Source organism: Kribbella sp. NPDC005582, from assembly GCF_040605415.1.
In the GTDB taxonomy this organism is placed as follows: Bacteria; Actinomycetota; Actinomycetes; order Propionibacteriales; family Kribbellaceae; genus Kribbella.
In genome coordinates this window covers 171207-286549 of the sequence record NZ_JBEXCU010000004.1, presented here as the reverse complement: position 1 = coordinate 286549, position 115343 = coordinate 171207, and the positions used below count along the sequence as shown (strand labels likewise).

General features: G+C 68.5%; 101 protein-coding genes, 1 tRNA gene, 1 other RNA gene and 1 pseudogene (2 of these 104 cut by a window edge). 62 read left to right on the top strand and 42 right to left on the bottom strand.

Annotated elements, in window-relative coordinates:
- Window positions 1–2061: the 5' portion of a glycoside hydrolase family 9 protein gene (locus tag ABZS29_RS24535; RefSeq protein ID WP_355464889.1), read on the bottom strand. The gene continues 144 nt to the left of window position 1, outside the view; the window shows 2061 of its 2205 coding nt (coding positions 1–2061); the start codon lies at window positions 2059–2061; its stop codon lies off the left edge, out of view.
- A gap of 190 nt (window positions 2062–2251) precedes the next feature.
- On the opposite strand from ABZS29_RS24535, the gene ABZS29_RS24530 reads away from it, so the two are divergent.
- A complete protein-coding gene (locus ABZS29_RS24530; RefSeq protein ID WP_355464887.1) occupies window positions 2252–3262 on the top strand; it encodes a LacI family DNA-binding transcriptional regulator in 1011 nt (336 codons plus the stop codon).
- 160 nt (window positions 3263–3422) lie between these two features.
- Window positions 3423–3920: a DUF3145 domain-containing protein gene (locus ABZS29_RS24525; RefSeq protein WP_132407265.1), complete on the top strand. Its 498-nt coding sequence runs from the start codon at window positions 3423–3425 to the stop codon at window positions 3918–3920.
- A 328-nt stretch (window positions 3921–4248) separates the two neighbouring features.
- Here the strand turns inward: ABZS29_RS24525 and fabF are convergent, their stop codons facing one another.
- The 5 genes from fabF to ABZS29_RS24500 form a co-directional block, all read right to left on the bottom strand.
- Window positions 4249–5484, bottom strand: coding sequence for a beta-ketoacyl-ACP synthase II (gene fabF, locus ABZS29_RS24520; protein ID WP_355464885.1), 1236 nt, complete (start codon window positions 5482–5484; stop codon window positions 4249–4251).
- A gap of 103 nt (window positions 5485–5587) precedes the next feature.
- Window positions 5588–5836 (bottom strand): acyl carrier protein, encoded by a 249-nt coding sequence (locus ABZS29_RS24515; protein WP_171670712.1) that lies wholly within the window; start codon window positions 5834–5836, stop codon window positions 5588–5590.
- A 79-nt stretch (window positions 5837–5915) separates the two neighbouring features.
- Window positions 5916–6911: a beta-ketoacyl-ACP synthase III gene (locus tag ABZS29_RS24510; protein WP_355464883.1), complete on the bottom strand. Its 996-nt coding sequence runs from the start codon at window positions 6909–6911 to the stop codon at window positions 5916–5918.
- A gap of 112 nt (window positions 6912–7023) precedes the next feature.
- Window positions 7024–7947, bottom strand: coding sequence for an ACP S-malonyltransferase (locus ABZS29_RS24505; RefSeq protein ID WP_355464881.1), 924 nt, complete (start codon window positions 7945–7947; stop codon window positions 7024–7026).
- A 78-nt stretch (window positions 7948–8025) separates the two neighbouring features.
- A complete protein-coding gene (locus ABZS29_RS24500; protein ID WP_355464879.1) occupies window positions 8026–9231 on the bottom strand; it encodes a helix-turn-helix domain-containing protein in 1206 nt (401 codons plus the stop codon).
- Between the two features lie 133 nt (window positions 9232–9364).
- Between ABZS29_RS24500 and ABZS29_RS24495 the strand changes: the two genes are divergently transcribed.
- From ABZS29_RS24495 to ABZS29_RS24485, 3 genes are all read left to right on the top strand, one after another.
- Window positions 9365–10408 carry a PHP domain-containing protein gene (locus ABZS29_RS24495; protein WP_355464877.1) on the top strand — a complete coding sequence of 348 codons (1044 nt, stop codon included), beginning with the start codon at window positions 9365–9367 and terminating at the stop codon, window positions 10406–10408.
- Window positions 10405–11415 (top strand): pirin family protein, encoded by a 1011-nt coding sequence (locus ABZS29_RS24490; protein ID WP_355464875.1) that lies wholly within the window; start codon window positions 10405–10407, stop codon window positions 11413–11415. Before ABZS29_RS24495 ends, ABZS29_RS24490 begins: the two co-directional genes overlap by 4 nt.
- A 67-nt stretch (window positions 11416–11482) precedes the next feature.
- Entirely contained in the window at window positions 11483–11668 is a 186-nt protein-coding gene (locus tag ABZS29_RS24485) for a hypothetical protein (protein ID WP_355464873.1), read from the top strand.
- Window positions 11669–11801: 133 nt separating this feature from the next.
- On the opposite strand, the gene ABZS29_RS24480 is transcribed toward ABZS29_RS24485, so the two are convergent.
- Together ABZS29_RS24480 and ABZS29_RS24475 are read right to left on the bottom strand one after the other, a co-directional pair.
- Window positions 11802–12335, bottom strand: a complete 534-nt coding sequence (locus ABZS29_RS24480) for a hypothetical protein (RefSeq protein ID WP_355464871.1) — start codon at window positions 12333–12335, stop codon at window positions 11802–11804.
- 62 nt (window positions 12336–12397) lie between these two features.
- On the bottom strand, window positions 12398–12925 hold the full coding sequence (locus tag ABZS29_RS24475) for a MarR family transcriptional regulator (protein ID WP_355464869.1): 528 nt from the start codon (window positions 12923–12925) through the stop codon (window positions 12398–12400).
- 64 nt (window positions 12926–12989) lie between these two features.
- Here ABZS29_RS24475 and ABZS29_RS24470 point away from each other — a divergent pair, with 64 nt between their 5' ends.
- On the top strand, window positions 12990–14003 hold the full coding sequence (locus ABZS29_RS24470) for an alpha/beta hydrolase-fold protein (protein ID WP_355464867.1): 1014 nt from the start codon (window positions 12990–12992) through the stop codon (window positions 14001–14003).
- Here ABZS29_RS24470 and ABZS29_RS24465 read toward each other — a convergent pair.
- Window positions 14000–15469 carry an oligopeptide:H+ symporter gene (locus ABZS29_RS24465; protein WP_355464866.1) on the bottom strand — a complete coding sequence of 490 codons (1470 nt, stop codon included), beginning with the start codon at window positions 15467–15469 and terminating at the stop codon, window positions 14000–14002. The genes ABZS29_RS24470 and ABZS29_RS24465 overlap by 4 nt on opposite strands.
- 165 nt (window positions 15470–15634) lie before the next feature.
- Here ABZS29_RS24465 and hisD point away from each other — a divergent pair, with 165 nt between their 5' ends.
- A complete protein-coding gene (gene hisD / locus ABZS29_RS24460) occupies window positions 15635–16900 on the top strand; it encodes a histidinol dehydrogenase (RefSeq protein WP_355464864.1) in 1266 nt (421 codons plus the stop codon).
- Here the strand turns inward: hisD and ABZS29_RS24455 are convergent.
- The gene (locus tag ABZS29_RS24455) at window positions 16897–17421 is read right to left on the bottom strand and encodes a GNAT family N-acetyltransferase (RefSeq protein WP_355464862.1); all 525 of its coding nucleotides are present in this window, start codon (window positions 17419–17421) and stop codon (window positions 16897–16899) included. The two genes, hisD and ABZS29_RS24455, sit on opposite strands and share 4 nt — an antisense overlap.
- Before the next feature lie 80 nt (window positions 17422–17501).
- On the opposite strand from ABZS29_RS24455, the gene ABZS29_RS24450 reads away from it, so the two are divergent.
- From ABZS29_RS24450 to sfnG, 3 genes are all read left to right on the top strand, one after another.
- On the top strand, window positions 17502–17573 hold the full coding sequence (locus ABZS29_RS24450) for a putative leader peptide (protein ID WP_355465572.1): 72 nt from the start codon (window positions 17502–17504) through the stop codon (window positions 17571–17573).
- Window positions 17574–17637: 64 nt separating this feature from the next.
- Window positions 17638–18855, top strand: coding sequence for an acyl-CoA dehydrogenase family protein (locus tag ABZS29_RS24445; RefSeq protein WP_355464860.1), 1218 nt, complete (start codon window positions 17638–17640; stop codon window positions 18853–18855).
- A complete protein-coding gene (gene sfnG / locus ABZS29_RS24440; RefSeq protein WP_355464858.1) occupies window positions 18855–19964 on the top strand; it encodes a dimethylsulfone monooxygenase SfnG in 1110 nt (369 codons plus the stop codon). The genes ABZS29_RS24445 and sfnG overlap by 1 nt, the downstream gene beginning before the upstream one ends.
- Before the next feature lie 222 nt (window positions 19965–20186).
- On the opposite strand, the gene aceE is transcribed toward sfnG, so the two are convergent.
- The gene (aceE, locus tag ABZS29_RS24435) at window positions 20187–22916 is read right to left on the bottom strand and encodes a pyruvate dehydrogenase (acetyl-transferring), homodimeric type (RefSeq protein WP_355465570.1); all 2730 of its coding nucleotides are present in this window, start codon (window positions 22914–22916) and stop codon (window positions 20187–20189) included.
- A gap of 295 nt (window positions 22917–23211) precedes the next feature.
- Between aceE and ABZS29_RS24430 the strand changes: the two genes are divergently transcribed.
- The 4 genes and pseudogenes from ABZS29_RS24430 to ABZS29_RS24415 form a co-directional block, all read left to right on the top strand.
- Entirely contained in the window at window positions 23212–23652 is a 441-nt protein-coding gene (locus ABZS29_RS24430; protein ID WP_355464856.1) for a DUF3052 domain-containing protein, read from the top strand.
- Window position 23653: 1 nt separating this feature from the next.
- Window positions 23654–24115, top strand: a complete 462-nt coding sequence (locus ABZS29_RS24425) for a peroxiredoxin (RefSeq protein WP_355464854.1) — start codon at window positions 23654–23656, stop codon at window positions 24113–24115.
- Between the two features lie 18 nt (window positions 24116–24133).
- Window positions 24134–24207: transfer RNA gene (locus tag ABZS29_RS24420), tRNA-Val, on the top strand.
- Window positions 24208–24812: 605 nt separating this feature from the next.
- Window positions 24813–26057, top strand: a pseudogene (locus tag ABZS29_RS24415) (AMP-binding protein); the annotation flags it as partial.
- A gap of 427 nt (window positions 26058–26484) precedes the next feature.
- Here ABZS29_RS24415 and ABZS29_RS24410 read toward each other — a convergent pair.
- Window positions 26485–27759 (bottom strand): pentapeptide repeat-containing protein, encoded by a 1275-nt coding sequence (locus ABZS29_RS24410; protein ID WP_355465568.1) that lies wholly within the window; start codon window positions 27757–27759, stop codon window positions 26485–26487.
- A gap of 212 nt (window positions 27760–27971) precedes the next feature.
- Between ABZS29_RS24410 and ABZS29_RS24405 the strand changes: the two genes are divergently transcribed.
- Window positions 27972–35999, top strand: coding sequence for an amino acid adenylation domain-containing protein (locus ABZS29_RS24405; protein WP_355465566.1), 8028 nt, complete (start codon window positions 27972–27974; stop codon window positions 35997–35999).
- A 384-nt stretch (window positions 36000–36383) separates the two neighbouring features.
- On the opposite strand, the gene ABZS29_RS24400 is transcribed toward ABZS29_RS24405, so the two are convergent.
- The gene (locus ABZS29_RS24400; RefSeq protein WP_355464852.1) at window positions 36384–37301 is read right to left on the bottom strand and encodes an ROK family protein; all 918 of its coding nucleotides are present in this window, start codon (window positions 37299–37301) and stop codon (window positions 36384–36386) included.
- Window positions 37302–37657: 356 nt separating this feature from the next.
- Between ABZS29_RS24400 and ABZS29_RS24395 the strand changes: the two genes are divergently transcribed.
- From ABZS29_RS24395 to nagZ, 4 genes are all read left to right on the top strand, one after another.
- Window positions 37658–38914 (top strand): aconitase X catalytic domain-containing protein, encoded by a 1257-nt coding sequence (locus ABZS29_RS24395; RefSeq protein WP_355464850.1) that lies wholly within the window; start codon window positions 37658–37660, stop codon window positions 38912–38914.
- 228 nt (window positions 38915–39142) lie between these two features.
- Window positions 39143–39562 (top strand): DUF126 domain-containing protein, encoded by a 420-nt coding sequence (locus ABZS29_RS24390; protein WP_355464848.1) that lies wholly within the window; start codon window positions 39143–39145, stop codon window positions 39560–39562.
- A complete protein-coding gene (locus ABZS29_RS24385) occupies window positions 39562–40482 on the top strand; it encodes a hypothetical protein (protein WP_355464846.1) in 921 nt (306 codons plus the stop codon). Before ABZS29_RS24390 ends, ABZS29_RS24385 begins: the two co-directional genes overlap by 1 nt.
- Before the next feature lie 33 nt (window positions 40483–40515).
- Window positions 40516–42027, top strand: a complete 1512-nt coding sequence (gene nagZ / locus ABZS29_RS24380) for a beta-N-acetylhexosaminidase (RefSeq protein ID WP_355464844.1) — start codon at window positions 40516–40518, stop codon at window positions 42025–42027.
- Here the strand turns inward: nagZ and ABZS29_RS24375 are convergent.
- Window positions 42011–43249, bottom strand: coding sequence for an ROK family transcriptional regulator (locus ABZS29_RS24375; RefSeq protein ID WP_355464842.1), 1239 nt, complete (start codon window positions 43247–43249; stop codon window positions 42011–42013). The genes nagZ and ABZS29_RS24375 overlap by 17 nt on opposite strands.
- A 92-nt stretch (window positions 43250–43341) precedes the next feature.
- On the opposite strand from ABZS29_RS24375, the gene ABZS29_RS24370 reads away from it, so the two are divergent.
- From ABZS29_RS24370 to ABZS29_RS24350, 5 genes are all read left to right on the top strand, one after another.
- Window positions 43342–44970: a glycoside hydrolase family 13 protein gene (locus ABZS29_RS24370; protein ID WP_355464840.1), complete on the top strand. Its 1629-nt coding sequence runs from the start codon at window positions 43342–43344 to the stop codon at window positions 44968–44970.
- 4 nt (window positions 44971–44974) lie between these two features.
- A complete protein-coding gene (locus tag ABZS29_RS24365) occupies window positions 44975–46117 on the top strand; it encodes a Nif3-like dinuclear metal center hexameric protein (RefSeq protein ID WP_355464838.1) in 1143 nt (380 codons plus the stop codon).
- Between the two features lie 169 nt (window positions 46118–46286).
- Entirely contained in the window at window positions 46287–46892 is a 606-nt protein-coding gene (locus ABZS29_RS24360) for a C4-type zinc ribbon domain-containing protein (protein ID WP_355464836.1), read from the top strand.
- Window positions 46889–48004, top strand: a complete 1116-nt coding sequence (locus tag ABZS29_RS24355; RefSeq protein ID WP_355464834.1) for a bifunctional RNase H/acid phosphatase — start codon at window positions 46889–46891, stop codon at window positions 48002–48004. Before ABZS29_RS24360 ends, ABZS29_RS24355 begins: the two co-directional genes overlap by 4 nt.
- 13 nt (window positions 48005–48017) lie before the next feature.
- The gene (locus ABZS29_RS24350; RefSeq protein ID WP_355464832.1) at window positions 48018–49454 is read left to right on the top strand and encodes an RNB domain-containing ribonuclease; all 1437 of its coding nucleotides are present in this window, start codon (window positions 48018–48020) and stop codon (window positions 49452–49454) included.
- A 6-nt stretch (window positions 49455–49460) separates the two neighbouring features.
- Here the strand turns inward: ABZS29_RS24350 and ABZS29_RS24345 are convergent, their stop codons facing one another.
- The gene (locus ABZS29_RS24345) at window positions 49461–50027 is read right to left on the bottom strand and encodes a TetR/AcrR family transcriptional regulator (protein ID WP_355464830.1); all 567 of its coding nucleotides are present in this window, start codon (window positions 50025–50027) and stop codon (window positions 49461–49463) included.
- Between the two features lie 52 nt (window positions 50028–50079).
- On the opposite strand from ABZS29_RS24345, the gene ABZS29_RS24340 reads away from it, so the two are divergent.
- Window positions 50080–50556: a GNAT family N-acetyltransferase gene (locus tag ABZS29_RS24340; RefSeq protein WP_355464828.1), complete on the top strand. Its 477-nt coding sequence runs from the start codon at window positions 50080–50082 to the stop codon at window positions 50554–50556.
- Here the strand turns inward: ABZS29_RS24340 and ABZS29_RS24335 are convergent.
- Entirely contained in the window at window positions 50553–51710 is a 1158-nt protein-coding gene (locus ABZS29_RS24335) for a hypothetical protein (RefSeq protein ID WP_355464826.1), read from the bottom strand. The two genes, ABZS29_RS24340 and ABZS29_RS24335, sit on opposite strands and share 4 nt — an antisense overlap.
- Window positions 51711–51771: 61 nt before the next feature.
- Between ABZS29_RS24335 and ABZS29_RS24330 the strand changes: the two genes are divergently transcribed.
- Window positions 51772–52260, top strand: a complete 489-nt coding sequence (locus ABZS29_RS24330) for a VOC family protein (protein WP_355464824.1) — start codon at window positions 51772–51774, stop codon at window positions 52258–52260.
- Here ABZS29_RS24330 and ABZS29_RS24325 read toward each other — a convergent pair.
- Window positions 52257–53159 carry an aldo/keto reductase gene (locus ABZS29_RS24325; protein WP_355464822.1) on the bottom strand — a complete coding sequence of 301 codons (903 nt, stop codon included), beginning with the start codon at window positions 53157–53159 and terminating at the stop codon, window positions 52257–52259. The two genes, ABZS29_RS24330 and ABZS29_RS24325, sit on opposite strands and share 4 nt — an antisense overlap.
- Window positions 53160–53250: 91 nt before the next feature.
- On the opposite strand from ABZS29_RS24325, the gene ABZS29_RS24320 reads away from it, so the two are divergent.
- Window positions 53251–53748 carry an NUDIX domain-containing protein gene (locus tag ABZS29_RS24320; RefSeq protein WP_355464821.1) on the top strand — a complete coding sequence of 166 codons (498 nt, stop codon included), beginning with the start codon at window positions 53251–53253 and terminating at the stop codon, window positions 53746–53748.
- Between the two features lie 6 nt (window positions 53749–53754).
- Here ABZS29_RS24320 and ABZS29_RS24315 read toward each other — a convergent pair whose 3' ends face one another.
- Both ABZS29_RS24315 and ABZS29_RS24310 read right to left on the bottom strand, forming a co-directional pair.
- Window positions 53755–53931, bottom strand: coding sequence for a hypothetical protein (locus ABZS29_RS24315; RefSeq protein ID WP_355465588.1), 177 nt, complete (start codon window positions 53929–53931; stop codon window positions 53755–53757).
- A 63-nt stretch (window positions 53932–53994) separates the two neighbouring features.
- Window positions 53995–54687, bottom strand: coding sequence for a helical backbone metal receptor (locus ABZS29_RS24310; RefSeq protein WP_355464819.1), 693 nt, complete (start codon window positions 54685–54687; stop codon window positions 53995–53997).
- A gap of 292 nt (window positions 54688–54979) precedes the next feature.
- Here ABZS29_RS24310 and ABZS29_RS24305 point away from each other — a divergent pair, with 292 nt between their 5' ends.
- Window positions 54980–55618 (top strand): histone H1-like repetitive region-containing protein, encoded by a 639-nt coding sequence (locus ABZS29_RS24305; RefSeq protein ID WP_355464817.1) that lies wholly within the window; start codon window positions 54980–54982, stop codon window positions 55616–55618.
- Window positions 55619–55673: 55 nt separating this feature from the next.
- Here ABZS29_RS24305 and ABZS29_RS24300 read toward each other — a convergent pair whose 3' ends face one another.
- The gene (locus ABZS29_RS24300) at window positions 55674–55871 is read right to left on the bottom strand and encodes a hypothetical protein (protein WP_355464815.1); all 198 of its coding nucleotides are present in this window, start codon (window positions 55869–55871) and stop codon (window positions 55674–55676) included.
- Between the two features lie 29 nt (window positions 55872–55900).
- Between ABZS29_RS24300 and map the strand changes: the two genes are divergently transcribed.
- The gene (gene map / locus ABZS29_RS24295) at window positions 55901–56749 is read left to right on the top strand and encodes a type I methionyl aminopeptidase (RefSeq protein WP_355464814.1); all 849 of its coding nucleotides are present in this window, start codon (window positions 55901–55903) and stop codon (window positions 56747–56749) included.
- The gene (locus ABZS29_RS24290; RefSeq protein WP_355464812.1) at window positions 56746–57129 is read left to right on the top strand and encodes a GNAT family N-acetyltransferase; all 384 of its coding nucleotides are present in this window, start codon (window positions 56746–56748) and stop codon (window positions 57127–57129) included. The genes map and ABZS29_RS24290 overlap by 4 nt, the downstream gene beginning before the upstream one ends.
- Here ABZS29_RS24290 and ABZS29_RS24285 read toward each other — a convergent pair.
- Genes ABZS29_RS24285 through ABZS29_RS24270 form a run of 4 tightly spaced genes read right to left on the bottom strand, consistent with a single transcriptional unit; the run spans window position 57106 to window position 65385 of the window.
- Window positions 57106–58593, bottom strand: coding sequence for a peptidase S10 (locus ABZS29_RS24285; RefSeq protein ID WP_355464811.1), 1488 nt, complete (start codon window positions 58591–58593; stop codon window positions 57106–57108). The genes ABZS29_RS24290 and ABZS29_RS24285 overlap by 24 nt on opposite strands.
- A 24-nt stretch (window positions 58594–58617) precedes the next feature.
- Complete coding sequence (locus ABZS29_RS24280) at window positions 58618–59739, bottom strand: ThuA domain-containing protein (protein ID WP_355464809.1); 1122 nt, start codon at window positions 59737–59739, stop codon at window positions 58618–58620.
- Between the two features lie 10 nt (window positions 59740–59749).
- The gene (locus ABZS29_RS24275; protein ID WP_355464807.1) at window positions 59750–62566 is read right to left on the bottom strand and encodes a carbohydrate-binding protein; all 2817 of its coding nucleotides are present in this window, start codon (window positions 62564–62566) and stop codon (window positions 59750–59752) included.
- 11 nt (window positions 62567–62577) lie between these two features.
- Window positions 62578–65385, bottom strand: a complete 2808-nt coding sequence (locus tag ABZS29_RS24270; protein ID WP_355464805.1) for a hypothetical protein — start codon at window positions 65383–65385, stop codon at window positions 62578–62580.
- 323 nt (window positions 65386–65708) lie between these two features.
- Here ABZS29_RS24270 and ABZS29_RS24265 point away from each other — a divergent pair, with 323 nt between their 5' ends.
- Both ABZS29_RS24265 and rnpB read left to right on the top strand, forming a co-directional pair.
- Complete coding sequence (locus ABZS29_RS24265) at window positions 65709–66077, top strand: DUF952 domain-containing protein (RefSeq protein WP_355464803.1); 369 nt, start codon at window positions 65709–65711, stop codon at window positions 66075–66077.
- A gap of 8 nt (window positions 66078–66085) precedes the next feature.
- An RNA gene (gene rnpB / locus ABZS29_RS24260) (RNase P RNA component class A) lies at window positions 66086–66484 on the top strand.
- Window positions 66485–67409: 925 nt separating this feature from the next.
- On the opposite strand, the gene panB is transcribed toward rnpB, so the two are convergent.
- From panB to ABZS29_RS24245, 3 genes are all read right to left on the bottom strand, one after another.
- Window positions 67410–69398 (bottom strand): 3-methyl-2-oxobutanoate hydroxymethyltransferase, encoded by a 1989-nt coding sequence (gene panB / locus ABZS29_RS24255; protein WP_355464801.1) that lies wholly within the window; start codon window positions 69396–69398, stop codon window positions 67410–67412.
- A gap of 152 nt (window positions 69399–69550) precedes the next feature.
- Window positions 69551–71323, bottom strand: a complete 1773-nt coding sequence (locus ABZS29_RS24250; RefSeq protein ID WP_355464799.1) for an NAD+ synthase — start codon at window positions 71321–71323, stop codon at window positions 69551–69553.
- Window positions 71324–71438: 115 nt separating this feature from the next.
- Window positions 71439–72053 (bottom strand): GNAT family N-acetyltransferase, encoded by a 615-nt coding sequence (locus tag ABZS29_RS24245; RefSeq protein WP_355464798.1) that lies wholly within the window; start codon window positions 72051–72053, stop codon window positions 71439–71441.
- Window positions 72054–72138: 85 nt separating this feature from the next.
- Between ABZS29_RS24245 and ABZS29_RS24240 the strand changes: the two genes are divergently transcribed.
- Window positions 72139–73317 (top strand): DUF418 domain-containing protein, encoded by a 1179-nt coding sequence (locus ABZS29_RS24240; RefSeq protein WP_355464796.1) that lies wholly within the window; start codon window positions 72139–72141, stop codon window positions 73315–73317.
- Here ABZS29_RS24240 and ABZS29_RS24235 read toward each other — a convergent pair.
- Window positions 73269–73925, bottom strand: a complete 657-nt coding sequence (locus ABZS29_RS24235; protein ID WP_355464794.1) for a peptidoglycan recognition family protein — start codon at window positions 73923–73925, stop codon at window positions 73269–73271. The genes ABZS29_RS24240 and ABZS29_RS24235 overlap by 49 nt on opposite strands.
- 57 nt (window positions 73926–73982) lie before the next feature.
- Here ABZS29_RS24235 and ABZS29_RS24230 point away from each other — a divergent pair, with 57 nt between their 5' ends.
- Together ABZS29_RS24230 and ABZS29_RS24225 are read left to right on the top strand one after the other, a co-directional pair.
- Window positions 73983–74441, top strand: coding sequence for a hypothetical protein (locus ABZS29_RS24230; RefSeq protein WP_355464792.1), 459 nt, complete (start codon window positions 73983–73985; stop codon window positions 74439–74441).
- Entirely contained in the window at window positions 74438–75403 is a 966-nt protein-coding gene (locus tag ABZS29_RS24225; protein ID WP_355464790.1) for an HTTM domain-containing protein, read from the top strand. Before ABZS29_RS24230 ends, ABZS29_RS24225 begins: the two co-directional genes overlap by 4 nt.
- Here the strand turns inward: ABZS29_RS24225 and ABZS29_RS24220 are convergent.
- Window positions 75329–75730 (bottom strand): hypothetical protein, encoded by a 402-nt coding sequence (locus ABZS29_RS24220; protein ID WP_355465565.1) that lies wholly within the window; start codon window positions 75728–75730, stop codon window positions 75329–75331. The two genes, ABZS29_RS24225 and ABZS29_RS24220, sit on opposite strands and share 75 nt — an antisense overlap.
- Before the next feature lie 120 nt (window positions 75731–75850).
- Between ABZS29_RS24220 and glnA the strand changes: the two genes are divergently transcribed.
- Window positions 75851–77191 (top strand): type I glutamate--ammonia ligase, encoded by a 1341-nt coding sequence (gene glnA, locus ABZS29_RS24215; protein WP_355464788.1) that lies wholly within the window; start codon window positions 75851–75853, stop codon window positions 77189–77191.
- 1 nt (window position 77192) lies between these two features.
- On the opposite strand, the gene ABZS29_RS24210 is transcribed toward glnA, so the two are convergent.
- Window positions 77193–77744, bottom strand: coding sequence for a hypothetical protein (locus ABZS29_RS24210; protein ID WP_355464786.1), 552 nt, complete (start codon window positions 77742–77744; stop codon window positions 77193–77195).
- Between the two features lie 146 nt (window positions 77745–77890).
- Between ABZS29_RS24210 and ABZS29_RS24205 the strand changes: the two genes are divergently transcribed.
- Genes ABZS29_RS24205 through trmB form a run of 4 tightly spaced genes read left to right on the top strand, consistent with a single transcriptional unit; the run spans window position 77891 to window position 82383 of the window.
- A complete protein-coding gene (locus ABZS29_RS24205; protein ID WP_355464784.1) occupies window positions 77891–80866 on the top strand; it encodes a bifunctional [glutamine synthetase] adenylyltransferase/[glutamine synthetase]-adenylyl-L-tyrosine phosphorylase in 2976 nt (991 codons plus the stop codon).
- Window positions 80867–80898: 32 nt separating this feature from the next.
- Entirely contained in the window at window positions 80899–81216 is a 318-nt protein-coding gene (locus ABZS29_RS24200; RefSeq protein WP_355464782.1) for a helix-turn-helix domain-containing protein, read from the top strand.
- Window positions 81216–81662 (top strand): SRPBCC domain-containing protein, encoded by a 447-nt coding sequence (locus tag ABZS29_RS24195; RefSeq protein WP_355464780.1) that lies wholly within the window; start codon window positions 81216–81218, stop codon window positions 81660–81662. Before ABZS29_RS24200 ends, ABZS29_RS24195 begins: the two co-directional genes overlap by 1 nt.
- A gap of 10 nt (window positions 81663–81672) precedes the next feature.
- On the top strand, window positions 81673–82383 hold the full coding sequence (gene trmB / locus ABZS29_RS24190; RefSeq protein WP_355464778.1) for a tRNA (guanosine(46)-N7)-methyltransferase TrmB: 711 nt from the start codon (window positions 81673–81675) through the stop codon (window positions 82381–82383).
- On the opposite strand, the gene ABZS29_RS24185 is transcribed toward trmB, so the two are convergent.
- Window positions 82364–84934 (bottom strand): family 78 glycoside hydrolase catalytic domain, encoded by a 2571-nt coding sequence (locus tag ABZS29_RS24185; RefSeq protein ID WP_355464776.1) that lies wholly within the window; start codon window positions 84932–84934, stop codon window positions 82364–82366. The genes trmB and ABZS29_RS24185 overlap by 20 nt on opposite strands.
- Window positions 84935–85028: 94 nt before the next feature.
- Between ABZS29_RS24185 and ABZS29_RS24180 the strand changes: the two genes are divergently transcribed.
- The 6 genes from ABZS29_RS24180 to ABZS29_RS24155 all read left to right on the top strand — a co-directional run bounded on the left by ABZS29_RS24180 (window position 85029) and on the right by ABZS29_RS24155 (window position 89974).
- A complete protein-coding gene (locus ABZS29_RS24180; protein ID WP_355464775.1) occupies window positions 85029–86420 on the top strand; it encodes a M1 family metallopeptidase in 1392 nt (463 codons plus the stop codon).
- Between the two features lie 40 nt (window positions 86421–86460).
- Window positions 86461–86586 carry a putative leader peptide gene (locus ABZS29_RS24175; RefSeq protein WP_355464773.1) on the top strand — a complete coding sequence of 42 codons (126 nt, stop codon included), beginning with the start codon at window positions 86461–86463 and terminating at the stop codon, window positions 86584–86586.
- A 92-nt stretch (window positions 86587–86678) separates the two neighbouring features.
- The gene (locus tag ABZS29_RS24170) at window positions 86679–87761 is read left to right on the top strand and encodes an ABC transporter substrate-binding protein (protein ID WP_355464771.1); all 1083 of its coding nucleotides are present in this window, start codon (window positions 86679–86681) and stop codon (window positions 87759–87761) included.
- A gap of 25 nt (window positions 87762–87786) precedes the next feature.
- The gene (locus tag ABZS29_RS24165) at window positions 87787–88593 is read left to right on the top strand and encodes an ABC transporter ATP-binding protein (RefSeq protein ID WP_355464769.1); all 807 of its coding nucleotides are present in this window, start codon (window positions 87787–87789) and stop codon (window positions 88591–88593) included.
- Complete coding sequence (locus tag ABZS29_RS24160) at window positions 88580–89482, top strand: ABC transporter permease (RefSeq protein WP_355464767.1); 903 nt, start codon at window positions 88580–88582, stop codon at window positions 89480–89482. Before ABZS29_RS24165 ends, ABZS29_RS24160 begins: the two co-directional genes overlap by 14 nt.
- Before the next feature lie 78 nt (window positions 89483–89560).
- The gene (locus ABZS29_RS24155) at window positions 89561–89974 is read left to right on the top strand and encodes a PLDc N-terminal domain-containing protein (RefSeq protein ID WP_355464765.1); all 414 of its coding nucleotides are present in this window, start codon (window positions 89561–89563) and stop codon (window positions 89972–89974) included.
- A gap of 49 nt (window positions 89975–90023) precedes the next feature.
- Here the strand turns inward: ABZS29_RS24155 and ABZS29_RS24150 are convergent, their stop codons facing one another.
- The 6 genes from ABZS29_RS24150 to ABZS29_RS24125 form a co-directional block, all read right to left on the bottom strand.
- Window positions 90024–90302: a WhiB family transcriptional regulator gene (locus ABZS29_RS24150; protein WP_355465563.1), complete on the bottom strand. Its 279-nt coding sequence runs from the start codon at window positions 90300–90302 to the stop codon at window positions 90024–90026.
- Window positions 90303–90502: 200 nt separating this feature from the next.
- A complete protein-coding gene (gene crcB / locus ABZS29_RS24145; protein ID WP_355464763.1) occupies window positions 90503–90868 on the bottom strand; it encodes a fluoride efflux transporter CrcB in 366 nt (121 codons plus the stop codon).
- The gene (locus tag ABZS29_RS24140) at window positions 90865–91266 is read right to left on the bottom strand and encodes a CrcB family protein (RefSeq protein ID WP_355464762.1); all 402 of its coding nucleotides are present in this window, start codon (window positions 91264–91266) and stop codon (window positions 90865–90867) included. Before ABZS29_RS24140 ends, crcB begins: the two co-directional genes overlap by 4 nt.
- Complete coding sequence (locus ABZS29_RS24135; protein ID WP_355464760.1) at window positions 91263–91811, bottom strand: histidine phosphatase family protein; 549 nt, start codon at window positions 91809–91811, stop codon at window positions 91263–91265. The genes ABZS29_RS24140 and ABZS29_RS24135 overlap by 4 nt, the downstream gene beginning before the upstream one ends.
- Before the next feature lie 4 nt (window positions 91812–91815).
- Window positions 91816–92148: a hypothetical protein gene (locus tag ABZS29_RS24130; RefSeq protein WP_355464758.1), complete on the bottom strand. Its 333-nt coding sequence runs from the start codon at window positions 92146–92148 to the stop codon at window positions 91816–91818.
- 64 nt (window positions 92149–92212) lie between these two features.
- Window positions 92213–92728, bottom strand: coding sequence for a GNAT family N-acetyltransferase (locus ABZS29_RS24125; RefSeq protein WP_355464757.1), 516 nt, complete (start codon window positions 92726–92728; stop codon window positions 92213–92215).
- A 253-nt stretch (window positions 92729–92981) separates the two neighbouring features.
- Here ABZS29_RS24125 and ABZS29_RS24120 point away from each other — a divergent pair, with 253 nt between their 5' ends.
- From ABZS29_RS24120 to ABZS29_RS24110, 3 genes are all read left to right on the top strand, one after another.
- Window positions 92982–94058, top strand: a complete 1077-nt coding sequence (locus tag ABZS29_RS24120; protein WP_355464755.1) for a 3-deoxy-7-phosphoheptulonate synthase — start codon at window positions 92982–92984, stop codon at window positions 94056–94058.
- Window positions 94059–94131: 73 nt separating this feature from the next.
- Complete coding sequence (locus ABZS29_RS24115) at window positions 94132–96207, top strand: phosphocholine-specific phospholipase C (protein ID WP_355464753.1); 2076 nt, start codon at window positions 94132–94134, stop codon at window positions 96205–96207.
- Between the two features lie 3 nt (window positions 96208–96210).
- Entirely contained in the window at window positions 96211–97467 is a 1257-nt protein-coding gene (locus ABZS29_RS24110) for a glycoside hydrolase family 32 protein (protein WP_355464751.1), read from the top strand.
- On the opposite strand, the gene ybaK is transcribed toward ABZS29_RS24110, so the two are convergent.
- On the bottom strand, window positions 97454–97942 hold the full coding sequence (gene ybaK, locus ABZS29_RS24105; RefSeq protein WP_355464749.1) for a Cys-tRNA(Pro) deacylase: 489 nt from the start codon (window positions 97940–97942) through the stop codon (window positions 97454–97456). The two genes, ABZS29_RS24110 and ybaK, sit on opposite strands and share 14 nt — an antisense overlap.
- Window positions 97935–98603 carry a helix-turn-helix domain-containing protein gene (locus tag ABZS29_RS24100; protein ID WP_355464747.1) on the bottom strand — a complete coding sequence of 223 codons (669 nt, stop codon included), beginning with the start codon at window positions 98601–98603 and terminating at the stop codon, window positions 97935–97937. Before ABZS29_RS24100 ends, ybaK begins: the two co-directional genes overlap by 8 nt.
- A gap of 76 nt (window positions 98604–98679) precedes the next feature.
- Between ABZS29_RS24100 and folE the strand changes: the two genes are divergently transcribed.
- Window positions 98680–99294 (top strand): GTP cyclohydrolase I FolE, encoded by a 615-nt coding sequence (folE, locus tag ABZS29_RS24095; RefSeq protein ID WP_355464745.1) that lies wholly within the window; start codon window positions 98680–98682, stop codon window positions 99292–99294.
- A gap of 27 nt (window positions 99295–99321) precedes the next feature.
- On the opposite strand, the gene ABZS29_RS24090 is transcribed toward folE, so the two are convergent.
- Window positions 99322–99636 carry a hypothetical protein gene (locus ABZS29_RS24090; protein ID WP_355464743.1) on the bottom strand — a complete coding sequence of 105 codons (315 nt, stop codon included), beginning with the start codon at window positions 99634–99636 and terminating at the stop codon, window positions 99322–99324.
- A gap of 209 nt (window positions 99637–99845) precedes the next feature.
- Between ABZS29_RS24090 and ABZS29_RS24085 the strand changes: the two genes are divergently transcribed.
- Together ABZS29_RS24085 and ABZS29_RS24080 are read left to right on the top strand one after the other, a co-directional pair.
- On the top strand, window positions 99846–101252 hold the full coding sequence (locus ABZS29_RS24085) for a 3' terminal RNA ribose 2'-O-methyltransferase Hen1 (RefSeq protein WP_355464741.1): 1407 nt from the start codon (window positions 99846–99848) through the stop codon (window positions 101250–101252).
- Window positions 101249–103768 (top strand): polynucleotide kinase-phosphatase, encoded by a 2520-nt coding sequence (locus tag ABZS29_RS24080; RefSeq protein ID WP_355464739.1) that lies wholly within the window; start codon window positions 101249–101251, stop codon window positions 103766–103768. The genes ABZS29_RS24085 and ABZS29_RS24080 overlap by 4 nt, the downstream gene beginning before the upstream one ends.
- Here ABZS29_RS24080 and ABZS29_RS24075 read toward each other — a convergent pair.
- On the bottom strand, window positions 103765–104358 hold the full coding sequence (locus ABZS29_RS24075; RefSeq protein WP_355464737.1) for a TetR family transcriptional regulator: 594 nt from the start codon (window positions 104356–104358) through the stop codon (window positions 103765–103767). The genes ABZS29_RS24080 and ABZS29_RS24075 overlap by 4 nt on opposite strands.
- A 74-nt stretch (window positions 104359–104432) precedes the next feature.
- On the opposite strand from ABZS29_RS24075, the gene ABZS29_RS24070 reads away from it, so the two are divergent.
- Genes ABZS29_RS24070 through ABZS29_RS24030 form a run of 9 tightly spaced genes read left to right on the top strand, consistent with a single transcriptional unit; the run spans window position 104433 to window position 114013 of the window.
- The gene (locus ABZS29_RS24070; RefSeq protein ID WP_355464735.1) at window positions 104433–104864 is read left to right on the top strand and encodes an ester cyclase; all 432 of its coding nucleotides are present in this window, start codon (window positions 104433–104435) and stop codon (window positions 104862–104864) included.
- Between the two features lie 57 nt (window positions 104865–104921).
- Complete coding sequence (locus tag ABZS29_RS24065) at window positions 104922–106760, top strand: beta-L-arabinofuranosidase domain-containing protein (RefSeq protein ID WP_355464733.1); 1839 nt, start codon at window positions 104922–104924, stop codon at window positions 106758–106760.
- A complete protein-coding gene (locus ABZS29_RS24060) occupies window positions 106757–108451 on the top strand; it encodes an ABC transporter substrate-binding protein (protein ID WP_355464731.1) in 1695 nt (564 codons plus the stop codon). The genes ABZS29_RS24065 and ABZS29_RS24060 overlap by 4 nt, the downstream gene beginning before the upstream one ends.
- A gap of 6 nt (window positions 108452–108457) precedes the next feature.
- Entirely contained in the window at window positions 108458–109414 is a 957-nt protein-coding gene (locus ABZS29_RS24055) for an ABC transporter permease (RefSeq protein ID WP_355464729.1), read from the top strand.
- Window positions 109411–110394, top strand: a complete 984-nt coding sequence (locus tag ABZS29_RS24050; protein WP_355464727.1) for an ABC transporter permease — start codon at window positions 109411–109413, stop codon at window positions 110392–110394. The genes ABZS29_RS24055 and ABZS29_RS24050 overlap by 4 nt, the downstream gene beginning before the upstream one ends.
- On the top strand, window positions 110391–111194 hold the full coding sequence (locus ABZS29_RS24045; RefSeq protein WP_355464725.1) for an ABC transporter ATP-binding protein: 804 nt from the start codon (window positions 110391–110393) through the stop codon (window positions 111192–111194). The genes ABZS29_RS24050 and ABZS29_RS24045 overlap by 4 nt, the downstream gene beginning before the upstream one ends.
- Window positions 111191–112015: an ATP-binding cassette domain-containing protein gene (locus ABZS29_RS24040; protein ID WP_355464723.1), complete on the top strand. Its 825-nt coding sequence runs from the start codon at window positions 111191–111193 to the stop codon at window positions 112013–112015. The genes ABZS29_RS24045 and ABZS29_RS24040 overlap by 4 nt, the downstream gene beginning before the upstream one ends.
- The gene (locus ABZS29_RS24035) at window positions 112012–113292 is read left to right on the top strand and encodes an alpha/beta fold hydrolase (RefSeq protein WP_355464721.1); all 1281 of its coding nucleotides are present in this window, start codon (window positions 112012–112014) and stop codon (window positions 113290–113292) included. The genes ABZS29_RS24040 and ABZS29_RS24035 overlap by 4 nt, the downstream gene beginning before the upstream one ends.
- A 40-nt stretch (window positions 113293–113332) precedes the next feature.
- The gene (locus tag ABZS29_RS24030; protein ID WP_355464719.1) at window positions 113333–114013 is read left to right on the top strand and encodes a GntR family transcriptional regulator; all 681 of its coding nucleotides are present in this window, start codon (window positions 113333–113335) and stop codon (window positions 114011–114013) included.
- A 1-nt stretch (window position 114014) separates the two neighbouring features.
- Here ABZS29_RS24030 and ABZS29_RS24025 read toward each other — a convergent pair whose 3' ends face one another.
- Window positions 114015–114995 (bottom strand): carbohydrate kinase family protein, encoded by a 981-nt coding sequence (locus tag ABZS29_RS24025; RefSeq protein WP_355464717.1) that lies wholly within the window; start codon window positions 114993–114995, stop codon window positions 114015–114017.
- A gap of 91 nt (window positions 114996–115086) precedes the next feature.
- Between ABZS29_RS24025 and ABZS29_RS24020 the strand changes: the two genes are divergently transcribed.
- Window positions 115087–115343, top strand: the 5' end (the start) of a protein-coding gene (locus ABZS29_RS24020) for a class I SAM-dependent methyltransferase (RefSeq protein ID WP_355464715.1). 379 nt of this gene lie beyond the right edge of the window; 257 of the gene's 636 nt are visible here — the first part of the coding sequence; the start codon lies at window positions 115087–115089; its stop codon lies beyond the right edge, outside the window.

Genomic DNA, 115343 nt, shown 5'->3' with positions numbered 1-115343 from the left:
CTGCAGCCCCGAGTTCGGTCCGCCGGCCAGCGATCCCGGGTACGGCGACGGGTACGCCGGGTCCAGCGAGTGCGCCCAGAACCGGTGGTGCTGGTTGTGGCTGGCCCGCTCGCCGTAGCCGGTCACGTAGGACTGGTTGATCGCGTTCCGCCCGAGCAGGTAGTCCAGCGACTCCAACGCTGCCGACCGGTACGACGCCCGCCCGGTCAGGTCGGCGGCGATCGCGAGAATCATCGCGTTGTTCGCCGTACCGGAGTTCGAGCCCCAGACGTATTGGCCGTCCGCCGGCTTGTACGGATTGGCGTAGCCCTGCGACCGCAGGTCGGCGAGGTAGCTGTCGGCAACGGCTGAGATCCGGCGGATCAGCTTGATGCGCTCGACGATCGGCAGTCGCCACGCGACCCGGGCGAGCGCGAGATCCGCGAGTCCGCCGGTCTCCTGCCAGGAGAACCCGTCAGCCGCCTTCAGCCCAGTGGTGATATGCCGCTTGTACGACGCCTTGCCGGTGGTGGCGAACAGCTCGGCCGCGGCCCACGAGAACTCGTCGGTGACCTTCACGTCCTCGTACGCTCCACCGCCGACGCCGCCGGTCGGCGCGTAGACCTCCGGGTGCTGCTCAGCGGCCTTCCAGGCCGTCTGTGCAGCGGACAGACAGCGCGCGGCCAGTGCACGATCCCAGCGGGCGTAGACGCGGGCACAGCGGGCGCCGATGGCAGCAACGTTGAGGGTCGCGGCGGTCGACGGCGGATAGAGGTAGCGCTGCTGCGGGTCTGCGGCTGGGGCGAGCGGGAGACCGGTCCAGGCCTCGTCGTGGATCTTGTGGTGCACCATGCCGGCCAGCGGCTGACCAGCCGGGACCTGCATCCGCAGCAGGAAGTCGATCTGCCACTTCGCCTCGTCCAGCACGTCCGGCACCCGGTTGGTGTTCTCCGGGATCTTCAGACCGACGCTGCGGTCCGACTCCTCGTACAGGTCGAGCAGCTGCCATGCCGCGAGTGCGCCGTTGACGACGTACTTGCCGTGATCGCCGGCGTCGTACCAACCGCCGCGGACGTCGAGGCTGTAGTCGCAGCTGCCGGGGACGCAGGGGACCGAGGTGTCACCCTTGTTCGGCGCGACGCCGACGTGACCGGCCGCGCGAGCCCACGCGTCGCCGACGTACTTGGCTTCGATCGGGATCCCGCTGCGGTTGTTGTAGAAGTACTCGAGCGAGTCCTGTCGCAGGGCGGAGTACAGGTTCTTCGCGATGTCGAACGGCTCGCTGACGTGCTCGCCGACGACCAGCGTGAAGCCGGTGCCGGAACGCTTGTAGCTGCCGAAGTCGATCAGCTGCACGCTGTCACCCGACAATGCGTCCGGCCCGTACGGCGTCGTCTTGCCAGTGGCAACGGTCTTGTTGCCGGAATCAACGAGCTTCCAGACCAGGGGAGCGGTCTGATCCGTCACGTACGTCGCTCGGTGCGGACCGCCGGGCAGGTAGCCGAGCTGGTTGACCCGCACCGGTGAGCCGAAGTCCCGTACCCCACCAGGTGGCACGATCCCGCCGGTGACCGAGATGTTGTCCAGACACAACGTGTACGCCTCGGTCGCGCCACCGGCCTGGAACGACATCTGGCCGTGTGTGTCAGTCACCGGCGAAGTCCTGGTGAAGCTGAAGCTCTGCATCGACGTGCCGGCGGTGACGCTCTCGCCGACCACCGTCCCGTACGGCGGTCCCTGCTGCTGCAGGACGGCTTTGAACGAGATCGGCTTGCTGGCCGACGCGTCGAACTTCACCGTGTACGGCTGCCCCTCCTCCAGCGGTACACCGTCCTGGCCGATCATCACGTCCCACGGATTGGTCGTCCCGGCCGGGATCTCTGCGCACAGCTTCCCGTCGGCGACCGCGGCCGACGTGTTCGAGGTCCACCAGGGCTCCTGCCCGGTGTCGAAGGTCCCGTTCAAGATCCGCTCGTACGGCGGATCGGCCGCGGTGGCCGGCGTGGACGCGACCAGGGTGGCGCCGAGGACGGTGAGCGCGACGGCGCCGGCGAGACCTGAGGATCGTCGTACTGAGGGCATGGGCAGTGCCTCCGAAAGGCTGGGAGCGGTTGCAGAACCTGAGCCGAACTACAACCAAGTGGCGCCATGCTCCCCAGCCGTACAGACCATGTCAAGAGTCTGGGAGCGCTACCAGTTTCGGCCAGTCGAAAGCTGCTTGCCCAGGCTCGATGACTTACCCTCTAGTGACTCTCACGGTAAGGACCGACAGGTGACAGACCAGCTCAGACGCCAAGTGACGCTCGACGAGGTCGCCGAGCGTGCCGGTGTGTCGCGGTCGGCCGCATCCCGGGTGATCAACAACGCGCCCCACGTCAGCAAGGCGAAGCGGGACGCGGTGCAGCGAGCGGTCAGCGACCTCGGCTACGTGCCGAACGCGACCGCCCGCGCGCTGGCCACGCAGCAGGTCGGCGCAGTCGTACTGGCAATCTCCAGTGACAACTCGCAGGTCTTCACCGACCCGTTCTTCGCCGAGGTCGCGGTCGGGGTGAACTCGGTGCTCGAGGAGACCGAGCTCGAACTGGTGCTGCAGCTGGCGACGTCGACGCGCGGCCAGACCCGGCTCGAGCAGGTGCTCCGCACCCGGCAGGCCGACGGCGTCATGCTGATGTCGATGCACGGTGACGATCCGCTCGCGCAGATCGCCGAGAACTCCGACGTACCGGTGGTCTTCGGCGGTTGCCCGGTCGGCTTCGAACCGAGGTACTACGTGGATGCCGACAACCGCGGTGGTGCGCGCCTCGCCACCGAGCATCTGGTCGCGATCGGCCGGACCCGGATCGCCACGATCACCGGCCGGATGGACGAGGGCGCCGGAACCGCGCGGTACAAGGGATATCAGGACGCGCTCGCGGTCGCCGGGCTGGACGCGAGCAGGGTCGTGTACGCCGACTTCAGTGAGGAGAGCGGTGGTCGCGCGATGGAGCAGTTGCTGGCTGACCATCCGGACCTCGACGCGGTCTTCGTCGCATCGGACCAGATGGCGATCAGCGCGATGCGCGTCCTGAAGGACTCCGGACGAACCATCCCTGGTGATGTCGCGGTCGTCGGCTTCAACGACGTCGTACTGGCGCGGCACACCGAGCCGCCGTTGAGCACGGTCAGCCAGCCGATCCAGTCGCTCGGCCGGGAGATGGCCCGGATGCTGCTCGCGCTGATCGCGGGGGAGTCCCCGACGCCGCTGATCCTGCCCACCCGCCTGGTACGGCGCGCCTCCAGCTGAGCCGAGCGGTCGCCGCGACACGGCGGTGATGTGGTTGACACGGCGAGGTTGCTGGTGTTGGAGGGGTCTGTGGTGCAAGATGTACGCAGGCTCTGCTGGGATTGACGGAGTTGTGCTCGAGATCGCTGGGGAAGGCGCCCCTCGAACACAGGAGGTCCCGGTGGCGACGACTCGTGGCGTTTTGTACGTCCACACGGTGCCGTCAGCGTTGTGTCCGCATGTTGAGTGGGCCGCAGGCGGTGTTCTTGGCGTGCCCGTGAAACTTGACTGGACGCCGCAGCCCGCGGCTCAGGGCACCTATCGGGCCGAGCTGTCCTGGCAAGCCGAGGCCGGCACGGCGGCGAAGCTTGCCTCCGCGCTGCGCGGCTGGCAGAAGCTGCGCTTCGAGGTGACCGAGGAACCGACCAACGGTGTCGAGGGCGAGCGGTACTCGTTCACTCCGACGCTCGGCGTCTTCCACGCGACCACCGGGGTGCACGGCGACATCATGGTGCCCGAGGAGCGGCTGAAGGCAGCGATGCTGAAGGCGGCGACCGGCGAGGCCGATCTGACCGAGGAGGTCGAGCGTTTGCTCGGCCGGCCGTGGGACGACGAGCTCGAACCCTTCCGGTACGCCGGAGACGGTGCTCCGGTCCGCTGGCTGCACCAGGTTGTCTGAGCCCAATACTGAGCGCTGGCTGAGAACTTGAGAAGAAAGCTTTGAAGGGCACAGACAAGCACCGAACTTTTCGGGCAGAGTGAGCATCAGACATTCCACAAGGGTGGAGGGGCCGTGGCCGCTGGGCCACCGGGTGTCGGGACACCCCCGGTGTTCACAAACAGCGGCCGCACCACTTGAAGGGCGCGAACCTCACGGTTCGCGCCCTTCGTGCGTCCTGATCACAGGACGTATACGTGCAACGCCCCGCTCGCCGGGGTCGGTGAGCGGGGCGCCGGGTGCTCGTCGGGTTATACGTCCTGTCGGTCGGAGGATTGCCCGGCAGTCGTCAGACGGTTTTGAAGGCGATGGCGGCGTTGTGGCCGCCGAAGCCGAAGGAGTTGTTGAGGGCGGCGATGTCGCCGTCGGGGAGCTTGCGCTGCTCGGTGGCGATGTCCAGGTCGATCTGGTCGTCGAGCTTGTCGAGGTTGATGGTCGGCGGGACGACGCGGTGGTGCAGGGCGAGCACGGTCGCGATCGACTCGACCGCACCGGCCGCGCCGAGCAGGTGACCGATCATCGACTTCGGCGCGGTCGCGATCGCGTGGTCGGCCTCCTTGCCGAGGGCCAGCCGGATCGCCAGCGACTCGGCGATGTCGCCCTGCGGGGTCGAGGTGGCGTGCGCGTTGATGTGGTGGATGTCGGCCGGGGTCAGATCGCCTTCGGCCATCGCGCGCTCCATCGCCCGCCGTGCGCCGGAACCGGTCGGGTCGGGCTGCGCGATGTCGTGACCATCGGCGGAGATCCCCGCGCCGGCGATCTCGGCGTAGATCTTCGCGCCGCGGGCGACCGCGTGCTCGTAGGACTCCAGCACCAGGACGCCGGCACCCTCACCGAGCAGGAATCCGTCCCGGTCGGCGTCCCACGGCCGCGACGCGCGCTCGGGCTCGTCGTTGCGCTTGCTGAGCGCCATCATCTGGCTGAAGGCGGCCAGCGGCAGCGGCATGATCGTGCCCTCGGTCCCACCGGCCAGTACGACGTCCGCCCGGCCGAGGCGGATCTGGTCCAGTCCGAGCGCGATCGCTTCGTTGCCGGAGGCACAGGCCGACACCGGCGTGTGCACACCGGACTTGGCGCCGAACTCGAGGCCGACGTACGCGGCGGAGGAGTTCGGCATCAGCATCGGGATCGCCAGCGGGGAAACGCGCCGCGGGTTCTTCAGCAGCGCGTCGTAGTTGGACAGTGTGGTGTGCAGGCCACCGATGCCGGTGGCAACGGCCACACCGAGTCGCTCCTTGTCCAGCCCGGCGTCCTCGAGGCCGGCGTCGGCCCAGGCTTCGCGGGCGGCGACCACGGCGAGCTGCGCGTTCCGGTCGAGCCGGCGCGCCTTCACCCGCTCGATGATCTCGGTCGGCTCGACGGCCACCGGTGCGGCGATCTGGACGGCCAGGTTCTGCACCCAGTCGTCGGTCAGCCGGCGGGCGCCGGAGCGTCCGGCCAGCAGGCCTTCCCAGGAGCTGGCCACATCGCCGCCGAGCGGGGTGGTGGCTCCGAGCCCGGTGATCACGACTCGGGTCTTCGACATCTGTACCTCATCCTTCACGAGATCTGGGGAACGGGAGGGCCGGTGGTGCTCATCGGTTCTGAGCCCGATGAGCACCGGCCAGCACGGTGACGGCTGAGGTTGGTCAGCCGTTCTGGGCGCGCTCGATGAACGCGACCGCGTCGCCGACGGTCTTCAGGTTCTTGACCTCGTCGTCGGGGATCTTCACGTCGAACTTCTCCTCGGCGGCCACGACGACCTCCACCATGGAGAGCGAGTCGACGTCGAGGTCGTCGGTGAAGGACTTGTCCAGCTGGACGTCCTCGACCGGGATACCGGCGATCTCGTTCACGATCTCGGCGAGGTCGGAGCGGATCTCTTCGGTGCTGGCCATTGCAGTGGTTCCCTTCGAATGGTTGATTCAGCCGGTGCGGCCACCTGAGCCGCCCCGGACAACTATGTCCTTGCGGACACTACGGCAGCCGGATCACCTGGGCGGCGTACACGAGGCCGGCGCCGAAGCCGATGACGAGCGCGAGGTCGCCGCTCTTGGCTTCGCCGGACTCGCGCATCGCGGTGATCGCGAGCGGGATCGAGGCGGCGGACGTGTTGCCCTGCCGTTCGATGTCGCGGGCAACCTTCACGTGGTCGGGCAGCTTGAGCGCGCGGCGCATCGCGTCGGTGATCCGCATGTTCGCCTGGTGCGGCACGAACAGGTCGAGCTCCTCGGCCGGTACGCCGGCCACGTCGAGCGCCTGCTGTGCGGTCTTGGCCATCTCGTACGACGCCCAGCGGAAGACCGGGTTGCCGTCCATCGTGAGGTGCGGCCAGTTCTGGCTGCCGGCCGCCTCCTGCCACGACTCCTTCTGACTGATCACCTGGTGCTGCGTACCGTCGGAGCCCCACACGACCGGGCCGATCCCCGGCTCGTCGGTCGGCCCGACGATCGCCGCACCGGCGCCGTCGGCGAAGATGAACGCCGTACCGCGGTCGGTCCGGTCGGTGATGTCGCTGAGCCGCTCGACGCCGATCGCGAGCACGTACTTCGCGCTGCCGCCGCGGACCATGTCACTGGCCAGCGCGAGGCCGTAGCAGAACCCGGCGCACGCCGCGGAGACGTCGAACGCGGCCGCGGTCGGGGCGCCCACCTCGACGGCGATCCGGGTCGCGATCGCCGGGGTCTGGTAGAGGTGCGTGACGGTGGAGACCACGACACAGCCGATCTGGGCCGGGTCGATCCCCGACTCCTTCAGCGCGTCCTTGGCCGCCTCGACCGACATCATCAGCACGGTCTCGTCGTCGGAGGCCCAGCGGCGCTCCTTGATCCCGGACCGGGTCTGGATCCACTCGTCGCTGGAGTCGATCTGCTCGAGGATCTCCGAGTTCGGTACGACGCGCCGCGGCCGGTACGACCCGATCCCGAGAACTCCGGCGTGCTGCGCACCCGTTGATGCGGCAATGCCGGTCATGAGGCCCCCTTACTGGACTGAGGAACGGAGGGAGCGAAGCGACTGGAGAGACGAGAGAAGGAAGGGAACCAGGCCTCAGGACCCGCCGCGCGGAGCGTGGCAATGTGCACTGTCATGCGGAGTCTCCATGCTTCTGGACGAACGCGCGGGCGTCGTCGAGCTGGTCCGGCGTCTTCAGGGCGAAGGTCTCGACGCCCTTGAGGTTGCGCTTGGCGATACCGACCAGCGTGCCGGCCGGCGGCAGCTCGAGGATGCCGGTGACGCCGAGCTCGGTGAAGGTCTGCATGCACAGGTCCCAGCGGACGGGGGAGTTCACCTGGGCGACGATCCGCTGCAGCGCGTCCTGCCCGTCGGTGACGACCTGGCCGTCGCGGTTGGACAGCAGCTTGGTCGCCGGCTCACCGGTGGAGATCGCGGCGGCGTACTTCGCCAGCGTCTGAACCGCCGGCTCCATGTGCTTGGTGTGGAAGGCGCCGGCCACCGACAGCGGGATCAGGCGCGCCTTGGCGGGTGGGTCGCCGGCCAGCGCGGCCAGCTCCTCGACCGTGCCGGCCGCGACGATCTGACCGGGGCCGTTGTCGTTGGCGGGCGTCAGCCCGTACTCCGCGAGCTTCGCGAGCACCTCGTCGCGGTCACCACCCAGTACGGCGGTCATCGAGGTGGCGGTCAGCGCGGCCGCACCGGCCATCGCCTTGCCCCGCTCGCGGACGAGAACCATCGCCTGCTCGACGGTCAGCGCACCCGACAGCGCGGCGGCAGCGAGCTCACCGACGCTGTGACCGGCGAACGCACCAACCTGCACAGGCTCGGTGAACAGCGCGGGCGCGGCGGCAAGACCGGCCGCGACCAGCAGCGGCTGCGCGATCGCGGTGTCCCGGATGGTGTCGGCATCCGCTTGGGTGCCGTAGTGGGCGAGGTCGAGACCGGCGACCGCGGAGAGCCAGTTGAGCCGGCTCTCGAAGGCGGGATCGGCCAGCCACGGCTCGAGGAAACCTGGGGTCTGGGCACCCTGACCGGGCGCAACGATGACGAGCACGTGACCACTCTCCCTGACCGGCTGCCTTCACGGGCCGGAATGCAGCACGAATTCTGACCGGCCCTGTTTGTAGAGATCCTACAAAACGGAGCTTCCGGGCTCCGGATTGAGCAGGCGGCCGAGGGCGAGTGCGACACGCAAGGTGAAAGCGTCTCGCGGATTCAGCGGCTGGAGGCCCGTGAGATCGGCCACACGCTTCAACCGGTACCGGACGGTATTGGCGTGGATGAACATCGCCCGGGCCGTCGCCTCGATCGAACCGCCGGAGTCCAGGTATGCCGAAACGGTGTCGAGCAGCACGCCTTCGCCGATTGTGAGCGGGCCGTAGACCTCGGTAGCGAGTTGCCGGCGCGCATGACCGTCTCCGGAGAGTGACCGTTCGGGGAGCAGTTCGTCGGCTTGGACAGGCCGTGGCGCGGCAGGCCAGGCCGGTACGGCGCGCAGCCCGGCGACCGCCGCTCGTGCCGACGTCACGGCCGCCATCAGGTCTTTCACCACCGGCCCGACGACGATCGGACCAGGCCCGAACCAGTGCGCCAGCCTTTGTACGATCTCCACAGGTTTGCCCGTACCGCCGAGTACAACCACCAGCCGGTCGCCCTGGATCGCACACAGAGCGTCAGCCCCGGCCTCGCGGGCGGCGTGCCGGACGGCGTCGGCCACGTTCGCGTTGCCCTCAGCCGCCGGGGCCCTGCCGACGACCACCGCGACCTCGGCGGATCCCGTCGTACCGGCTGCTCCGGTCCAGCCGAGGGCGGACGCACGGGAACGCACCGAGTCGTCGGCCTCGCCGCGGATCACCGAGTCCACCACGAGAGCTTCGAGCCGCGCGTCCCACGCGCCGCGCATCTCGGCGGCCTGCGCGTAGACCGTCGCCGCCGCGAACGCGACCTCCCGCGCGTACCGCTGCATCGCCCGCTGCACCGCCGGTACGTCGTCCGCCGGCAGCAGGTCGTCGATCGCGGTCTCCATCATCTCGATGGTGGTCCGGACGAGATCGACCGTCTGATGCAGCGAGATCACCCGGGTGAACTCCCGCGGCGCGGACCCGAAGATCCGCGTCGGCATCGACGAGTGCTCCTCCGGATCGCGGAACCAGTCCACGAACGCGGTGATCCCCGACTGCGCGACCAGCCCGATCCACGACCGGTCCTGCGCCGACAACCCCCGGAACCAAGGCAGCTTCTCCTCCATGGCCGCAGTAGCGGCAGTAGCCAACGCCCCCGTCTGCCCCTGCAACCGCTCCACCCGCGCCAGATGCGCCCTGGTCTCCGCCTTACCCACCCCCCGACCCTAGCCTCCGCCCCACCCCCATTTGCCTGGCTAGGCACGCAAATGCGGGGTTCTCCACCCATAACCACGGTGCCGAACCCCGGATATGAGTGGCTAGGCAGGCAAATGGCGGGAAGATGGGGGGATGACGGACAAGGCGGGTGTGGATGCTGCCGTGGAGGCGTTGCGGGCGATCGGGTACTACCTCGAGCGCGATCGGCAGCCGACGCATCGGGTGAAGGCGTACCGGCGGGCGGCGGACACCATCGAGGCGCTGCCGGCGGCCGAGGTGCGGGCGCGGCGGCGGGCCGGGACGCTCACCGAGTTGCCGGGGATCGGACCGAAGACCGAGGCCGTGATCCTGGAGGCGATGGACGGCGAGACCCCGTCGTACCTGACGAAGCTGGAGGGCTCGGCCGGCGAGCTGACCACAGCGGGTACGGCGATGCGCGCAGCGCTGCAGGCCGACCTGCATCTGCACTCGGAGTGGTCCGACGGCGGCAGCCCGATCGAGGAGATGGCCCGGACGGCGCATCGGCTCGGCCACAAATACATGGCGCTCACCGACCACTCGCCCCGGCTCACGGTCGCGAACGGCCTGTCCCGGGAACGGCGGCTGCAGCAGATCGAGGTCGTTGCCGAGCTCAACAAAAAGCTGTCCAAGGAGCTCGACGGGTTCACGATCCTGAACGGCATCGAGGTCGACATCCTCGACGACGGTTCGCTCGACTGCGACACCGAGATCCTGGCCCGCCTCGACCTCGTCGTCGCGAGTGTCCACTCCAAACTCCGGATGGCCTCCGAGCCGATGACCGAGCGGATGGTCACAGCGATCGCCAACCCGCACGTCGACGTACTGGGTCACTGCACCGGCCGCCTGATCACCGGCGGCCGCGGCACCCGCCCCGAGTCCGACTTCGACGCCGAAGTCGTCTTCGAAGCGTGCCGCCAGTTCGGTACGGCGGTCGAGATCAACTCCCGCCCCGAACGCCTCGACCCGCCGAAGCGCCTGCTCGCCCTGGCCGCCGAGATGGAGTGCGTCTTCAGCATCGACACCGACGCCCACGCCCCCGGCCAGCTCGACTGGCAGGTCTACGGCTGCGAGCGCGCCGAAGCCTGCGACGTCACCCCCGACCGAGTCATCAACACCTGGGACCGCGACGAACTGCTCGAATGGACGGCGTCATGAGCGATCTGGAGAAGGATCCGGCCGAGGTCGTCTGCACCGGGTCTGAGCAGGGGCCGGTGTTCGAGTTGCTGGAACCGCGTGAGGTCGTGCTCGGACGGTCGACCAAGGTACGGCGGTTGCTGCCGAACAAGAACCGCCGGATGGTCGGCGCGTGGTGCTTCGTCGACCACTATGGGCCGGACGATCTGACGCAGGAGCGCGTTGACTCGTACGACGCGCCGGGGGAGCGGGGCATGCTGGTTCCGCCGCACCCGCATACGAGTCTGCAGACGGTGAGCTGGTTGTTCGAGGGTGAGATCGAGCATCGCGACAGCGTTGGCTCCCATGCCTTCGTCCGCCCCGGCGAGCTCAACATCATGACCGCGGGCAACGGCATCGCGCACTCGGAGGTCTCGACGCCGGACGCGCCGCCGATGCTGCACGGCGCCCAGCTCTGGGTCGCCCTCCCGGACTCAGTCCGTACGACGACTCCGCCGGCCTTCAATGCGTACGCCGACCTACCGCAGTTCGAGGTCGACGGCGCCCACGTCACGGTCATGATCGGTACGGTTGCCGGTGTCACCTCGCCGGCTCCGGCGTACACGCCGCTGGTCGGTGCCGACATCACCATCCAGCCAGGCCGGACCTTGCCACTCCCGCTCACGCCTTCCCACGAGTACGCCGTACTGGTCGTCGACGGCTCGCTCACCGTCGGGCACCTCACACCGTCGTTCGGCGAAATGGCCTATCTCGGCGCCGGCCGCGACACGGTGGACTTGGTTGCCTCTGACAACGGAGTGCGGCTGCTGCTCCTCGGCGGCGAACCGTTCACCGAAGAGCTCGTGATGTGGTGGAACTTCATCGGCCGCACCCACGACGACATCGTCGAAGCCCGCGAAGCCTGGCAGGCCTCCATTGGAGCCGCCGGCAACGACCGCTTCCCGACCGTCCCCGGCTACGCCGGCGACCCGCTCCCGGCACCACCGCTCCCCGGCACCACCCTCAAACCCCGACCGCGCGCCCGCTGACCGAGTTATCCACAGGTAGGACGAAGACCGGTTGCGGCCCGGCCCGTAGACCGGCGAGAGTTGCCGCATGACCGACAACGACGGCGACGCATCGATTCTCGGCCAGGTCCCGCCGTACGAGTGGGACGACGAGCAGGCGATCAGCTTCGAGGTCGCCCAGGACACCATCAGCCTCTTCATCGCCCACTGCACCGATCGCTATTGGACCGAGCGCCGCAAGGACGCGCCGGACGAGTCGGTGATCGAGCACTGACTCCCGAGCGCACTGCATCAGGCGGTCCAGCGTGGCACCTGGAGCTTCGGGAGATCGCACGGCTCGCGGCTCGGTTGGTGGTGCCGGGAACCCCGCTCGAGGCGGCGGCTCGCCCCCGGCGCCCTCGGGCGCGTCAGACCAGGGCGTTGACGCGGGGTTGAGTTGTGCGACGGCGGCGGTAGTAGGCCCAGGTGATGAGGAGCAGTGACGGGCCCCAGAGGTGCAGGAGGCTGTAGCTGCCGACCATGAGGTACTGCCAGAAGTGGTTGGAGAAGTAGAGGAAGCTGTCGGTGTAGGCGTCGCGCATTCCCCAGGTCCACAGTGCGATCAACGACAGGCCGCCCAGCGTGGCCGGGATGATCGCCGCGTACGGCGCCACTCGGCGACCGCCGATGAACGGGATCCAGGCGGGGACGACTTCGCCCCAGCGTTGGACGAGGCCGAGGCCGGTCAGCGCAAGAGCCTCGGAGACGAGCGACAGCCCAACGATGTACAGCTTGACCCCGAAGCCCTCGGCGTACGTCGGATGGCCACTGGCGTCGACCATGCCCATCGAGGAGCCGAACACCAGGCCAAGGCGCCACAAGCTCGATGGCAGGACGAAGAACGGGATGGCGTGGGCGAGGCGATAGGCCCAGCGGGGGACAGGGCGGTCGGTCGATTGCATGCTTCGAGCATCCGCCGCCGGACCGTACCCAGGCATCACCCGCTGGAGTGAAGCGGCTCCTTCTACGGAGCGATCTGCGGGCTGGGCATCAGCTCGGTGCCGTCGGCTTCGGCGGCGACAACGACCTTGCGGAGCAGCTTGATCAACGTCTCCCGTTCCCGAGCTGACAGCGGTTCGAGCAGCTCCTGCTCAGCCCCGGCCTGCGAGCCGATCGATGACTCCCACGCACGATGGCCGGCCTCGGTGAGCACGACGACCACGCTGCGACGATCGGTGGCCGCCCGGCTGCGAGCGACCAGCCCGGCCTGCGTCAGCCGATCCAGCCGGTTCGTCAACGTGGCCGGATGGGTGTCCAGAGCGACGGCGAGTGCGGTCGGCGTCACGCTGTACGGCGGTCCCGCGGCGCGCAACCGCCACAGAATGTCGTACTCCCAGCTCCGCAACCCGAGCTCCTGCAGTGCCGCCGCGCGCCGTTGCTGTAGATGCCGCACGAGCATCTGCATCCGCGTGACGACGCCCTCTACCTCGACGTCGAGGTCGGGCACCTCGTGCTGCCAGAAGTCGATGTGCCGATCGATCGAGTCCCGCATGACCCTGATGGTACTACGATTCAATATATTATGATTTCGTAGTATCAATCCCGAGGAGCTGCCTGTGCTCGACCTGACCGGACGACTCGACGAAGCCACCATCGACAGCCGGCTCTTGAGAGGCAACCCGCTCGGCGACCCGTCCCACCGGCCGGTCTGGGTCTACACCCCGCCTGGCTACGACGACGGCGTCACTCGCTATCCGACCGTCTACCTGCTGCTCGGCTTCGGCGGCTCGTTGCCGTTATGGCGCAACCGGATGCCCTACCGCCAACCCGTTCCCGAGCTGATCGACCGTCTGTTCGCCCGCGGCGAGGCGCCGGGCCTGATCGTGGTCTACGTCGACGCCTTCACCAAGTACGGCGGCAGCCAGTACGTCGACTCGCCCGGAACAGGCCCGTATCACTCGTACCTGTGTGACGAGGTGGTCCCGTGGGTCGACGCCAACTACCGCACGCTCGCCGACCGCGACCACCGCGCGATCGCGGGCAAGTCGAGTGGTGGCCTCGGTGCGATGATCACGCCGATGCTCCGGCCGGACCTGTTCGGTGCGTTCGCCACTCACTCGGGTGATGCGTTGTCCGAGGCGCAGTACATCCCGCACTTCCTCTGGGCAGCGCGCCACCTCCGCCAGTACGACGGTGACATCTTCAAGTGGTGGACCGACTTCACTTCCCGGACGGCGTTCACCAAGCCAGAGGACGAGCGGTTGCTCGAATTGCTCGGTGTCTCCGCCTGCTTCTCACCGGACGCCGAAGGCCGACCCGAGTTGCCGTTCGACTCCACGACCGGCGCGCTCAAGCCCGACGTGTGGGAACGCTGGCTGCGCTGGGACCCGATCCGGATGGCACCTGATCACGCCGAGGCGCTGCGGTCCCAGCGGGCGATCTGGATCGACGCCGGGACGAGCGACGAGTGGTTCCTCGATCTCGGCGCGCAGACCTTCCGGCAGTCGCTGACAACGCTCGGAGTGGCGGACGACGTCGTACGGTTTGAGCTGTTCGACGGCGGTCATCGTGCCGTCGAGTACCGCCAGCCACTGGCCGTCGCGTGGCTGGCGGAGCGACTGACCGCCTAGTGCTCCTGCTTGGTGTGGCGCTTGATCCAGGGCGCCAAGATGTAGAGGGCCAGCGCGAAGACGATGGTCACGATGGCCAGACCGCCGAAGTACGCCGTGTCGGACGCGCCTTCGGTGGCCTGGACCAGCTGGGCGGTGATCGCCTGGCCGGCCGCGGGTGCGAGGAACCAGAGCGCCATCATCTGGCTGAGGAACGCCCGCGGAGCGAGCACGGTCGTCGCGGCCAGGCCGACAGGGGAGAGGAAGAGCTCGCCGAGGGTCTGGATGACGTAGACGAGCACCAGCCACAACGGTGAGGCGAGCTTGGTGCCGACGACGTTCGAGGCGAGCGCCATCACGGCGAACGAGATCCCGGCCAGCAGGAGACCGGTCGCGAACTTCTGGCCGATGCTCGGGCCGCGGTCGCCGAGCTTGATCCAGATCACCGCGAAGACCGGCGCCAGCACGATGATCGAGAACGGGTTGATCGACTGGAAGAACTCCGGCGAGATCTGGACGCCGAACAGATCCAGGTTGGTGCGGTCGGCGGCGAACGAGGTCAGCGTCGTCGCCGCCTGCTCGAAGACCATGAAGAACAGCATCGCCGCGATGAACAACGGGATGTACGCGCGGACGCGCTGCCGTTCGACCGGCGTCACCAGCGGGCTGCGCAGCAGCATCGTGAAGTAGGCGATCGGAGCCAGGAAGCACAGGTACGAGATCGCGTCGACGACCGGCTTCGGCCCGAAGCCGCCGGACAGTGCGGCCGAGAGGAAGAAGACGACCAGCAGCAACGCGACCACGGCGGCCGAGACCTTGATCATCCCCGGCCGGTCGGCGGCGGTCAGCGGGTTCGGCGGGGTGTCGCCGCGACCGTGCAGCGTCCGCCGGCCGAGCAGGTAGGCGATCAGCGCGAGCGTCATCCCGACCGCGGCGGCCGCGAAGGCCACGTGGAAGCCGAACTCGCGGCGCAGGAACCCGACCACGAACGGGGCCGAGAACGAGCCGATGTTGATCCCCATGTAGAAGATCGAGAACGCCGAGTCGCGCCGCGCGTCACCCTGCTCGTAGAGCGTGCCGACCATCGTCGACACGTTCGGCTTCAGCAGACCGGTGCCGAGGGCAACCAGCGCGATCCCGACGTACGCCGTACCGGTCGCGGGCAGGGCGAGACAGATGTGCCCGGCCACGATCACCGACCCGCCGTACAGGACCGTACGGCGGGCGCCGAAGACGCGGTCGGCGAACCAGCCGCCGAGCACCGAGAGCAGGTAGACCGAGGCGCCGTAGATCGACACCACGGCCTGCCCGAGCGACTCGCCCAGACCGAGGCCGTGCGCCTTGTCGGTCAGGTAGAGCAGCAGGATCGCGCGCATGCCGTAGTAGCTGAACCGCTCCCACAGCTCGGTCGTGAACAGCGTCATCAACCCACGCGGATGCCCGAAGAATGTCTTCTCCGGGCGCTCGGCCGACTGCGATACCGACACGGTCTGCTACTCCCTGTTGAACTGGTTGGCAAGCGCATCGACCGTAACGCGTCCAGGTGGCCGACCGCCAACCGGCCCCGAGTGGTCTAGCCGGTTTCGCCGCGGGACTGCCCGTGCTCGCTCCGGCTGCCTAGGCTTCCGGAACCAGGACCCGAGGAGACGACGATGGCTGTGCACCTCAAGACCGGTTGGCCGCGGCAGGTCGAGCGGCAGCAGGAGGTGATCGACACCGTCAGCCGGATCCTTCGCGAGGTCGAGCGTGAGGGCGAACGGGCGATCCGACGCTGGTCGGCCCAGCTCGACGGCTGGGAGCCGCCGGCGTTCGTCGTACCGGCGGAGCGGATCAACGCCGCGGCGGAGACAGTCGACGACCAGCTCGCGGAGCAGTTGGAGTTCGCGCGGAGTCAGGTCGAGCGGTTCGCCTGGGCGCAGCGGGACACGTTGCAGGACTTGGAGATCGAGACGCTGCCGGGCGTCGTACTGGGGCATCGGCATGTGCCGGTGGCGAAGGTCGGCTCGTATTCGCCGGGCGGCCGGTATCCGTTGATCGCCTCATCGATCATGACCGTGACGGTGCCGAAGGTCGCCGGGGTCGACACCGTGGTCGCGGTCGCGCCGCCGCGAGATGCGCAGGGGATTTACGGCCCGCAGCTCTACACGATGAACCTGGCTGGTGCGGACGTCATCCTCTGCCTGGGTGGCGTACAAGCCTTTGCTGCGCTGGCGTTTGGAGTCGAGGACGTCGCGCCTGTCGACCTGGTCGTCGGTGCCGGCAACGCGTACGTCGCCGAGGCGAAGCGGCAACTCTTCGGGACGGTTGGTATCGACCTGCTCGCCGGTCCGACCGAGGTTGCGGTGATCGCCGACGAGACTGCCGACCCACGGCTGGTTGCCGCCGATCTGCTCGGCCAGGCCGAGCACGGCTTCAACAGTCCGGCGCTGCTCGTCACGACCTCCCACGACTTCGGTACGGCGGTGCTCGCGGCGGTAGACCACTGGTTGGCCGGCGACTGGCCGACGGTCGAGGTCGCCGGAGCAGCCTGGCGTGAACACGGCACGGTTGTGGTCTGCGACTCCCGCGAGGAAGCCGTCGAGGTATCGGACGCGTATGCGCCCGAGCACCTGGAGGTGCAGACCGGCGACGACGACTGGTACGCCGCCAACCTGCGCAACTATGGCTCGCTCTTCATCGGCCCGGAGTCGACCGTCGCGTTCTCCGACAAGTCGATCGGCACGAACCACGTCCTGCCCACCGGTCGCGCCGCTCGCTACACCGGCGGTCTCTGGGTCGGCAAGTTCCTCAAGACCGTCACCTACCAGCGCCTAACCTCAGCAGGTGCACGCGCCATCGCGCCTTCGACCGCTGCCATCGCCGACGCCGAGCTCATGTACGGTCACGCCCTCACCGCGCGGCTTCGAATGGGGGACTAGGTCGTGATCCAGTAGCGGCGAGTGGTCCCCAGCCACGTCTCGCGGACGTCCTCCAGTACGCCGCCGTTGCGCTCGATCGTCTTGAACGACGCGGGATTCGCGTCGTCGCAGGTCACCAGCACCCGCTCCAGTCCCTGCTCCCGAGCGCGCTTCACCACCTCGCCGAGCGCCCACGCGGCCAGTCCGCGACCACGCGCGGACGGGCGAACGCCGTACCCGATGTGGCCGCCGCCCTCGAGCAGCTTGTCGGTCAGGCTGTGCCGCAACGTGATCGCCCCGAGGTACTCACCGTCCTCGACGATCCACCAGTGCGTCGCGTGGACGAACCCTGGCTCCATCGGCGTCCGCGGATCGCTCCGCTCCTGCAGATATCGCACCCAGGCGGCGAATCCCTCGGCGCTTCGCACGTCGTGCTGGTCCGCGTGATAGCCAGACCCGTCCTGGGGCGCCGACCCCCATTCGTCCAGCGACTTCAACCACGACTCGTGCAACGCGACGTCCGGCGCGATCAACTCAGGCATGGACCGAGGGTAGGTCCACCGACTGAGACGCGCCACGGACTTGTTGACGAATGTCTAGTTAGTGAGTCGACAATAGGTCCATGACCCGCGAGTTGATCCTGGTGCAGCGCCGCCACATCGACCTGCTGCGTGTCGCCTCTCAGGCGTGTTGATTCCAGCGGTCGGCCCCAACCCACCCCATCCGGAATCCCCTGGGAATCAAGGAGTTTCATTACTGTGTCAACCTCAGAGCTTCGCCCTGCCCTGTCCGAAATCACCCCGTCGACCCCGCAGGAGTGGATCCAGCGGGCGGCCGAGGTGGCCGCGATCCTGGCCGTCGACGCGGCCGAGCGTGACCGCGCCGGCGCCACGCCGTACGACGAAGTCCAGCTGCTGAAGGACTCCGGCCTCGCCACGTTGCTCGGGCCGGCCGAGCACGGCGGCGGCGGTCAGACCTGGCCGACGGCGTACCAGGTGATCCGGACGGTCGCGGAGGCCGACGGATCGATCGGGCAGCTGCTCGGCTACCACCTGCTGTGGTTCTGGGCCGCGCGACTGGTCGGAACCAAGGAGCAGATCGCCGCCGTCGAGGAGGCGGCGACGACGAACAAGTGGTTCTTCGGCGGTGCCGTGAACCCGCGCGACGCCGACGTTGTCGTCACCGACGAAGGTGACACGATCAGCTTCAGCGGCCGGAAGAGCTTCTCGACCGGCGGCCGCGTCTCCGACGTCACCGTCCTCGAAGGCACGCTGCTTGACAGCGGCAACCATGTCTTCGCGATCGTCCCGTCCGACATCGAGGGCCTGACCTTCCACGACGACTGGGACAACATCGGCCAGCGGCTGACCGAGAGCGGCAGCGTCAGCCTCAACCACGTCCGCGTCGGCTGGGACCAGGCGGCCGGGTACGTCGGCAAGACGTTCCAGCCGCGCGTCTACAACACGCTCAACGTCCCGACCATCCAGCTGGTCTTCGTGAACTTCTACCTGGGCATCGCACGCGGCGCCCTCGAGACCGCGGTGACCTACACCCGGGAGAAGAGCCGCTCCTGGCTGCACGGCGGTTATGCCGCCGCCGTGGACGAGCCCGCCGTCATCGACGCGTACGGCGATCTCCAGTCGAAACTGTGGGCCGTCGAAGCGCTGGCCGACGCGGTCGCGCTGGAAGGTCAGGTCATCCACGAGAACGCGTGGGAGGTGACCGAGCAGCAGCGCGGCGAGCACGAGGTGCGGGTGGCCGCGGTCAAGGCCCGGGCCACCGAGGTCGCGCTCGAGGTGACCAGCCGGATCTTCGAGGTCACCGGAGCCCGGTCGACCGCGACGATCGAAGGACTCGACCGGTTCTGGCGAAACGTCCGGACGCACACACTGCACGACCCGGTCGCGTACAAGCGGCGTGAAGTCGGCCGGCACCTGCTCGTCGGCGAGCTGCCCGAGCCGACCTGGTACAGCTGATGTCGACCGAGCGCGTCGCGGACGAGATCAAGTTCGCCTATTGGGTTCCCAACGTCAGTGGTGGTCTGGTCACGAGCGACATCGAGCAGCGCACCAGCTGGGACTTCGAGTACAACAAGAAGCTCGCGCAGACCGCCGAGCGGGTCGGCTTCGAGTACGCCCTCAGTCAAGTTCGCTACACCGCGAGCTACGGTGCTGAGTTCCAGCACGAGTCGACGAGCTTCAGCCTCGCGTTGCTCTTGGCAACTGAACGGCTGAAGGTGATTGCCGCTGTCCACCCCGGGTTGTGGCAGCCCGGCGTACTGGCGAAGTTCGGTGCCACCGCCGATCACCTGTCAGGTGGGCGATTCGCGGTGAACGTGGTCAGTGGCTGGTTCAAGGGCGAGTTCACCGCCTTGGGGGAGCCGTGGCTGGAACACGACGAGCGCTATCGGCGATCGGCGGAGTTCCTGCAGGTGCTGCGGAAACTCTGGACCGAGGACAACGTCGAGTTCGCCGGTGACTTCTACCGGATCCGGGACTTCACGCTGAAGCCGAAGCCCGGGGTGTTTCCGGAGCTGTTCCAGGGCGGCAACTCGTCGGCCGCGCGAGACAACGCCGGCAAGTACTCCGACTGGTACTTCTCCAACGGCAAGGACTTCGACGGCGTCACCGAACAACTCCTCGACGTACGGCGGGTTGCCCAGGGCGCCGGTCGCGAGGTGAAGTTCGGGCTGAACGGGTTCATCATCGCCCGCGACACCGAGCGGGAAGCCCGCGAGACACTCCGCGAGATCGTTGCCAAGGCCAACAAACCGGCGGTCGAAGGGTTCCGCGACGCGGTCACCCAGGCCGGGCGCTCGGCTCCGGACGGCAAGGGCATGTGGGCGGACTCGTCGTACGAGGACCTGGTCCAGTACAACGACGGCTTCCGCTCACAACTGATCGGCACGCCGGAGCAGATCGCCGAACGCATCGTCGCCTACCGGCGCCGCGGCGTCGACCTGATCCTCGGCGGCTTCCTGCACTTCCAGGAAGAGATCGAGTACTTCGGCGCCCGCGTCCTGCCGCTGGTCCGCGAACTCGAAGCCGCCGATCGCACCGCCGAACTGGAACTCGCGGCGGTCTGACGACTCCGCGGCACGTCCGGTACGACGCGGCCGCCCACAGTCGCCAGCGGCGGCGTCGTACCGGTCCTCGATCGGGTTCGGCCGGGGTCACCAGGCCCGGCCGCACACCGCAGCGAGCCTGCCTCCCTTGTGCACAGGGTGACAGGCTCGCTGGACATGACGAGAGGGTTCACCTCGGGGGCGGGGTGAACCCTCTCGTTCTCGTGCTGACTGACTGACGGACTAGGCGCCGGCGCCTTCCTGCTTCACACCGGCGACCGCGGTCGGGTCGTCGATCCGGTACTTGCGGGCCGCCTCGGCGGCGACCTCCGGCTTGACGTCACCGCGCTTGGCGAGGATCTGCAGCGCCGCCACGACCACCGACTCGGCGTCGACCTGGAAGTGCCGCCGGGCCGCGGCCCGGGTGTCGGCCAGGCCCCAGCCGTCGGTGCCGAGCGAGGTGTAGTCGTTCGGGACCCAGCGCGAGATCTGGTCCTGCACCGCGCGCATGAAGTCGCTGACCGCGACGACCGGGCCCTTGGTGTCCTTCAACTGCTCGGTGATGAACGGCACCTGCTCCGGCTCGTCCGGGTGCAGCAGGTTGTGCTCCTCCGCCGCGATGGCGTCGCGACGCAGCTCGTTCCAGGACGTCACCGACCAGATGTCGGCCGCGACCGAGTACTCCTCGGCGAGGATCTGCTGTGCCTTGCGGATCCACGGCAGCGCCACACCCGAACCGAGCAGCTGGACGCGCGGTACGTCGTCGCCGGCGGCCGTCTGGTACTCCTCGAAGCGGTACATGCCCTTCAGCAGGGCCGCGACATCGAGGTTCTCCGGCTCGGCCGGCTGGGCGACCGGCTCGTTGTAGACGGTGAGGTAATAGAAGATGTCCTCGCCGTACGGCTTGTCCTTGTCCAGCCCGTAGCCGTACATCCGGCGCAGGCCGTCCTTGACGATGTGCGCGACCTCGTAGGCGAACGCGGGGTCGTAGTGCACGGCCGCGGGGTTCGACGAGGCGAGCAGCGGCGAGTGACCGTCCGCGTGCTGCAGACCCTCACCGGTCAGCGTCGTCCGGCCGGCGGTGGCGCCGACCACGAAACCGCGGCCGAGCTGGTCGCCGAGCGCCCAGAGCGAGTCACCGGTCCGCTGGAAACCGAACATCGAGTAGAAGATGTAGAACGGGATCATCGGCTCGCCGTGCGTCGCGTACGACGTACCGGCGGCGATCATCGAGCCCATCGCGCCGGCCTCGCTGATCCCCTCGTGCAGCAGCTGACCGGCCGACGACTCCTTGTACGCGAGCAGCAGGTTGCGGTCGACGGCCTCGTAGGTCTGTCCGGCCGGGTTGTAGATCTTGGCCGTCGGGAACATCGAGTCCATCCCGAACGTGCGGTACTCGTCGGGCGCGATCGGGACGATCCGGTGCCCGATCTCCGGGTCCTTCATCAGGTCCCGGAAGAGCCGGACGAGCGCCATCGTGGTCGCCACCGGGGTCTTCTCGTTGCCCTTGCTGAGCGGCTTGTAGACGTCGTCACCAGGCAGCTTCAGCGTCTTCGGCTTGACCCGCCGCTCGGGCAGGAAACCGCCGAGCTGGGAGCGCCGCTCCATCATGTACTGGTACTCCGGCGAGTCCTTGCCGGGGTGGTAGTACGGCGGGTTGTAGGCGTCCTCGAGGTCCTTGTCCTCGATCGGCAGGTAGAGCCGGTCGCGGAAGGTCTTCAGGTCGTCCGACGTCAGCTTCTTCATCTGGTGGGTCGCGTTGCGGCCCTCCAGCGCCTCGATCGTCCAGCCCTTGACGGTCTGGGCGAGGATGACGGTCGGCTGCCCGACGTGCTCGGTCGCGCTCTTGAACGCGGCGTACACCTTGCGGTAGTCGTGACCGCCGCGGGGGAGCTTGCGCAGGTCCTCGTCGGACAGGTTGCTGACCATCTGCTTGAGCCGCTGGTCGCCGCCGAAGAAGTTGTTCCGGATGTACTCGCCGGACTCGACGGAGTAGGTCTGGAACTGGCCGTCCGGCGTGGTGTTCATCTTGTTCACCAGCGCGCCGTCGTGGTCCTGGGCGAGCAGGGCGTCCCACTCCCGGCCCCAGACGACCTTGATGACGTTCCAGCCGGCGCCGCGGAAGAACGCCTCGAGCTCCTGGATCACCTTGCCGTTGCCGCGGACGGGACCGTCCAGCTGCTGCAGGTTGCAGTTGATCACGAAGGTGAGGTTGTCGAGCTCCTCGCGGGCGGCCAGGCCGATCGCGCCGAGCGACTCCGGCTCACCCATCTCGCCGTCACCGAGGAAGGTCCAGACGTGCTGCTGGCTGGTGTCCTTGATGCCGCGGTGGTGCAGGTACCGGTTGAACCGCGCCTGGTAGATCGAGTCCAGCGCCGCCAGACCCATGGAGACCGTCGGGTACTCCCAGAAGTCCGGCATCAACCGCGGGTGCGGGTACGACGACAGACCCTTGTGCGGGCCGCGGGAGACCTCCTGGCGGAAGCCGTCCAGCTGGTCGGCGGTCAGCCGGCCCTCGAGGAAGGCGCGGGCGTACATACCGGGGGAGGCGTGCCCCTGGATGAAGACCTGGTCACCGCCGCCCGGGTGGTCCTTGCCGCGGAAGAAGTGGTTGAACCCGACCTCGTACAGGCTGGCCGCGGACTGGTAGGTGGCGATGTGGCCGCCGACCTCGAGCCCCTTGCGGTTCGCCTTGCTCACCATCACCGCGGCGTTCCAGCGGATGAAGGCCCGGATCCGGCGCTCGATGTGCTCGTCGCCGGGGAACCACGGCTCGCGCTCGGGCGGGATCGAGTTGATGTAGTCGGTGCTCCGCAGGGCGGGTACGCCGACCTGCCGCTCCCGGGCTCGCTCGATCAGCTTGAGCATCAGGTAGCGCGCTCGCGCCTTGCCGCGTTCGTCCAGCACGGCGTCGAGCGACTCGACCCACTCGCGTGTCTCGTCGGGGTCGATGTCGGGGAGCTGGGTGGGCATCCCCTCGGTGATGATGGCTGGTGGTTCGTGTCCGGAAGCCACGGTGTCCTGCCGTTCTCTCTGGTTGTCTTCACCGCAATCCTGTCACCTGTTCGGAATGCGTTCTACTTCGCCTGCGAACCGGACCCGATTCCGGCCTCGTGAGCGGGATCTGAGCGGACACGGACAGTACCCGCCGCGCGGATACCGGACACGTCACGGATACCTCGTGCATACTTGCGCGACGCGGTACGTCACGATGGACTATCGCTATGACGTCTACCCCCGGGCAATCGGGGAGCACGGAGGAGGACCTGTGAGCGCGACCGCGGACCACGCGGACGGTAAGGAGCAGCCGAACATGGCGGCCCGGCTCGGCCTGGAGGCCGGCTGGATCGTTCAGGAGATCGGCTACGACGACGACTGCGACGACGATCTGCGTGCTGCGATCCGGGAGGTCACCGGCGAGGAGTTCGTCGACGAGGACACCGATGAGGTGGTCGACGTCGTCCTGCTCTGGTTCCGCGAGGAGGACGGAGACCTGGTCGACGCCTTCTTCGACATCCTCACCGACCTGAAGGCCGGGGGCGTCGTCTGGCTGATGACCCCGAAGGTCGGCCGGGACGGGTATGTCGAGGGCAGCGAGATCGCCGAGGCCGCTCCGACCGCCGGGCTGTCCACCACGAGCACGCTGAGCGTCACCGACGACTGGTCGGCGACCAAACTGGTAGTACCGAAGTCGGGTCGCCGGGGCTGAGGTGATCGCTGCCGTCGGCTCCCCGGCCCCCGGCTTCAGCACGCGCGACCAGCACGGCGCGGAGATCCGGCTCGACCAGTACGCCGGACGTCCCGTCGTACTGGTCTTCTACCCGTACGCCTTCAGCGGCGTCTGCACGAGTGAGCTGACGGCGCTACGGGACCGCCCGGACCTGCTGGCCGCCGCCGAGGTGCTGGCGATCTCGTGCGACCCGATGTTCACCCTGCGGGCGTACTCGGACGCCGAGAATCTCGGCTTCGGGCTGCTGACCGACTTCTGGCCGCACGGCGCCATCGCGTCGTCGTACGGCGCCTTCGACGCCGACCGAGGCTGCGCCCGCCGCGCCACCTTCGTGATCGACGGCGCGGGCGTGATCCGCTGGTCCGTCCTCAATGCGATGCCGGAAGCACGAAATCCGGACGACTACGCCGAGGCGCTGGCGAAGCTGACGCCTCGAAAGTGATACGGTCTGCCGTCGTAAGGGCTGTTAGCTCAGTTGGTTAGAGCACCTCGTTTACACCGAGGGGGTCGGGGGTTCGAGTCCCTCACAGCCCACGAAGTCGATGGGTGAGGTGTGCTCGCGGAGAGCGCTCGCCGTCTCGACTTCGTCGTGTTGTGCGGCTGCGCTTCGCTTGCCGCGGGCGGGGGCTTCGCCACCCGCACCCCCTTCGCGCCTTCGCTTCGCTCGGCTGCTGCGGCTGGGCGCCGCGGTCGTCTGATCGGTTGTGGCTCGCCGCCTTGTTCGATCGCCTCGTGTTCACGGTTTGGTTTCGGGGGCGTATCTGATGCTGCCGCCACTCGTTGTGAACGGTGTCGGCGGGTTCTGGATTTCTTAACTCTTTGCTGGGCGGAACGGGCTGCTGTTCGGCCCAGAACGGCTGGTAGGGTTCACGGCTGTCGGTCGGCACGATGACGCACCGGGTCCACCCGGTCACGGCATCGGTCCGGCTGTCCGAAATACGGGGCTTCTTGTCGGTGAGAGCGAGACGGGTGTGCCCTGGGCCCGGCTCCGTCCAGTTGGGGAGGCGCTTGTCCGTGGGTCACCGACCGACTCGCGTCATCGTGATCGCCGCCCCTCGCGCTGAGACGCTGTTGGCGGTGCTGAGCGCGTGGTGAGAAGCAGTGCGGACCGGCCGGCGATCAGTACCGGGCCGGCCCTGATGATTCCCGCCGGGTACCCGCGGGATCTCCCGAGCGCCCTGCTGCGCGCGGCCCGCGACTTCGGCTCGGCCGGCGTGGTCGAGATCGGCCCGGACGGCCGCGAGACCAAACTCGATTTCCCGACCCTGCTCGAGCTTGCCGCCCGGATCCTGGCCGGCTTGCGGGCGAACGGCGTACGGGCTGGTGATCCGGCGGTCGTGCACTGCACCGAGCCGGTCGGCTTCTTCGCGGCGTTCTGGGCCTGCACGCTGGGCGGCATCCGCCCGCTGCTGATGGCGCCGTCGCCGGAGGGCGACCGCACCGAGGCCGGCCGCGAGCGCCTGCGGACCGTGACCGACTTACTCGGTTGGACCGTGCTGATCGGCCGGCCGTCGGACCTGCCGGACGACCTCGGGCTGCCCGTGCTCGACCCGGACGCACTCGCCGGGCACGAGCCCACCAACGAGTTCCACCGCCCGGCGGCCGACGATGTCGCCGTACTGATGCTGTCGTCCGGCACCACCGGTACGCCGAAGATCGTGCAACTGACCCATCGCGGCCTGGTCGAGTTCGCCGCCGGGACCCCGGCGATGCTCCCGGTCCGCCCCGGCCAGACCACGCTGAACTGGCTCCCGCTGGACCAGAGCGGCGCGTTCCTGCTCTACCACCTGCTGCCCGTCTTCACCGGCTGCACCAACATCCACGTCAACACCAACTGGGTGCTCGCCGACCCGCTCCGCTGGCTCGACCTGATGGACCAGCACCGCGTCAACCACTCCTGGTCGCCGAACTTCGGCTACCGCCTGACCACCCAGGCGATCGCCGGTGAACCCGACCGGCACTGGGACCTCTCCGCCCTCCGCAGCCTCGTCAGCGGCGGCGAGCAGATCACCGTCCCGGTGATGACCGAGTTCCTCCGGCTCACCAACCGCTTCGGCGTCGTACCGGAAACCTTCGTCGCGGCCTGGGGCATGACCGAGACCGTCACCGGCATCACCTTCGCCCGCCCCGGCCTCACACCCAACGTGCACCGCGTCCGGATCCCACCGACCGGCATCGTCGAGTGGGTCGACCAGCGCCCGTCCTCCGGCAAGGTCGCCGTCGCGCGCCCCGGCAAGACCCGCGCCGAGGCCCCCGGCGTACTGAGCCTGGTCTCGGTCGGAGCCCCTGCCCCCGGTACGACGATCCGCATCGTGGCACCGAACGGCGCCGTCCTGCCCGAGGGCCGGATCGGCCAGCTCCAGGTCGCCTCCGCCCGCGTCACCCCCGGCTACCTCGGCAACCTCGAAGCCGACCGCGAGGCGTTCCCCGTCGGCAACTGGCCCATGCGCAAGTGGCTCGCCACCGGCGACCAAGGCTTCATCACCGGCGGCCAGGTCGTCATCACCGGCCGCGACAGCGAGCGCATCATCATGCGCGGCACCCTGTACTACGCCCACGACATCGAAGCCGTCGCCGCCACCGTCGTAGGCGCCGAACAAGGCCTCGTCGCCGCCTGCGCCGTCCCCGACATCGAGTCCGGCACCGACCGCCTGGTCGTCTTCTACGCCCTCACCCCCGACTCCATCCCCGGCACCGACCAGGCCATCCGCAGCCTCATCCAAACCCGCCTGGGTCTAGCCGCCGAAGTAGTCGGCGTCCCCCGCCGAGACTTCCCCACCACCCCCGGCGGCAAGATCCTCCGCCCCCTCCTCAAACAACGCTGGCTCGACGGCACCCTCGAGACCCCGCCCCACCCCTACGTAGAACCAGCCGGCGCCACCCCCTACTCCGGCCCCACCGGCGAAGGCCCGGAGTCGGCCACCGCCGACACCCAAATCTCCACCGAAGAAGACCCCTCCGAGCGAACCACCGAGCTCCCCACCATCCGCCTAGCCTGGCAACGCACGCTCCAGCACTCGATCCCCACGCCGCCCGAGCGCCCCACCCTGGGCAGGCCCGCGCCAGTCGAGCCAGAGCTGCCCGAGGCCTTCCTAGCCGAGCCAGAGCTCCGCGAAGACGCCCCTGCCGAGCCGGTGCATGCAGCCGCCGAGCCCGTGGACGAGCTGGCGTCTGCCGAGCCCGAGCCCGCGTCTGTCGTGGACGAGCCCGCGTCTGTCGTGGACGAGTCGGCGTCTGCCGAGCCCGAGCCGGCGTCTGCCGCGGACGAGCCGGCGTCTGCCGTGGACGAGCCCGCGTCTGTCGTGGATGAGTCGGCGTCTGCCGAGCCCGAGCTCGAGTCCGCCGCGTACGAGCCCGAGTCCGCCGGGAACGAGTCCGAGTCCGCTCGGAACGAGTCCGAGTCCGCCGGGAACGAGCCTGGGCACGAGCCCACGTCTCCCGAGCACGAGTCCGCCTCTGACGTGACACTTGGCGAACCCGCGTCCGATGAGCACGAATCTGCGCCCGTCGAGCCCACATCGAGCGAGCTGGAGCACGCGGCCGCGGCATCCGACCTGACATCCGTCGAGTCCGAAGCCGAGCTCGCATTCGTGGAACCCGTGTCTGCGTCGCCCGAGTCCGACTCAGCACCCGACGCGCCCGTGTCCGACGTGCCCGCCCCGGCGGCAGCCGAGCTTGCATCCACCGAGCCCGAAGCGACGCCGGGTGAGCCCTCGTACGCCGAATCCGCGTCCGCGTCGTACGAGCAGGCGCCGGCCTCCGAGTCAGCGCTCGCACCAGCTGCCGAAGCAGCACCGACAACCGTTCAGTTTTCCGAGGCTCCGGAAACGTCCGCAGAGCAGGTCTCCGAGGACTCGCCCGAGGCCGACGCCACGGACGTTGCCGCAACGCCCGCGGATGCAGACGCACTCGCTCCCGCCGAGTCGGAGCCGCCCTCAGCCGACCCCGCGTCAGCCGAGCCCGCCTCAACCCGACCCGCCTCACCCGAGCTCTCGTCAACCGAGCTTTCGTCAACGGAGCTCGCCTCAACCGAGCTCTCGTCAACCGAGCCCGCCTCAACCGAGCCCGCCTCAACCGAGCTCTCATCAACGGAGCTCGCGCCCGCCGAGCCCGCGTCCGCCGAGCCGGCGTCGACTGAACTGGCGTCCAGCGAGCTCGCGTCCGCCGAGCCTGCGACAGCCTCGGCAAAGTCCGCGTCGGAGCTAGGTGAGTCCACCGAGGCTGCAGCAACGCCTGCTGCTGAGCAGGTCTCCGAGGCACCGTCGGCAGCCGACACCACGGCCGCTGCCGAAACGGGTGTGGACGCAGACGCGTCCTCGGAGCGCTCATCCGAGTCCGCCTCTGCCGAGGCCGAGGCCGAGGCCGCGCCTGCGGAGCCCGAGCCCGAGTCCGAGTCCGGGTCTGCGCCTGCGGAGCCCGAGTCCGCGCCTGCCCAGCCCACGTCGGACACCGCGCCGGACGAGTCCGCCTCCGAGCCGGTGCCTGCACAATCTGCACCCGCCGAGGTCGCGCCCACGGAGTCCGCGGAGTCTGAGACCGAGTCGGCACCCGCCGAGGCCGACTCGACGTCAGCGGAATCCGCAGCCAATGGACTGGAAGCCGCGGCTCCCAGGTCTGTGGAGGCGGTTCCCGCCGAGGGCTCACCCACCGAGCCCGCCGACGCACTCGTGGCGCCCACCTCCGCCGAGCCTGCATCGCCCGAGCCCGCATCGCCAGAGTCCGCACAGCCCGCGTCCGCAGAATCCACGTCTGCAGCATCTGCCGAGCCAGTCGGTGAGCTCGCATCCGCGGCAGGCGATGTGCCCGATGAGTCCACCCTTGCAGGGTCTGAGCCCACCACGGCGGAGCACTCCGAATCCGCGGCACCTTCTGCCGACGCTGGTGCCGTGCCGGCAGACGAGTCGCCGGCCGCAGCTACGCGTGCGGAGGTCGACACTCTCACTGCCGAGTCCGCCGAGTCCGCCGAGTCCGCCGAGTCCGCCGAGTCCGCCGAGTCCGCCGAGTCCGCCGAGTCCGCGCCTGCTGGGTCTGAGCCTGCGACTCCCGAGCGCGCGTCTGCGGAGCTTCAGGCCGACGTACCTGCCGAATCACCAACAAAGTCCGCGGAAACTGCGTCAGCTGAGTCGGCAGAGCCTGCGTCCACGGAGTCTTCGTCGGCCGACGAGACAGAGCGTGTGTCGGTCGAGGCTGCTGACGGCGAGACCGCGGAGCGCGCCGACGCCGAGCTCACTTCGGCGGAGGCGGCTGCAGCCGACGAGTCCGCCGCTGCGGAGTCTGCTGCCGCGACTGTTGAGTCGTCCGAGGCTCCGGCGGCCTCTGCTGAGTTCGCTTCTGTGGAGTCGTCCTCAGACGACTCGTCGGTTGTCTCCGCGGCGGCGCCGGGTGATGCGGATGCAGATGCGGCTGAGTCGGTTGCCGAGTCCGCTGAGCTCGAGCCGGCCGAGCGCGAATCCGCCGAGCCTGTTGATTCCTCTGAGTCTGCGGACGTAGTCGAGCCGGAGTCCGTCGAGGCGGAGTCCGAATCCGCAGACCTGATCGAGCCGAAGTCTGTCGAGCAGCACGAGGCTGAGTTCGCTGAGCTTGAGACGGTCGAGCCCGCATCCGTCGGGGCCGTCGAGCCCGCATCCGCCGAGGCCGTCGAGTCCGAGTCCGCGGACCCGGTTGAACTCGAAGCCACCGGGCAGGTCGAATCCGAGTCCGCAGACGACACGGAGGCGGAGTCCGCCGACCTGGTCGAGTCCGAGTCCACAGGCGACGCCGAGCCGGAGTCCGCCGACGTGGTCGAGTCGGAGTCCGCTGAGCTCGAGCCGGTCGAGACGGTCGAGGCGGAGTCGGCAGATGTGGTCGAAGGGGAGTCTGCCGGGGCGGTTGAGTCCGAGTCTGCAGACGTGGTCGAGGCGGAGTCTGCCGGGGCGGTTGAGTCCGAATCTGCAGACGTGGTTGAGTCGGAGACCGTCGAGCCGGTTGAGTCAGAGGCGACTGAGGCCGGGGCTGTTGAGGCGGTGCCTGCTGCGGCTGCCGAGGCCGCATCCGAGGAGACCGCGTCTGAGAAGTCTGGCTCGGAGGCTGAGGGTGCTGGGGTTGTCGGTGCAGGAGAGGTGGCCGCGGCGGCTGAGGTGTCCGGGGCTGCGGACGCATCTGGTGAGTCTGTGCCTGAGGTTGCCGCAGTAGAAGCTCTTGAGCTTGCGTCCACGGCGTCCTCGGCCGTGCTTGTGGCTCAGCCGCGGGAGGCGGTGGTTGAGCCGGTGGCTGTCGTGGGGCTGGCGGGGCGGTTCCCGGGGGCTGAGACGCTGGAGCAGTTCTGGGACAACCTCCTTGGCGGCGTCGAGAGCGTACGGCGGTTCGCGTCCGAAGACGGGGAGCTGCCCGTCAGTGGCGTGCTGGAGCACGTCGAGTCGTTCGACGCGAAGTTCTTCGGGTTGAGTGACCGCGAGGCCGAGTTGATGGATCCGGCGCAGCGGTTGTTCCTCGAGGTGTGCCACCAGACGCTGGAACACGCCGGGTACGGCGGGACCACCAACCGCGTCGGCGTCTTCGCCGGGTCGGGCATGAACCTCTACAACCGCCAGCCGCAGGCCCGCGACTCGCTCGCGGCCCGCGTGGCGTACCGCCTCGGGCTGACCGGTCCGGCGATCGGTGTGCAGTCGGCGTGGTCGTCGTCGCTCGTCGCGGTGCACCTGGCCTGCCAGGCCTTGCGTTCTGGTGATGCCGATCTCGCGCTGGCCGGAGCATCCGCCGTACAGGTGCCGCAGGCAACGAGTTACCAGCCGGGCCCGGAGTCGATCCTGTCGCCGTCCGGTCATGTGCGCGCGTTCGACGCTGAGGCCGATGGCACGGTTGGCGGCAACGGCGTGGCCGCGGTGCTGCTCAAGCGGCTGGACCAGGCGGTTGCCGACGGCGACACCGTGTACGCCGTCATCCGCGGTACGGCGGTCAGCAGCGACGACACCGCCGGCGGCAACCAGGAGCTGATCGAGCGGGCGCTGGAGCGGGCCGGCTTCGCGGCCGATTCGCTCAGCTACCTGGAGGCGAACGCGATCGGCAGCGCCGCCGCGGACTCTGCCGAGGTGCGCGCGCTGACGACCGCGATGCGGCGGCACACCGACAAGGTGGGCTTCTGCACGATCGGTTCGGTGAAGCCGAACATCGGGCATCTCGACAGCGCCTCCGGCATGGCCGGCCTGATCAAGACGATCCTGATGCTGCAGCACCGGACGCTGGTCCCGACGATCAACTACCGCAAGCCGCACCCTGAGCTTGCCCTCGGCAACAGTCCGTTCGTGGTCGCCACCGAGGCTCGGGACTGGCAGGCCGGTACGACGTTGCGCGCCGGCGTCAGCGCCCTCGACGCGGGCGGGACCAACGCACACGTGATCCTGGAGGAGCCGCCGCGCCAGGTCCGCCGCGGTGACGACGGCCCCGTCGTACTGCCGCTGTCGGCGCCCGACCCGGACGCGCTGACCGACCTCGTCGAGCTGTACCGCGCCGACCTCGACCACGGCACCGGGCATCGCCTCATCGACCTCGCCGGTACGGCGGCGCTCGGCCGACCGCACCATCGGCACCGGATCGCGGTCGCGGGTGCCTCGGAGGCCGAGCTGGTCGACGCACTCGGATCCGCGCAAGCAACCGAGATCCCGCGCGGCGGACCTGGCCCGCTCGGCTATGCGTTCACCGGCCAGGGCGCGGCCCGCCGCGGAATGGCGGCCGGCCTCGCGGCACGGTTCCCGGTCTTCCGGTCGGTGCTCGACGAGTGCGACCGCGTGTACGCCGAGGAGACCGGCGGCAGCCTGCTCGACCTGCTGCTCACTCCGGCCGGTCAGTCGGAGGGCGTCTGGCCGACCGAGACCGCGCAGCCGGCGCTGTTCGCGTTCGAGCTGGCGCTGGCACGGTTGTGGCAGTCGTTCGGTGTGCAGCCGGCGCTCGTCGTCGGTCACAGCGTCGGCGAGTACGCCGCTCTGTGCGTCGCGGAGGCGTTGTCGCTGGCGGACGGCGTACGGCTGACTGCGAAGCGCGGCGAGCTGATGCAGCGTGGGACCGCACCGGGAGCGATGGTGTCGGTGCGCGCGGACGCGGATCGCGTGCGTGAGTTGGCGTTGACGTCCGGCGTGGAGATTGCCGCCGGCAACGGTCCGCAGTCCTTTGTGCTGACTGGTTCTGAGGTGATCGTCGGGCAGTTGGCCGAGCAGCTCGATCAGTTGCAGGTCGCGTGGCAGCGGCTGGATGTTGATCGTGCGTTCCACAGTTCGCTGGTGGATCCGATCCTGGCGGACTTCGCGACGATCGTCCGCGGGATCACGCTGAAGCCGTTGCGGACGCCGATGGTCTCGAGCTGGTCGGGCGAACTGCTCGAATCCGGCACGGTGCTGGACGGCGACTACTTGGTCGGTCAGCTGCGGCAGCCGGTGCTGTTCGGGGATGCGGTCGAGGCCGTGACCGCGGCTGGGTGCCGACGGTTCCTGGAGCTCGGACCGGATGCCGTGCTGAGCCCGGCCGGGCGGCGGATCGCGCCGAACAGCACCTGGATTCCGGCGCAGCGTCTCGGTCAAGACCCGGTGCTGGCGACGATGAACGGGCTGGCCGAGCTGTACGAGCAGGGCACCGAGATCGCGTGGTCGAAGGTCTACGCGTACGGCGGTCGCGTGCCGCTGCCGACGTACCCGTTCCGTCGGGTGCATCACCCCGTCGACACATCGTCGTCCGCTGCGCCTGCTGTTGCGGCGGAGGGCGCCGTACGGGGGCATGTGAGTGCGTTCGAGCGTGCTGCGCGGGCGCAGGCGATCGGGTTCGCGCCGTCGAGTGCTGCGGTGAAGCGGATTCCGCTGGATCCGCCGGCCGAGGTGGCCGAGGTTGCCGCGGTCGAAGAGAACGCGGAGCTGGAGGAGTCGCCGTTCGCGCTGCCCGAGGAGACGCATTCGGTCGACGCGGACTACCTGGCGCAGGCGGGGTCGCTGTCGGGTGACGAGGTGTCGGCTGAGCGGTACCGCGAGTCGCTTGATGCTGTGCTGGATCTGACGTGCGATGTACTGCGGCTTGATCCGTACGACTTGACGGTCGATCACACATTCGCGGAGCTCGGCGGTACGGCGGAGTCGATGGCACCGGTGATCGACCGGATCAACGAGCAGTTCTCGGTGGAGTTGTCGGCGGAGACGCTGTTCTCGTCGTACACAACTCCGCACAAGCTCGCCACGGCGGTCGCGATCCAGACCACGCGGGCCGACGACGTTGCCGAGAGCAACGAAGCTCCGACAGAGGAAGAGGCTCCCGTCGAGGAGGCAGCGGAGATCGCCGAGCCGGTGGAGATCGCCGTCTCACAGGTCGAGCCGGCTGGTGACTCCGAACGCGCTCCCGAGCCCGATGCGCGCGTCGCTCTCGCGGTGCTCGGTACCGGTCTTGCCGAGCTGGCCGCCCGGGTCGAAGAGGCTGCCACCGCCACCGGCGCTGCCGATCTCCCCGGCAGCGGCGTAGCCGCCCTCATGTCGCAGCAGTTGCGGGTCGCCGGGCAACTCGTCGACGGCGTGACGCAGCTGATGCGCGAACAACTAGCTCTGCTGAGCGAAACCGGTACGACGACCGAGCCGGCACCCAAGGCCGACCCGACGAGCAGTCGAACCCCTGGCGAGACCGTGGCTGACGCTACGTCGGAGGACGGCGAGCCGAGTGCTGCGGACACCACATCGGGATCCGAGGCTGCCGCCGTACCGGCAGCTGACGGCATCACGTCCGAGCAGACTGGTGACGTGGAGGAGCCGACAGTTGCCGGCTCCGGTGAGACTTCCACGGACGGTCCGGCTGACGACTCTGCGTCCGCGCACACCGATGACGTGCGGGAGACAGCAAGCCCCGAATCTCCCGTAGACGCCGAGGTTGCCGTCAGCGACGAGGACGCGGTTGTTGCACCGGAAAGTGATGAGGGAGCGGTTGACCCCGGCAGCCCGCCGACCGACCTAGCAGCTGCATCCGCCTCCAGTGCTGCCCCCTCGGACGGCGGCGTCGTACGCGCCGTAGAGATCCTCCACCCCGACGGCCGAGTCGGCGAACTCCGCCGGGTCGTCGTCGAGGGCGACATGGCCCCCGCGCTCGGCGGCCGGCGACGCGACGTCGGCTACTGGCAGGTCGCCCTGGCCGGCGCCGAGCCCCTCGTGCTTCCTGCCGATGGCAGCCGACGCGGCGAGGTCGCCTCGGTCAAGCTCGAACTCGAGGACGAGCTCGGCGACGCCGTGTTCGTGTTCAGCCGGGAGCGCAAGGTCAGTCCACTGATGACCATGCTCGCGGCCGTCGGCACTGTGCTCGGGCGCTTCACCGCGCAGGAGGACGTGACGATCGGCTCCGCGCTGGTCCGCCCGCAGGGCGACACCTCCGCGGGGGGCCGCCAGGCGTTGCCGATCCGCATCGACCTCTCCGGCGAACCCGACCTCGGCGAGCTCGCGCACCGCGTGCGCGACGTGACGACCGGAGCGTTCGACCACGCAGGCACAGATCTCGCGATCCTCCAGCGCGACCCGCTCTTCCAGGTGCTGGTCGAGTTCGAGGACGGCGACGAGGACCTGCCCGAACCGCTCGACCTCCGCCTCCGCCTGACCCACCACGGCGCCGGCATCACCTGTACGGCGGACTACCGCGCCGGACTGTTCCACCGGAGCACGATCGACCGGCTGCTCAACTACCTGCAAGCGGTGTTGCGCAGGGCAACGGCTGAGCCGCGGCTTCGTCTTCCCCAGTTGATGATGCCGATCGCCGCCGACCTCGAAGCCCTTCGCCGGCTGGAGGGCGACCTCGAGCCCGTCGGCCCGATCGGCCGCGGTCGCCGCGACGCGGTGGTCGCCGGTGAACTGAGCGGACTCCACACCCTGTTCGAGCAGCAGGTCGCGCGGACTCCGGACGCGGTCGCGCTGATCCAGGGCCACCGCGAGCTCACGTACGCCGAGCTCGAGCGCCGCGCCAACACGGTCGCCTGGCAGCTCACGGATCTCGGCGTGAAGCCGGGTCAGCTTGTTGCGGTGAGAGTTGCCCGCGGCACCGAACTGGTCGTCGCCGTACTCGCGGTGCTCAAGGCGGGAGCGGCGTACCTGCCGCTGGATCCCGGCGTTCCGGAGTCGCGCTGGGCGTTCATGGTGAAGGACGCATCTGCAGTCGCGCTCGTCGGAGACGACGCCGCGCTGGCCGACCGGCTTGGACTGCGGCTCGTTCCAGTGGCCGCAGGCGATGGCGATCCGCGCTCGCGGCAGGCGCCGCCCGTCCAGGCGGCGGCCGATGATGTTGCCTACTGCATCTACACGTCGGGATCGAACGGGAACCCGAAGGGCGTCCTCGTCCCGCATCGCGGCCCGGTCAACCTGGTTCGGCATTACCTGCGGACCCGCGCCTCGCTGCGGACGCTGCAGTGGACGTCGTTCGGCTTCGACGTGCATGTGCAGGAGATGTTCACCGCGCTCGCGTCCGGCTCGGCGCTGGTGCTGATCGGTGAGGACGACCGGTACGACCCGGACGCGGTCATCTCGGCGCTGCGTGACCACGGGGTCGAGCGGCTGTTCATGGCGTTCAGTCCGCTGACCGCCTTGCTGGCGACGATGCGCCGGCTGCCCGAGCTGCCCGCGCTGCGGGAGATCGTCGCGGGTGGCGAGGCGATGGTGCTGACGCACAAGGTGCGGGACTTCCTCGACGCACACCCGGAGTGCCGGCTGTACAACGAGTACGGCCCTGCGGAGGCGTCGATCGTCGCCACGATCCACGAGGTCGACCCGACCGAGGACCGGCCGTCGATCGGTCGTCCGGTCGACGGCGTCGCCGTACGGCTGCTGGACCAGGCGCTGCGCCCGGTCCCGGTCGGCGGTGTCGGCGAGATCCACCTCGGTGGCGCGGCCGTTGCCCAGGGCTACCTTGGTCGTCCGGACGAGACCGAGCGCGCGTTCGTCCCGGACCCGGCCCACCCGGGCGGCCGGCTGTACCGCAGTCGCGACCTCGGCCGCTGGCGTCCTGACGGCATGCTGGAGTATCTCGGTCGTGCCGACGACCAGGTCAAGATTCGTGGTCACCGCGTTGAGCCGGGCGAGACCGAACACGTCCTCGCCGACCAGCCCGGCGTGATCGACGCCGTCGTCATCGCGCTGTCCGACCACGGCGGCGACACCTGCCTGATCGGGTACGTCGTCCTCGAGGACAGCGACCCCGCCGTACTGGCCCGGCTGATGCTCGACCTGGGCAAGGAACTCCCGATCTACCTGGTCCCCGCCGACCTGATTCCGATCGAGGAGCTCCCGCTCGACGACAACGGCCGCCTGGACCGCACGCGCCTGCCCGAGCCGGAGTGGCTGAACCCCTAAGCGGGCTGTGGGCAACGGCCTGCGGATCGCCGGCTGAGCAGGCCCGGAGCGGTGGAGCGGTCCTCCACCCTCCTGAGGACCGGTCGCACTGCGGGCCACTCGATCAGCGGCCTGACAAGCGAGGGCGGCGGAGAGATTTCCTCTCCGCCGCTCACGCGTTCGGTCGGTCCACGGCCCCCCATCGACCGACCTTGCTCGGCTGGTCCAGGTCCCCCCTTGACCAACCTTGGATGACGTGCCCCCACCCCATCCATCCGTTGCATCGTGGGGGAAGGGCCCGCCGTTACACAGATTGAGCAATTCAGTAAGAATTGCGCAAAGATGCGCAGGAGAAGCCTTCCCAACGCACGGCGCTGTGCGGACTACGGCGAATTAGTTGCCAGGTCAGCGGATCGAGGACCACGCCTGGTGGGCGGCGCCGAGCAGGCCGGCGTTGGCCAGCTGCGCCGGTACGACGCTGAGGTCGGCAACGAACGGCAGTTGAGCCAGCCGCTTCACCCACGCCTCGAGCGGGTCGAACAGCACTGGCCCGGCCTTCGACACCCCGCCACCGATCACGACGGTGGTCAGGTCGACCGTGACCGCGGTCGCGACAATGCCGGCTGCGAGCGCCTGCGCGCCGTCGTCGAAGATTGCCAGCGCGATCTCGTCCCCGGCCGCCGCATCCGCGGCCAGTACGGCGGCATCCACGACCTCGTCGGTCCGCCAGCCCCGGCGCTGCGCCCGGGCGACCATCCGCGGACCGCTCGCGTATGTCTCGACGCATCCGTACGAGCCGCAGGCGCAGCTCTCGCCGTTCTGATCGACGACGACGTGGCCGATGTGGGCGGCGTTCCCGGACTGCCCCAGCAAGGGCCTCCCGTCTACGACCAGTCCACCGCCGACGCCGGTCGACACCACGATGCCGAGCAGCGTCTGCACGTCCCGCCCAGCGCCGGTCCAGAACTCACCCAGCGCGAAGCAATGCCCATCCACCCCAAGAGTCACCGGTACGTCGACCAGCGCGCGCACCCGGTCGACCAGTGGGAAGTTGCGCCAGCCGGTGATGTTCACCGGCGACACAAGTCCGTGAGTGGCGTCGAGCGGCCCGGCCGAACCGATCCCCACGGCCAGCGGTGACGCATCGCCGAGCACTCGCCCCACCAGCTCACCGAGCGCCGCGAACACCTGGTCCGCGTCCCCGGCCGGTGTGGCGATCCGGTCCTCGATCACGATCGTCCCGTCGGCGGACACGAGAGCGGCGGCCATCTTCGTGCCGCCGATGTCGATCCCGAGAACCGTGCTCACCGTGTCGTCGCTCATCGTCCCCCCGCCAGTCGCCGAACCAGTGCCCGTTCCGTCCCGTCATGGCCGCGCGGGGAGCGAGTGGCGAGCCGGGCAGGGGAGAGGCCCTCGTGCGCGCCGGGGTGCGGCGCGGTCGGGTGGCGGTTCTGCTCGGTCACGTGTCGGGCTCCGTCAGGGGCGGTCGAGGTCGAGAGACAACGTTATCTGTAGTCGGCCGGATCGGCGAGGGGTGATTCGGGCGAATCTGCGCGGAACCTGCATAAAGACCCTTGCGTAATCCCTCAATGCGGCCTGACAACGATACCCCTGGAAGGGGTTCTAGAGGCTCGGTGTCACGCTCTGGGAGCGGTAGCATGCGCATGCTGGGAGGCCCGATGAACGACGTGGCACTGACCTCGGAGGAGCGCGAACTCCTGGCTGGCGCGGCCGGTCCTGCCGTCGCTCTGGCGATGCGCCTGATCACCGAACTGGCCCGGACACTCGGCGCGCGCTCGCTGATTCCGATCACGTCCGCGCACGTCGACGGCTGCCTGCACCACGGTCAGGCCGGACTCGACTTCGCGGAGCGCCTCGTCGAGCTGGGCGGCCAGGTCGTCGTACCGACCACGCTGAATGTCGGCTCCCTCGACCTGCTGCACCCCGGGCTCGTCCGCCTCGCCGGCTCCGAACGTCGCGACGCTCGGCGGCTCATGGACGCATACACCGCGCTCGGCGCCGCGCCGACGTGGACCTGCGCGCCGTACCAGGACACCCAACGCCGCCCCGGCTTCGGCGAACACATCGCCTGGGCCGAGTCCAACGCGATTGCCTTCGCGAACTCGGTCCTCGGTGCCCGCACCGACCGGTACGGCGACTTCGTCGACATCTGCGCCGGGCTCACCGGGCGAGCGCCGTACGCGGGTCTGCATCTGGATGCGAACCGTCGTGCCCGGATCGAACTCGACCTCAGCCCTCTGCCCGCCCACACCCTCCGGATGGCCGCCGCCTGGGCCGCCCTCGGTCACCTCACCGGCAAGCTCGCCGCCGACCGCGTCCCGCTGCTGACAGGCTGGTCCGAGCCTGTCCCCGAAGACCACCTGAAGGCCTTCGGTGCGGCAGCCGCCTCCCGCGGTGGTATTGGCCTCTTCCACGTCGCCGGTACGACGCCCGAGGCCGGGGGACAAGGTGCCTCGGTCGAGGAGGTCCACCGAATCACGCCGGCCATGCTGCGAACCGCCCGTGACGAACTCTCCAGCCCGGCACCAGGTCCCCTCGACGCCGTGAGCATCGGCACCCCGCACCTGTCGGTCGCCGAATTCCGCGAGCTCGCCGACCTCGTCCGTACCGGTGGCCCCATGGCACCCACCGTCGAAGTCTGGGCCGCCACCAACCGCGCCACCGCAGCAGTTGCCCAAAGCAACGGTTGGCTGGCCGGCCTCGAGTCCGCCGGCATCCGCGTCCTCGTCGACACCTGCACCTACGTGACCTCTGTCCTCAACCCGCGAACCCGCCACGTGATGACCAACTCCGCCAAATGGGCCTGGTACGCCCCCGTCAACCTAGGCGTCCAAGTAACCTTCGGCTCCCTCGCCGACTGCCTCACCTCAGCCCGAGCCGGCAAAGTCACCCGAGACGAAGCCTCCTGGCGCTAGCCGTCCTTGGGGTGGAAACCAGCGCCTCCGCGAGCGTCGGTGCGACCTTGAGCACGACTCACCATGTGCTCTGCCACAGCGTGGTCGATGGGTGCTCAAGGTGAGGTGCGTCTCGCGACCTTGGGCACGGTTCGGGCTTCGTGTGGCCGGAGGGTGGTTGATGGGTGCTCAAGGTGGGTGACGCGGTGGGGGTGTACGTCTTGTCGGTCGCGCGGGGGAGGATGAGGCATGGGCGTTGTGCGGGGGCGGGGGTTGCGAGCCGGTACGGCGGTTGGGCGGGTGCTGGTGTTGGGGGAGGCGTTGTCGTTGTGGGGTGGCGCTGATGCTGCGACCGGGGTGATCACGGATGAGCGGCATCCGCGGTGGGGCGAGAAGCTTGGTGGGCGGGTGGTGGTGATGCCGGGGAGCCGGGGGTCTTCGTCCAGTGCGAGTGTGTTGGCGGAGATGTTGCGGGTGGGGGTGGGACCGGCTGCGATCGTGTTGCCGCGGGCGGATCCGATCTTGGTGGTGGGGACGTTGGTGGCGGAGGAGCTTTACGGGCTTGGGATTCCGATCGTGGAGCTGACTGAAGTTGGTGAGTTGCGGGAGGGAGTCGCGGTTCGGGTGACTGTGGTGGGTGCGGATGCCGTGATCGAGGAGGAGTGGTGATGGTCAGGCAGTTCTCGGGGGAGGACGTACTGGCGGTGCCGGCCAAGGAGATTGTCGAGGGGATTCGACGGGCGGCAACCGACCGGCAGACGCTGGAGCGGAGTGTGGCTCGGTCTGGGTTTGCGGCGCCTGGAGGTGAGCTGTTGTTGATGCCGGCGGCCGATGACCGGTTGACGGGGGTGAAGCTTGCGACCATCGCGCCGGAGAATCCGGCGGTCGGACTGCCGCGGGTGCAGGGCGTGTACGTGTTGTTCGACTCGACGACGTTGACACCGGTCGCGGTGATCGATGCGGTGGAGTTGACGGCAGTGCGGACTGCTGGAGTGTCGATGGTCGGCATCGCGGCGCTGGGCGGTGCAACCAGGCGCACTGCGATTGTCGGGACGAGTGTGCAGGCGCGGGCGCATCTGCGGATGCTGGTCCAGCTCGGGTGGTGCACCGACTTCACCATCCACGGACGCCGTACCGAGGCCGTCGACGCACTGGTCGCCTACGGTCGATCCCTCGGCGCCCAAGCAGAGCCTGGTACGACGGACGACCTCACCCAAGCCGGACTCGTCATCTGCTGTACGTCGGCCGCCACGCCGGTCGTGCCGGACACCCTCGCGGCGGATGTGATCGCGGTGGCCGTCGGTTCACACACGCCGACCGCGGCCGAACTCCCGGCTGGTCTCTTCAAGGACGCCCAGGTCGTGGTCGAGTCCAAAGCGGTCGCAATCGCTGAGGCCGGCGACGTGATCCAGGCGATCGCGGCAGGCACGCTCCCGCCGGACGCGGCAGTCGAACTCCACCAAGTGCTGAGTGGCGACGTACCGATCGACCGGACGAAGAGGCGAATCTTCAAGTCGGTCGGCATGGCTTGGCAGGACCTCGCCGTGGCGACCGCTCTTTTTGAGAGTGAGATTTCGGAAAGGGGCTAGCGAATCACACCAGTGGCGCGAGAGGCTGTGGCCATGAGCTCCCTTGACCGTGATGCCGCCGGCGCGCTGATCGTCGGCTTCGCCGGGACGACCGCGCCTGACAACCTGCTGAAGGCAGTCGCCGACGGGCTGGGCGCCGTCATCCTGTTCACCCGGAACGTGGCCAGCACCGACCAGGTGCGCGCGCTGACCAGCAGCCTGCGGGCGGCGCGGCCGGACGTGATCATCGCGATCGACCACGAGGGCGGCGAGTTCAGTCATCTGGCGCCGGCCAACCCGTGGCCGCTCGCGTCGCCGCGGACGCTCGGCGATCTGGACGATGTGGACCTGACGAGGGCGTCGGCGCGGGATGCGGCCGCCACGCTGGCGTCGCTCGGGATCGATCTGATGCTCGCGCCGTCGGTGGACGTGAACAGCAACCCCGCCAACCCGATCATCTCGACCCGCTCCTTCGGTACGACGGCCGATCGGGTCTCGCGGCATGGGGTCGCGTTCGTCGAGGGCGTGCTGGAAGCCGGGATCGCGCCGTGCCCGAAGCACTTCCCGGGGCACGGTGACGTCGCCACGGATTCGCACCTCGACCTGCCGCGGGTGGATCGGTCGGCCGACGAGGTGCAGGCGGTCGAGCTCGCGCCGTTCAAGGCGGCGATCGCGGCCGGCGCCGACGTCATCATGAGTGCGCACATCGTCTTCTCCGCGTACGACGACCAGCCGGCCACGCTGTCGCATCGAATCCTGACCGGGTTGCTGCGTGAGGAGTTGGGCTTCACCGGCGTGATCACCACGGATGCCCTGGAGATGCAGGCGATCACGAAGACGCAGTCCATCGAGGATGCGGCGGTGGCATCGATCCGGGCCGGCGCCGATCTGGCGATGATCGCGGTCGGTGCGGCCGATCCGCAGGCGCTGACCCAGCACATTGTCGATGCTGTGGGCAACGGTTCGCTGCCGGCCGAGCGGGTTGCGGATGCGGCCGCGCGGGTGCGGGCGTTGGCTGCTTCACTCGCCGAGCGGAAGCGGCAGACCGCGTTCGACGGTGCCGCGATCCGCGAGGTGGCCGAGCGGGTGGTGGCCGAGCAGACCTTCCCTGCGCTCGGCGCGACGCCGTACGTGATCGATCTGACGCAGGGACTGCACCCGGCGTGGTACCCGTATTTCAGTGGGCTGCCGGAGCTCTTCGCGAAGATCGCGCCGGGGTCCGATGGGGTGGTGCTGCGTGATCAGCATCGGCTGTCGGAGAAGGAGGCTGCGCTGTTCGAGGAGCAGCACGCGGAGGGTGAGCAGCCCGACGATGCGCTGAGCAAGGCGGCGGCAGCTGCGCAAGGTCGGCCGCTGGTGATCGCCGTACAGGACGCTGGGCGGACGCCGTGGATCCGGGAGGCGTTGGAGTTCCTGCTGCAAAGGCGTGACGACGTTTTCGTGCTGTGCACGGGGATTCCGGAGGATCAGGCGCTGGTGCCGGAAGGGGTGCCGTCGGCAACTACTTCGGGCCGGAACGTGATCGTGCTGGAGGCGGTCGTGCGGGCGCTCACCCGGGACGCGTGAGCTCCAGGTCGAGCGCGTGCTGCTCGACGTAGTTGAGTGCGTGGCGGACGGCGCCGACGGAAACGATCGCGTCGCCGAGCGACGACACCGCCACGCGCGGCGGCGTACTGGTGTAGTCGGCCAGCTGCTGCTCGATCTCCGGCAGCAGCTGCCGCGCCGCCTCAGCTACCGCGCCACCGAGCACAACCAGCTCCGGATTGACCAGAATCGCCAACGTGGCGACGACGCGAGCGGTCCGCGTCGCGACCGACCGAAGGATGCCCAAGGCAACTTCATCCCCGTCCGAGGCTGCCGCGAAGACCTGCTCCGCGGTGATCGCGGTGGTGGGAGGAAGGGGCGCGGCGCCTGCCGGCTGGTCGCCCACCAAGGCGCGCAGGCTGGTTCGGGTCGCTGGGTCAGCGAGCAGCTGTGCGGCTTGGTCGCGGACGATCCGGGCGATGCCGTGCGTGGTGCCGACACCTTCGACCAGCTTGAGATACAGCATCTCGCCGGCCCCACCGCGGCTGCCATGAAGCAGCCGGCCGGAATCCATCAAGCCCGAACCGAAGCGCTCACCAGCCAGCAGCACAGCCAGGTCGTCGACGCCTTGACCTTCGCCGCGCCAGTGCTCACCCAGTACGGCGAGATTGGCGTCGTTCTCGAGCAGTACGGGCCAACCGTGAAGTTCGGTCAACTGCGACCCGAGACCAGTGTCGAAGCGGCGCCAGAACTCGTCGTCGACCAGGATGTTCCCCGCCCGATCGACCGGAGCAGCAACACCGGCACCGGCAGCAAGCACCTGCGAGTCCGCGATCCCGGCAGCAGCCAACGCCTCGACCACAGCCTCATGAACGAGCGCCGTCCGCTCGGCCGGCGTCTTCACCGCCGACAGCGATCGACCGGCCTTGGCGACGGTCTCGCCACGGAGATCGGCCAGCAGCACAGTCGTGCGCCCGGCGCCGATGTCGATGCCGAGCACGTACCCGGCCCGGCTGTTGAACTCGAAGCGCCGTGACGGCCGCCCGACCGAGCTGTCGTCGCGGCCGGCCTCGAGCTCGACGACCCAGCCCATCTCGATCAGGTCGTTGCAGACCGCGTGCACGGTGGCGCGGGTCAGGCCGGTGGCCTGGATGAGGCCGGTACCGGTCATCACGCCGGCGCTGGAGAGGATGCCGAGTAGCTTGCCGGCGTTGACCCGGCGGAGCAGCGCCGGTGTCGCGGCGATGGCCGGAGCGCTCGTCATCGTAATCCCCCTTGACCTTCCTGCGGCTGCGCGCGCAGAATACTGCAGAACCTAAATTTAGATTCTATATTTAATCACAAAGTGAGGCACTTGTGACCAGTCCGCAGACGACCGACCCCGACTGGTGGCGGCAGGCCGTCGTCTACCAGATCTATCCGCGCAGCTTCGCCGACTCCGACGGCGACGGCGTGGGTGACCTGCAGGGCATCATCAGCCGCGTCCCGTACCTGGCCGACCTGGGCATCGACGCCGTCTGGCTGAGCCCGTTCTACCCGTCCGCGCTGGCCGACGGCGGGTACGACGTCGACGACTACCGCAACGTGGACCCGCGACTCGGGACGCTCGACGACTTCGGCCGGCTGGTCGAGGCGCTGCACGCGGCGAACATCAAGCTGATCGTCGACATCGTGCCGAACCACACCTCCGACCGGCATGTCTGGTTCCAGGAGGCGCTCGCCGCCGAGCCGGGGTCGCCGGCCCGGGAGCGCTACATCTTCCGCGACGGTGACGGCGACCAGCCGCCCTCGGACTGGGACTCGATCTTCGGTGGCTCCGCCTGGGCTCAGACCCCGGACGGCCAGTGGTACCTGCACTTGTTCGCGGCCGAGCAGCCCGACCTGAACTGGGCGCACCCCGAGGTCCGCGAGGACTTCCTGACCACACTGCGGTTCTGGTCCGATCGTGGGGTCGACGGCTTCCGTGTCGACGTCGCCCACGCCCTGGTGAAGGACCTGGCCGAGCCGTTCAAGTCCAAGACCGAGCTGCCCCGGATGTCCGAGTCGAACGGCATCCATCCGCTGTTCGACCGCGACGACGTCCACGAGATCTATCGCGAGTGGCGCACCGTACTGAACGAGTACGACCCGCCGCGGTCGGCGGTGGCGGAGGCGTTCGTCCCGGCCGCTCGCCGCGCGCGGTATGCGAGCGCGGACGGGCTCGGGCAGGCGTTCAACTTCGACCTGCTGCAGGCCGACTGGGACTACGACAAGTTCCGGCAGGTGATCGAAGAGAACCTCGCACTCGCCGACCAGAACGGTTCGTCGTCGACCTGGGTGTTCTCCAACCACGACGTGGTCCGGCACGCGACGCGGTACGGGCTGCCGAAGGACCCGACCGGGCGTTGGCAGGACGGCAAGGCGTGGCTGCTCAGCAACGGCACCGAGCCGACGGTCGACGTCGAGCTCGGCCTGCGCCGGGCGCGCGCCGCCGTACTGCTGATGCTGGCGCTGCCGGGGTCGGCGTACCTGTACCAAGGTGAGGAGCTCGGTCTGCAGGAGGTCGGCGAACTGCCCGCGGCCAACCTGCAGGACCCGGCGTACTTCCGCTCCAAGGGTGCCGAAAAGGGCCGCGACGGATGCCGGGTACCGCTTCCGTGGACGATCGGTGGGCTGTCGTTCGGCTTCGGGACCGGCGGCGCGCATCTGCTGCAGCCGAAGTGGTTCGGCGCCTACTCGGTCGAGGCGCAGGACGGCGACCCGGAGTCGACGCTGAGCCTCTACCGCAAGGCACTCGCGGTCCGGCGTGGTCTCCAGACGGCCAACTCGCTGACCTGGAACGACGGCGTCGAGGGGGTGCTGCACTTCACCCGTCCGGGCGGATGGCAGTCGATCACCAACTTCGGCCAGGCACCGATCGAGCTGCCCGACGGAGCAGTCGTGCTGTCCAGCGGCCCGCTCGAAGGCGCCAAACTCCCCGGCGACACCACCGCCTGGCTGATCTAGCAAGATGGGCCTCGTGAATCCGAGGCTCGCCGACGTCATCGCCGTACTCGACCGGTTGTACGACCCGTCCTGGGCTGAGTCCTGGGACGCGGTCGGACTGGTGACGGGCGACCCGGACCAGCCGGTACGGCGGGTTCTGTTCGCCGTGGACCCGATGCGGGAGGTGGTGGACGAGGCGATCGCGGGGGAGTTCGACCTGCTCGTCACCCACCACCCGCTGTTGCTGCGTGGCGTGAACAGCGTGGCCGCGACGACGCCGAAGGGCCGGGTCGTGCACGACCTGATCCGGAGCAACACCGCGCTGCACGTCTGCCACACGAACGCCGACAACGCGAACCCTGGCGTCAGCGACGCCCTGGCCGCCGCGCTCGGTCTGCAGGACACTCGCCCGCTGAATCCCATGCCGGAAGATTCGCTGGACAAGCTGGTGGTTTTCGTCCCGACCGAGCACACCGAACCCCTGCTCGACGCGCTCGCAGCCGCCGGCGCCGGCCAGATCGGCAACTACGACCGCGCCGCGTGGACCTCGACCGGCGAAGGCACCTTCCGGCCCCTCGACGGTGCCACACCTACAACGGGTCGCGTCGGTCACGTGTCGCGCGTTGCGGAGACGCGGCTCGAGATGATCCTGCCTCGGCACAAGCGTCGCGCGGTCGTCGAGGCGCTGAAGGCCGTGCACCCGTACGAGGAACCGGCGTACGACGTCTACGAACTCGCCGCCCTCCCCGGCAACCGCGGTGGGGGACGGATCGGCGTACTGGCGGAGCCGCTCCCACTGAAGCAGTTCGCGCAGCTGGTCGCGGACAAGTTGCCGCGGACCGAGCACGGGGTGCGGGTCTCGGGCGATCTCGAACGCCTGATCAGCAGCGTCGCGGTGGTCGGGGGAGCGGGCGACTCGGAGTTCGCCAAGGTGCGCGCGGCCGGCGTCGATGCCTACGTGACCGCCGACCTGCGGCACCACCCCGCGACCGAAGCGCAGGCGTACGACGGCGGCCCAGCCCTGGTCGACGTCGCCCACTGGGCCAGCGAATGGCCGTGGTTGCGGGACGCCGACCGCCTCCTGCGGCAAAACCTGGCGGCGCAAGGCAGTACCGTAGACACTCACATCTCGACGCTCTGCACCGACGCATGGAATCTGCGGCTCTGAGCGCAAACTGAACGAATTAAAGGAGCCGACCCTGAACGCCGAGCCCGCCGTCCAACGCCGTCTGCTGGACCTGCAGGATCTCGACCTGCAGCTGGATCAGGTCGCCCACAAGCGCAAGGCGCTGCCGGAGCACCAGGCTCTGGTCGAGCTGCTCGCGGAGAAGTCGGTGGTGGACCGGGAGTTGGTCACCGCTGACACCGAGGTCGGTGACCTGCAGCGTGAGCAGAAGAAGGCCGACAGTGATGTCGACCAGGTCCGCCAGCGCAAGGCGCGCAACCAGCAGCGGATCGACTCCGGCCAGATCACCTCGCCGAAGGACCTGGACAACCTGCAGCACGAGGTCGGCTCGCTGGAGCGGCGGATCTCGGCCCTCGAGGACGCCGAGCTCGAGGTGATGGAGAAGCTCGAGGCGGCCGAGGTCGTGCAGAAGGACCTGCGCGCCCGCGCCGAGGCGTTCGCCGGCCGGCAGGCCGAGCTGGAGAGCAGCCGGGACGCGTCGCTGAAGGAGCTCGACGAGCAGCGCGCCGGCATCAACGAGAAGCGTGCCGAGGTGCTGGCCGAGCTGCCCGAGGCGCTCGTCAAGCAGTACCAGCGGCTGCGTGAGCACAACGGTGGTATCGGCGCTGCGCCGCTGGTCGGCAAGCGCTGCATGGGCTGCCGGATGGAGCTTGCACCGTCGGATCTGAACGCGATGAAGGCGGCCGCGCCGGACGCCGTACTGCGCTGTGAAGAGTGCGGCCGGATCCTGGTCCGTACGCCGGAGAGCGCGGTATGACCTACACGCATGTGATCGTCGAGGCCGACGGAGGATCCCGGGGCAACCCCGGACCAGCGGCCTACGGCGCTCTCGTGCGCGACCCGGCGACGGGGGAGGTCATCGCGCAGGACGGCAAGACGCTCGGGATCGCGACCAACAACGTCGCCGAGTACTCCGGTTTGATCGCCGGACTGGAGCTGGCCGCGGAGTATGCGCCGGAAGCCTCGATCGAGGTGCGGATGGACTCCAAGCTGGTCATCGAGCAGATGGCCGGCCGCTGGAAGATCAAGCACCCGGATATGAAGCCGCTGGCGACCAAGGCACAGAGCCTCGCGCCGTTCGGCACCGAGTGGACCTGGGTGCCGCGCGCGCAGAACTCGGCCGCCGACGCCCTCGCGAACAACGCGCTGGACGGGATCCCGATCCCGATCAAGCCGGAGCCGGTCACGGCCAAGGTCGTCGTACCGAAGGAGCCGTCGGACCTGCAGAAGGCCTTGCAGGGTTGGGGCGCCCAGGTCGACCCGCCGACGCAGCTCATCTTCCTGCGCCACGGCGAAACGCCGTACACCGCCGAGAAGCGGTTCTCCGGTTCGACCGGCGAGAATCCGGGGCTCAGCGACACCGGTCGGTCTCAAGCAGCCGCTGCCGCCGAATACCTGGCCCTGCAAGGCGGTGTCGACGCGATCGTCACGTCGCCCTTGCTGCGGACCCGGCAGACCGCCGAGGTCGTCGCGACGCGGCTCGGTCTCGAGCTGACTGTGGACGACGGCTGGGTGGAGTGCTCGTTCGGTGACTGGGACGGACACACGTTCGCCGAGGTGCAGCAGAAGTGGCCCGACCAGCTGAGCGCGTGGCTGGAGACGACCACGGTCGCGCCGCCCGGCGGCGAGTCCTTCGACACCTGCGCCCGCCGGGCTCGCTCGGCCCGCGACGGCCTGCTCACCCGCTACCCGGGTAAGACCGTCGTGGTCGTCACGCACGTGACGCCGATCAAGCTGATGGTCCGCTCGGTCCTGCAGGCCCCGATGGCCTCCATCTTCCGGATGGAACTTCGCCCGGCCACCCTGACCGAGATCCACTGGTACGCCGACGGCCTCGCGTCCCTGCGCAGCTTCAACGTAGTCCCGTAGTTACTCTGACCTCATGCCATTGCAGAAGGTCAGGTTCGCGGACGATGTGCCGGAGGTGTTCCGGTCGTCGATGCAGGACATCCGCCGGGAGCTCGACGTACCGGCGGAGTTCCCGCCCGAGGTGGTGGCGGCGGCTCTGGCGGCCGGTACGGCGCCGCGGCTGCCGGCGCTTGATCGGACCGACCTGGAGTTCGTGACGATCGATCCGCCGGACTCGATGGACCTCGACCAGGCGCTGCACATCGAGCGCGCCGGCGACGGGTACGTCGTGCACTACGCGATCGCCGATGTCGCCGCGTTCGTCCAGTACGGCGACCCGATCGACGTCGAGACGCGTCGCCGCGGCGTAACGCTCTACGCCCCGGACAAGCGGACCCCGCTGCACCCGCCGGAGCTGTCCGAGGGCGCGGCCTCGCTGCTGCCCGACCAGGTGCGGCCTGCGCTGCTGTGGACAGTCCCGCTCAATGCGCGCGGCGAGAGCACCGGCGTGACCTGCGAGCGCGCGCTGGTGAAGTCGCGCGCCAAGCTCAACTACGCCGGCGTCCAGCAGGACCTCGATGCCGGTACGGCGTCGGAGTCGTTGCAGCTGCTGCGTGAGGTCGGCAAGCTGCGCGAGCAGCTCGAGCTCGAGCGCGGCGGCGTGAACCTGCCGATCCCCGACCAGGAAGTCATCAAGACGGACGACGGCTGGAGCCTTGAGTTCCGCGCGCCGCTCCCGGTCGAGGGCTGGAACGCGCAGATCTCGCTGCTCACCGGGATGGCCGCGGCCGAACTGATGATCAAGGGCAAGATCGGCATTTTGCGCACGCTGCCCGAACCGCGCGACGACCTGCGCAAGAAGCTCGGACACACCGCGAAAGCGCTCGGAATCGACTGGCCGCAGGAGACGACGTACGCCGAATTCATCCACGGACTCGATCCCAAGGTGCCGGCGCACGCGGCGATGCTCGCGGCCTGCACGGTGCTGTTCCGCGGCGCCGGCTACGTGACGTTCGCGGGGAGCGTGCCGGAGCATCCGCAGCACGCCGCGATGAAGGCTGAGTACGCCCATGTCACCGCACCGCTGCGGCGCCTGATCGACCGCTGGGCCGGCGAGATCTGCCTGGCGCTGTCGGCCGGGACCGAGGTGCCCGCGTGGGTGCGCGAGTCGATGGACGAGTTGCCGAAGCTCATGGAAGAGGCGGATCGCCGCGCCAACGCCTACGAGCGCGCGATCGTCGGCATGGTCGAGGCCGGTCTGATGGCCGACCAGGTCGGTGCCGAGTTCGACGGCGTCATCACCGACGTCGACGACCGCGAACCGAACCGCGGCATCGTCGTCCTCTCCGCGCACGCGGTCGAAGGGCGCGTCAGCGGTACGGCGGAGCTCCCGCTCGGCAAGCCGGTCCGCGTGAAGCTCGTCGAGGCCGACATCGTCAAGCGCAGCGTCGCCTTCGAACTAGTCCCGTAAGCTGCGTTAGTCGTTGAGATAGGCCTCGACCGCGGCGGTCGTGCGATCCAGGTCGCCGGTCGCCAGCAGGTCGATCAACGCACCCCGCAACATCGCCAGCACCCCGGTACGCCGTGCCTCCGCCGCAGGCGACCCGGGGTCCGGCTGACTCGCCTTGAGCAGTTCGAGCCAGTCCTCGACCGTCGACCGGCCGTAGTCCGCCCACGGCCCGTCCGGCACGACCAGCGACCGCCCGTACGCCTCGACCCAGAACGCCATCAGCGGCCGGCGTTCGGGCGCGGCCAGCCACGTCCACAGCTCCCGCGCGACCACGGTCAGCCCGGGCGGTTCGTCGTACTGGCTGTCGATGTGCTGGAGCAGGTCCAGCTCGTCGGTGCGGGCGCGGGCGAGCAATGCACGGATCAGGCCGTCCTTGCTGCCGAACAGGAACAGCAGCACCCGCGGACTCGAGCCGATCGCGGCCGCGAGCGGGCGGAGTGACAGGTCGGCCAGCCCGTGGTTCAGCGAGTACTCGTAGGCGCGCTCGAGCAGCTCCTGCTCGCGAGCGGAGGGGGTTTCTTTCAGGGTCGGCACGTGCCTAGTATGAACCACTGAAACAGTCGTGTCAGTGGATTGGATGGGTTCGATGATCAGGAAACTGGGGCTGCCGGGTGATCTGGGCTGGGTGGTCCAGTCGCACGCCGAGACCTATGCGGCCGAGTACGGCTGGGGCTTCGCCTACGAGACGCTGATCGCGCAGATTGTCACGGCGTACGCGACCGAGCACGACGAGACCCGCGAAGCCGCGTGGATCGCGGAGGTCGACGGCGAGCGGGTGGGGAGCATCTTCTGTGTGCGCGGCCCCGACGAGTCCACCGCCCAGCTCCGTCTGCTGCTGCTCACGCCGGCCGCCCGCGGTCGCGGCCTCGGCGCCGAACTGGTCGACACCTGCCTGGCCTTCGCGCGCGAGGCCGGCTACAAACGCATGGTCCTCTGGACGAACGATCCGTTGGTTGCCGCCCGCCACATCTACCTCGCCCGAGGCTTCCGCCTCACGGCCTCCGAGCCCCACAACGCCTGGGGCAACGAGCTCGTCGGCCAAACCTACGAACTCGACCTCTAGGACGGGCAGGCGGGGGCGCCGGGGGTGGGGGTGTTGCGGAGGGCGTGTGACAGGAACGTGGTGACGTAGCCGTTCTGGACGGTGAGCGCGCGCCGCGGTTCGATGCTGCCGAGGGGCAAGAACTTGCGCAGCGGCCAGGCCAGGTAGTAGACGCCGTAGTCGGTGAAGTTGAAGTGGCGGGTGTCCGGGATCGTGGCGCACCACGACGTGTTGGTGCTTGCCTTGAGCAACGACAACGCCGAGGACCGTCCGGCGTCCGACTTCGCGTCGGGGCCGCAGATGCTGGTGATACACGAATCGTCGGCGCCGAGCAGCAGGATGGGCGCCTGCACGCCCTTCTTCACCGCTTCGCCGTACTGGGTGCCGTCGAGGTCCGCCGCGGCCGCGCACCGTTGATCCGTGCGGCAGGCCTCCAGCGACGCGGCCCCACCGAAGGAATGGCCGACGTACGCCGGCCCGAACGCGGTGTCGGCACTGTCGGGGAGCTCCTTGGCCACCTGGGTCGCCGCGAACCGGGCGTCGGCAGCCCAGAGGGTGACGAGGTGGTCGGCCGCCGCGATCGCGCCCGGTGAGTTGTCGCCGAGGTTCGACGGGTTGGCGGCCGGCATGCTCTCGACGGTTCGGCCGTCCAGCACGGTGAGGTTCGCGCTGTACGTCGGTGTCACGCCGGCGACGAGGTAGCCGTGGCTGGCGAGATCCTCGGCGAGTGCGGCGTACATCGGCGCGGAGAATCCCATCCCCGGCAGCAGAACCACCACCGGGAACCGGCCGGGCGCGACCGCCGCGTGATCCAGTGCCGGGTCGTGCAGGCCGTCGAACGGCCCCTCCAGAATGGACACCGGTGCCTTCAGCTGCAGTCCGCTCCACTGGCCGGGGGCGTAGGCAACCTTCCGGCCGGTCACGCCCTTGGCAACCGGGTACCAGACCCACACCGCCAGCTTGCGCGGACCGGCGACGTACGGGTCCTTGCGGGCGGTGTCGGTCCACTCGAACGTCTGCCGGCCGACCTGGAACTGGCCGGTCGGAGTCGGCAGTGAGACCGGTTCGGAGCGCTGCACGAGTACCCAGCCGACGTACCCACCGCCGCCGACGAGCACCACCAGCACCAGGATCACGATGCCGGTCCGCATCCTTCGCAAACCTCTGCGAGCCATCGGCCTCACCCCTTCAGCTAGCGGACACGTCCTGTCCGCTACTTAGTCGATGCTGGTGGACATGAACAAGAACCCGGGTGGTAAGTCGACCGTCACGCCGTACATCGTCGTTCGCGGCGCAGAGCAGTTTCTCGCATTTGTGGAGCAGACGTTCGACGTGCGCGCTTCCGGGCGGTTCCCGAATCCGGACGGGACGATCGGCCATGCTGAGATCACGGTAGGCGAGTCGGTGCTGATGACGTTCGACGCCCAACCCGACTGGCCGGCCACGCCGAGCTTCCTCAGTGTGTACGTCGATGACGTCGACGCAACGCTGGACCGGGCGGTGGCGGCCGGTGGCACGGTGGTGACCGAGCTGATGGAGTCGCGGATCACCGGCGATCGTGGCTGCCGCGTGAAGGACCCGGTCGGCAACATCTGGTGGCTGCAGACCCATGTGTACGACGTCGATCCCGCCACGATCGGCGCGGTCTTCGCCGACCCGGCCGAGGCGACGAAGATGCAGTACGCGCAGGAGTCCTTCGCGGAGGAGATGCGCAGCCGCGCCTAGATCCAGGGGAGTGCTGACCGCTCGGTCCAATATTCCTCCGGCTGCTGGACGAACTCGGCGAGCGGTCCTTCGGTGCGGAAGGCGAGGTTGCTCTCGAGCTGCTCGGCGGTCGTCGCGCCGCTGAGCACGACATCGGCCCACGGTTGCGCGGCCGCCGTACCGATCGCGAGTGCGTCCGGCGCGATGCCGTGCTGCCGGGCGAAGGCGTTGAACGGGGTCTCGCCCGCCTTCGCAGTGAGTCGGCCGTTGGCGACGGCTTCTTTCACCAGCACGAACCAGCCGGCGTCGTGTGCTTCGGCGAGCGCGGCGCCGGCCGAGGTCTCCAGCACGTTCCAGGTGGACTGGACCGCTGTGAATGGTCCATCGAGCTCCAGCGCCTTACGCAACGCGGCGGCCTGCTGCGGTCCGCTGGTCGACAACCCGACCCGTACGCCGCTGTCGGCGAGCTCGCGGAGCCGGTCCAGCAACTTCTCGTCGCCGAGCGCGGGACTGTCCGTCGTGAGGCTGTGGACGAGATAGAAGTCCGGCGCGCCGCCCAAGGCCTGCACGGTCTCCGGCCACTGCCGCTCGAACGTCGCGAGCCCGTGGTCCTTCACCTCGTGCGTCTCGGCATCGTGCCGCCAGTCCGCGACGTACGTGTAGCCCCACTTGGAACCGACGGTGAGCTGGGCACGACGTTCCGGAGTCAGCCACTCGCCGAGAAACACTTCGGCAAGCCCGTACGAACGGGCGGCGTCGAAGTAGCGAACGCCCGCCCGCCACGCCTGCTCGAGCAGTTCGTGCGTGCGTTGCCGCAGATCGTCGACGGCCCGTCCGGCCGGCAGATCCTCGTCGTGACCGAGATTGATGTACCCCGGCCGCCCGAGCGCCGCGAGCCCCAAACCGATACGTGCTCCCATACCTTCGATCGTAGATGTCGGCGGCAACAACCCGGGAGACGCGCCGGATCGCAAGGCGCGAGGTGGCGTTTGTCGTCTAGCGTTTTGTGGTGTGAGTGAATCTCGGTTGCCACCTCCAGGTACCGTCGTCCGCCGGACGACGGCTCGTGTGCTGCCGGTGCGTCCGGACGGCAAAGTCCTGTTGCTGCACGGCTGGGATCCGCTGAAACCCGAGGTTCCGTACTGGTTCACGATCGGCGGCGGTGTCGAGGCCGGCGAGTCGGTCGCGGACGCCGCGTGCCGGGAGCTGCGCGAGGAAGTCGGCATCGTGCTGCCCGTGGAAGCGCTCGGTGTGCCGGTCGCGAAGAACACGATCGAGTTCGAGTGGGGCGGCGCCCGGATGATTCAGCAGCAGACGTTCTTCGCGGTCGCGGTCGACACTGTCGACGTCACGTTCGCGAACCAGGAGGAGCTGGAGCTGCAGACGATCAGCGCGCACGGCTGGTGGTGGGGTGACGACCTCGAGGCGACCGGCCAGGCCGCCCACGTCACGATCCCGGGCATCCTCCGGCAGGCGTCCGACGCGATCGTCCTGCGCCGCGCGTCCTGAGACCGGTCAGCGCGACCGGGCCTCTTTCAAAACCTTCTTCGGCACCTTTTTGTCGACCTTGTAGTGCGTCCGGTCCAACCGCTCGGCGCAGCCGGCATCGGCGAGCCGCTTCAGGACGACCGGGCACTTCTTGCACCTCGGCTTGTCCTTGCAGCACTTCTTCTTCGCGGTCATCTCCGGCACCAGGCGAGCGTAGGTGAGGCAAACCTAACTGTCTAGTTGAGTGAGCAGTGATCGTGTCGGACGTCACGTCAGCTGTCCGCTGAGTACCGCCCGCGCCCCGACCAGTGATGGGCCGTACCACGTCAGGTGCCGTCCGGAGACGCACTTCGCGGGCTGCCGAAATGCCTCCGGCCCGTCCTCGGGAGTAAACCGATAAGGCTCGTCCGGCAACACCGCGACGTCGTGCGGCGGTAATGCTTCGGGGTCGAACCGCGGATAGCGTTCGGCGGATTCCGCGAACACGTTGTCGACGCCGATTCGCGCCAGCAGATCACCGGCGAACGTGTCCCGTCCCAACGCCATCCACGGCCGTCGCCAGATCGGTACGACGGCACGGCGTCGCGGACCGGTGTACGGCGTACTCCACACTTCGCGGGCATCACGCAACCACTGCGGTACGTCGCCGGTGATCGCGACGAGCAGTTCGTCGAGTTGATCAAGTGCTTCGTCGACTGTCGCCGGTGACGTCATCCACACCTCGATGCCGAGTGCGCGCAACGCGTCGACATCGACGGCGCGATTCTCTTCGGCGTTGGCGATCACCAGGTCCGGTGCGAGTGCTTCGATGCGTTCGAGGTCAGGGTTTTTCGTGCCGCGAACGCGCGTCACGTCGAGCTCTGCGGGACGTGTGCACCAGTCCGTCGCACCGATCAACAGGTGTGCGTGCGTGACGGCGATCGACTCCGTCAACGACGGCACGAGACTGACGATTCGCATCGTTCCCACTCTCCGCTCGAACTCTGTTGCCGACGACAACACTGCGCCGAACGGCCCTTCGACACGAACTTTGCGCGCGTGTCGTGAAGAAATTCTGGCCGCACTTCGGCCGCTCCGCGGTGCGGTGGAAACCCTTCTGCACAACGCTTTTCGGCAAATCGCCGGACTTTTCTCCGTGCGCCGCCTTGACGGAGAAGTGTTTCGGGTGCTTTACGAAGGCACCAAGTGTTGTCATCATCTTAGACGTCGAGGAATCCACCGTGGTTTTCCTCAGCCGCACAAGGAGGCAGAAGTGCCAGCCAAGAAGGCAGCCGCAGGGAAGGCGACAGCCAAAAAGGCTTCTCCCGCCAAGAAGACTGTCGCGAAGAAGACCACCGCCGCGAAGACGACGACCGCGCGGAAGGTTGCAGCGAAGAAGACAGTCGCCAAGAAGGTGAGTGCGGCCAAGAAGACCGCCACCAAGAAGACGGTAGCGAAGAAGGCCCCGGCGAAGAAGGCCACCGCCACCAAGACTGTCGCGAAGAAGGCGCCGGCCAAGAAGGCCACCGCCAAGAAGACTGTGGCCAAGAAGGCTCCGGCCAAGAAGGTCACTGCGAAGAAGACCGTGGCGAAGAAGGCCCCGGCCAAGAAGGTCGCCGCGAAGAAGACCGTCGCGAAGAAGACCACCGCCAAGAAGACGGTGGCGAAGAAGGCTCCGGCGAAGAAGGTCGCTGCCAAGAAGACGGTCGCGAAGAAGGCCCCGGCCAAGAAGGTCGCCGCCAAGAAGGCCCCCGCGAAGAAGACCGTTGCCAAGAAGGCACCGGCGCGGAAGGTCGCGGCGAAGAAGGCTCCGGCCAAGAAGACGGTCGCCCGCAAGGCCCCGGCCCGCAAGGCCCCGGCTCGTAAGGCACCCGCGCGGAAGGCGCCGGCCCGTAAGGCCGCTGCCCGCTGATTCCGTACCCGAAAACCCGAAGGGCACCACCGTCACGGTGGTGCCCTTCGGTGTTTCAGTCGTCTTCCCAGTCCTTGTTCTGCTTCTCCCAGGCTTCGTTGCGTTCCTGGGCTATTTCCAGCGCCCGGGCCGCTTCTTCGGGTGAGCTGTAAGGACCGAGCCGGTCGCCCGACTTGGCGCCTTGGTACGGCTCGACCTGACCGGTCGTGGTGTTGTAGTACCACTCGTTGCTGTGATCGTCGCTCTTGGCCATGACCACCTCCCTACTAAGATGTTCCCACCATGTCGATCCTCACTCCCGGCAGCATCTCGCCACGCCGCGAAGTTCCTGCCGCCATTCCGCGCCCTGAATACGTCGGCAAGCCGGCCCCGACGCCGTACGACGGTTCCTACGTGACAGCGCCGGAGCTGATCGCGAAGATGCGGGTCGCGAGCAAACTCGCCGCGCAGGCGCTGCAGGCCGTCGGCGAGGCCGCGAAGCCCGGGGTGACCACCGACGAGCTCGACGCCGTCGGCCACGAGTATCTGGTCGAGCGCGGTGCGTACCCGTCGACGCTGGGCTACCGCGGCTACCCGAAGTCGTTGTGCACCTCGGTCAACGAGGTGATCTGCCACGGCATCCCCGACGACCGCCCGCTCGAGGACGGCGACATCCTCAACGTCGACATCACTGCGTTCATCGACGGCGTGCACGGAGACACCAACGCGACGTTCCTCGTCGGCGACGTGGACGAGGAGAGCCGCCTGCTGGTCGAGCGCACGCACGAAGCGCTGATGCGCGGTATCAAGGCCGTCAAGCCCGGTCGTCAGGTCAGCATCATCGGCCGGGTCATCGAGTCCTACGCCAAGCGCTTCGGGTACGGCGTCGTCCGCGACTTCACCGGCCACGGCATCGCGACGTCGTTCCACTCCGGCCTGATCATCCCGCACTACGACGACGAGCGGTTCGACGACGTCATCGAGCCCGGCATGACGTTCACCATCGAGCCGATGCTCACCCTCGGCACCTACGACTACGACCTCTGGGACGACGGCTGGACCGCCACCACCAAGGACAAGTCGCGCACCGCGCAGTTCGAGCACACGCTCGTCGTCACCGACACCGGCGCCGAGATCCTCACCTTGCCGTGAACGTCACGACGTACGAGCGGGAGCATCTCGCCGGCGTCGTCGCGTTGTGCGAGGCCGAGGGCTGGCCGAGCTTCGGCGCCGACCTCGACCGCGCCCACGCAACCCTGACCGCCCCTGGTGTGACGAGTGTCGTCGCCCTCGACGGCGACCTCGTGATCGGGTTCGCGTATCTGCTCAGCGACGGCCACATCGCGTCGTACCTGTCGATGATGGCGACCCACGCGGACTACCGACGCCAGGGTGTGGGGCGCGCGCTCATCGAGTTCGCGCACCCCCGCACCGGTGCTCAGCGCATCGATCTCGTCACCGACACCGCAGAGGACTTCTACAAGTCCTATGAGCACCACCGGACGTTCTCAGGATTCCGCATCTACCCCTGAGCTGTTGCTGATGAAGGCGGCGAGGTCTGCGGACTGCTGGACGCGGGACTCGTCGTGGACGTACATCATGTGGCCGGCCGGGTAGTACTTGACCTCGATGTTGTCCGTGAGCTCGCGCGGGATCTTGAGCCGGGCAAGCGTGTGCTCGGTCGCGAAGTACGGCGTGGCGCCGTCGTAGTGTCCGGAGGCCACGTGGACCTTCAGGTGCGGGTTGGTGCGAAGTGCTTCGGCGAGCTTGTCGGCGACGGTGATGTGCTGGCCCTCGAACTCCTTGAAGGACCAGTTCTTCGCCGCATCCCAGCTCAGCGTCTCGTACGGCAGATCGTTCTCGTAGCCGAGCTCGACGCGCACGTAGTGGTTCAGAGCGGCGCTGTACGGGCCGATGATCGCGGCGAACGACGGATCGTTGCTGGTGGCGTCGATCGCATAGTCGACCTCCCAGCCGGTGAAGCGCCCGTCGAGCCGACCGACCGTAAGGCGTTGCGCGCGCAGCAGTTCGGTGTAGAACCGCTGATGCTCGATCCGCAGGTCAACCCGGTCGATGTAGTCCTCGCTCAACCCGGTCAGTGCGGCCAGCCGGGTGACCACCTCGGCGCGGTAGTCGTCCGGGATGCGGTTGCCCTGGGCAAGCGCATTCGGGTACCGCCCGGCGGCGAAGCGCTCGGCGTCGGCGAGCAGCTCCTCGAGGCTCCGGTCCGGGATCAGCCCGTGGTAGTGCGCGATCGCGGCGTACGTCGGCAGGAACAGCGTGTACGGCAGATCGTTGCCGGGGGAGAAGTCCAGCGTGCCGAACTCCAGCACCGCCGAGATCAGCATCACGCCGTTCAGGTACATCCCGTACCGCGTTTGCAGATGCGCGGCCAGTCCCGCGGCCCGCGTCGTACCGTAGGACTCACCGGCGAGGAACTTCGGCGAGATCCAGCGCCCGTTCCGCGAGGTCCACAGCCGGATCACCTCGCCCACGGACTCCAGGTCGCGCGTGAAGCCGTGGTACTCGCCCGGCTTCTCACCCTCGACCGCCCGCGAGAACCCGGTCGCGACGGGGTCGATGAAGACCAGGTCGCTGTGCAGCAGCAGGCTCTCGTCGTTGTCCACCAGCTTGTACGGCGGCGCCGCCACCGACCCGGCGTCACCGGAAACGACCCGGCGTGGTCCGAGCAGCCCAAGGTGCAGCCAGATGCTCGACGACCCCGGCCCCCCGTTGAACGCGAACGTCACCGGCCGCTCGGCCGCATCGGCGTCGTCCAGCGTGTAGGCGGTCAGGAACACCTCCGCCTTCGGCTTGTACCCGTCGAACTTGCCGTCGGTCAGCACCTCTTCCCGCAGCACGACCCGCCCGGTGGTCGCGGTGTACCGCAGCTCGCGACCACCGATCGTCAGGGTGTGCCGGGTCGCCACCAGATCGTCCACCGGAGTCGCCGGCTTCTTCTCCTCGGTGGCCTTCTCAGTACTCTCGTCCGTCATGCCCAGCACCCTAAAGGGTGCTGCCTAGCTGAGCGTGAAGCTGTCCACGTCGAACAGCGAACCCGATCCACCACTGAAGGTGAGGAACAGCGCGCCCGTGCCGGGAGTCAACGTCGTCGAAACGGTCTGGAAGCTCTCCCAGCCGCCAGTCACCGGTACGGCGACCGTCCCGAGCACCGGCCCGCTCGCCGAGCCGGAGCGGATGCGAATCGTCCCGCCCGCACCGCCCGACGAAATCCGGGCACTGAAGGACGTGGCACCGGCGAGGTTCACCTGGGCGTAGCCGGCCCAGTCGCCGTTGTCGATGTAGCCGAGCGTCCGCCCGCCGCTGGCGCCGTTGTGCGGCGCCACCTGCACGCCTGACTGCGACGTGAACGCCTCACCCTCAATGGAGGTCACCGGCGGCGTCGACGTCGCTCCAGCGGCGTACTGGATGCCTCCCAGCAGGTGCCGGCGGAACGCGGTGTCGGCGTACGACTCGATCGTGTGCCCGAAGCCGGTGTAGAACGAGCGACCCGAGCCCTGGGCGTGGTACCAGGCGATCGGATGGTCGCCCATGTTCCCGCCGCTGTACGTCGACTCGTCCAGGTTGATCAACACGTGCACGTTCGGCCGCGGGTTGGTCGAGTAGTTGTACAGCTCGTCCGTCCGCACCCACGTCGTACCGAGGTGAGCGGTGGACGGATGCGTGCGGTCCTCGACCCGGGCGGTCACCTGCTGGATCGCCGGATGACTGTTGAACCACGCGCCGACCAGTTGCCCGTAGAACGGCCAGCTGTACTCCGTGTCCGCGGCGGCGTGCACACCGACGTACCCGCCACCGCCGTTGATGTACGACTCGAACGCGGCCTGCTGGGTGTCGTTGAGAACGTCGCCGGTCGTGCTCAAGAACACCACCGCCTTGTACGCCGCCAGCGAGGCCGCGGTGAACACGTTGCTGTCCTCGCTCGCGGTCACGGTGAACCCGTTCGCGGCCCCGAGCTCACGGATCGCCTGGATGCCCGCCGGGATCGAGTCGTGCCGGAAGCCGGCCGTCTTGCTGAACACCAGCACCTGGTACGGCGCCGCGAACGCGGGCAGGTTGTTCGCGCCGGCGACCAGTAGCCCACCGGCGATCAGTGCGGTACGACGTGTGAAAGTAGTCATGGCCAGCTCCTCAGGGAGTCACGGTGAAGGTGTCGACGTCGTAGAGATTTCCGGCGCCGCCGACGAAGGACAGGAACAACGGACCACTCGCTGCCGCGTTCAACGTGGTGGAGACGGTCTGGAAGTTCTCCCACCCACCAGTCACCGGTACGGCGACCGAACCGAGCAGCGTGCCGGTCGCGGAGCCGGCGCGGATCTGCAGCGTGCCGCCCGACCCGCCCGACGAGACGCGTGCGGTGAAGCCGTGCATTCCGGCGGTGCTCACTCCGGAGTACCCGGCCCAGTCGCCGTTCTCGATGAAGCCGACCGTCGCGCCGCCACTGGCCGAGCCGTGCGCGGCCGCCTGGACGCCGGACTGCGATGTGAACGCCTCACCCTCGGTCGTGCTGCCGCCCGAGGTCGACGTGTTGAAGGTGAAGGCATCGACGTCGAAGAGATTGCCCTGACCGGTGACGCCCTTGAAGACGAGGAACAGGTTGGTCGTCCCGTTCGGCTTATTGGTGAGGTTGGCCGTGACGTTGGTGAAGGTGTCCCAGCTGCCGGTCGGAGCCACGGTCGCAGTCCCCATCAGCGCACCGGTCGCCGACCCCGCGCGGATCTCGAGCGTCCCACCAGGACCGCCCGACGAGACGCGTGCCGTGAACGAGGTGGCGTTGCCGATGGCGTAGGGCTGGAAGGAGATCCAGTCGCCGTTGTCGACGTACCCGGCCGTCTTCCCGCCCTCGGCGGTCGCGTGATCGGCCAACTGGATACCGGACTGCGCCGAGAAGTGCTCGCCTTGGCGGTGCCGCGGCTGCAGCTTGTGCTTGTCGGTCGAGGTCAGCCCGCCCTTGTCCGTGTACGACGCGGTGAAGACGCCGTACACGTTGGCCGCCGGATCGTGTTCACCGTCGACCGGTACGGCGATCGATCCGCTGCAGCCGGTCTTGGACGTGATCTCGTGTTCGTGGGCGTCGTGGCCGAGCAGGTACGTCACCTTCACCTTGGAACAGTCGATCGTGCCGTCCTCCGGATCGCTGACGGTCACCTGGAACGGAACGGTGTCGCCGAACGAGAACAGCTGTCCGTCAGCCGGTGTGGTGAGCGTGACCGTTGGTGCGGTGTTGCCGACGCTGATCTGGACATTGGCCGATCCCGTCAAGCCGGTCGGGTCCGTGACGGTCAGCGTCGCGGTGAAGTTGCCGGCCGTGTTGTACGTGTACGACGGGTTGGCCTGGGTCGACGTACCGCCGTCGCCGAAGGTCCAGCGGTAGGTCAGCGCGCCACCCTCAGGGTCCGAACTGCCGGCGGAGGAGAACGCCACGGTGAGCGGGCGCCCGCCGGAGGTCGGCGTACCGGAGGCTTTGGCGACCGGGTTGCGGTTCTGTGCGCCGATGTACTCGATCCGCCACAGCGCCTGGTTGTTGCTGCCGGTGCCGTAGTCGAGCACGTACAGAGCGCCGTCGGGGCCGAAGGCCATGTCCATCACCTGGGTGCCGTTCCAGGGGAACGCGCCGATGTCGCCGACGCCGCCGCTGCCGGTCACCTCGATCGCTTTGATCCACTGGCGCCCGAGTTCCCCGGCGAAGTAGCGGCCGTTCAGTGACGCGGGGAACTTCACCGGCGAGTTCAGGTTGGCGTCGTACCGGTAGACCGGGCCGCCCATCGGCGACTCCGATCCGCCGTTGCCGAACTCGGGCGGCGTACCGGCGTCACCGGCGTACCGGATCCAGGCCGGCTGGGCCGGCGGGAGCGTGGTGCGGCCGGTGTTGCGGAAGGAGTTGTTGGTGACTCCGCTGGCGCAGTTGAACTTGGCGCCGGACGGGCCGCTGGGGAACTGGTAGTCGTTGTAGGTCTCGGTCGTGGTGTTTGTGCCTGTGCAGTAGGGCCAGCCGAAGTTGCCCGGTGCGGTGATGCGGTCGAACTCGACCTGACCGTTCGGTCCTCGGTTCGGGTCGGTGACGCCGGCGTCCGGGCCGTAGTCGCCGAGGTAGACGATGCCGGTCGCCTTGTCGACACTCATCCGGAAGGGGTTCCGGAAGCCCATCGCATAGATCTCCGGTCGGGTCTGCGCGGTCCCTGGTGCGAACAGGTTGCCGGACGGGATCGTGTACGTCCCGTCAGCCTGCGGTTTGATCCGCAGTACCTTCCCACGCAGGTCGTTGGTGTTGCCCGCAGTGCGCTGTGCGTCGAACTGTGGGTTGCGGCTGGTCCGCTCGTCGATCGGCGTGTAGCTGTCGGACTGGAACGGATTGCTGTCGTCGCCGGTGGTCAGATAGAGGTTGCCGGCGGCATCGAAGTCGAGATCGCCGCCGACATGGCAGCACTGGCCGCGATCGTTCGGTACCCGCAGCACAATCTTCTCACTGGCGAGATCGAGGGTGTTGTTGGTGGCGAGGACGAATCGCGAGAGATGCAGTTCACCCTTCCACGCGTCCCAGTCGGCCTGCGTGCCGTCGGTCGGCGCATCGCCGTCAGGCGTGTTCAGGCGAGGGGAGAAGTACAAGTAGACAAAGCGGTTTGTGGCGAAGTTCGGATCGACCGCGACGCCTTGAAGACCTTCCTCGTCGTGGGTGTAGACGTTGAGTTTGCCGGCCAGGCTCGTCGTACCGTTGACGTCGGTGATCCGGACCGAGCCGTCGCGTGCGGTGTGGATGACGGAGCGGTTCGGCAGTACAGCCAGCGACATCGCTTCGCCGAGCTCGTTGCCGCCGCTGGCGAGCGAGATCTGCTGGTAGTCGCCGGGTGGGATCGTCGACCCCGCTTGGGCACTCGCAGTGAGACCCACTGCGGCGGTCATGACGGCGGCGATCGTCAAGGAGATCCGCCGAATGCCTTTCTTCCTCATAGCGTTCTCCTTCAGTTGTTGATCAGGTCGAACGATTCCCAGGGACCGATCGCCGTTCGGTTGGCGATCAGGGCGGCCGCGCCACCGTTCTCGGCACAGACGAGATTGCTGTTGATCTGCGCGCGGAAACTGACCGTCCCGTCGCCGTTGTGGATCAGCTGGAAGGTCTCCCACGACCCGACGGCCGGGTTCTTGGCGAGCAGGGGTGCCGCACCCGCGTTGTCGGCGGCAACGAACAGGTTGTTCGCGCGGGCCTTCAACGAGACGTTGCCGCCGCCGAGATCCGCCATCTCGAACTGCTGCGCCGTACCGATCGTGGTGCTGTCCGCGATCAGCGGCGTACCGGTGCCGGCGGTGACGTACTTGCCGTTGGCCCGGGCTCGGAGGCTGATCGTGCCTGTCGGCGTGGCCTTCGGGAGGCCGATCGTTGCCTTGTCGTAGCGCCGGGCCGCGGTGGCCGGCGTACCGGTCAGTGCTTGGAAGGGTTGGATCGCCGAGCCGGTCTTCTCCACCAGGTAGGACCGGCCGGCTTGTGCCGGGATGGTGAGGGTGGGGCTGGTTTGTGGTGCTACGACGGTCGCTCGGGTCTGTCCGTCGACGACGATGACGCTTTGCCCCGGCCAAGGATTCCGTACGGCGAGTTGCTGGTTCGCGCCGGACGTGATCGCGACGGTGGTCGGCGTACCGGCGGTGATCTGGACGTGGACTTTGGATTTGTGGCCAATGGCAACCGTTCCTTCGCCGGTCCAGTCGCTCGGCCAGGCCGGGGCGATCCGCAGCAGACCGTCGTAGTCCTGCGCAAGCGCCTCCGGTACGGCGACGGCCAGCACACCCGACTGCTCGATGTAGGGCTCGGCGGCCGGTTGGGCGGTGAAGCTCGCCAGGCCGGACGGGTAGACCTGGAACCGCCTGATTGCCGCCAGCAACGAAGACTTCACCTCGGTCGCCAGCCCGAGTCGCGCGGCGTGGAGAGCGTCGTAGCTCCAGGTGTGGCTGTTGACGTAACTCCGCGCGGTGAACGTCCGGCGGCCGAGCGCGGAGTTGTCACCGATCAGGTTGAACGGCCAGACCGCTTCCAGACCGATGTTCTCGGAGTTGCGCCGCTGCGCAGCGGGTTGGGTGGACGGTCCGATCATGGTGTTGCCGTTGGCATCGTCGGCCGGCGTCAGGAGCTGCGTCTGCGTGGCCGTGTCGGTTCGCGGAAGGGTTTGGATCTTCGGGATCGCCGCGTTGAGCTGGCTGACCAGCGCAGAGTCGACGTTGAGCAGCTGCGCGGCTTTCACGGCGACCGGGAAGAACGACTGCATCGCCGCCACATCCGTGGTGGGATCGGTGACGTCCCACTGGGTCTCGTGGGCGTTCGACCTGGTGTGCAGCTTGCCGTCCGAGCCGGTGGTCGCGTGCGACAGCAGGAACTGCGCCGCACCTTTGATCAACGGGTAGTTGGCTTGCAGAAAAGCGCGGTCGTCGGTCATCCGGTAGTGCTCCCAGACCCAGAGGCCGACCTCCGCTCCGGTGGTGACGTTGAGCGAGTTCCACATCGGCGGGATCGTCGAGTCGCAGGAGGCGTTGTCGGTGCCGCCGTTGTAGGTGCCGTTGCCGTTGAACCGCATCGTCTCCGGGACGCAGAGGCCTTGTTTGCCAGGCATGTGCGCGCTGGTCCAGGCCGCGATCGCGTCTCGGTTGTCGTTGTAGAGGCGGAACATCGGGTCGTTGAGGCTCGGTAGTCCGGCCGCGAGGTTGGCGGCCACCTGCATTCGCAGGTTCCAGAACCAGTAGCCGGCCGGGTACCAGTCACGCTTGTCCTGGGAGAACGTGAACAGGTCGGCGACCCCGGCCTGCGATCCCGGCAGGACACCGCGACTCTGTGCCGCGCTCGCGTAGAGGAAGATCGTCCGCAGATTCTCGACGTAGTCACCGGTGCCGTCGGCCGAGCTGATCTTGATCAAGCCGGCCGAGCTCCAGTAGTTGTGCCACCACTGCAGATGCGCGTTCCGTACTTCGCCTTGCGCGGCACCGTTGAGTACCGCGTTCGTGGTGGCGATCGAGTCTCCGCCGGTCCAGGTCGGTGCGGCGACGACGACTCGGAACGAACCGTCGGTGTTGGGTTGGAAGGTGACCTGACCGGTGAGGTTGTTCGGCGTATTCGCAACGACGTTGCGACCGCCGGCAGTGAGTCCGGCGAGCGATCCGAAGGTGCGGCCGGACGCGCCGGCGCCCGCGTTGTCCACCCAGGTTTCGGCGAGGGCCGCCGTACTGCCGGAGGCTCGGGCCTGGGGCGCGCGTCCGCTCCACAGCTTCACCTGGGCGGTTTGCGTGCTGTTCGGATCGGCGCCGGTGACGTCGACGACGAGCTGCTGGGTGTCGGCCCGGACAAAGGCGGTCATGGTCATCCCACCGCCCGCCTGCCGCAGCATCCCGTCGTACAGGTCGAGAGTGGCGGTGAAGTCGGGCGCGCCGGTGAGCCTCGCCAGTCCCGGGATCACCAGGTGACCAAGGGACTTCCGGTCGGGGAACGTGTCGGTGCGATTGAGTTGGGCGGTGAATCCGTCGGCCGCCCAGACCGCCGCGCCGAGCGCGCCGTTGCCGAGCGGCAGCGATTCGGCCGGTACGGCGTTGGGTCGCTGCAGGACGATGTCGGAGCGCCGGACCAGGTTCGGGGTGTCGACGACGAACGTGCCGTCGCGCCAGGCCGTCGTACCGGATGCTGCGGTTGCTGGTTCGCCGGGTACGAGGATCGTGGCGGTCAGCAGCAGTGCGAGAAGGATCCTGAGCTTCGGCCGAATTCTGGGCAGGGGTAAGCGCACGAGGACGTGCATCGGACCTCACTGGAATGCTGGGGCGGACCCATCGGCCGGGTGCGGGGCGAACCCTGGGTGCTATCGGATATTTCCTGCCGCGGAGCGTCACGTCAAGACTTCGTTGGGCGACCAGCCGAAGTTTTCGCCAACTTCTTGCACGAATCCGCCCATATTTTGCATCCCCCCGGCTCCTCCCGCCCGCCCAGGCGCCATCTGCTGGGGGGACCCATCAGGTGGTGGGTTCTCCACCGGCATGCGGCTCAGGAACCCACACTGTGGGGGGTGAACCCACCCGCGCGCGGGTGCGCGGAGGTGCGGCGGGTGGGAATTAGAGTGTGCGGATGGCGACGATCTTCCATCTCGCGTTTCCGGATCAGTGGGCGGCGGCCGAGGAGGCCGGCTGCTACCGCTGGTCGACGCGAGGCAAGTCTCTCGACGACGGCGCGACCTTCATCCACGCCTCCCGGCACGACCAGGTCGCGATGGTGGCCAACTTCGTCTACGACGACGTGCCCGGCCCGCTCAGCCTGCTCGTGATCGACACCGAGCGGCTGATCTCGGCGCTCTGCGACGAGGACCTGGACGGGATCGGCATCACCTTCCCGCACATCTACGGCCCGCTGAACCTGGACGCCGTCGTCGACGTCCGCCCGTACGAGCGCGGCCCCGACGGCCGATGGCCGGAGGTCGCCGCCGAAGCCGTATCCTGAACACGGAACGGGTCGGTCGGGCGATCGCGTCGCCCACGCGAGTGGGCGCCGAGGAAAGTCCGGACTCCACAGGGCAACGTGGTGGGTAACGCCCACCCGGGGCAACCCGCGGGACAGTGCCACAGAGAACAGACCGCCAGCGGCTTCGGTGAACCCCGTGGTTCACCGAGGTGCGGGTGAGGGTGAAACGGTGGTGTAAGAGACCACCAGCTCCCCAGGTGACTGGGGAGGCTAGGTAAACCCCACGTGGAGCAAGGCCAAGAAGGACGACGGGCAACCGCCGTCCGCGCGAGCGTCCGAGGGCTGCCCGCCCGAGCTCGCGGGTAGGCTGCTAGAGGCGGCTGGCAACAGTCGTCGTAGATAGATGATCGCCGTAACAGGATCCGGCTTACGGACCGACCCGTTCCTTCTCTTCACCCGGTACGCCGCGCGCTGCCGCGCGGTGTGCGGGCTCATCGCCCGCGTCCCCGCGTGCGGGCTTCGCCCTGGCCCACCCTGGGTTCCTCCTGCAGGCTGCCGCCTGCGGATGCGCGGCTGCCGCCGCACGCGTGCCGGCTTATCGCCGGCGGCCCCGCGTGCGGGCTTCGCCCTACACGCTCCCCCTCCCACCCTGGGTTCAGTTGCAGGCTGCCGCCTGCGACATGCGGCTCCGCCGCGGTCTCGACGCTGCCGCCCCGGGTGCGTGCGGGCTTGTCGCCCGCTTCCGCGCGTGTGGGCTTCGCCCTTCACGCTTCCCGCCCGCCCTCGATCCGGTTGCAGGCTGCCGCCTGGGACCGGCGGCTACCGCCGCCGACCTGCGCTGCCGCGCTGGTGCGTCGCGGAGGTCGAACGCGGCTGCGGACCGCCGGCACTCACTAACCGTCGAAAATCCGTCCGAGGCGTCGACCGTCACGCCTGCATCTAAGGTGCAGGGCGTAGTTGATCAGTGGCTCAGCTCCGCTGGAGCTGCGGACCGCCACCACTCCACAACTGCAGTCGGCGACGGCAGCTGAGCGTGAGTGCAGCCCGCCAACCTCACTTGTGGAGCGCTGCAGGTTCGGGGGAGGGCGGCGATGAGCCGCTGGCGGATGTGCGATGGCGGGTCGCCTCGGTCGGACTGCCGCAGCGGGATCGCCAGCACTTTGCGACTGCTTCGTCCGAGTGCGAACTCAGCTCCCGGACCCCAGCCCCACGCGACCCTGCGCGATAGCGCGTACTGCGGCGTTAGCCGCATATCGCAGGCGGCAGCCTGCAAATGGAACCAAGGGCGGGTGGGGGAGCGTGCCAGGGCGAAGCCCGCACGCGGGGGACACGGGCGATGAGCCCGCACACCCCGCGCGGTAGCGCGGCGAACTAGAACGTGTGGTCGTCGGTGGGGAAGGTGCCGTTGGCCACGTCGGCGGCGTACGTCGTGGCGGCGCCCGTCAGGATGCCGCGCAGGTCGGCGTACTGCTTGACGAAGCGGGGCATGGGGCCGGAGCGGAGGCCGGCCATGTCTTGCCAGACGAGGACTTGGGCGTCGGTGTCGCGGCCGGCGCCGATGCCTACGGTGGGGATGGGGACTCGTTTGGTGATCTCGGCGGCTACGTCGCCGGGGACCATTTCGAGGACTAGGGAGAAGGCGCCGGCTTCGGCGAGGGCGACGGCGTCGTCGATCAGGCCGGCGGCTTGGTCGCCGCGGCCTTGGACGCGGTAGCCGCCGATGCTGTGCTCGCTTTGTGGGGTGAAGCCGATGTGCGCCATCACGGGGATGCCGGACTGGGTCAGCTTCTCGACCATCGGTACGACGGTGCGGCCGCCCTCGAGCTTGACCGCATGGACGCCGGCTTCCTTCATGAACCGCACTGCGGTGTGGAAGGCCTGCTCCGGTGAGGCCTGGTACGAACCGAACGGAAGGTCGGCGACGACCAGCGCGCGGTCGACCGCGTTCGCGACCGCGCGGGCCAACGGGATCAGTTCGTCGACGGTGACGCGGAGCGTGGTGTCGTAGCCGAAGACGTTGTTCGCGGCGGAGTCACCGACCAGCAGGACGGGGATGCCGGCCTGGTCGAAGATCTCGGCGGTGTACTGGTCGTACGCCGTCAGCATCGCCCACTTCTCGCCGCGGTTCTTCATGTCGCGCAGATGGTGGATGCGGTACCGCCGCGGCCGCGCCGGCGGTTCACCGGAACCCCCGCCTTCCGACGGACGCTTCTCCGACGAAGACGAAGACGCTGACGAAGACGACGCTGACGATGACGATGACGACGAGTCCGCGACCTCCGGCGTACCGGCGGCGGCTGCGGCAGCTGCTGCCTGGGCGCGACGGGCGCGGTGCGTGGCGACGTGCTCGGCCGGGACCTGGCTCGGTGCGTCCTGCTGTACGTCGGCCCGGCGGCGCGCGCCGATCCGCGATCGTGGTTCGCTCACTGGGGTGTTGCTCTCGTACTCCGCACTCGGATCCGACAAGTAGCTGGGCTCGGGCGACGACGACGCCGGCGAAGGTGAAGACGACGAAGGCGCCGAGGCGGCCGGAGTCGTCGGTGCGGGAGCCGGAGCGCGCGGCGGCGTCGGCGGCTGCAGCGGAGCCTGCGGCAACTGCGACTGCGCAGGAGCCTGCTGAGCCGGCGGCGACTGCAAACCGTTGGTGGGAGCCGGCGGCTGCACAGGCAGTGCGCCCGTCGTCGGCGGTACGCCGTTCTGTTGCGGCGCCTGGCTGCTCCAGTTCGTCGAACCGTTCGAAGCAGGCGCCGGCGTGTGCTGCGTCAGACCGTTGCTGCCCTGCGGCGCGGCCGGGGGACGCGGGGGCTGCTGCGGTGCCTGCTGCTGCGGTGGGGGAGCCTGCCGATTCGGCGGTACGCCGTTTGTCGGCGCGAACGGGCTCGGCCGACCCTGGGGCGCAGGCGGCTGCTGCGGACGGAACGGACTCTCCGCCGGGTACGCCGACTGTCCGTACGACTGCTCGTCACGCTGCTCGCGGTCGCCGTAGTACTCCGGCCGCTGCGGCGGATCGCCGTACGGCGAACGCGGCGGCTGCTGCTGAGCCGGTGCGGGCGGCTGGGCCGGGGGCTGCTGCTCAGGGAAGCGCTGCTGCGGCGGCGCAGCCGGCGGTGGTCCAGGCAGGTACGGCGGCTTCGGTACGTACGGCTGTTGCGGCACGGGACCGCGCTCGAACTGCCGGGGCGCGTTCGGCAGCGACGGCGCGGGGTCGAGGCCGAGCCCGTTGGGCCGGTCCCGCCAAGGCTCGTTGTCGTAGTCCGAACGGCGGTGCTCTTCGGTTGTCCGGTTCGACGGTCCGGTCCCGTACGGCGAGGGCAACTCCTCGTCGTCCTGGGTACCGGCCGACCTGAAGTTGTCAACCATGCCCTCATCGTCCCACCGATGCGGAGGGTAAGCGCCACCGGTCGTGCCTGAGTGGTCAGTCACATTCTCCCTGGACGTGCCAGAGTCACCGCCGGCCTCCTCAGGAGAACCCCACGGTGTGTCATCGGATGGGCGGTACCGCCAGGAGTCGCTCAGTGCTCGGCTGCCTTCCGTGCGTCCTCACGCCATGCATTGGTGATCGGCACCCGGCGGTCCCGGCCGAAGGCCTTGTGAGTGATCTTCGGGCCCGGTGGGTACTGCCGGCGCTTGTACTCCGCGCGATCGACCAACTGGATGACCTTGCTGACCAGTTCGGTCTCGAATCCGGCCGCGACCAGTTCCGCGCTGCCGCGGTCCTGTTCGACGTAGTCGTCCAGCATGTCGTCGAGCAGATCGTACGGCGGCAGCGAGTCGGTGTCCTTCTGACCCGGCGCGAGCTCGGCCGACGGGGGTTTGGCGATCGAGTTCTCCGGGATCGGCGGCTGCTGCCCGCGGGCCTTCGCGTCCTCGTTGCGCCACTTCGCCAGCCGCCAGACGACGGTCTTCGGGACGTCCTTGAGCGGCGCGTAGCCGCCGACCGCGTCACCGTAGATTGTCGAGTAGCCGACGGACAGTTCGGATTTGTTGCCGCAGGCAAGTACCAGGTGGCCGTCGGCGTTCGACAGGCCCATCCAGATCACCGCGCGGACCCGCGCCTGCAGGTTCTCCTCGGCGAGACCGGTCAGGCCGAGGGTGTCGATGAACGGCTGCACCATCGGCTGGATCGGGACAACCCGATAGCTCAAGCCGGTCCGGGCGGCGAGCTCGGCGGCGTCATCCTTGGAGTGGTCACTGGAGTACACACTCGGGTTCGAGATGCCGAACACATGCTCCGGCCCGATCGCGTCACAGGCGATCGCCGCGACCAGCGACGAGTCGATGCCGCCGGACAGTCCGAGCAGGACCGACTTGAACCCGTTCTTCTGCACGTAGTCGCGCAGGCCGGTGACGATGGCGCCGTACATCTCGGCCTCGTCGGCCAGCCGCGGCGCGACCGCGGCGGCGATCGGCTCGTACGCCGGGAGCGGCTCCTCGTGGATCACCGTGTGCACGATCTCGATGCCCTCGTGCGTGCCCGACGGCGTACCGGTCGCGGCCGGCAGCTCGAGGTCGACAACCATGCTGCCCTGCTCGAACTGCGGTGCCCGCGCGAAAATGTTGCCCTCGGCGTCGGAGATCAGCGAGTCGCCGTCGAACACGAGCTCGTCCTGGCCGCCGATCAGGTTCACATAGGCGAGTGCACAACCGGCCTCGCGAGCACGCCGCGTGACGAGCTCCCCGCGGACGTCGTCCTTGTTCGCCTCGTACGGCGAGCTGTTCACGACAAGCAGGAGTCCCGCGCCGGCCGCCCTGGTCACCGCGACCGGACCGCCGTCCTGCCAAAGGTCCTCACAGATCGCGATCGCGACATCGATGCCGTGGATCCGAACCACCTGCAGCGTGCTGCCCGGAACGAAGTGCCGGAACTCGTCGAACACCCCGTAGTTCGGCAGGTGGTGCTTCACCACACTGGTCACCACGCGCCCCTGGTGGATCACCGCGGCCGCATTCGTCGGCGACCCCTTCGGCCGCCCGAGCCGGTCGACGCCCATCGCCGTACCTTTGGCGCGGTCCAGATATCCGCACACCACCACGATGTCGCCCAGACCCTCAGCCGCCAGCCGCTCGGCCAGCCGCTGGATCTTCACCTGCGAAGCATCCACGAACGACCCCCGCAACGCGAGGTCCTCCACCGGATACCCCGTCAGCGCCATCTCCGGAAACGCCACCACATGAGCACCCCGCTCAACAGCGTTTCGCGTCCAGGCAACGATCTTCTCGGCGTTCCCGTCCACATCACCGACAGTCACATTGAGCTGCGCAAGAGCCACCCGAAGCTGAGACACGAGAGCACACTACTGTCTCCGCTGCTCTTTCGACTCCCCGATCCACACAAGAACCCGCCCAAGGTTCTGCTCGAGGGGCGCCATCGCGTCCACCGTCGCGTCACGGCAAAGGTAGTCAGGTGGTGGCGAAGACCAAGTGGTACGACGGGGTCCAGCCGAGGGCGTCGTAGAGGAACTGGCCTTCGGGGGAGGCGGCCAGGAGGCCGGTGGTGGCGCCTTGGGTGCGGGCTTGGGTGGTTAGGGCGGTCATGAGGGCGGCGGCTAGGCCGCGGCGGCGGTGGGCCGGCTCGGTGTGGATCAGGTCGGGGACGGCGTCGGATCCGTGGAGGGCGAGGTGTCCGCTGGCGACTGGTTCGCCGGCGTGGTGGAGTTCGGCGCGGATGACGGTCGGACCGGCCGTGAGGTGGAGCTCGTACTCCGGGGGGATCGGATGGTGTGGATGGTCGGCCAACGGGATGGTCATGATGCGGGGGATGGCTCGGACCGTTAGTGGGTGAATGGATTTCGCCACCGCATCCGGGTCGGACGCGAGGACGGTGAGACGTGTCGTACCAGGGGTGGTTAGGGCGAGCCGGGCTGCGCGGGCGGCGTACGCAGGCGTGGTGAGGTACTCGACCTCACGGTCCGGCTCACCAACCCGTACGACGATGACGCCGTCGGTCTCGTCGTAATCCATCCAGCCCCGGGACAGCGACCAGCCGCGTTGCCAGCGGACGAGGAGTTCGTGCATCTCTCCAGGAAAGCAGCGACGAAGGTTCAGGGGTTGGGAACTTTGGGTGGCTGTCTGGTCCGCAGCGGGTCGGTTGACTGGTGGGATGACGACGAGTGGCGGGCCTACTGGGGTGGGGGAGCGGGCGCTGGGGCCGGATCTGGCTCGGGGGTTCATGTTGTTGTTCATCGCGTTGGCGAACTCGCACTACTTCGTGGCGGGGGAGCGCGGGTTCGGCGGGTTCCCGATGGATGGGTCAGGGATGGATCGCGGGGTCGGGATGATGATCTCGACGTTCGTGGACGGGCGCGCTTTTCCGATGTTCGGGGTGTTGTTCGGGTACGGCGTGGCGCAGATCGTACGGCGGCAGCGGGAGGCCGGGCGGGAGTGGCGGCCGATCCGGAAGTTGTTGTGGCGGCGTAGTCTGGTGCTGGTGGTATTGGGGTTCTTCCATGGGATGTTCCTGTACGTCGGCGACATCCTCGCGGCGTACGGCGTACTGCTGTTCATCGGCGTGTGGGCGCTGCGATGGAAGGACATGTGGCTGTTCGTCGTGGCGGCGGCCGTGCTCGTGCTGACAGCTTTGCCGTCCGATGGCTCGCTGGCGACGATGACCGAGGGCGTGGATCCGGCGATGCTGCCGCACTCCTTGGCTGAGCAGTTCGAGACGCGGATCATCGTGCAGCCGTTCATCGCCCTCCTGGGGCCGATCGGATTCATGACTCCGGTCCTGATCGGACTCTGGGCCGGCCGCCGGCGGATCTTCGAGCGACCGGCCCAACACCTGGCCCTGCTGCGTACGACGGCAGTCGTCGGACTGACCATCGCGATCGTCGGAGCGCTGCCGGTGTCGTTGGTTGTCGGCGGCATCGTCGACCGGCCCAGCGATCGCGCCCTCTCGATCTTCGGGCCGCTGCACGACGCGACTGGTGTCTTCGGCGGTTTCGGGTACGCCGCTCTGATCGTGCTGATCGCGCACCGGCTCAGCGATCGCCAGGGGCCGGTCACCCTGGCGATCGCCGCCGTCGGTCAGCGGTCGCTGACCTGTTATCTCAGCCAGTCGGTCGTCTGGGCCGTCGTGTTCACGCCCTACCTGCTAGACCTTTCGGGCGCACTCACGACGACCACAACAGCACTCCTGGCCATCGCCACGTGGCTCGCGACCGTCCTGATGGCCGACCGGATGCGCCGAGCCAACTACCGCGGACCGTTCGAGAAGCTGATCCGCTGGTTCAGCTACAGGACGGCCGCAACGCGGTCGCGCAGTTCCGGCAGCCTCGCGTAGAAGACGTCGCCGGGGCACTGGGTGGAGTTGTAGTCGCGGTGCCCCACGATCGCCACGTGCGGATCGAGACCGTACTTCGTGCACAGCCACGCACACGTCAGCACGGACATGTCGAACAGCGCGACCGGCACGTTCGCCGAGACGTAGGTTCCTTCGTGCTCGATCCCGATCGTGTGGCTGTTGTGGTTGAGGGTCTGCGCGCCGAGCACGTTCTGCCCGTTGTTGATCGACGGCAGCGACTTGCTCCGGCCCTCCATCAGGAACCCGCCGCGGCTGATCGTCAGCTGCTGGCCGCTGTCGATCCAGCCGTTGGTGTCCATGTGCAGGTTCTGGATCCAGTGCGACACCTTGTACGCCGCCGACAGCGAGTAGTCGGTGACGTTGGGGGAGGCGGTGTGGTGGATGACGATGTGGTCGGGTTTGCCGATCACCGAGGTCGCGGACTTCGGCGGCCGGGCCGACCATTCGGAGCGCGTGTAACAGCGCGGGGCCGGGGCGCCGTACGCCGCGGTCGTGGGGAGGGCGATGCCGCCGAGCAGGACCCCGGAGGCGGCAGCGCCGCGCAGCAGGGTCCGGCGGGACGGTTGGAAACTTTCTGGGGCGGTCATGCTCAAGAAAATCCCCTACATGCAGACCCGCCAAACCGTTCTGGTCTAATACGTCGGGTGACGGAAGGTGAGATCAAGCTCGGACGGGTCGGCAAGACGGTCCGGGTGCTGGTCGCGGTGGTCGGCATCGTGCTGCTGATCAACGGCTCGGCGCGGGCGTCCGACGACGCGTGGCCGTTCGGCCCGATGTCCCAGTACGCCGCCTCGGTCGCGGACGACGCGGCCGTCACGTTCACCCGGATCAGCGCGCAGACCGACGCCGGTACGACGGTCGACGTACCGCTGAACATCGAGGGCGCCGGTGTCGCCCGGGCCGAGATCGAGGCCCGGACCGGTGAGATCGAGAAGGATCCGTCGCTGCTGCAGCAGGTCGCCGACGGCTGGAAGAAGAAGCACCCCGACCAGCCGCAGTACGTGAAGCTCGAGCTGATCCGCGACACCACCCAACTGGTCAAGGGACGCGTAGTCGGACCGCCGGCCGCCCAGGTGCTCGCGACCTGGCAGGTGCGCCGATGAGCGCGGCCGAGGTAGCAGGGACAGCGGGCGCAGCCTCGAAGCCCGCCCTGGCTTCGCGGATCGCCGACTGGTTCACACCAAAGATCGCCCTGGCGCGCGTCGCCTGGCTGCGGACGGTCCTCTATCTCTTCGTCATCCTCGACATGCACGCCTTTGTCCGCGACACCCGCCTGAAGGGCGAGCACCCCGGCCTCTACCAACCGCTCCTGCTGGCCCGGATCTTCGACCTCCCCAAGCCGTCGGTGGCCAACACCACCGCCCTGTACGTCGTACTGATCGTGGCCTGCCTGATCGGCGCCACGAACTGGTTCCCGCGCGTCGCCGGCTGGGTGGTCGCCCCGGCGTTCACCTGGTGGGTGCTGATCGGGATGAGCGACGGGAAGGTCGACCACGACCACCTCGCGCTCGTGGTCGCGCTCTGGGTGCTTCCGACGGTCAAATCCGCGAGCCGCGGCCGAGCGGCGTACGGGGATCAGACGCGGTCCGAGGCGGCCGGGTGGGCTGTGCGCTGCGTGCAGATCTCCGTGATCGCGACGTACTTCCTGTCGTGGGTGGCGAAGGTGCGAAGCCCGGGGTGGAAGTTCACCTGGCCGAGCAGCGCGATCCTGACGTGGGCGATCGTCCGGCGGCCGCACCCGGTCGGGGAGTGGCTGCTGCACCATCCGTGGATGCTGCACGTGATGCAGTGGGTCGGGTTCATCGCCGAGTTCTGCTCGCCGGTGATTCTCTGGCTCAAGGGCCGTTGGCAACTACTCGGCGCGCTGTTCTTCCTCGGTTTCCACGTCGCGAACACGGCGATCCTGCTGATCCACTTCCTGCCGACCGTCGTCTGCTGGCTGGCCTTCGCGCCGCTGGAGCGGATCGTCCCGTGGTTCCGTCGTAGGCGCTCAGACGGCGATGCCGGAGAGGCCGAAGACCAGCCCGAACGCAGCGGGCAGGCCCAGCAGCAGGCCGGCGCGTAGCCGGAACCGCCGTCCGCCCGGGCCCGGCGTACGAACGACTCGGGACAGCACCGCACCGGCGTACCCGAAGACGAAGGCGACCAGCAGGATCTGCCGGGTCGGCAGGTTCTCGGCGTCGTGCTGGGTCAGCCCGAGGGTGATCAGCCCGGGGAAGCAGAACGCGCACATCCCGAAGCCGATCTCGGGCAGCGGCAGCCAGCGCCGCCCGAGCACGTCGCGCTCGGCCGGCCGGCGCTTCCGGACCGACTGCACGAAACGGGCCGTCGAGAGCAGCAAATCGCTCAGGCACAGGATCGCCGCGATGATCAACGCGACCCGGAACGTCATCTGCACGAGGACACGGTAGGGCCTGATGGCCGGCATGTCGCCCGCAGCACGTAACGTCTGCTTAACAGAGGCGGGGCACACTGTGTGAGGGCCGCACAAACCGACGATCGAGGTGGACCGATGGACAAGCAGCAGGAGTTCGTACTGCGCGCGCTGGAGGAGCGCGACGTACGTTTCGTGCGGCTCTGGTTCACCGACGTGCTCGGCTTCCTGAAGTCGGTCGCGGTGGCGCCGGCCGAGCTGGAGGGCGCGTTCTCCGAGGGGATCGGGTTCGACGGGTCCGCGATCGAGGGCTTCGCCCGGGTGACCGAGGCGGACATGCTGGCCAAGCCGGACCCGTCGACGTTTCAGATCCTGCCGTGGCGCGGCGAGACGATGGGCACCGCGCGGATGTTCTGCGACATCAACATGCCGGACGGGTCCGCGTCGTTCGCCGACCCGCGGAACGTCCTGAAGCGCTCGCTGTCGAAAGCGGCCGATCTCGGCTTCACCTTCTACACGCACCCCGAGATCGAGTTCTACCTGTTCAAGTCGCTGATCGGCGCCCCCGGGACGACGCCGGAGCCGGTCGACTCGTCGGGCTACTTCGACCACACCCCGCAGGGGATCGGCAACGACTTCCGCCGCGAGGCGATCACGATGCTGGAGTCGATGGGCATCTCGGTCGAGTTCAGCCACCACGAGGGCGGTCCGGGCCAGCAGGAGATCGACCTGCGGTACGCCGACGCGCTGTCGACCGCGGACAACATCATGACGTTCCGGGTCGTGGTGAAGGAGGTCGCGCTGTCGCAGGGCATCTACGCCTCGTTCATGCCGAAGCCGCTGAGCGACCAGCCCGGCTCCGGGATGCACACCCACATGTCGCTGTTCGAGGGGGACCGGAACGCGTTCTTCGAGGGCGGCGCGCAGTACCAGCTGTCCAAGACCGGTCGCGCCTTCATCGCCGGCCTGTTGCACCACGCGGCCGAGATCACCGCGGTGACCAACCAGTGGGTGAACTCGTACAAGCGGCTCGCGGTCGGCGACGAAGCGCCGTCGTTCGTCTCCTGGGGGCACAACAACCGGTCCGCGCTGGTCCGGGTGCCGATGTACAAGCCGCACAAGGGCCAGTCGTCGCGGGTGGAGTTCCGCTCGCTCGACTCCGCCGCCAACCCGTACCTCGCCTTCGCGCTGATGCTCGCCGCCGGCCTGAAGGGCATCGAGGAGGGCTACGAGCTGCCGCGCGAGGTCGAGGAAGACGTCTGGTCGCTGACGCCGCGCGAGCGCAAGGCTCTCGGCATCAAGCCGCTGCCGGGCAGCCTCGCCGAGGCGATCAGCGCGATGGAGGACAGCGAGCTCGTCGCCGAAACGCTGGGCGAGCACGTCTTCGACTTCTTCCTGCGGAACAAGCGCGCCGAGTGGCAGGACTACCGCCGCCAGGTCACGCCGTTCGAGCTGAACAAGCTGCTGCCGGTTCTTTAGCTCACAGTGAGGTGGCGGCCTTGAGCAGGTCGTCCGGGCTGGGCTCGGCCGTGAGAGGTTCGGCCGGGATGCTGTCGGACGAGTGTGTCGAGGTGAACCGCGCCGTCGCCGTCGAATGCCGGTACGGCGCCTCGACCGGATCCACCGGTACGACGGGCGCGGGCACCGGCTCGGCCGGCTCGACCACCGGTTGCGCCGGGATGATCGGCGTACCGTCGTCGGCCATCGCGTGCACCTCTTCGACCGTCAGGAACGCGACCGGCCGGACGCCTTCGGTGATCACCACCAGGCAGCCGGGGATCACCTGCTGGGCCCGATTCCCCTGTCCAGGAACGAGAATCCCTTCCACCGGTGTCCGCCAGGCGCCGGGCGCGAAGCGACGCAGGCAGACGCCTGCCTGCCCGTCCTCGGCGGTGCGTGGGGGCACGAACGCCGTACCCGTGTAGTCGTAGTCGTAGTCCGGCTCAGGCGGCCCGGACACTCGCCCACCCTGCTGGGGCGTCAACCAGACCACCATGCCCCGAACAGCGAGCGACCCCGTCATCATGACCATGAGGACTCATTCTGCCGACTACAGCCCGAATACGCCAGGCAACTCCGTGTATTGATCGCAATCCCCAGTAGATCTCGCCGCAACCCGCTTGCGCGCTCGCCGAGATTCTGTCACGCGGGGCGCTCCGGCTGGGTAATCTGACGGGCGTGGCTGAGGCGCAGAGAGGGTCTGGGGAAGGTCGGCTGGTTCGGCTGGGATTCGGGGACCCGCGGCGGGCCGCGCAGTTGCTGCAGCAACTGGAATCGCTCTGCCCAATCGACACCGAACCGCTGGTCACGACGCTCTCGGAGTCGGCCGATCCGGATCTGGCGCTGTACAGCCTGCTCGGCGTGGTGGAGGCGCTCGACCGCAATCAGTACGACGTCGGCGCGTTGGCCCGCACGCTCGAGATGGACGAGGACTTCCGCCGGCGGCTGGTCTTCGTGCTCGGGGCGAGCGAGGCGTTCGGCCGGCACCTCAGTGTGCATCCGCGGCACTGGTACGACCTCGCCGATCCGACGCTGACCGGCTCGCGCCCGTCGGTCGAGGACGTCGCGGCGAAGCTGGCCTCCGCGGTGGACGCGGAGAAGCCGGTCGACGCGCTCCGCGTCGAGTACCGGCGGCTCTTGCTCCGGCTCGCCGCTCGCGATCTCGCCGAAGGGTTACTCGTCGACGAGGTGGCCGCCGTACTGGCTGATCTCGCCGCGGGCGCGCTGGAGACTGCACTGCAGATTGCCCGCAACAACTACTTCGCGGCGCATCCCGAAGCAGCCGACTGCCGGCTGGCGATCATTGCCATGGGCAAGTGTGGTGGCCGGGAGCTCAACTATGTCAGCGATGTCGATGTCCTGTTCGTCGCCGAACCCCTCGACGGTGAGCCGGAAGCGCCGGCGCTGAAGACGGCGTCGCAGCTCGCTGCCGCCGCGATGCGGATCTGCTCCGACCACACCGGCGAGGGCACGCTCTGGCCGGTCGACGCGGCGCTGCGGCCGGAAGGCAAGTCCGGCCCGCTCGTCCGCACGCTCGAGAGTCACCTGGCCTACTACCAGCGCTGGGCGAAGACCTGGGAGTTCCAGGCGCTGCTCAAGGCGCGGCCGGTCGCCGGTGACGCCGACCTCGGCCGCGAGTACGCCGAGCGAATCGGCAAGCTGGCCTGGTCGGCGGCCGACCGTGAAGGGTTCGTCGGCGACGTCCAGGCGATGCGGCGCCGGGTGATCGACCACATTCCGGCGGCCGATGTCGATCGCCAGCTCAAGCTCGGTCCGGGCGGCCTGCGTGATGTCGAGTTCGCCGTACAGCTGCTGCAGTTGGTGCACGGGCGCAGCGACGAGGCGGTCCGCAGCGGTACGACGCTGATCGCGCTGGAGTCGCTCACTACGAGCGGGTACGTCGGTCGCACGGATGGCGCCGTACTGGCGGATGCGTATCGGTTCCTGCGCTCGATGGAACACCGCATTCAGCTCTACCGGCTTCGGCGTACGCATCAGGTTCCGGAAGATGAGGCCGACCTGCGTCGGCTCGGTCGCTCGCTCGGCTTCACCAAGAACCCGGTCGCCGACCTGATCGCGGCGTGGAAGAAGCACGCGCTCGAAGTTCGCCGACTGCACGAGAAGCTGTTCTATCGGCCGCTGCTCGCGGCGGTCGCGCGGATCCCGGGCGGCGAGGTCCGGTTGACGCCCGAGGCCGCGCGCCAACGCCTGACAGCACTTGGCTATGCCGACCCGGCCTCGGCGCTGCGGCACATCGAGGCGTTGTCCGAGGGCGTGTCGCGGCGCTCGTCGATCCAGAAAGCCTTGCTGCCCGCGATGCTCGGCTGGTTCGCGGAGTCACCTGATCCGGATGCCGGTCTGCTCGCGTTCCGCACGATCTCCGACAGCCTCGGCTCGACGCCGTGGTACCTGCGCCAGCTTCGCGACGAGGGCGCGTCGGCCGAGCGCCTCGCGCACCTGCTGGCCAGCGGCCGGTACGCCGTCGATCTGTTGCAGCGTGCGCCGGAGGCGACCGCGATGCTTGCCGATGAGCGTGAACTGGTCCCGCGCACCCCCGAAGGTCTGCTGACCGAGATGTCGGCCGCCGCCCGCAGGCAGGAACAACCTGAAGCCGCGGTGGCCGCGATCCGTGCGGTCCGGCGGCGGGAACTGTTCCGGGTCGCCGCTGCGGATCTGTCCGGACTGCTCGATGTCGAGGCAGTCGGCAACGCGCTGACCGGGATCTCGATCGGCACGCTGACCGCCGCTCTCGAGGTCGCGCGGAGGGCTGTCGCCAAGGGTGCGCCGGAGCCGACCCGGATGTCGATCGTGGCGATGGGCCGCTTCGGCGGTCACGAGCTCGGCTACGGCAGCGATGCCGACGTGATGTTCGTCCACGATCCCTTACCGGGCGCCGATGAGAAGGCTGCCACCGACTTCGCCACCCAGGCCGCCACCGAGCTCCGTCGTCTGCTCGCCCTGCCGGGTGCCGATCCGGCGGTCGTCATCGATGCGGACCTGAGGCCCGAGGGGCGGCAGGGACCACTTGTCCGGACGCTGGCGTCGTACGCGTCGTACTACGCCCGCTGGTCGGCAGTCTGGGAAGCCCAGGCGCTGCTGCGCGCCGACCCGCTGTGCGGCGACGCCGATCTCTGTACGGCGTTCCGCGAGCTGATCGACCCGCTGCGCTACCCGCCGAACGGCATCGGCGAGCGTGACGTGGTGGAGATCCGCCGGATCAAGGCCCGCGTCGACGCGGAACGCCTGCCGCGCGGAGCGAACCGCAGTACCCACACCAAGCTCGGCCGCGGCGGCCTGGCCGACATCGAGTGGACCGTCCAACTCCTCCAGCTCCGCGAAGCCCACCGCCTGCCGGGCCTGCGCACCACCCGCACCCTCGCCGCCCTGCGCGCCGGCGTCGAAGCCGGCCTGGTCGACGCCAGCGAGGCCGAAACCCTCGGCATCGCCTGGGAGCTCGCCTCCCGGATCCGCAACGCGATCATGCTCGTCCGCGCCCGCCCCGGCGACTCCCTCCCCACCGACCCGCGCGACCTCGCCGCCGTCGCCCAGATCTGCGGCTACCCACCCGGCGAGTCGAGCCGCTTCTCCGACGACTACCTCCGGATCACCCGCCGAGCCCACAACACCGTCGCCCGCCTCTTCTGGGACGATTGACAGGCAACCTTTTGGTTGCCTATGGTGAAGCGGTGGAGCTGGTGTTCAAGGCGTTGGCGGACGAGGGGCGCCGGCGGTTGCTGGACGGGCTGCGGGAGCGGAACGGGCAGACGCTGCTGGAGTTGTGCGAACTGCTGCCCGAACTCACCCGGCAGGGTGTGACGAAGCATCTGCGGATTCTCGAGGACGCGAATCTGGTGGTGCCCGTGAAGCAGGGCCGGAACAAGCTCCACTATCTGAACCCGGTGCCGATCAACGAGATCGCCGAGCGGTGGCTGAGCAACTACGAGCGGGACAAGTTAACCGCGCTCAGTGCGTTGAAGGCCGCCCTGGAGGAGAAGGAGAAGTGATGAGCAAGCCTGCGATGGTCCATGTCACCTACATCGAGACGACGCCCGAGAAGCTCTGGGCGGCGCTCACCCAGGGGGAGTTCACCAAGCTGTACTGGTTCGGCCGGCGGATCGAGTCCGAGTGGACGATCGGCGCGCCCGTCGCGTTCTACGACAGCGCTGACGACAGCCTGACCGACTCCGGTGAGGTGCTGGTGGTCGACGAGCCGAAGACGCTCGCCTACACGTTCAAGAACGAGTTCCTGGAGGAGCACAAGGACCGCCCGGTCGGCCGGGTCACGTTCACCATCGAACCGGCCGGTCCGACCGTGGTGAAACTGCAGGTCGTACACGACGAGATCAGCGCCGACGAGGTCGAGGGCTGGCGGAACGGCTGGGGCCCGATCCTGGCCAACCTCAAGACGTACCTGGAGACCGGCCGCACTCTGGAGATCGAGTTCTCCTAGAATCCACCTGGTGGAGACGACGGATCGGATCAAGCGGCGGGGTGTGCTGAGCACCACGCAGCGTGGGGTGCGGATGACGGCCGGGCAGCGGCGAGCCTGGGACGCGCACTGGTCCGAGCTCGGGGTGAGGCTGGAGGATCTGCCGGCCGGGCCGGCCGATCTGGTGAAGTGGTTCGGCCGCGAGGCGCCGACCGTACTGGAGATCGGCTCGGGGATGGGTGAGGGGACCGCGCAGCTCGCGCTGGCGGCGCCCGAGGTCAATCACCTCGCGGCCGAGGTGTACACAGCCGGTCTCGGCCAGTTGATGATGCTGGCCGAGAAGTACGACCTGGAGAACCTGCGGCTGTTGCAGGGTGACGCGATCGTGTTCCTGACCGATCACGTCGCGCCCGCCGGGCTGGACGGCGTCCGGATCTACTTCCCGGACCCGTGGCCGAAGAAGAAGCACCACAAGCGCCGGCTGATCGCGCCGCCGTTCGTCGCGCTGGTCGCGTCCCGGCTGCGCCCGGGCGGAACGTTGCACCTGGCAACCGACTGGACGCACTACGCCGACCAAATGCTGGCGGTCTGCGAGGCCGAGCCGACCCTGCACAACCAGTACGACGACTGGGCCCCGCGGCCCGAGTGGCGTCCGGTGACGAAGTTCGAGTCGCGCGCCCAGGCCGAAGGCCGCGAGGTCCGCGACCTGCTCTACACGAAGGTCACGCCGACCGGCTCGTGAAGTTCCAGATCCCCGCGCCCACCGTGTAGATCGTGTACCCGTCCTCGTACGTCGCTTCACCCGCCAGCGACTGCGGTACGGCGGCAACGTCGGCCGCGGACTCGGACGGCACGTGCACGGACGCCGTCATCCCGACGGGCACCTGCACATCCAGCGTGAACACGCGGCTGACCCTGCGCCACCGCACCGACACCCGGCCGCGGATCGTCTCGGTCCGAATGCTTGCGGACGTGGTCTCGCCGCGCGCATCAGGCCGGACCACGATCCGCTCCCAGCCGGCACCGGCGTTGCGCAGACCGGCGACGTTCTCCAGAATCCACTGCACGACCGTGCCCTGGAAGTAGTGGTTGCGCGATCGTGAGTTCGCCTCCCACATCTCCCACATCGTGTCCGCGCCGAGGTCGAACCAGTAACCCCAGCTGGGATAACTCCGCTGCAGCGCCACTTTGGTTGCCGCATCGCCGTAGCCGTGCGCCGTGAGTACCGGCAGCAGCACGCCGACCCCGAGGCATCCGGTGTTCAGGTGGAACCCGCGCGCCTCGACATCCGCCGCCAGGTTGGCCGCGACGCGCTCGACGAGTTCCTCGGGAACGATGCCGAAGGCAAGCGGTACGGCGTTCGACGTCTGCCGATAATCGGGATCGTCGGCACTGCGATAAACCGCCGCCTCGCGATCCAGGAAGGTGCGGTTCAATCCGTCGGCGAGCTCGGCCGCGGCCTTGCGGTACTCATGCGGTTCACCCAGTAGATCCCCGATCTCCGCTGCCGCGAGCAGGGCGCGATACAGGTACGCCGTACCGGTCAGGCGGCGGTCTTCCGGAGCCGGGCCGTCGCCGTACCCGGGTGGGAGCCAGTCGCCGAGCACACTGACGGACAGGCCGTCCTCGACCCGATCGAGCTCCCAGGCCAGGTAGCGAGTGAGCGCATTCCAGTGGTCGCGAAGCAGCCGGACGTCGCCGTATGCGCGGTGCAGTTCGTGCAGCAGGATCGGGTAGACGGTCGGCCACTCTGTGGCGGGGGAGAGCTCGGTGAAACCCCAGCCGTTGGTCGGGACGATCACCGGCAGCTGCCCTGATTCGGCCTGACTGTCGCGGATATCGCCCACCCACTTGGTGAAGAACCGCGCGAGATCCAGTGTGGCCAGCATGGTCGGGGCGCCGACCTGCGCGTCGCCGGTCCAGCCGTTCTTCTCGTAGAACGGTGTGTCCGTCGGGATCCCGTGCAGGTTGCTGAGCACGGTCCGCCGCATGGCGTGCTCGAACTGCTCGTACGCCGGCTCGCTCGAGGTGAAGGTGGTCACGGACTGAACGTCGGAGTGCACGACCCGCAGCTGCACGTCCGGCCGCCGTGGTGCACCGGAGATCTGGACATACCGAAAGCCCTTGTAGGAGAAGCGTGGTTCCCACTCCTCGACCCCCGAGCCGGCCGCGATGTACTCGTCCCGCTGGATCCGGTCACCCTCGACATGCCCGTTCACCGCAACTACGTTGCCGTCGGCAACCGTCTCGCCGTAGGTCAGACTGATCGTGGTCCCGGCCGGCGCACTGACTCGCAGCCGCGCCCACCCGGCCGTGGTCCGGCCGAAGTCGGCGATCCAGACCCCGGCTCGCACCTCGTCCAGCTGCACCGGATCAACAGTCTCGATGACGCGGATCGGCTCGTGCTCCTGCGCTCGCAATTGTCCGGCCGGCGCGTCGACGACCGAGACGGCTGACCAGGCCGACTCGTCGAAAGCGGCTGTGTCCCACCCGGCCAGTGCGCGGCGGGCGTCGTACGTCTCGCCGGTGTAGAGCGAGTCCGAGAGCGTCGGGCCGCCCGTGATGCGCCACGACGGATCGCTCACCACTTCGGCGACGCGGCCGTCGTCGTACTCGATGACGAGGCGGGCGATCAGTCGCGGCTCGGCGGTCCAGGGGGCCTGGTGCCAGCGCCAGACGTTCGGCGTGTTCATGCCGAAGAAGCCGCGACCGAGCTCCGCGCCGACCGCGTTGTCGCCGGTCTGCAGCAGGCCGGTGATGTCGTGCGTGACATAGAGGACAGTGCGGCCGTAGTCGGTGAAGCCCGGATCCAGTACGGCGTCAGTGACCGGCTGACCGTTGACGCGGAGGTCGGCGTACCCGAGGCCGCTCGCGTAGAGCCGCGCCCGCCGGACGGCGCCATCGACCGCGAACGTGCGACGCAACAGCGGAGCGCTGCCGGTTGACCCGCCGATCCACTGAGCGGCACCGAAGCCCTCGTCGAGCAGACCGGTCTCGAACCACTCGTCCGCAGCCCACTCCGTCTCGCGATCGTCGCCGTCCCAGACCCGGACCGTCCAGTCGTACCGCGTCCGCGGCGTTAGCGCTGGGCCGTCGTACTTGATGAAGGTCTGCGACGAGCTCACCTTGCCGGAGTCCCAGACCTCGGCCTCGCCCGACCGCACCCGCACCTGGTACGCCGTCTGGATCGCGCCGTACTGCGGGGAGCTGACGAGCCAGCTGAACCGGGGTCGATCGACATCGGTGCCGAGCGGGCGGACGGCGTACTCGGTCTTCAGTGATCGGACCTGCATCGGCGGCGGCTCCTCGGCAAAAAGTCAACGGGGACGATATGCCCTCCCTGATTACCTGCTGCGTGACCCACCAGCAACTCGACAGGGAGCGCGTATGAAGAAGATCGGACTCTCCGCACTGTGCGGGGTGATGCTCGTTACGTCGTCGACCACCGCGCAGGCAACCGAACGGCTGCTGCCCGGACTGGGCAACACCGGGTACGACGTCCAGTCGTACGCCGTCGCCTACGACTATTCCCCGGGAACGTCGCAAATGCCGGCCTCGGTGGACATCGTCGCCCGGGCGGAACACGGTCTGTCCAGCTTCACCCTGGACGCGGTCGCCCGGCAAGTGAAGTCGGTGACCGTTAACGGACTTCCGGCGGAGTACCAGCTCGACAACAGCAAGGAGAAGCTGACCGTCAAGCCGCGGATCGCACTGCTGCCCGGCTTGCCGTTCCGGACCGCGATCAGCTTTGTGGCCGATCGATCGCTCGAGCCGAAGTCACCGTCCTTTCCGGAGCAGGACAACTTCGACCACTGGACGGACTGGGACGGCGGCTTCGAGCTGATGGGCCAGCCGAACCGGTCGCACCTGTTCTTCCCGATGAACGACATCCCGAGTGACAAGGCGCGCGTCAGCTTCCGGGTGAGCGTGCCGAAGGGCTACCAAGCGGTGGCGAACGGCACGCTGCGGTCGGAGCGCACCAAGGCCGGGCGGACGACGTACGTGTTCGGGACGCGGGACCCGATCCCGACGCATGTCGCGCAGTTGGCGGTCGGCCACCTGACCGAGTTCAAGGGCACGGGACCGCACGGACTGCCGCTACGCAGCTTCGTCGACAGCTCGAAGGCGAAGGCGGCCGGAGCGCGCGTCGGACTCGTGCCCGAGCAGCTGCAATGGGTCGAGGAGGCGATCGGGGCGCCGTACCCGTTCGAGACGTACGGCGTCCTCGGCGTCGGCGGCGTGACCGGGTACGCGCTGGAGAGCGCGACGCTGTCGATGTTCAACGCGGATTACCTGACCGGACCGGTCGATGGCTCCGACGGCACGATGGTGCACGAGCTGGTCCACCAGTACTTCGGCAATGCGGTGTCGGTGAAGACGTGGGACGACATGTGGCTGAGTGAGGGGCACGCGGCGTACTACACCGGTCTGTACCACGACGCGAAGGGCCGGCGGAAGCTCGACGACTTCATGCGGGACGCGTGGGAGTTCGAGTCCGGGGAGCGACCGAAGTACGGGCCACCCGGACGACCGGCCGACCTCAGCAGCATCCTGTACGGCACCAATCCGGGCGGCGCGGTCACGCTCTACGCGCTCCGGCAGAAGCTCGGGCTGAAGACCTTCCAGCAGATCGAGAAGACCTTCTTCGAGCGGTTCCGGAACAAGGCGGCCTCGACCCAGGACTACATCGACGTGGTCAACGAGGTCTCAGGTCAGGACCTGACGGCGTTCGTGAGGGAGTGGATCTACGGAGCGAAGACTCCGCCGTTCCCTGGCTGATCCGTCTCACATCGCGATTTGTTGTCTCGAATCGTGAAATATGAGGCGGTTGATGGACTTTGTCCGGTTTCATGGAGACATGCAGGTCACCGCCAACCGGCCAGCCGACGCGCTCACGCGCCGTCGGCATGTCGACCTGCTCCGCGTTGCCTCCGCAACCTGTTGACCTTCGGCGTCGCACTCAGCCCGTTCCACCGCTCGCTGATTCACGCCCGCTCGTGGTCGTTCCCGGCCACCCGCATCCACCGAAGGTCACCTGTGCGCATCTCCAGTTTCCGTCCTGCTCGTCGCCGCCTGCTCGCCGCCTCCGCGGCTGCGCTCACCCTCGTGGTCGCGGCCGCCGGGTGCAGCCGGGCCGAGGGCAAAGACGCTCCGGCCGCCGCCACCGGCAAGGGCCCGGCCGCGGAGCTTCGGCTCGGCTACTTCCCCAACGTCACGCACGCCGCCGCACTGGTCGGTCTCGACCAGAACCTGTTCAGCAAGGACCTCGGCAGCACCAAGCTGGTGCCGACCAAGTTCAACGCCGGCCCCGAGGCGGTCGGTGCCCTCCTCGGCGGTTCGCTGGACGCGACCTTCATCGGTTCCGGACCGGCCATCAACGCCTACGCGAAGTCGAAGGGTGAGGCGGTCCGCCTGATCGCCGGTGCGACCTCCGGCGGTGCGCAGCTGGTGGTGAAGCCGGGGATCACCAAGCCGGAGGACCTGGTCGGCAAGACCGTGGTCACGCCGCAGCTCGGCAACACCCAGGACGTGTCGCTGAAGAAGTGGCTGTCCGACAAGGGCCTGACCGGCAAGGTCAAGGTGACCAACCTCGAGAACGCGCAGACCTTGGACGCGTTCAAGGAGGGCAAGGTCGACGCCGCCTGGCTGCCCGAGCCCTGGTCGTCGCGGCTCGTCCTCGATGCCGGCGCGAAGGTCCTGCTCGACGAGAAGACCATCTGGCCGGATGGCAAGTTCCCGACCACGGTGCTGATCGTGCGGACGCAGTTCCTGCAGGAGCACCCGGAGACCGTGAAGGCGCTGCTCAGCGGTCTGGTCGCCGCGATCGACTCCGCGAACAAGGACCAGGCGGCGGCGAAGGCTTCGGTGAACAAGCAGCTGAAGGCACTCACCGGCAAGGAGCTGAAGCCGGCCGTGATCGACCGCGCGTTCGGCAACATCGAGATCACCGCCGACCCGATCGCGTCGACCTTCCCGCAGCTGGCCAAGGACCAGGCCGCGGCCGGGATCGTTCCGGCGGCGCCGGTGGTGGCCGGGTTCGCGGACCTCGGCCCGCTGAACGACGTACTGAGCAAAGCAGGAAAGCCGACGGTCGACGCCGCCGGTCTCGACACCAAGTAGTCCGAGACAGATCGAGGAGCAAACCATGACCGCGACAGTCGAGGTACCCCGCACGGTGAGCGAGAACGTAGTGCGTCCGGTGCGTTTTCACCAGGTGGGCAAGGCGTTCGGGACCGGCCGCAAGGAGGTCGTGGCCCTGGACGGCGTGGACCTCGAGGTCACGGCGGGGGAGTTCGTCTGCCTGCTCGGTGCCTCCGGGTGCGGCAAGACGACGCTGCTGAACCTGGTGGCCGGCTTGGATCAGCCGACCAGCGGCCGGATCGAGTTGAGCTCGTCGCGGCCGGCGGTCGTCTTCCAGGAGGCCGCGCTGATGCCGTGGCTGACCGCGGCCGGGAATGTCGAGCTGCCGTTGCGGATGGCCGGCGTACCGAAGGCGCAGCGGCGGGCGAAGGCGGCGGAGCTGCTCGAGCTGGTGCGGCTGGCCGGGCTCGGTGACAAGCGTCCGCACGAGCTGTCGGGTGGAATGCGGCAGCGGGTCGCGCTGGCCCGCGCGCTCGCGTCGACCACGGACAACACTGGTTCGGGTGCGGGCAAGCCGTCGCTGCTGCTGATGGATGAGCCGTTCTCCGCGCTCGATGCGATCACTCGCGACGTCCTGCAGGGTGAGCTGCTGCGGATCTGGCAAGCCACCGGTACGGCGATCCTGTTCGTCACTCACGATGTCCGTGAAGCAGTGCGGCTCGGGCAGCGCGTTGTGCTGCTGTCGTCGCGGCCCGGCCGGGTCGTGCGCGAATGGGATGTCGAAGGGCTGGCCGGTACGGCGGAGTCGGATGCCGTGGATGAGATCAACCTCGAACTGCGCAAGGTGATCAGCAGCCATGCCGCAGCCTGATCTGAGGGAGAGCGCGGTCGCGCCATCCCTCGACACCGGGTCGGTCGGGGCCGGCCTCGACGCCCTCGACACCCCGGTGGTTGCCTCGGAGGGATCGCTGCTTCGGCGGATCGCGGCGCGGGCGTTGCCGCCGGTCGGTGCGGTCGTGCTGCTGGTCGTGGTGTGGCAGATCCTGTGGGCGGCCGCGTTCTGGCCGGAGTTCAAGCTTCCGGCGCCGGCCGATGTGTGGGCTCAGGTCTGGCAGTTGGTGACGACGGGCAAGATCATCGAGCTGTTCTGGGTCTCGGTGCATCGCGCGGTGATCGGGTTCGCGATCTCGCTGGTGATCGCCGTACCGCTCGGTCTGGCGATCGCCAACATCCGCGTCGTACGGCGGGGGATCGGGCCACTGGTGTCGGGTCTGCAGAGTCTGCCGTCGGTGGCGTGGGTGCCGGCCGCGATCCTGTGGTTCGGTCTGACCGACGGCGCCATCTACTGGGTCGTGCTGCTCGGTGCGGTGCCGTCGATCGCGAACGGTCTGGTCTCCGGTCTGGACCAGGTGCCGCCGATCCTGCCGCGGGTCGGCAAGGCGCTCGGAGCCGGTCGACTGGGCGGTATCCGGTACATCCTGCTGCCGGCCGCGCTGCCCGGATTCCTTGGTGGGCTCAAGCAGGGCTGGGCGTTCTCGTGGCGGTCGCTGATGGCCGCCGAGCTGATCGCGACCTCGCCGGATCTCGGTGAGGGGTTAGGTCAGTACCTGCACAACGGGATGTCGTTGTCGGACATCTCGATGGTCTTCGCGGGGATCGCGCTGATCTTCGTGGTCGGCGTCGGGATCGAACTGCTCGTCTTCCGGCCGCTGGAGAACTCGGTGCTGAAGGCGCGTGGGCTGACCAGCGCGGCTCACTGATCGGTTCGCGGGGTTACGGCTCGGCAACTGGGGCTCGCGTCGCGGTCCCCGTTCGGCTGCGCGCCGTACTGTGGGGATGTGGTCCGATTCCTGCCGTTCCTGATCAGCCTGGTCCTCAGCGTCTATGCGCTGTTCTCCTGCATCCAGACCCCCGACGACGAGGTCCCGCACCTGCCCAAGCTGGTGTGGATCCTGATCATCGTGTTCGTCCCGTTCGTCGGGCCGATCGTCTGGCTCCTGATGCAGCGCACCACCGCCGTGCAGCGGGAACGTCCGGTCCGGCCGTCGCGGCCCACCGGACGGTCGCTGGCGCCCGACGACGATCCCGACTTCCTGAAGTCGCTGGATCGCTACCGGGACCCGCGGACGACGATCAAGCCGCCGGCCGACCGGCCGGAGGACACATCACGTCCCAAGGATCCGGAACCACCGGCCGACGAAACTCCGACCGGGGACGCGCCGTCAACTGAAACCGACGACGGTAAGTCGTGAGACCGCGCCCGCGGCCGGCTCGATTCCGAGGCGGCGGGGGCGCGGCTTCTCAGGCGGACTTGCGGTGCTCCAGGGGGGCGTTGTCGCGCTCGGACTCCGTGGTGCCGCCCCAGACGCCGTACGGTTCTCCGACCGCGAGGGCGTGCTGACGGCATTCGGGCTGGACCGGGCAGGTTCCACAGAGCGACTTGGCCACCATCTCGCGAGCGCGTTTGCGAACGCCACGCTCCGATTCGGGGGAGAAGAACAGCTCCGGGTTGACATCGCGGCACGCGGCCTGCGACTGCCAGTCCCACAGATCCATGAGCGGGCGGGGTAGGCGAGGCATCCCTCTCGACATGGCAACCTCCTATGACTCACCGTGAGCGCGGACGGGCGCTCGGTGAAAACTATGCTCAACTCATGCCGAGTTCAACCCTTGTTGTCTCGAACTTCGGTCCATTCGTTATCGCGGCGTGGCGTTGCAGGCTGTGATCACGGCGTTTCACGCGGAGAGCGTGACCATGGTCTTACCCGGTGTGACATGGGTCACTTAGTGAGCGATGCGCCAAAAACGGCTGCCAGCAGGCCGAATCCGAGGGTGAGCAGCACGCTGAGCAAAGCCTTTGCCCGCTGCCCCGAATCGAATTGAGCGGTCGTTTCGGCAGCGAAGGTGCTGTAGGTCGTGAACGAGCCGCAGAAGCCGACGCCGACCAGCAACGTCCAGTTCTGATTCGTCACGCCGGTCATCAGGCCGAGCACGAAACTGCCGATGACGTTGACGGCGAAGGTGCCCCACGGCAACGGCATCCGGTCGCCGGTGGCCCGCAACAGCCGTGTCACAAGGAGTTTGTCCACAATGAACCGCAGTGGCGCGCCGATCGCCGCGCCGAGGGCGATGAGCAGAACGGTCACCGGCGCCGTCCGAGCCACTCGCCGAGCGTTGCCGCCAGCAACGCTGCGGCGATCGTGCCGAAGAAGTAGGCGAAGGCAACCATCAGATGCGCGTGCGTCTGCACGTGCAGCAGCTTCTCCGTCTCCACCGTGTACGTCGAGAAGGTCGTGAAGCCGCCGAGGATGCCGGTACCGAGGAACGGCCGGAGCAGTGGATGCGACTGCGGGGTGAGCCGGGCGAACAGGATGCCGATCGCCAGGCAGCCCGTCACGTTCGTGAGGAACGTGGCCCAGGGGAACCCGCCAACGGCGTGCGGGATCGCCGTCGCGAGCCCGTAGCGGGCCAGCGAGCCGATGATCCCGCCGAGAGCCACCACGCCGAGCACTCGTGGCAGCTCTGGCTGCAGAACGTCGCTCACACCGCCGGAGCGTAGCGGTAGTACTCATGGGCCCCGTGCGCAGTCCCGGTCTCGCCGGTCAGCGCCCGGATCACCGTCGCGTGCGTGATCGCAAGCACCGGCCCGTCCGTGCCGGCCGCGTGCCGGGCGAGCGCCGTCTCCGCTCGCTCCCGAATCGTGGACAGTGGCTCCCAGGCCCGCTGAATGCCGTCCGGCCACTCGCCGCCGTACGCCTCGAACTCGGCCTTCGCAGCCAGTACGTCGGCGCGGCCGCGCCAGGTGCCCGTCCGGTCCGGCGACCAGTCGCGCAGATCGTGGTCGACCCGGACGCCGAGCGCGAGCCGGTGCCCGACGATCGCGGCGAACTGCAGCGCCCGCGTGTACGGCGAACTGACCAGGTACGTCGCGCCGATCCCGCCGAGCAGGTCGGCCAGTTCCTCGGCCTGCCGCACCCCGTCCGGTGTCAGCGGTGCCGAGTCGGCCGCGGCTCCGCGCAGCCCCTGATCGTCGATCCTGGCGTAGTCCGGCTCTCCGTGCCGGACCAGATAGATCTGCGTGACCGGCATGGGCCTAGCGAAGATGTCGGGCCCCGGCCCACCCCTGAGGAGCGGACGGTGGCCGGATCTGATGAAGCTCGTCGAAGAGTTGATCGATGCCTCCGGGCGGTTGGGGGCTTGTCGTCGGGGTTGGGGTCTCGATCCAGCGCACCTCGGTGGCGCCCTGGTGGCCGTGCACGGCGAGCACGGCGTCGAGGCCGGGCCAGACCGCTGTCGCCGGGTTCGCACCCCGCCACCGCAAAGCCACCGACCCGTCGCTGAACTCGCAGCCTTCCGCCACTACACCGGTCCCGGAGACCCCACTCGGATCCCGGTACCGCACCAGCTCGAAGACCCGCGGCCTCACTGTCCAGCACCCCTCAGATGTCGACCCGTTGTTGCAGCCCTCAACGAGCCCGCGACCAGGTTGGTTACTGGTCAGGTGCCGGTCGGCGCATGAACACGCGCGCCGCCGGGTCCAGCCCGAAGGCCGTCTCCGCCTCCAGAACCACGCGCAACCCGCTGGTCAGCTCATCCGGCGACAGCTCGACGAATCCGAGCCGGGCGTAGTACGGCGCGTTCCACGGCACGCTCCGGAACGTGCTGAGCGTCAGCGCCGTCAGCCCTTGGGCGACAGCCCAGGATCCGACGTGGTCGATCAGTGCCCGACCCAGCCCGCGGCCCTGCTGGTCGGGATGCACGCTGACCTGCTCGATGTGGGCGGCGCCGTCCACGATCTCGGTCAGCACGAACCCGGCCGGCCGGTCGTCCGCGTCGGTGACCACCCAGAGCCGGCCGGCGGCGCGGGCGTGCTCGAACGCCTCGAGGGGCGGCGGCGGGTGCTCGGCGATGTCCGCCATTCCGATCGCGCGGAAGAGCGCACCGGCGGCCACTTCCAGGTCCTGGAGGCTGGGGAGGTCGGCGGCGGTGGCAGGTCGGATGGTCACCGGGTGAGACAACCACGACCGAGTGGTGGATGCCATCGGATTTGCCCGGGTGGTACTCTCGGTCCCGTGAAGCGTTGCTATTGGCGATTTTTTGAGTGGCCGGCTGTGGTGCCGGGCAGCTCAGTTGATCGCTGACGCCCACCTACCGCACTGCAGCCGGCCCGAAGGCAAGGACAACCGTCCTTGCCTTTTCTTGTTCCCAGCCGGCTGACTGCGACCTTCCGCGGTGCTCCGGCGGAAAGGTCCCACCACCATGAACACCCTCCCGCGATCCGAGCAAGCGTCTGTCGTCGACCGGCGGATCGAGAAGACCGTCCCGTTGATCACGCCGCTGGCGCTGCACGACGAGTTGCCCCTGACCGACGAGCTCGCGCAGACAGTTGGCGACGGTCGGCAGGCCGTGGTCGACGTACTGAACGGGGTCGACGACCGGCTGCTGGTCGTGGTCGGTCCATGCTCGGTGCACGACGCCGACGCCGCCCTCGAGTACGCCGAGCGCCTGCGGCCGGTCGCCGAGCGGCTGTCTGACGGTCTGCTCGTGGTGATGCGGGTGTACTTCGAGAAGCCGCGGTCGACGCTGGGCTGGAAGGGCCTGATCAACGACCCGGGTCTGGACGGCTCCGGCGATGTGAACCGCGGTCTGCGGCTGGCTCGTCAGCTTCTGCTGCAGGTGACCGAGCTCGGCCTGCCGGTCGGGTGCGAGTTCCTCGACCCGATCACGCCGCAGTACATCGCGGACACCGTCGGATGGGGCGCTATCGGCGCGCGGACGGTCGAGTCGCAGGTCCACCGGCAGCTGTCGTCCGGTCTGTCGATGCCGATCGGGATGAAGAACCGCCCCGACGGGAGCATCGCCACGGCGGTCGACGCGATCAAGGCGGCCGCCGTACCTCATGTCTTCACCGGTATCGACCACGACGGGGCGCCGGCGATCCTGCACACCCGCGGCAACCCGGACTGCCACCTGGTCCTGCGTGGCTCCGACGCCGGCCCGAACTACGACGCCGAGTCCGTCGCAGCGGCCACCGACCTGCTCCGTACGGCGGGCCTGCCCGAGCGGGTCGTGGTCGACGCCAGCCACGGCAACAGCCGCAAGGACCACCGTCGTCAGCCGGTCGTCGCCGCGGAGATCGGCGCGCAGGTCGCGGCCGGCAACCGGGCGATCGTCGGCGTGATGTTGGAGTCGTTCCTGCAGGAGGGTCGCCAGGACCTCGACCCGACCCGCGAACTCACCTACGGCCAGTCGGTCACCGACGCCTGCCTGGGCTGGGAAACCACCGAGGCCGTACTGTCCGAGCTGCGTGACGCTGCCCTAAAGCGGCGCGGCTGAACAGTTCTGAGCAGTACCGGAAGTTCACTCGGGGGTCTTGCGGTGGTCATAGGCCCCTCATAAGGTCCGGACCATGACGGATATCTCCCGGCGGTTGGTCCTTGGTTCCGCGGCCGGCGGGGCAGCGTTGTCGCTGCTCCCGCCGTCGCTGCACACCGCGATGGCGCAACCCGCCAGGCGGGGTGGGCTGCGGGCCATCGAGCACGTGATCGTGCTGATGCAGGAGAACCGCTCGTTCGACCACTACTACGGGACGCTGCGCGGAGTTCGCGGGTACGGCGACCGCCAGCCGCTGCGGTTGCGGAACGGCAAGAGCGTGTTCCATCAGCCGAAGACCGCAGGTGGTGAGGTGCTGCCGTTCTCGATCCGCGCGGCCGCCGCCGCGGCGGGCCGCAACCCCGACGACATCCAGTACCTCGGTGCGCTCGCGCATGGCTTCACCGACGCCACCCAGGCCTGGAGCAACGGCTGGAACGACAACTGGGTGCAGGCCAAGACGGCCGCCTCGATGACGCACTACGAGCGCCGCGACATCCCGTTGCAGTACGAGCTCGCCGAGACCTTCACGATCTGCGACGCCTACCACTGCTCGGTCAACGGCTCCACGAACCCGAACCGCACCTACCTGTGGTCCGGCACCGTCGGCTACGAGCCCGGTACCACGCAGCGCGCGGTCACCAACGCGGCGTACGACTACAACCACAAGGGCTACGACTGGACGTCGTACCCGGAGCGGTTGGAGAAGGCCGGCGTGTCCTGGCAGATCTACCAGGAGTGGGACAACTTCACCGACAACGCGGTCGAGTACTTCAAGACCTTCAAGGAGATCGGGACCCGGATCCTGGCCTCGGTGCCGGGCGGCTACCGGACCACCGAGGAGTTCTACGACAAGCTCTTCGAGAAGACTCCGGCCGAGCAGGCCGAGGCCCTGCAGCAGCTCGCGGCGGCGGTGGCCAAGCTGCCCGCGGCCGACCAGAAGCTGTTCCACCAGGCGATGTACCGGTCCGAGCCGGAGTCGCTGATTCCGCGGCTGAAGGCCGATATCAAGGCGGGCACGCTGCCGCAGGTGAGCTGGTTGGTGCCGTCGGCAATCGACTCCGAGCACCCGAGTACGTCGACTCCGGTCGGCAGCGCGAACCTCGTCTACGACCTGCTGGACGCGATCGCGTCCGACCCGGAGACCTGGTCGAAGACGGCGCTCTTCATCAACTTCGACGAGAACGACGGCTACTTCGACCACGTGCCGCCGCCGGTCGCACCGCGCCCCGACTCGGGCAACGACGACGACTGGTACGACGGTCAGCCGATCGGGCTCGGTCCGCGGGTCCCGATGACCGTGGTGTCGCCGTGGACCGTCGGCGGGCACGTGAACTCGCAGGTCTTCGACCACACCTCAGTACTGCGCTTCCTGGAGCGCTGGACCGGCGTCCGCGAGCCGAACATCAGCAGGTGGCGGCGGACTGCCTGCGGTGACCTCATGTCGGCCTTCGACTTCGACCGCTCGTACCGGCAACCGAAGGTCGATGCTCCCGGTGCGGTCCCCGCGCCGATCGCGCGCTGGAAGCCGACCCCGCCGGTCGACCAGGCAGTCCCGCAACAGGAATCGGGCCGGCGTCCGGCGCGGCCTTTGCCTTACCGGCCGTCGGTTTCCGGTTTGGTTGCTGATGGCAAGTTGAAGGTGGCCCTCAGCAACGACGGCAGCGAGCCGGTGCACTTCGCGATCTACCCGTACGGCGGCGAACTGCCCGAACCTGCCCATCGCGACGTACGGCGGGAGCACGCCGAGGCGATCGCGGTCGCGGGTCCGTACGAGATCGCCGTACAGGGGCCGAACCGGTTCTGGGTCGAGTTGGCGGGTTCGAGCGATGGTGTTGCGGCAGGTCTGGACGTGCGGGCCTGCCAGCGGGGGAGTGGCCTGGAGTTGGCGCTGGTCAACACGTCTCGCAAGCCGCTGACGCTGAAGCTGAAGGCCCGTGGCTACGGCAGCAAGACAGTCACCGTCACGTTGCGCGGCAAGCAGACCCGCGAGGTGGAGTGGCCGACCGACCACGGCTGGTACGACGTCGAGGTCACGGTGGTCGAGGACACGACGTACCGGCGGCGGTTGAGTGGGCACCTGGAGACCGGCAAGGCCGGCGTCACCGGCTGACGGATGGCTTATCACGAGGAGAACCGCGGGCAGTTCCACTTCAGCCCGCGGCGCGGCTGGATGAACGATCCGAATGCGCCGCTCTGCTACCGCGGTGTGTACCACCTGTACTTCCAGCACGCACCGAACTCTTTGGTCTGGGACACGATGCACTGGGGGCATGCGACCAGCACCGACCTCGTGCACTGGCAAGAGCAGCCGATCGCGCTCGACCCGTCGATCCATCCCGGTGAGCTGTGGTCGGGCGGCGGGGTCGTTGACCTCGGCAACCACAGTGGCCTGAAGGTCGGGGACCACGATCCGATCATCGTCTACTCCGGCACGAACGGCGTGTCCATCTTTTACAGCCTCGACGGCGGCTTCACCTTCGCGCCGTACGACGGTGGCCGGAAGGTGGTCACGCCGGCCGGGACCAGCCGCGATCCGAAGGTGTTCTGGGATCCGGTGTCGGAACACTGGGGGATGGTCGTCTGGAGCGATGCCGGGGGCAACGGTGTCGACTTCTTCACCTCGAGCGATCTCCTGCACTGGACCTTCGCATCGAGGTTCGCGGCCGACTGGTTGTTCGAGTGCCCGAACCTGATCCGGATGCCGCTCGACGGCGACTATCACTGGATTCTGCACAGCGCCAGCGGTGAGTACTACGTCGGCGACTGGGACGGTACGGCGTTCCGCAGCGACTGGACGGTTCCGCAGAAGATCAACCAGACCGAGACGTTCGCCGGTGCGGGGTACTACGCGGCGCTGAACTTCTCGAACCTCGACGGCGATCGGATCGTCTCGATCGCCTGGCAGGGCGAGAATCGCGGATCGACCTGGATGGGCAACGCGTCGTTTCCGGTGGACCTCAAGTTGCGCCGGACGGCTGACGGAATCCGCGTGGTCAGCACGCCGGTCCCCGAGATCGAGTCCCTGCGACAGAACACCTGGAGGTGGAAGAACCTGACTCTGGATGCCGACGCCGCACGTCAGTTGTTGTCCGAGATACAAGTGGATACCTACGAGCTCGAGGCAACAGTCGACGTTCGGGACATGCAGCGGTTCCAGCTCAACGGCGTACCGCTCCAGCCGCAGGACGGCAAGGTCAAGGTGCGACTGCTCGTGGACCGCGATCAACTCGATGTCTTCGGCAACGATGGTGAGGTCTACCAGAGCTACAACGTGAAGTCCGGCGACCTCGAGCTATTCACCGACGGGCTGCTCCGGATCGACGCATTGACAATCCACGAGCTCGCGTCGATCTGGGTCAGCGAGCGATAGCCGCAGTCCGCGCCTTCGTGATCGCGATCAGGTCGGCGGGAGACAGGCCGATGTCGAGTCCGCGCCGGCCGCCCGACACATAGACGGTCGCGTGCTCGGTCGCCGTACTGTCCACGACGGTCGGCAGCGGCCGCTTCTGACCGATCGGGCTGATGCCACCGACGACGTACCCGGTGGTGCGCTCGGCGGCGGCCGGGTCGGCCATCACCGCCTTCTTCCCGCCGGCCGCGGCCGCGATCGCCTTCAGATCGAGCTGCTTGTCGACCGGTACGACGCCGACCGTCAGCTTGCCGTCGACCTCGACGAGCAGCGTCTTGAACACCTGCTCCGGTTCCAGCCCCAACGCCTCGGCCGCCTCCAGCCCGTACGACTTCGCCGCCGGATCGTGCTCGTAGGCGTGCGTGCTGAACTCGATCTTCGCCTTCGTCAACGCCACCGTCGCCGGCGTCCCCGCCGACTGCTTGCTCTTAGCCACCCGCCGAGGATACGAGACGAACACAGCAGTGGTTCGGGGCCGGGGCGAGCTGGGCCTCGTGCGGCGTGCCGGTGGCGCTGACCAGGCCGGCCAGGAGGTTGAGGTTCATGGTGCAGACGAGTTGGGTGTAGTCGGCCGCGAGCCGGCGGAACGGGCAGTTGCCGAGGGCGATGTCGTCGCCATCGAGGCGGGGCTCGAAGCCGTGCCGCTGGAGGATCTCGAGCACCGGCAGGCCGGCGCCGGCGCGGCCGAGTGATTCGCCGTACTCGCGGGCCAGCCGGTCGACCGCGGCGCGGGGAGAGCCGCCGGTGGCCTCGGCGTCCTCGATGGCGGCGGCGAGCAGGTGGCCCGCGACGGCGTACTGGCGCTCGGGGAGGCTGATCTCGATCTCGGTGTCGGAGCGGTGGTAGAGCTTCGCGGGGCGGCCGGCGCCGGGGCCGGTCCGGCCGGTACGGCGCTCGAAGCAGGTGGCGAGCAGACCTTCCTCGGTCAGCCGGTCGAGGTGGAAGGCCGCAGTGGTCCGGGGGATCGCGAGCGCGGCGGCCGCGTCGTCCCGGCTGACGGGCTCGGCCTGCGCGACGACGTACTCGTAGAGGCGGCGCCGGGTCGGCTCCTCGAGTACGGCGACGGCCTGCAGGCCGGCGTTCCAGTCGGTGTCCACGACCCGATTGTATCGACAACATTGGTTGGTTTAACAGTATGATGGCGACTCGTTGAAGATTCAGGGAGTGAGTGCGATGGCGATCTCCGCCGATCTGGAACCCGTGTCGCCGCTGCGGATCGTCGCGGGGCGCGAACACATCGATCTGCCGGCCGCCGAGCGCGCGGTCGCGGATCTGCTGCGGGCGCTCGGGCGGGACCCGGACAGCGCGCACCTGGCGGACACCCCGCGCCGGGTCGCGGGCGCGTACGCCGAGATGCTGACACCACGCGAGTTCGCGCTGACGACCTTCCCGAACGACGAAGGCTACGACGAGCTCGTGCTCGCCAAGGACATTCCGGTGCAGTCGCTGTGCGAGCACCACCTGCTGCCGTTCCAGGGCGTCGCGCATGTCGGTTACCTGCCGGGCGACCGGATCCTCGGGCTGTCGAAGCTGGCCCGGGTGGTCGAGTTGTTCGCGCGTGATTTCCAGGTGCAGGAGCGGCTGACCAAGCAGGTCGCCGACTGGCTTCAGGGTCACCTGGCGCCGAAGGGCGTGGGCGTCGTGATCGAGGCCGAGCATCAGTGCATGTCGCTGCGCGGCGTCCGGGCGGTCGGTTCGCGGACCGTCACGTCGGCGTTGCACGGCGTCCTGCGGGACAAGCCGAGCTCGCGGCAGGAGTTCTTCGCGCTGACCGGCCTCACCCCGTAGTCCGGCGGCCAGCCGAAGCTCGTCAGCTCAGGCGGAGACCGCCTTGTGGTGCGTGTGCCGCCCGGTGGCGAGGATGTGCGCCACCTCGCCGGGCAGCAGGTCGGTGCCGGGGACAGGCTCCATCTCGGAGACGTCCAGCCAGCGCACGACGGTGGCGCCGCAATGGCCGTGGACGGCGAGGATGGAGTCGAGATCCGGCCAGACGGCGGTGGACGGGTTGGCGCCGTGCCAGCGCAGTGCCACCGAACCGTCGGTGAAGACGCAGCCTTCGGCGACGATGCCGGTCCCGGAGACCCCGCTGATGTCGGAATAGCGCAGAAGTTCGAAGGTCTGGGGTTTCATTGGTCCTTTCCCCGTGGTTGGTCGGGCGCTCGCCACAAACCGGGGACAAGTACGAAGTGTCAGCGGGGAAGAACGATCTGTAGCGACTCTTTCTGCACAACAAGCTAGAACCAAAGTGCCCGACACGCCAGACATCGGCAGGCGTGTCTCAAGCTCCGATCCGCTAAAAGAAGAAGGGTTTGAACGCCCCGGCGTGATCGAATGGCGCAGTGTTCCTGACCCTGACCACCGACCTAGCCGGCTTCGACCTTCCCGCGAGCGACTTCGGGTTCTTGTTGCACAAGAACCCGGGCCGACCGCAGAGCACCGCGATCACCGGTGGGACAGCGCATGTCTTCTACCCGGAGGCGACCGACACCCGTTGTACGGCGGCCGTTCTGCTTGAGATCGATCCGATCGCTCTGGTGCGAGCCGGTCGCGGCAAATCCTCGGAGGGCTTCACCCTCGGGCAGTACGTCAACGACCGCCCGTACGCCGCCTCCAGCCTGCTCGCGGTCGCACTCGGCAAGTTCTTCCGGACCGCGATGATCGGCCGCTGCGACGCCCGGCCCGAGCTCGCCGCGGCCGCGATCCCGCTGGAGATCCACGTGCCGGCGCTTCCGTGCCGTGGCGGGACCGAGCTGGCCGAGCGGATGTTCGCGCCCCTCGGCTGGGCCGTCGACGCGCGACCGGTACCGCTCGACCCGGAGGTGCCCAGCTGGGGCGACTCCCGGTACGTCGATCTGCGGCTGACCGGCGTCGTGCGGCTGGCCGACGCACTCAATCACTTGTACGTGATGCTGCCCGTCCTGGACGACGCCAAGCACTACTGGGTCGGCTCCGACGAGGTCGACAAGCTCGTCCGGGCCGGTGCCGGCTGGCTAGGCACGCACCCCGAGAAGGACCTCATCTCGCACCGCTATCTCGGCCACCGCCGCTACCTGTCCGATGACGCGCTGGAGCGCCTGGCCGAGGCCGACGGCGTCGAGGTGGCCGACGAGGCGCCGGAGGCCGAAGGACCCGTCTCGCTGGCGGTCGAGCGTCGTACGACGGTGGCCGCCGTACTGCGGGAGCTCGGAGCCCGGCGGATCGTCGACCTGGGATGTGGTGAGGGCGCGCTGGTGGGGGAGCTGATGAAGGACCCGATGGTCGGCGAACTGATCGGGACCGACGTCTCGGCGCGCGCATTGATCTCCGCGAAGCGGCGGCTGCACTACGACGACCTGCCTGACCGCCAGCGGGACCGGCTGCGGTTTCTGCAGTCGTCGGTGACGTACGCGGACGAGCGGCTGGCCGGGCTGGACGCTGCGGTGCTGATGGAGGTCATCGAGCACGTCGATCCGCCGCGGCTGCCTGCGTTGTCGCACTCCGTCTTCCAGGCCGCTCGCCCGGCCGCCGTCGTCGTGACCACCCCGAACAGTGAGTACAACGTGCGCTTCGAATCCCTGCCCGCCGGTGAGTTCCGGCACCCCGATCACCGGTTCGAGTGGACTCGCTCCGAGTTTCAAGACTGGGCTCGTGAGGTGGCCGGTCGGTATGGGTATGCGGTCGAGTTCCGTCCGGTCGGGTCCGAGGATCCTGAGGTGGGTCCGCCGACGCAGCTCGCGCTCTTCCGTCGTTCGGAGGTGGCGGCATGATCGACGTACCGGCACTTTCTCTGGTGGTTCTGGTCGGTGTGAGCGGGTCGGGCAAATCGACTTTTGCGCGGAAGCACTTCAAGGCCACCGAGGTGATTTCCAGCGACTTCTGTCGTGGGTTGGTCTCGGACGACGAGAACGACCAGGCGGCGACCAAGGACGCTTTCGAGGTCCTGCATTTCATTGCCGGTAAGCGGCTTGCGGCCGGTCGGCTGACCGTGATCGACGCGACCAACGTGCAGCCCGAGGCTCGTCGCGAACTGGTCGCGCTGGCGCGGGAGCACGACGTACTGCCGGTGGCGATCGTGCTCGACCCGCCGGAGCGAGTGGCGGTGGAGCGCAACCAGCAGCGGCCGGACCGGCAGTTCGGCGCGCAGGTGGTGACGCGGCAGCTCGGTCAGCTGAAGCGCGGACTGCGGAGCCTCAAGCGGGAAGGGTTTCGCAAGGTCCATGTGCTCAGCAGTGTCGAGGAGATCGATGCCGTCAGCATCGAACGCACCCGGCTCTTCAACGACCTGACCGATCAGACCGGCCCGTTCGACATCATCGGCGACATCCACGGCTGCCGGCCGGAGCTCGAGCAGCTGCTGACCGAGCTCGGCTACACGCTGACCCGGGACGACCTGGGACGGCCGGTGAACGCCGTGCACCCGTCGCGGCGGGCGGTCTTCGTGGGCGATCTGGTCGACCGCGGCCCGGACAGTCCCGGCGTACTGCGGCTCGTGATGGGAATGGTTGCGCAGGGCAACGCCTACTGTGTGCCCGGGAACCACGAGGACAAGCTGCTGCGTGCGCTGCAAGGCCGCAACGTCAAGGTCAGTCACGGCCTGGAGACCACGCTGGCGCAGCTTGAGGACGAGCCCGCCGAGTTCCGGGCCGAGGTCGCGACGTTCATCGACGGGCTGATCTCGCACTATGTCTTCGACGGCGGGAAGCTGGTCGTTTCGCACGCCGGTCTGGTCGAGCGCATGCACGGCCGCGCCTCCGGCCGGGTCCGATCGTTCTGTCTGTACGGCGAAACGACCGGCGAGACCGATGAGTTCGGACTGCCGGTGCGGTATCCGTGGGCGAACGAGTACCGCGGGCGCGCGATGGTCGTTTACGGGCACACGCCGACGCCGGAGCCGGAGTGGATCAACAACACGATCTGTCTGGACACGGGCTGTGTGTTCGGTGGATCGCTGACGGCATTGCGTTATCCGGAGCGCGAGCTGGTGCAGGTAGCGGCGGCGAAGGAGTACTACGCCCCGGCGAAACCGTTGCACGTCGCGTCGGCGCCGGCGCGGGAGCCCGACGTACTGGAGTTGACCGATGTCACTGGGCGGCGCGTGATCGAGACGTCGTCGCACGGGCGGCTGAGCGTTCGCGCCGAGCAGGCCGGCGCGGCGCTGGAGGTGATGAGCCGGTTCGCGATCGATCCGCGGTTCCTGCTGTACCTGCCGCCGACGATGAGTCCGGTCGCGACGTCGCCGCTGCCGGGATTGCTCGAGCACCCGCTGCAGGCGTTCGAGACGTATCGCGGGCAGGGCGTGACCGAGCTGGTGTGCGAGGAGAAGCACATGGGTTCGCGGGCGGTGGTGCTGCTGACGCAGGACGATGACGTCGCGTTCAAGCGCTTCGGTCTGGCTGGGCGTGGCGCGATCCACACTCGGACGGGGCGATCGTTCTTCGAGCCTTCGTTGACTGACGAGCTGTTGTCGCGGCTGCGTGCGGTTGCTGTCGAGGCCGGGTTGTTCGCCGAGTTCGGCACGTCGTGGCTGCTGCTGGACGCCGAGCTGCTGCCGTGGAGCGCAAAGGCCGAGGACCTGCTCCGGAACCAGTACGCCGCGGTCGGCGCGGCTGCCCGTACGTCGTTGCCCGCGGCAACTGCTGCGTTGGCGTCGGCTGCTGCCGCCGGGCTGGAGGTCGGGAATCTGCTGGCCACGATGGAGCAGCGTGCGGTCAATGCCGCGCGATTCACCGACGCCTATCGGCGGTACTGCTGGCCGACGTCGGGACTTGACGGCGTTCGGCTCGCTCCGTTCCAGGTGCTGGCGACGGAGGGAGCGACGTACCAGGATCGGGAGCATGCCTGGCACCTGGGGATCGCGGACCGAATGGTTGCTGCAGGCCCTGACCTCATCACGCCTACTCGTCGGCTGTTTGTCGGTGCTGACAATTGGGACGAAGGCGTGGCCTGGTGGGAGGAGCTGACCGGGGCCGGCGGCGAGGGCATGGTGGTCAAGCCTGCGGCCAACCTCGTGCGGACCGCCAAGGGTCTCGCGCAGCCTGGGCTGAAGGTTCGTGGGCCGGAGTACCTGCGGTTGATCTACGGGCCGGACTACACCGAGCCCGCCAACTTCGACCGCCTCCGCGTCCGCAACCTCGGCCACAAGCGCTCTCTCGCTCTGCGTGAATACGCCCTCGGTCTGGAGTCGCTGGAACGCGTCGCCCGCGGCGAGCCGCTCTGGCGCATCCACGAATGCGTCTTCGCCGTACTGGCCCTGGAGTCGGAGCCCGTCGACCCGAGGCTCTAGAGCAGTTGGCGGGTTAGGGAGTCGGCTACGAACTGCTCGAAGTCGGCGGGGGGCCAGCCGGATTCGTCGACGAGTTCTTGGTAGACGCCGGGGGCGGCTAGAGCACGGTAGACGGCTTGGGCTTGGGGGAGCGGGACGCGGAGGGCGGGCTCGAGGGAGGCGATGATCGCGTCCATGACCTGGTTGCGGCCGGCGAGTTTGGCGCGGAGGAGGGCTTTGGTTTCGGCGCTCTCGTCGGTGGCGGCTTCGAAGATCAGTACGACGTCGAAGCCGGCGGCGTACAGGGTGGTGAGCCAGTGGGCGGCGCCGCGGAGGCGGTCGGCGGGGTCTTCGATCGCGAGGACCTGGTCGGCGAGTTCGCGGGCTCCGGCCTCGGCGAGCCAGAGGTCGCAGATCAGCGAGAGGATCTCGCGCTTGGTGCCGAAGGCCGAGTAGACGGTCCGGGTGGCGACGCCGGCGTCCTTGGCGATCGCGTCGATGCTGGTCGCCCCGTAGCCCTGGACGGCGAACAGCCGGCGGGCGGACTGGGCGATCCGGATCCGGGTCTCTTCCGCCTGGACCTGACGGTAGGTCTTGACAGCCTCGGCCATGTCGGCACACTATCACTGTGTTCAGTGCAGTATCACTGCATCGAGTGCACAATGAGTGCAACAGAGGGGGATTCATGGCTGTGACGACGACCGAGCCGCTGGCGGTGCTGGAGCGGATCCTGCACGAGGGATTCGCGACCGGGAACGACGCGATCGTGGACGAGGTGTGTGCACCAGACCTGATCGAGCATCAGTTCGGCCTGGCCGGCACCGGGGAAGAGGCGCGGGCGCACGTGAAGGCGGCGATCCGGGAAGTGCACGCGATGATGCCCGATCTTGCTTACACGGTTGAGGATTCCGTCGTGGTCGGCGATGTGGTGTGGGCGCGCGGCCGGGCCCGGGGGACCGCGACCGGCGGCTTCTTCGGACCGCCGAGCAACGCAAAGATCGACATGGTGCTGTTCGAGATGGCGCGGGTCGTCGACGGGCGAATCGTCGAGCACTGGGGCTGCCCCGACCGCTTCGCTCTGCTCGCGCAGACGGGCGTCCTGGAGAGGCTGAAGTAGGAAAAGGCTTCCCGGAATCGCTTGGCAAGGTGTGACATTGCACCTAGGGTTTGTGCAATGTCACACCGTACTGAGCTGTGCGTAGAGCTGACCGGAGGTCTGCTGCAGGCGTGGCAGCAGCGGAACCGCGAGGCGACGATCCCGCACGCGATCCGCGAGCTGCGGGCCGCGGGGAACCTCGACAACCTCCGTCGGCTGGCGGATCCGGCCGTCGGTCCGTACCAGGGTCGCTATCCGTTCCTGGACACCGATCTCTACAAGACCCTCGAGGGTCTCGCCTACGAGGCGGATCGAGACGCGGGGATCCGCGCGTTCTACGACGAGGTCGTCGAGGTGCTGCAGCAGGCGCAGGCCGGCGACGGGTACCTGAACTCCTACTTCCAGGACCCCGACCAGCCGAAGCAACCGTGGTCCGATCTCGCCTGGGGGCATGAGCTCTACAACCTCGGGCATCTCGTCCAGGCGGCGGTGGCGGCGCAGCGGCAGCTCGGGGACGACCGGCTGCTGACCGTCGCGCGCCGGTTCGCCGACTTGGTGGTCGCCAAGTTCGGGCCGGAGGGTGAGCCGGCGATCGACGGTCATCCCGAGGCCGAGATGGCGCTGGTCGAGCTCTATCGCGAGACCGGTGAGCGCGCCTACCTGACGCAGGCCGAGCTGTTCGTCGAGCGGCGCGGCCGCGGGAACCTCGCCCGGACGATCTTCCCGGGGGAGTACTTCCAGGACCACGTGCCGTTCCGGGAGCTGCCATCGGTGATCGGGCATGCCGTCCGGATGGCCTACCTCGCGGCCGGTGCGACCGACGTACACCTGGAGACCCGTGAGCCGACTCTGCTCGCGGCGCTGGAGCGGCTCTGGGACGACATGGTCGCGACCAAGCTGTATCTCACCGGCGGGCTGGGCAGCCGGCACTCCGACGAGGCGATCGGCGATCAGTACGAACTGCCCTCCGAGCGCGCGTACGCCGAGACCTGTGCGGCGATCGCGCTCATGCAGTGGGCCTGGCGGATGTTCCTCGCGACGGGCAAAGCGTCGTACCTGGATGTCCACGAGACCGTGCTCTACAACGCTTATGCCGTTGGCCTTTCGGCAGCCGGCACGGCGTTCTTCTACGACAATCCGCTGCAGCGGCGGCCGGACCACGAGCAGCGGTCCGGCGCGGAGGACGGCGGCGAACCGCTGCGGCGCGCGTGGTTCGGCTGCCCGTGCTGCCCGCCGAACATCATCCGCTGGATGTCGGAGCTGCAGGACCACGTCGCCACGGCCGGCGAGAACACCCTGACGATCGGTCTGTACGCCGACGCGCGGATCACCGCCGGGGATCTGACCGTCACGGTCAGCACCGACTATCCGTGGGACGGCGAGATCACGGTCACCGTGGTGGACGCACCCGCCGCCGAGCAGACGCTCAAGCTCCGGGTTCCGGCGTGGGCGCAGGACGCGCGGCTCAACGGCGAACCGGTCACGCCGGGCTGGGCAACCATCAACCGACTCTTCCAGCAGGGCGACGTCATCAGGCTGTCGTTGCCGATGGCACCGAGAGCGCATGGATCACACCCGTACCTGGACGCCACCCGCGGCGCGATCGCGGTGGCCCGGGGTCCGCTGGTCTATTGCGTCGAGCAACAAGATTCACCGGCGCCGGTCGACGACCTGCTGCTGTCGGTGGCGGCCGTCCACGCCGCGACCGCGCGGCGGCAGGGCGACCACGTCGTACTCGAGCTGACCGCGGCGGCGGCACCGGCGCCGCCGAGTGAGCTGTACCCCGTGCTGACCGAACGGGTCGAGGAGCCCGTCGGCAGCCCAGTGCCGGTGACGTTCGTTCCGTACTTCCTGTGGGGCAACCGTGAGGCGTTGGCCATGCGCGTGTGGCTGCGAAGCGAAGGAGAAAGCAGATGAAGAGAACATCCATGCTGGTGGGGATGGTGGCCTCGGCCGCCCTCGCGCTCACCGCGTGCGGCGGCAGTGGGAACGGGGCCAAGGGCGACTCAGCCGGTCCCGGCAGCAAGGCCGTGCATGGCGGCACGGTGCAGGTGCTCGCGAACGCCGCGTTCTCGCATCTGGACCCGGCGCGTGGCTTCGACGGCGGCGTGAACAACTTCTACCGATTGATCTACCGGACGCTGACCACCCAGGGGGCCGCACCCGGTGCCGAGGGCACCAAGATCGTTCCCGATCTGGCGACCGACACCGGCAAGTCGTCCAACGGCGGGAAGACCTGGACCTTCACCCTCAAGGACGGACTGTTCTTCGAGACCGGCGCGCCGATCACGAGTGCCGACGTGAAGTGGGGCGTCTCGCGCGCGTGGGACCCGGAAGTCGGCATCGGGTCGCCGTACGCGAAGCAGCTGATCGACGCACCCGCGTCGTACCAGGGACCGTACAAGTCGGGTGATCTGCCGACCATCACGACCCCGGATGCGAAGACGATCGTGTTCCAGCTGAAGAAGCCGTTCGCGGACTTCGGCAGTGTGGTCGCGCAGAACACCTTCACGCCGGTACCGAAGGGTCAGGGCGCCGGGAATCAGCTGGACAGCAAGCCGATCGCCTCGGGACCGTACAAGGTGTCCGAGTTCAAGCCGGGTGCCGCGCTGAAGCTCGTCCGCAACGACAAGTGGGACAAGAAGTCCGACAGCGTCCGGAGCGCGAACCCGGACGGGTTCCAGTGGACCTTCGGGCTCGACCCGGCCACGATCGACGAGCGGATGATCGCCGGTCAGGGCACGGATGCCGACGCGATCGCCGGCACGATCCAGGCGGCCAGTGTGGCCCGGATCCAGACTCCGCAGCTCAAGCAGCGGACGATGACCGGCATCAACGGCTGTACGACGTACATGGGGCTGAACACCACCAAGAAGCCGTTCGACAACGTCAAGGTCCGGCAGGCGATCAACCTCGCGGTGAACAAGCAGACGGTCCGCGACGCGGTCGGTGGCTCGGCGCTGGCCGACATCGCGACGAGCATCCAGCCGCCGACGGTGGTCGGGCGGGTCGACTACGACCCGTACCCGAGCCCGGACCACAAGGGTGACGTCGAGGCCGCGCGCAAGCTGCTCGCCGAGGCCGGGTTCGAGGCGGGCTTCCCGCTCACGCTCGACATCCGCGCCCAACCGAAGATGCAGGCGATGGCGGTCGCGATCCAGCAGGCCCTCGAACCGCTCAAGATCACGGTCAAGATCAACACCATCGACACCGCGACGTACTACGAAGTGATCGGTACGACATCGCAGCAGCACGACGCGGCGATCACCGGCTGGTGCCCGGACTGGCCGTCCGGCGCGACCTTCCTGCCGCCGCTGTTCGACGGCCGCAACATCACCCCGAAGGGCAACTCGAACCTGTCCCAGCTGAACGATCCGGCGGTCAACGCGAAGATCACCGAGATCGCGGGACTCACCGACGTACAGGCGGCCAACACGGCGTACGGCGAACTGGACAAGCAGATCATGGCGCTCGCACCGGTCGTGCCGCTGCTGTACGAGAAGGTGCTGATGCTTGTCGGTGGCAACATCGCCGGCGCCTATCTGCACGACGGTTTCTCCGGTGGTATCGACCTGGTCTCGGTCGGTCTCCAGAACGCGGGGAAGTAGTAGCCGATGACAACGACCCCGACGTTGCTCGAGGTCGAGGAGGTGGGAACCCCGGCGGCGGCCGGTGGTTCCCCGGCCTCGGCCCGGCGGATCCTCAGGATCGTCACCCGGGACAAGGGCGCGCTCGCCTGCGTGACGTTCCTGGCGATCGTGGTCCTGATGGCGGTGGCCGCGCCGCTGATCACCAAGCTCAGCGGCTGGGGACCGTACGCGTTCGACTCGGCTGCGATCGACTCCTCGCTCGGCGGTGTCCCGCGTGGTGCGTTGGGCGGCATCAGCGGCGAGCACTGGTTCGGCGTCGAGCCGCAGAACGGCCGCGACCTCTTCGCCAGGATCGTGTACGGCGCTCGCGTGTCGATCACGATCTCGCTGGCGGCGACCGTGCTGACCGGCGTGCTCGGCGTCGTCCTGGGGATGCTCGCCGGTTTCTATCGCGGCTGGGTCGACCAGGTGATCTCGCGGGTGATGGACTTCCTGATGGCGTTCCCGGCGCTGATCTTCATGATCGCGATCCTGTCGTCGCTGCCGGCCGGGAACCGCCCGGTGCTACTGGTCGTGGTGATCAGCGTCTTCGGCTGGCCGTACCTGGCCCGGGTGATTCGCGGGCAGACGATGACACTGGCCGGGCGTGAGTTCGTCGAGGCGGCCAGAGCCTCCGGTGCCAAGGACCTGCAGGTGGTGTTCCGCGAGATCCTGCCGAACCTGCGCGGTTCGATCGTCGTGATGACGACGCTGGCGATCCCCGGCTACATCGGCACCGAGGCCGGGCTGTCCTTCCTCGGCGTCGGGGTCTCACCGCCAACCGCATCGTGGGGCCAGATGATCTCCAGTTCGGTGAGCTGGTACTCGGTCGACCCGATGTTCTTCGCGATCCCCGGCGCCTTCCTGTTCCTGACGGTGCTGTCGCTCACTGTGCTCGGCGACAAGATCCGCACCGCGATCGACCAGGGGGCGGCAGCATGACGCGTTACGTTCTGGCCCGGCTCGGTGGGGTCGTCGTCATCCTGCTGGCCGTGTGCCTGTTCACCTATCTGATCTTCTTCAAGCTCTCGCCGGACCCGGCGGTGATGATCTGCGGCAAGACCTGTACGCCGGAGCGGATCGACTCGATTCGTTCGGTGCTCGGGCTGAACCAGCCGATCCTCACCCAGTTCCTCGACTTCCTCCGGGGGATTGTCGCCGGCCGCGATTACGGCGCGGTGCATTGCTCGGCGCCCTGTCTGGGCTACAGCTTCCAGACCAACGAGTCGGTCTGGGCGATGATCACCAGCCGGCTCCCCGTCAGCATCACGGTTGCTGTCGGCGCCGCCGTACTGTGGTTGCTGGCGGGGGTGATCGGTGGCTTGGTCAGCGCCGTCAAACAAGGCACTTGGTGGGACCGTACGGCGATGGCCTTGGCCCTCGGCGGTGTGAGCGTGCCGAACTACGTGCTGGCGCTGGTGTTGCAGTACGTGCTGGTGGTCAAGCTTCAGGTGCTGCCGTTCCCCTCGGCACCGGCGTTCGGCGACGATCCCGTGGTGTGGTTCGAGTCGTACCTGATGCCGTGGGTGGTTCTCGCCGTCGGCTACGCCTGTCTGTACGCGCGGCTGACCCGGAGCAACGTGATCGACACTCTGTCGGAGAACTACTTCCGGACCGCGCGGGCCAAGGGATTGGGCGGCTCGCTGATCATGCGGCGGCACGCGTTGCGCCCGGCCCTGACTCCGATCGCCACCATCTTCGGGATGGACTTCGCCGGCCTGCTCGGCGGTGCGCTGATCACCGAGACTGTGTTCGGGCTGAACGGGATCGGCAAGCTGGCCGCCGATTCGATCGCCAAGAACGATCAGCCGGTGATCATGGCGGTGACCTTGCTGGCCGCCTTCTTCGTTGTCATCGGCAACGTCGTGGTCGACCTCGTCTACACCGCACTGGATCCGCGAGTTCGGGTGGTGTCCGCATGAGCGACGAACTGTTCGTGGTCGAGGATCTGACCGTCACGTTGCCGACCGGCCGCGGTCCGGTCGACGTGGTCAAGAACGTGTCGTTCACGGTCGGCCGGGACGAGACACTCGGCATCGTCGGCGAGTCCGGGTCGGGCAAGTCGATGACGGCGCTGGCTGTGCTCGGCCTGCTGCCCCGAGGAGCCCGTACGTCGGGCAGCGTGCGACTGGACGGCACCGAGCTGCTGGGGCGCTCGGATCGCGAGTTGCGGCCGATCCGCGGGAACGCGATCTCGATGGTCTTCCAGGACCCGCTGTCCTCGCTGAACCCCTATTACACAGTGGGACTGCAGATCGAGGAGATGTACCGGACGCATCGGGGCGGATCCCGGAAGGCGGCCCGGCAGGTGGTGATCGAGGCGCTGGAGCAGGTCCGGATCCCCGATGCCGGCCGACGGATCGATCAGTACCCGCACCAGTTCTCCGGTGGGATGCGGCAACGCGTGATGATCGCGATGGCGTTGTGCTGTTCGCCGTCGCTGCTGATCGCGGACGAGCCGACGACCGCGTTGGACGTGACCGTGCAGGCCCAGATCCTGGAGCTGCTGGCCGAACTGCAGTCGTCCACCGGGACCGGGATGATCTTCATCACCCACGACCTGGCGGTGATCAGTTCGATCGCCCAGCGGGTGCTGGTGATGCGCTCCGGTGATCCGGTCGAGTACGGAACCGCCGAGCAGGTGTTCTCCGACCCGCAGCACGACTACACGCGGATGCTGCTGGACGCCGTACCGAGGATCGACGACGAGGTTGCGTCATGACGTTGCTGCAGGTGCAGGGAGTGGTCAAGGAGTTCACCACCCGCGGCGGTGCGGTGGCGCGGAAGTCGACGTTCACCGCGGTCGACGATGTCAGCTTCGACGTCGACCTCGGTGAGACGCTCGCGGTCGTGGGGGAGTCGGGGAGCGGCAAGTCGACCACCGCGCGGATCGCGGCTCGGCTGCTGGATCCGACGCGAGGGACGGTGCTGTTCGACGGCGAGGACGTAACGCGGGCCCGCGGCAACGAACTGGCGCGCTTCCGCAACAACGTCCAGGTCGTCTTCCAGGATCCGTTCTCGTCGCTGAACCCGCGCTACACCGTGGAGCGGATCATCACCGCGCCGCTGAGCTACCAGGGCATCAAGCCGGTCGGGGGCTATCGAGCCGTCGCGCAGGAGCTGATGGAGCGGGTCGGATTGAATCCTGACCATAGCCAGCGGTATCCGGCGCAGTTCTCGGGCGGGCAGGCGCAGCGGATCGGCATTGCTCGTGCGCTCGCCGTGAACCCGAAGCTGGTGATCTGCGACGAGGCGGTGTCGGCACTCGACGTGTCGATCCAGGCGCAGGTCCTGGAGTTGCTGATGCGGCTTCAGGCGGAGAGCGGGTTCAGCTACATCTTCATCGCGCACGATCTGGCCGTGGTCCGGCAGATCTGCCACCGGGTGGCCGTGATGAACCAGGGCAGGATCGTCGAGCTCGGTCCCCGGGACCAGGTGTTCGGCGATCCGCAGGACGACTACACGCGGACGCTGCTGGCCGCCGTACCGCGGATCAATCCGGAGTGGGACGCCAAGCGGCGGCAGCGAAAGGTGACGCAGTGATCAGCTATACGATTCCCGATCTGCAGGTCCGGGAGCACACGGTCGAGGTCCCGCTGGACTGGTCGGATCCGTCGTCGGAGTCGATCACCGTCTTCGCGCGCGAGCTCGTCGAACCGGTGCGCAAGGACGAGGACCTGCCGTGCCTGCTGTTCCTGCAGGGCGGACCGGGCGGGAAGAGTCCGCGGCCGGTGGGTTCGATGCCCTGGATCACGCACGCACTGAAGACCTTCCGGGTGATCCTGATGGATCAGCGCGGTACCGGTCGCAGTACGCCGGTCAGTGGCCGGCGGATGGCGTCGATGTCGGCCGACGAGGGCGCCGACTATCTGGCGTGCTTCCGGGCCGATTCGATCGTGGCGGACGCGGAGCACCTGCGGAAGACGGTCTTCGGGGGTCGCCGGTGGTCGACGCTCGGCCAGAGCTACGGCGGCTTCCTGACGCTGGCCTATCTGTCGAACGCGCCCGAGGGGCTGACGGCCTGCTATGTGACCGGCGGGCTGCCCGGGCTGGAGCCGTCCGCGGCCGAGGTGTACCGGCGCACCTATCCCCGGACGGCCGCCAAGAACCGCGAGTACTACGCCCGCTTCCCGCATGACGTCGAGCGGATCGGCCGGATCGCGGACCGGTTGGCCGCCGCCGACGTGCGGCTCGCCGACGGGGACCGGTTGACGGTACGCCGGTTCCAGTCGCTCGGCATCGACTTCGGGATGAAGCCCGGGTTCGAGCGGATCCACTGGCTCGTCGACGAAGCCTTCGACGGCGACGACCTCTCCGAGACGTTTCTCGAGCAGGTGCGCGGACTGTCGTCGTACCGGACGAATCCGTTGTTCGCGGCGCTGCAGGAGAGCATCTACGGCTCGGGTGACGGTGCGACCGGTTGGGCGGCCGAGGCGGAGCGGGCGCGGCATCCGGAGTTCGCCGAGGACGCGCGGCCGCTGCTGCTGACCGGCGAGATGATGTACCCCTGGATGTTCGCCGAAATCAGCGGATTGCGGCCGTATCAGGGGGCGGTCGAGCGGCTGGCGCAGCGGCCGCACTGGCCCGAGCTGTACGACGTCGAGCGGCTGGCGGCGAACGACGTACCGGTTGCTGCTGCGGTGTATTTCGACGACATGTACGTCGACTCCGGGCTGCAGCTCGATACTGCGCGCCGGGTCGGCAACGTGCAGGCGTGGGTGACGAACGAGTACGAGCACGACGGTCTCGGTACGGCGCGGGTGTTCGAGCGGCTGACCGAGCTGGTTCGGTCGGTCGGGGGTGGCGTCGCGGCTCGCTGAGCGTCGTACAGGACAATAGGCGGCGACCAGGGAGGTGGGAATGGCTGCCGATTCGATCGGGCCGCTGCCGAGTGTCCGGCGGCTGGACCAGCGCGAGAACCTGCGCGACAGCGTGGCGAACGCGCTGCGGGCCGCGGTCATCTCCGGTGAGCTGGAGCCGGGGGAGGTGTACTCCGCGCCGATGCTCGGGGCCCGCTTCGGCGTCTCCGCGACACCGGTCCGCGAGGCGATGCTCGACCTGGTCCGGGAGGGCCTGGTCATCTCGCTGCGGAACAAGGGCTTCCGGGTCACCGAGGTGTCCGAGGAGGACCTGGACAACCTGGCGGCGCTGCGCCAGCTGATCGAACCGCCGACGGTGCGCGACGTCGTACCGGTGATTCCGGCCGCGGACTTCCCGAAGCTGCGGCGGCTGGCCGATGACATCGTGGTGGCGGCCGAGGCCGGCGATCTGATCGCTTATATCGAGGCTGATCGGGTCTTCCACGTCACGCTGCTCGCGTACTCGGGCAACCAGAAGCTCGTCGACGTCGTCTCGGATCTGCGGTCCCAGACTCGGCTGCTGGGGCTCACCCCGCTGGTCGAGAGCGGGCGCCTGGTCGCGTCGGCCGAGGAGCACCATGAGCTGGTCGAGCTGGTTGAGGCGCGCGACGGTGACGGCGCTGAGCAACTCATGCGCCGCCACATCGGGCACGTCCGCGGGCTGTGGGCCCGCTCCGTTTGATTCAGGACAGGTTGAGCGCCTGCTGAGCGCTGTCGGCGGCGTCGGCGCCGTACGCGTTGGACATCCGCTCGAGGAACTTGCCGCGGTCCAGCGTGTACTCCTGGGTGCCGACGGTTTCCAGGACGGTCGTCGCCAGGGTGCAGCCGATCTGGGCCGAGACCTCGTGCTCGAGGCCGGCGGCGCGGCCGGTCAGGTAGCCCGCGCGGAAGGCGTCGCCGCCGCCGGTCGGGTCGACCAGACCGGGTGCCGGGACCGCGGGGACCTTGGTGAGGATGCCGTCGGCGTTCTCGATCACGACGCCGTCGCCACCGTGGGTGGTCACCCGGACACCGACCTTGCTGAGGATCTCGTCGTGGCTCCAGCCGGTCTTCTGCACCATCAAGCCGGCTTCGTACTCGTTGCTGAACAGGTACTCCGCCCCGTCGATCAGGCGCTGGATGTCGGCACCGTCCATCCGGGCGAGCTGCTGGGACGGGTCCGCGGCGATCGCGATGCCGTGCGCGCGGGCCAGTTCGGTGTGCTTGAGCATGCCCGCGGGGTCGTCGGCGCCGACCAGGACCAGGTCGATCCCGCCCACGGCCTGGTGGATCGCGGCCAGGTCGAGCTCGCGGGACTCGGCCATCGCGCCGGTGTAGAACGAGGCGATCTGGTTCGCGTCGAGGTCCGTCGTACAGGTGAAGCGGGCGGTGTGCACGTTCTCGCAGACGCGGACGTGGGAGACGTCGACACCGGCCTCGGTGAGGGCGGCGCCGTACTCGGCGAAGTCCGCGCCGACCGAGCCCAGGAGCAGCGACGGGCGGCCGAGCTGGGCCATCCCGTAGCAGATGTTGGCGGCGACCCCGCCGCGGTGCACGACCAGCTCGTCGACCAGGAACGACAGCGAGACCTTGTGCATCTGCTCTTCGAGGAACTGGTCCTTGAACCGCCCGGGGAACGTCATCAGGATGTCGGTCGCGATCGATCCGGCGACGGCGATCTGCATGCGGGTGTGCTCCTCGGGTGGGGTGCTTGTGCGGCTTTTGGACAACCCATAGAGACTACAGCCGACCGTTCTAATACATGGAGGCGTACTGATGGGCTCCCAAGTTCAGGTAACTGACGAGCTGCACGACTACATGGTGGCGCACGGCACACCGCTGGACGACATCGCGACCGAGCTGGTGGCCGAGACCCGGGCGCTCGGTGACGTCGCCGAGATGCTGACCACGGCCGACCAGGCGGGGCTGCTGACCACGCTGACCCGGCTGATCTCGGCGCGCCGGGCGGTCGAGATCGGGACCTTCACCGGCTTCTCCGCGCTGGCGATCGCCCGCGGCCTGCCGGACGACGG

Coding starts and splice junctions, on each gene's coding strand:
- glnA (WP_355464788.1), top strand. CDS start 75,851: ATGGACAAGCAGCAGGAGTTCGTACTGCGCGCGCTGGAGGAGCGCGAC.
- nagZ (WP_355464844.1), top strand. CDS start 40,516: ATGAGCTCCCTTGACCGTGATGCCGCCGGCGCGCTGATCGTCGGCTTC.
- panB (WP_355464801.1), bottom strand. CDS start 69,398: ATGGTTGACAACTTCAGGTCGGCCGGTACCCAGGACGACGAGGAGTTG.
- ABZS29_RS24485 (WP_355464873.1), top strand. CDS start 11,483: ATGACCGACAACGACGGCGACGCATCGATTCTCGGCCAGGTCCCGCCG.
- ABZS29_RS24075 (WP_355464737.1), bottom strand. CDS start 104,358: ATGGCCGAGGCTGTCAAGACCTACCGTCAGGTCCAGGCGGAAGAGACC.
- ABZS29_RS24475 (WP_355464869.1), bottom strand. CDS start 12,925: ATGCGGGACTCGATCGATCGGCACATCGACTTCTGGCAGCACGAGGTG.
- ABZS29_RS24030 (WP_355464719.1), top strand. CDS start 113,333: ATGGCTGCCGATTCGATCGGGCCGCTGCCGAGTGTCCGGCGGCTGGAC.
- ABZS29_RS24510 (WP_355464883.1), bottom strand. CDS start 6,911: ATGACCGGCATTGCCGCATCAACGGGTGCGCAGCACGCCGGAGTTCTC.
- ABZS29_RS24335 (WP_355464826.1), bottom strand. CDS start 51,710: ATGGCTCGCAGAGGTTTGCGAAGGATGCGGACCGGCATCGTGATCCTG.
- ABZS29_RS24040 (WP_355464723.1), top strand. CDS start 111,191: ATGACGTTGCTGCAGGTGCAGGGAGTGGTCAAGGAGTTCACCACCCGC.
- ABZS29_RS24070 (WP_355464735.1), top strand. CDS start 104,433: ATGGCTGTGACGACGACCGAGCCGCTGGCGGTGCTGGAGCGGATCCTG.
- ABZS29_RS24090 (WP_355464743.1), bottom strand. CDS start 99,636: ATGAAACCCCAGACCTTCGAACTTCTGCGCTATTCCGACATCAGCGGG.
- ABZS29_RS24270 (WP_355464805.1), bottom strand. CDS start 65,385: ATGCACGTCCTCGTGCGCTTACCCCTGCCCAGAATTCGGCCGAAGCTC.
- hisD (WP_355464864.1), top strand. CDS start 15,635: ATGGCTGTGCACCTCAAGACCGGTTGGCCGCGGCAGGTCGAGCGGCAG.
- ABZS29_RS24135 (WP_355464760.1), bottom strand. CDS start 91,811: ATGCCGGTCACGCAGATCTATCTGGTCCGGCACGGAGAGCCGGACTAC.
- ABZS29_RS24210 (WP_355464786.1), bottom strand. CDS start 77,744: ATGGTCATGATGACGGGGTCGCTCGCTGTTCGGGGCATGGTGGTCTGG.
- ABZS29_RS24285 (WP_355464811.1), bottom strand. CDS start 58,593: ATGACGGACGAGAGTACTGAGAAGGCCACCGAGGAGAAGAAGCCGGCG.
- fabF (WP_355464885.1), bottom strand. CDS start 5,484: ATGTCGAAGACCCGAGTCGTGATCACCGGGCTCGGAGCCACCACCCCG.
- ABZS29_RS24110 (WP_355464751.1), top strand. CDS start 96,211: ATGGCTTATCACGAGGAGAACCGCGGGCAGTTCCACTTCAGCCCGCGG.
- ABZS29_RS24175 (WP_355464773.1), top strand. CDS start 86,461: ATGAGGCGGTTGATGGACTTTGTCCGGTTTCATGGAGACATGCAGGTC.
- ABZS29_RS24160 (WP_355464767.1), top strand. CDS start 88,580: ATGCCGCAGCCTGATCTGAGGGAGAGCGCGGTCGCGCCATCCCTCGAC.
- ABZS29_RS24325 (WP_355464822.1), bottom strand. CDS start 53,159: ATGGGAGCACGTATCGGTTTGGGGCTCGCGGCGCTCGGGCGGCCGGGG.
- aceE (WP_355465570.1), bottom strand. CDS start 22,916: ATGCCCACCCAGCTCCCCGACATCGACCCCGACGAGACACGCGAGTGG.
- ABZS29_RS24050 (WP_355464727.1), top strand. CDS start 109,411: ATGACGCGTTACGTTCTGGCCCGGCTCGGTGGGGTCGTCGTCATCCTG.
- ABZS29_RS24495 (WP_355464877.1), top strand. CDS start 9,365: ATGACGGACAAGGCGGGTGTGGATGCTGCCGTGGAGGCGTTGCGGGCG.
- ABZS29_RS24340 (WP_355464828.1), top strand. CDS start 50,080: ATGATCAGGAAACTGGGGCTGCCGGGTGATCTGGGCTGGGTGGTCCAG.
- ABZS29_RS24365 (WP_355464838.1), top strand. CDS start 44,975: ATGGGCCTCGTGAATCCGAGGCTCGCCGACGTCATCGCCGTACTCGAC.
- ABZS29_RS24245 (WP_355464798.1), bottom strand. CDS start 72,053: ATGCACGAACTCCTCGTCCGCTGGCAACGCGGCTGGTCGCTGTCCCGG.
- ABZS29_RS24180 (WP_355464775.1), top strand. CDS start 85,029: ATGAAGAAGATCGGACTCTCCGCACTGTGCGGGGTGATGCTCGTTACG.
- folE (WP_355464745.1), top strand. CDS start 98,680: ATGGCGATCTCCGCCGATCTGGAACCCGTGTCGCCGCTGCGGATCGTC.
- ABZS29_RS24225 (WP_355464790.1), top strand. CDS start 74,438: ATGAGCGCGGCCGAGGTAGCAGGGACAGCGGGCGCAGCCTCGAAGCCC.
- ABZS29_RS24115 (WP_355464753.1), top strand. CDS start 94,132: ATGACGGATATCTCCCGGCGGTTGGTCCTTGGTTCCGCGGCCGGCGGG.
- ABZS29_RS24410 (WP_355465568.1), bottom strand. CDS start 27,759: ATGAGAGCTCGGTTGAGGCGGGCTCGGTTGAGGCGGGCTCGGTTGACG.
- ABZS29_RS24300 (WP_355464815.1), bottom strand. CDS start 55,871: ATGGCCAAGAGCGACGATCACAGCAACGAGTGGTACTACAACACCACG.
- ABZS29_RS24400 (WP_355464852.1), bottom strand. CDS start 37,301: ATGAGCGACGACACGGTGAGCACGGTTCTCGGGATCGACATCGGCGGC.
- ABZS29_RS24275 (WP_355464807.1), bottom strand. CDS start 62,566: ATGAGGAAGAAAGGCATTCGGCGGATCTCCTTGACGATCGCCGCCGTC.
- ABZS29_RS24120 (WP_355464755.1), top strand. CDS start 92,982: ATGAACACCCTCCCGCGATCCGAGCAAGCGTCTGTCGTCGACCGGCGG.
- ABZS29_RS24240 (WP_355464796.1), top strand. CDS start 72,139: ATGACGACGAGTGGCGGGCCTACTGGGGTGGGGGAGCGGGCGCTGGGG.
- ABZS29_RS24480 (WP_355464871.1), bottom strand. CDS start 12,335: ATGCAATCGACCGACCGCCCTGTCCCCCGCTGGGCCTATCGCCTCGCC.
- ABZS29_RS24165 (WP_355464769.1), top strand. CDS start 87,787: ATGACCGCGACAGTCGAGGTACCCCGCACGGTGAGCGAGAACGTAGTG.
- map (WP_355464814.1), top strand. CDS start 55,901: ATGTCGATCCTCACTCCCGGCAGCATCTCGCCACGCCGCGAAGTTCCT.
- ABZS29_RS24220 (WP_355465565.1), bottom strand. CDS start 75,730: ATGACGTTCCGGGTCGCGTTGATCATCGCGGCGATCCTGTGCCTGAGC.
- sfnG (WP_355464858.1), top strand. CDS start 18,855: ATGTCGACCGAGCGCGTCGCGGACGAGATCAAGTTCGCCTATTGGGTT.
- ABZS29_RS24235 (WP_355464794.1), bottom strand. CDS start 73,925: ATGACCGCCCCAGAAAGTTTCCAACCGTCCCGCCGGACCCTGCTGCGC.
- ABZS29_RS24330 (WP_355464824.1), top strand. CDS start 51,772: ATGAACAAGAACCCGGGTGGTAAGTCGACCGTCACGCCGTACATCGTC.
- ABZS29_RS24195 (WP_355464780.1), top strand. CDS start 81,216: ATGAGCAAGCCTGCGATGGTCCATGTCACCTACATCGAGACGACGCCC.
- ABZS29_RS24055 (WP_355464729.1), top strand. CDS start 108,458: ATGACAACGACCCCGACGTTGCTCGAGGTCGAGGAGGTGGGAACCCCG.
- ABZS29_RS24265 (WP_355464803.1), top strand. CDS start 65,709: ATGGCGACGATCTTCCATCTCGCGTTTCCGGATCAGTGGGCGGCGGCC.
- ABZS29_RS24355 (WP_355464834.1), top strand. CDS start 46,889: ATGACCTACACGCATGTGATCGTCGAGGCCGACGGAGGATCCCGGGGC.
- ABZS29_RS24065 (WP_355464733.1), top strand. CDS start 104,922: ATGTCACACCGTACTGAGCTGTGCGTAGAGCTGACCGGAGGTCTGCTG.
- ABZS29_RS24375 (WP_355464842.1), bottom strand. CDS start 43,249: ATGACGAGCGCTCCGGCCATCGCCGCGACACCGGCGCTGCTCCGCCGG.
- ABZS29_RS24045 (WP_355464725.1), top strand. CDS start 110,391: ATGAGCGACGAACTGTTCGTGGTCGAGGATCTGACCGTCACGTTGCCG.
- ABZS29_RS24185 (WP_355464776.1), bottom strand. CDS start 84,934: ATGCAGGTCCGATCACTGAAGACCGAGTACGCCGTCCGCCCGCTCGGC.
- ABZS29_RS24390 (WP_355464848.1), top strand. CDS start 39,143: ATGGGCGTTGTGCGGGGGCGGGGGTTGCGAGCCGGTACGGCGGTTGGG.
- ABZS29_RS24025 (WP_355464717.1), bottom strand. CDS start 114,995: ATGCAGATCGCCGTCGCCGGATCGATCGCGACCGACATCCTGATGACG.
- ABZS29_RS24395 (WP_355464850.1), top strand. CDS start 37,658: ATGAACGACGTGGCACTGACCTCGGAGGAGCGCGAACTCCTGGCTGGC.
- ABZS29_RS24515 (WP_171670712.1), bottom strand. CDS start 5,836: ATGGCCAGCACCGAAGAGATCCGCTCCGACCTCGCCGAGATCGTGAAC.
- ABZS29_RS24060 (WP_355464731.1), top strand. CDS start 106,757: ATGAAGAGAACATCCATGCTGGTGGGGATGGTGGCCTCGGCCGCCCTC.
- ABZS29_RS24455 (WP_355464862.1), bottom strand. CDS start 17,421: ATGCCTGAGTTGATCGCGCCGGACGTCGCGTTGCACGAGTCGTGGTTG.
- ABZS29_RS24080 (WP_355464739.1), top strand. CDS start 101,249: ATGATCGACGTACCGGCACTTTCTCTGGTGGTTCTGGTCGGTGTGAGC.
- ABZS29_RS24350 (WP_355464832.1), top strand. CDS start 48,018: ATGCCATTGCAGAAGGTCAGGTTCGCGGACGATGTGCCGGAGGTGTTC.
- ABZS29_RS24310 (WP_355464819.1), bottom strand. CDS start 54,687: ATGCGAATCGTCAGTCTCGTGCCGTCGTTGACGGAGTCGATCGCCGTC.
- ABZS29_RS24280 (WP_355464809.1), bottom strand. CDS start 59,739: ATGACTACTTTCACACGTCGTACCGCACTGATCGCCGGTGGGCTACTG.
- ABZS29_RS24150 (WP_355465563.1), bottom strand. CDS start 90,302: ATGCCTCGCCTACCCCGCCCGCTCATGGATCTGTGGGACTGGCAGTCG.
- ABZS29_RS24490 (WP_355464875.1), top strand. CDS start 10,405: ATGAGCGATCTGGAGAAGGATCCGGCCGAGGTCGTCTGCACCGGGTCT.
- ABZS29_RS24385 (WP_355464846.1), top strand. CDS start 39,562: ATGGTCAGGCAGTTCTCGGGGGAGGACGTACTGGCGGTGCCGGCCAAG.